Source organism: Streptomyces sp. NPDC008121, from assembly GCF_042957155.1.
In the GTDB taxonomy this organism is placed as follows: Bacteria; Actinomycetota; Actinomycetes; order Streptomycetales; family Streptomycetaceae; genus Streptomyces.
Genome location: NZ_JBIBHT010000002.1, coordinates 1 through 112,743 on the forward strand (window position 1 = coordinate 1; position 112,743 = coordinate 112,743).

A 112,743-nucleotide genomic window follows, 5' to 3' on the forward strand; every position below is an offset into this window, starting at 1 on the left:
GAAAAGCGCGGCTTCCACGTCGTGAAAAGACGCTGGGTCGTAGAGCGAAGCATCGGATGGATCATGATGCACCGCCGCCTCACCCGCGACTACGAAACCCTCACCACCAGCTCCGAAGCCATGATCCACATCGCCTCGATCGACAACCTCACCAAACGCATAACAGGCGAAACCACCCCCACCTGGCGAGGGACGTACTAGGGCATCAAAGGGCAATCCACCTACCTCAAACGCCCTCTGAGGCCTGGCCCCGGAAAGGGGGGGGCGCCGTGCAGCCGCGCCGCTTGCTGCCCGGCCGCGGCAAAGACCCGCAGCGCGGGGTCCTGGTGCGTGACGGAGTTCCGGGTGCCCTCGCCGGTTCTGACCCGCTGGCGGTGAGTGACTCGGTCCGCTGGTTGTCTCCCTTGCCCTGGTGCACGTCAGCAGCTCTGGCCTGACCGGAGCGGCCCCGGCCGGCCGGAAACGGCTTGCCGGGCGGCGGCGTGGCCTACGGCTGGCTCCCGAAGCGGATGATGTAGCGGTCCAGCGGTGCTTCGTTGCGGTGGGGCCCGTCGAAGGGTGTGGGGGTGACGGGAAGAACACCTGTCTTCTGCTGGCCGATGTTGTCGTCCCAGATGCGCGGTCTCACCCGGCCTGTCACGTCGAAGTCCCTGAAGGTGTAGGGGGTGCTGTCAGACAGGATGGCGGAGCTGGTCATGACCTGGAAATGCAGATGGGGCACAAAGGTGTATCCGCTGTTGCCGATGAGAGCGAGGAGTCTGCCCGGCTCCACCTTGTCGCCTTTGCTTACTTTGATGCTGCCCCGGCTCAGGTGGGCGTACAGGAGGTAGCGCCCGCTGCCGGTCTGGATGATGACGTGGTTCCCGACGCTGTCCTCTGCCGCCGGGCTGGCAGGCGGTTTCATCGGCGGGTTGTCAGCAATGCCGTCCCGCGCTGCAACTACCGTTCCTCCGGCTGCGGCCACAGCAGGCTGGCGGTAGCTGGTGTAGCTCTCCAGACGCCCGGGGTCGCCGTTCCAGAGCTGCCGGTTTGGGCCGAGGAGGAACCAGTCGACGGCGAACCGCTGCGGGACAAGAAGTGCGCCGCCGGCTGGCAGGGCCGCGCGACGGTGGTGGGTGTCGTCGCAGCATGCCTCATTCGCATACCAGGACCCAGGACGCACGGGGGCCTCAAGTGCCACAGGAGCCTGCCGGGCGGCAGGCGTTGCGGCGACGAGGGCAGTGAACGGGGCGGGAGCGGCGTCTTCAGCCGCTGCCTGGAACGATCCGGTGATGCGGTGCTGGAGTGCGCCGGGCGCAGCAAGGCCGGGGGCGAGGGCGAAGTCTGTCCAGATGATCCACTGCGAAGCGCCTGCAAGGACGGGCGGCGCAGGTGAGGGATTGTCCTTGCCCTCGGCTCCCGGGGACAGCCGGTCGACCGGGTTCGCGGAGGCTGCCAGCTTCCTGCCCTGCAGCGTGTAGAAAGCCTTGCCGCTCGCGCTGTCAGTGACCTCGATCCGCTCCAGCCGGATCGTGCCTGACGGAACAGCAACGTTGGTGACGAGCAGTTCGTAGGAGAAGTGGATTCTGCCGTCCAGTGCTCTGAACGGCGCCGGCCTGGTCACCAGGCTCGCTGTGACCGGCGTCAGCACAGAGTCCTGGGCCGGTCCGCGGGGCGCTCCGGCGGCAGAGGGTGCGCTGAGACCGGCGGCCATCACCATCGCCAGCGCGAATGCGGCACACATCCTGAATGGATTGCTCAGCGGCATGAACACTCCTTCCCTGCCCGGCGGGCTGCTGCGCAGGTGCGGGGCAGCGGCCGTCAGCGTGCACGGAATGCAGCAGAGGCACCGGCTGCCGCCGGCGGCAGCCGGCCTTGCCGGGTCTTCCCTGCCGGAGCCCAGAGGGACGGCAGCGGCGGGCGGGGATGCCCCGCTGCCACGGCTGCCTTCTACGGTAGAGCCTGTCACCGGTTCGGGCAGATGCGGGCGAGGGCCCTGTCGAGGCCGCTGCGGTGGATGGCGTCCAGGCCCATTGCCTGGACAGCTGCCGCCTTTCCCCGTTTCAGCAGCGCCTGGCACTCCGGGCGGTCCAGCAGGGGCTGGGCCCTGTGGATCGCCGTGAGCAGCTGGCCGTCGACGCGGTCAAGGACCGGGCGGACCTGGGTGGCGAGGTCGGGGCGGCCGGCCGGCTGCTGCGCGGGGTGTTTTTGCCACTGTGCGTAGAGCGCGCGCTGGACGTCCTTGTTCGCGGCGATCTGGTCCTTGAAGATCCGCTGGACGGCGGCCTGGTCGATCCCTAGTTCCGCAGCTTTGGCAGCCGCATGGTCCAGGACGGTCTTCTCGCGGGCCGGGGCGTCGATGGGCTGAGGGGTTCCCCATTTTGCTGCGGCTACCGTGTCCGCAGTCAACACGCGCTCAGCGGCCAGGCGCACAATCATGCCTACCGCCTGCCTGGCCGCCGCACTGTCCGGCCGGGCAGGGCCGGTGCCTGTGGTCTGAGCGGAGCTGCAGGCCACCAGAGCGGCCGCTCCGGCACTGCTCAGGGCCAGGGCAGCCCCTGTCCGGATAGTTCTCACAAGAACCACTATCCGTTCTCTACTGCCGTGGCGCAGTCCTGGACGGCTCGCGCAAACCCAGAAAAGCGAGCAGGCCCTGGAGTGGGCTGGTTGTGTCCAGCGTCCGTTACCGGACCTGCACTGTCCGGCCGGCGCTGGGTACACGGATATCGCGAGCCGCTGTCTTCTTCGACGCCCATGGCAGGCCTGCCGCGAGCATGAGCTGCTGTCCCGCCTGGAGCAGGCCAGGCACCCCAGTGGCTGCGAGTGATGCAATGCCCGCCTCGTTTTTCAACCTGGGCACCGCGGGCGGCCGTGGCCCCGGAGGCCGGCAAGGTGGCGAACGGGCGGCGTGGGTTCCTCTCCGCCCTGCACTGCGTTCCCTGCCTCTGTCCAGCGGTTGACGCCCGCCGCCACCTGGGAGAAGTCTGCGCCGCGTGCCGGCCGGAGTGGCCGCAGGCCTGCACTGCCGTCAGACTGCGCCGGGCAGCGGGGGTCATGCGGCGCTGCAACGGCTGGGTGAACGCTGCGGCCCAGCACGACGGCAGGGGCCGTAGTGCTGCCCGCGGATGCCGGGCCCCGGGCTGCCTACAGAACGGCCGCCGCCACCGCTGGCCGCTCAGCCTGCCCGGCAGTGACGTTGCGCCACACCGGGCACGGTCCCCGGCAGGGGGCGGCGGGCGGAGCATCATCACTCCTGCAACGAGCTGAGGTGATGACATGTCAGGCAGAATGCTGCGGACGGTGTGGACTGCTGTACTGGCCGCCGCAACGGCCATGGGACCAGCAGCGCCGGCAGCGGCCGGAGCGGACGGACCGGGTGCCGTTCCCCGGCCGGTGACAGCCGGCGGCCGGGCCGCAGCTCCCGGCGGGCAGACGCCGGTGGATGCCGCCCAGCTCCTGCCCGTTGTCAAAAAGCTGTACCAGCAGGCCGAGGAAGCGGCCGAAGCGTACAACGCGACCGAGCTGCGGCTCACGGGCCAGCGCGCCGAGACAGCGCGGCTCAGCACGCAGCTCACCGCAGCCCGCAGCGCCCTCAAGCGCAGCCGCGACGACGCCGGCCAGCTGGCCCGCCGCCAGTACCAGGGCAGCTCCGGTCTCTCCGCATACCTCCAGGTGCTGCTGTCCCCCAGCCCCCAGCAGGCCCTGGACCAAGCCCGCCTTGTGGAACGCGCAGCCGGCAGCCAGGCCGCGGTGATCACCCGTCTCGGGCGCAGCGAAGCCCGCGCTGACAGGCTGGCCGTGCTCTCCCGCCAGGCGCTCGAGCGCCAGCGGGCTCTGCGGGAGAAGCACCGCGGCCAGCGTGACGCCGTGCAGGCACGGCTGAGAGAAGTAGAGGCTCTCCTGGCAGCGCTCTCCGCCCGCGACCTCGCCAGGCTCGCCTCACTCGAGCAGGCCGGCACGGCATCGGCCCAGCGCGAGCTCATCAAGTCAGGCGCCCTCGGCGGCACGCAGCTGCCCTCACACGCAGGCAGCATGGCTCTGCAGTACGCGGCCCGGCAGATCGGCAAGCCGTACGTCTGGGGGGCCGAGGGGCCGGAATCCTTCGACTGCTCAGGGCTCACCTCCCAGGCATGGGCACACGCGGGCCGCTTTATCCCGCGCACCAGCCAGGAGCAGTGGGCACGGCTCCCGAAAGTCCCGCTGCGCTCACTGCGTCCCGGCGACCTCGTGATCTACTTTCCCGGAGCCACTCACGTGGCGGTCTATGCCGGCCAGGGGCTGGTGGTCCACGCCCCCCGCCCCGGTTCCCGGGTGAAAGTCTCCCCGATCGCATCCAATCCGCTCCTCGGGGCCGTCCGCCCGGACCCGGCGGCCCCTGCACTTGGCAGATACACCCCGCCGCACCTGCCCCGCAGCGCCGGGGCCGGCCCGGACACCGGCTACAGCGCCCAGGCCCCGCCCTCCTGACGGGCCGCCAGGCCTGCAGCATCACCCCGCCGGGAACCCGGCCGTCCCCCCGCTCCCTGCGGGACACACGGCCGGGCTGCGCGGCCGGGCAGCCGGCCCGCCGGTCTCCCGCTGCGGGAGGAGGCCGCCCTGCCGGTCTCCCGCAGCGGCGTGATCCGCCAGAGCACCGGGGCGCCGAGCGCCGCCTCTGGCGGCACGGCCGGGGCGCAGTTGCGGACTCCGCAGCTGCGCACCTCCGGCCCGGGATGCGTCTGCCTCCCGGCTGCAGCCGGGAACACGCACGCAGGACCAGCAGGGGAAGTGCGCCGTCTGATCCGGCTGCGCAGAGCACTTATCCGAAGGGTGCTGTATTCCCCGGCTGGGCTGTGAACAGGGACACGCAGGGCAGGTGCACGGAGGGGATACGGGAGACGGTGATGCACCCGGCGGGAAAGCGCCGGGGCTCTGGGGTCAGGACTGGTGCCGGCCGTCTTCGCGCGGGAGGCTGGTCACTGCTGGCGGCGCCGGCGCAGCAGTGCTGCCGGTACCGCGCCGGCAAGACCGAGGAGGGCTGGCGGGGAACTCGCGGCCAGCGCGGCAGCCCGGTCACCGGCGCCGGTCTTGGTGAAGGTGTCCGGGACCGGCAGGGTCTTCCAGTGCGAGACAGGCCACGCCACAGCGATCGCCCGGCCGATGACTTTGCTGTCCGGCACCGCGCCGCCGCCGGGCCCGCCCCTGTGGTAGCGGGAATCGGCGGAGTGCTGGCGGTTGTCGCCCATCACCCAGACCGAGGCGGCCGGAACCTTCAGAGGGCCGAAGTTCATGTCGCCGCAGGGGGTGCTTCCCGGGAACAGGTAGGGCTCGCTCAGCGCATGGCCGTTGACGTAGACGGGGCCGTTGCCATGGCAGGCGACCGTGTCGCCGCCGACCGCGATGACACGTTTGATCAGGTCCTTCTCAGTGGCCGAGGGCATCAGGCCGATGAATGACAGCGCGTCGCGCAGCCCCCGGACGGCCGGGTTGCTGCTGGGCTGCCCGCCGGGCTCGCCCGCCAGCCAGCCGCCCGGGTCGTGGAAGACAACGACCTCGCCGCGCGACGGCTTGGCGCCGAAGTTCGGTGTGAGCTTGTCGACCAGCACACGGTCCCCGATCTGCAGCGTGTCCTCCATCGAACCGGAAGGGATGGAGAACGCCTGCACCAGGAAGGTCTTGATCAGCAGCGCCATCAGCAGGGCAACCGCGACCAGGACCGGCAGTTCCTTCCACAAGGGCCTCTTCGGCCGCTTCCGGCGTTCCCCCGCAGAGGCGGGCTGCGCCGGAACCTGCCGCTTCCAGAGGAGCCGCATCCGGCTCAGCACGTTCAAAGCAGGCCCTCTCGCCGTTTCGTCAGTATCTATTCCGTTATGCGGCGGAACGAGCCTGTCACCGCGGAAGTTCCCGGTCCGGCTGCGCCTTCTGGCGCACCAGTCTGATCCACGTGGCGGCGCGTCCGCTGCAGCAACGCCAGCCGGTCCACGGCCGCAGCCCTGCTGATGAGCCGGGACATTCCGCCGCGCCGGCGGTTCACCAGAGGGTGAGCAGAAGCCCTGCGGCTTCTGCTGCCCGGATCCGCTCTTCGATAGCTTGCCGGCCGTCTCAGCGGACGCCCCCGCGCGAGACGGCCGCGGCGACCGCGCGGGGGCGTCCGGCTGCCTCACGCAGGCCAGAAGGCCGGTCCCCGGGGACCGGCGCCGGAGCAGATGTGTGCGCTGGGCCTTGCCGGCGGCGGAGAAGCTCCTCACCTGGCACGCCCCGCGCCCGGCGGAAGCCGCGGGCGGGCGGTCCTCATCGGCGGTAGCCCGGTTCCCGCCTGCCGCTGCGGCCCGGGGCTGGTGCGGCGCCTGCGGCCCGGGCCGCAGGATCCGGCAGGCACAGAGCAGGGAGCAGACCTCATGGGCGGTGCCGGCCCGGGTCTTCGAGCGCAGGACCCGTCCGCCGGCACCGGCTTCCTGGGCGCGGCGTGAGCTGCCCTGCACTTCTCACTGCCCGTGCTGCAGGCTGACGCAGGCCGGGATGCCGGGTGCGGGTGGCGGGCAAGGGGCCGGCGGCCTCGGCAGAGACCGCGCTAACGGCCCCTTGCTGATGGGAAGGGGCTTCCCGGTGATGCTCCCCTCCGGCGCCTCTGCAGCCCTGGCATTCAGCGCTCAGGTCTCCCTGGCACACGCAGGACTATGAGCCGTCACGTGACGGTGACACCCCGAAAAATGCAGCAGCAGACGCTCCTGGCTCAGAAAGGCGTTCTGCGCCTGGGGCCGGTCCGGCGTCCGAATCCCGCCTGCGGGGGCACGCCGGGGCAGGTCCCGGGCATCCTGCCGCCCCGCGAGGGGACGCCGGTTTTGGATGTGAACTGGGGGCTGACAGGATCTGCCGGTTAGGGGACGGCGGCCGGGGAAAGCGCCGCCGTGAGCTTCTGCTGCAGGCGCAGGGCAGTTGCTGGCAGGACGGGCGTCTGAGCCCGGGCCGCCGCTGCGCCCGCTGGCGAGACCAGTCACGGCATCTGCATCCCGGTGCCTGCGCTGGCCGGAGCGCTGGAGGGCCGGGGGCAGGGGGCAGGCCACCGCGGTCATGAACTGCGCCGGCATATCAGGACGCGGTGCCGTGGAAGCCACGCCAGCCGAGCAGGCGTGGAGCGGGGCGGCTGCGGGACGGCCGCGGGCTGCTTCCCGCTGTGTGAGGCGCGGGCGCAGGCGGGGCTGCTGGCGGAGGGTGGACGCGCAGCTGGACACCAGCAGGCGCTGGGCCCCGGGCCCGCACCGGCTGAGCCTCTGCTGCCGCGTGCCCGCTCCCGCCACTGCCGCGCGCCCGGAACGGAATCTCTGCCGGGTGGCCGGTGCGGCAGTTTGCTGGTGGCGGAGGGCGGCCCGGGGTCCTCCGCAGACTTGCGGGGGCCGGACGGCAGTACCGGGTGCGGACGGTGGGGCCGGGTATCAGGCGGTTCTGCCTCCTGCTCTGGCTGATCAGGGCCCGGGACACGTCCTTGCGGCACGGTCCCGGCCCTGCCGCGGCATAGTCCGCGTCAGGGCGGCGGACTATCCGAAGATATCGGGGACACGGATGGTGTGTGTCTTCCTCCGCTGGCGGCCGCGGGGAAGCGGGTGAGGGGCTTGTGCGTCCCCGGAAGCCGCGGGGGGCGGCTTCCACTGTGCACGGTAGGCGGCCCAGAAGTCGTTCCACGCATCGGCCTCCGTGGGGCCGTGTCCCACGACCTCTGTGTCTGGTGACGTGACTGTGTAGCCGTCTGCAGTGAGCTGTACGGACAGGCCTTCGCGCATCGCCGGCACCTCCCTCGCAAGGAGTGCAACATGGTCCCTTCAGTGTGCTGGCCCTGTCCGGCGTGCGCCAGCAGGTCTCATCAGCGCGGAGCGGGCAGCGACGGAATGGGCGCTGCCGGGCGGGGAGCCCCCGCCGCGGACCGCCGGGGCCGGAAAGGTGCGGGGCCTGGCCGGGAGGGGGCAGTCCGGCCGGTGTGCCCTCCTCCTTTCCGGGGGCCGTCTGGAGGATGGGGCGCAGGCGGGCGGCGGGTGAGGATGGGGCTGCTGGTGCGGGAGCGCGCGGCCGGGCCAGCATCCCCCCTCCAGCCAGGCACGTCCGTTAGGAGAGGCCTTGGGGGGCCCGTGCGAGGGGCTGCCTGGCTTCTGCAGGGCGCCTGAGACGTCCGCTTCCCTCATATATGACGTCTCAGGCGCCCGCCCGCGCTGCGGAGCGCGGTGCAGGGCTCCTCCTGAAAGGTGTGCGGCGGCTGGCCCGTGGCCTGCCCGGGCGGCCGGCGACGGCTGCCCTGCGCGGCCTGCGGAGGCGGGTGCCGTCTGTGTCCGCCGGGCGGCGGCAGCTGCCCTGGCGGAAACTGAGGGCATGAACAGAAAATTCAGTGTCCTTACTGCAGGGCTTTCGCCGCTCTTCGTCCTGGGTGCGGTAACCGCCTGCGGCGGATCATCCGGGACCGGCTCTGAAAGCCGTGAGCAGTCCTACGAAATCAGTGAGACTGTGACAGCCCTCAGCCTGGTAGAGGGGGCAGGGAAAATCAGTATTTCGTCCGGCGACGGTCCCGTCAGGGTGACGGAGACCCTGCGCTACGACAGCAGAGAGCCGGTCACCAGTCACCGTGTGACCGGGCAGACTCTGCAGCTGGAAGACAGCGGCTGCGGTAACAGGCGCTGCTCGGTGGATTACGATATCCGGATCCCTGCCTCGGTGGCAGTGACAGTGAAGACGTCCGCGGGCGGGATATCCGTGACCGGCCTGGCGGGAAAGCTGGATTTGACCGCCTCGGCCGGAACTATAAACGGGAGCGGGCTGACCAGTCAGGACGCCCGGCTGCGCACGTCGGCAGGAACAGTCGACCTGGCTTATTCCAGCGCGCCTCGCATGGTCGATGCCTCCGCTACGACAGGGAAGGTCGTCATCCGGGTCCCGGCCGGCACCTCGTACGCTGTTGACGCAAAATCCGAGGTAGGCAGCCGTAAAGTCAGCGTGCCGCAGGACCCTGCCTCTCCGCATAAAATCCGGGTGCGCACCAGCGTCGGGGCCGTATCTGTGCAGAACTCCTGACCTTTGAGACCCCGGGGGCGGCCGGCGGCCATGCCCGGACGCCTTTTCTGCCCTGCGCCCGCCGGACGGAAGCGCCAGGTGGCGTGAGGCCGGGGACCTGTACGCGCTGCGTTGGGGTGCGCCCTGCAGCGCGCGCGTGACCGGAGCGGACCGGCGGGGTCTCCGCTGGCGCTGGAAGAACCGGGTTTGCATGCTGTAAGGGGTGCGCGCTGCGCAGGCGTGGCAGGCAGGCATCGCTGTCCGGGAGCAGCAGCTGCACACGTGGCCGCGCTGGCGGGCGCGGAGGTGCGGAAGGCGCGCTGCAGGCCGCGGCGGCAGCGCCGGGGCGGTGGTACTGAACGCCGTATGCCGCCGGGCTATGGACGTGCGCGAGGCGTTTTCCCGTGTCCGGACTGTGGCATCGGGCGGCATGGTGTCCGCCCCCGGGACCTCACCGCTTTCATCCGCGCCTACGCCAGGGGCAGCCTGCTGAGCGCGGAAATGCGCAGCCAGCAGCGGGCGTCCGGCGCGGACAGGAAGTCATCTCCTCCCGGCCCGGGGCGCCAGCGCGGGCGGCCTTGCGCAGTTCCCATACCGGGAGCCTTTCCGGCTGTACCCGGCTCGCAGCCGCCGCACCCGGGCAGGAAGCGTTTCCTCACGTTCACGGTGACCACCCAGGTCAGTGCGGGCAGCCCCGCGGCTGTGAAGGAGCTCCGGCAGACGCATGAGAACCTGTCTGCGTTCTGCTCCGGCGCTGGGAGAGCACCGGGGCACTTAAGCGGACCCGGGGCCCTGGTCTGGAGGGGCCGGCCGGCGGCGGAAGCAGACGCCCGTCTGCGGGCAGGTCCACGGGTCCGGCCCTGCGTCAGCTGGGCGGCGGGCAGCCACCGTCTCCGCCTTGCCCGCCCGGCATGCGGCTGCCGCTTTGCACTGCGCGGATTGCGGAGTGCCTGCGGTTGGCAGTCCGGCGCGGCAGTACACCGGCGCCGGGCGCCGGCCAGGAGTTTCCGTGCTGCCGGGGCGTGCGGATGCCCGCCTTCTGCACGCGGGCGGGCTTGCTGTGCGGTGGTGAGGAGGTGCCTGCCTGCGGGAGTGCCTTGGTGCGCGTGAGGGAACGGCTTGCCTGGCCCTGCGGCGGCTGCGCACGCCGCTGCGCGCGTCTGGTGTGTGCGGCTGTCCCGCAATCCCCGGTGCCGCGCTCGCGCCCCGGCGGGGGCGTGAGTGCGGCACCGGGGTGGCCGTCTCGGGGCCGGGTGCGCTGTCTCAGCTGCGGGCGGGCGGGCGCCCGGGGAGGGTGAGGATGTCGAAGTACAGCGGCAGCTGGCCGCGGTGGACCTGGGGCGGGGCTACGGCGGTGTTCTCGACCGGGGTGCCGTTCTCGAAGGCGCCACGGAATTTCTCGGTCGAGGGGATGCGCCCGGTCACGGTGAAGGAGGTGAACTGGAAGGGCAGTCCGTCCGAGGCCAGCTGGTCGGGTCCGTCCGTCACCTGGAAGTGCAGATGTGGGCGTGCGGTATTACCGGTGTTGCCCAGCAGGCCCAGCTGCTGGCCTGTTGTGATCTTCTGGCCTGGGCGGAGTCCCAGCGCCTTCACGCTGCCCGTTTTCAGGTGGGCGTACATGGCGTAGTAGGTGTAGCCCTGCTGCTGGAACTTCTGCACCACGTGGTTGCCGGCGTACTGCGGCAGCTGCAGACCGGAAGAGGGTGCCTTGAGAGGCGTCTGTTCGGGGAGGCCGTCGACTGCGCTTACGATGGTCCCGCCGGCGGCGGCATGGACGGGCGCGCCGTAGCCGGCCCAGTTCTCCAGTCTGCCGCCGGCTCCCGTGTAGAAGCGGCCGGCCTTGTCGGTGCGGTAGAAGTCGATGGCGAACCGCTGGGGGACGTGGAGCGACTGGTTCAGCGGCAGAGCGATGCCGCGGTGGCTTGTGATCTCGCTGCAGCAGCCGGCGTCGTCGGTCCATCCTGCGCCGGTAAGCGGTGGCGCTACCACGGGTACGGGCCGGCTGGACACTTTCACCTTGCCTGCTGTCTCAGTCACGCTGGCAGGGATGGCGCCAGGCCAGGGAGCTTCGGGGTAGGTGAGGGCGAGCCGGTGGACCAGCTCGCGGGGCAGGTCCTGCTGGCGGGGGGCGGAAACGTCGAGGAAGACGATGCCGGTCTGTGACGGCTGCAGGGAGACCGCGTCTGCGGATGCTGTGGGCAGGCTGAGCTGCCCAACGAGCTTGAACCGCAAGGCCAGATCCTTACCGGACAGCTTCTCCATGACCTTGCCCGAGGAGGCGCTGACGGCCTCCACGGAACGGATGGCCGCAGGCCGTTCAGCTGCGTTGGTCAGCAGCAGTTCGTAGACCAGGTGAACCCGGCTGTCACTGGCGCGGACCGGAGCGGGACTGGTCAGTGCGGTGGCTACCACCGGAGTCACGGCGGGAGGAGCCTCCCGCGCATGCGCGGACGGGCTGAATGCCGGTCCTGCCAGGAGCACACCAGCAGCAACCGCCGCGCACCATATGCTTCTGAAAGGGCTCATACCGGTCATTGTCTCCCTGCCGGGGAAGGCAGGCGATTCGATGGAGACGTCCGGCAGCAGGCCCGCCGCCGCCTGCCGGCAGCCAGCCCGGACCGGGAGAATGCGGTCATGCGCTGCCTCACGGGCGCACCGGCGCCCGCGGCTCAGGCGCTTCGTCACAGCCGCTGGCGGGGTGCCCGGGCAGGCGGCGGGCACAGGCCCGCCAGCCCTGCGGATGCCGGCGGCCGTGCGCTCAGGGAGCCTGGCCGGTGCACGCCTGTTCGTCATCGCCGCCTCCCGCACTTGACAGGCCCCGGCGCGGGCTGCGCTGCCGGCTCCTGGCCCTTGCTGCTCCGGGGCCGGGCTGCGGCGGACCAGCCCGGCGGGCAGAACACTGAGCGGGCCCGCCGTGTCTGCGTGCCCCTGTGGCTGCCGCAGGAGACGCAGCCTTTCTGTGAGCGGGCCGGTTCGCCGCGCTGACGCGTGCACGCGTACTTCTTGGGGGCAGGTCCGGGACGCGTGCTGCAGGGGTCCGCGGCGGTCACCTCCCCGGCGGAGAAGCACCCGCCGTCCGCGGTACCAGGGACCGCGCGGCTGAGCCCTGTCCTCGGCGGCGGCTTCGGCCGGGCAGGAAGCTGCCCGGGTGCCGGCTGGGCCGGCGCTGCTCGCCTGACATGGCGGCGGCGAAGACCCGTGCGGCAGCCGGCCGGCTTAATCGCTTCATTCCCACGGGTGGCATTCTTCCGCAGACACTTGATATTGATGGACAGATCCCAGAAGTCCGAAGACCCTGATTTACGCCCGGTGGTGGCGCTTTGCCACGGAGATCATTCTGGCCAGCGGAAGGGCTGTTACCCTGAATACCTCACGGCGGACCCTGATGAAGGCGGCAGCAGGCGCGACTCTTGGTGCGTCAGGTCTTGCGTATGCAGGAGCGATGGCACTCGGCGAGAATGCCCCTCCCGGCCCGGCCGGCCCTGCCGCGCCGCCGGCGGAGGTAAGCGACGCCATGCTGCGTTCCTTTGACGAAGACGTCCGGAAAGCCATGGCAGCATTTTCCATGGTAGGAGCCGCAGTCGCGGTTGTCCAGGGAAACAAAGTCATCTATAACCGCGGATTCGGGTTCCGGAACCAGGAGAAAAAACAGCCCGTCACTCCCCGCACAAGTTTCCGCGTAGGATCGAACACAAAGTCCATGACGTCACTTCTCATGGCCCAGTATGCCGACGAAGGCCGGCTGAAGTGGGATACCCATATCACCGACCTGTGGCCAGAATTCCGCGCACCCACACCCAGGCTCACGGAATCCCTCAGAGTTGCGGACATGTTCTCCATGGCGTCCGGAATCGGCGAGTCCCCGACCATTGAATTCTTCATGTCCGGCGGCGGCGTAGACCCGCTTGACGCCATGCGGTCGGTTGCATACCTCCCCGTCATCAGCGCACCCAACAAGAAGTACTACTACAACAATACTCTGGTTGCCACGGCCATTCATGCGTCACTGACAGCTGAGGGAACGAAACCGGATGCCCTGGCCGACGCTTACGAGGCAGAAATCCAGAAGCGCGTCCTGGCTCCCATCGGCATGACGGACAGCGGGGTAGGTGCAGATCTGCGGGTGCTCACCTCTGACTATGCCGACGGGTACGAGATCGACCTGTCCGGAAAAGCCGGGCAGGTCCCGTTCATCAGTATCGACGGGATTGACCCTGCAGGCGGGGCATTCAGCAGCTCCACCGACATGGCCCGCTACGTGATCACCCAGATGAACGAAGGTGTCACCCCTGAGGGAAAGCGCGTCGCTTCGAGGGCCAATGTGGCACGCACACACAAGCCCGGTATCGCCGTACCGCCCGACGTAAGCGGCGGCCTGCCCTCCGCCGTCCTGGGTGACACAAAGTCGCTCCACTACTGCATGGGCTGGTTCAGGCAGAAATTCAACGACGGGCGCGAGCTTGTCTGGCATTCCGGCGGGATCGACGGGTTCGGCACCACCATGGGCTTCTTCCCCCGGGAGAAGACCGGTTTCGTCGTGCTCACCAACCTGGACCCGGCAGCAAGCGGACGGTTCACCCTCTCCGTGCAGAGCAGCCTGATGAGCAGACTGTTCGGCCTGAATGCAGACGTCCCCGCGGCCCTGGCTTCCACCGCGCCCCAGGCAAGAGAGAAGAGAAAGAAAGCCGCCGCTGAGACCCGGCCTGCCGACCGGACGGCCCAAAAATATCTGGGCCTGTACTCGCAGGGCTTCACCCTCGACTCACCGGAATCCGGGCAGCTCGTCCTGCGGCACGATATCCGCAGTTTCCCTGTGCGCAGGATCAGCGGGGACACCTACCTCATCACCGGGGGGCCGTCCGTCGTCCTCGGGAAGAAAGTCACTTTCAAAAAGGGCGCAAACAGCATGCCGGTCATGACCATCGAAGGATTTGAGCCGGCCCGGTGGCTTACCGGCGGTTTCTGAACATTCCGCCCCGCTCCCGCACCGCCGGGTGCCCCGGTTCCCGGCCTGCCGGGCCGTGCCCGGAGCGGCTCTCCTGCCCGCGCAGCAGCGCGAGGCGGAGAGCGCTCCGGAGAACACAGCCGGGGCTTCCGGCGTGAGTCCTGCGGGACGGGGGCGGCGCTGGGTACGGACGTCCTGTACATACGGCGTCACTGCCGTGCATCCTCTCTCCCGGAGTGCTGCGGAACGGGTGGCTGCGCCGGCCGCCCGGTGAACGCGCTGTGCCGCGAAGCGGGCTGGGATCCTCCAGCCCGGGGCAGGCCCGGTCACAGGCAGGCGGGGCAGGAAGCGCAGAACGCACAAACGCCCCCGTCATCCCGCTGGCCGCGTTCAGCAGACCCGGCCCTGCCGGGCAGCGGGGCTGCTGAACGCGGCAGCCCCCGGCCACACCGCGGCCTGCCGGAGCACCCCGGGCCCGGCCAGCTGGGGGAAGCGGTGATGAGGAACCTGCGGAGCCCTCGCTGACGGCAGGCGGAACCTCTGCACGGACCCATGCCCGCGCTGAGCTGATACCGCCCGGCCTGGCGTTGCAGCACAAAGACGGATGCGGCACCCGCGCTGGCTCACGCACGCCGAGGGGACCAGACCTCATCACAGGCCCTGCGGCCTGCGGACAGCCGCAGTCCGTGAAAACTCTCAGCCCGGTCCCGCTTCGCCACCCGGCTCACCCAGCAGGAACGTGACCCGGACGAAGACCCCGCCCGGCCTGCGGATTTTCACCGCCCCGGTGACGCGGGCGCAGCGGCCGCGGCCAGGCCGGTCCAGCGGGATACTGGGGTTCTGGGGTTCATACCGCCCTTTCAGCAGTGAACCCGGGCGGGAACAGCAGCGGCGGAGGGAGGCCGGGCATGCCGGCACAGCGGGTGGCCGTCGTGGGCGGCAGCATTGCAGGCTGCGCGGGGGCCCTGGCCGCCTCACGCAGCGGCGCGGAGGTAGTGGTCCTTGAACGGGCCGCCGGACGGCTTCAGGACCGCGGCGTCGGCCTCATGCTGCACAACGACCGGTATACCGAGCTGGAGGAAGCCGGATACCTCGACAGCAGCATGCCGTGGCACCAGCTGGCACGGCGTCCCTGGGCAGTCCGGGACGGCGCTGCCCGCACGGGACGCGAGATCGGCGTTCTCCCCCTGCCGTTCCGCTCCTACAACTGGGGGTCGCTCTGGGAGGAGCTGCGCACCCGCATTCCCGCGGGCGTGGAGTACCGCACGGGCGCGCAGGTCTCGCGGGTGGCCCAGGACGCCGGCGGGGCGGTGGTGCACCTGGGGGACGGTACGCAGGAACACTGCGACGCCGTCATCGGCGCCGACGGCTACCGCTCAGTGGTACGCAAGGCAATGTATCCGGGGGCCAGGGCCGAGTACGCCGGGTTCATCGCCTGGCGCGGGACCCTGCCCGAAGAGCGGCTTCCCGGACCGCCGGGTGCCTTCCCGGACCGGGACGCGGCATCCGTCGGATTCCCCGGCGGCCACATACTGGTCTACCGCATACCGGGACCCGGCGGCGTGGGCACCTCTGTCAACTGGGTGTTCTACGCAACCCCGCCGGCCCCGGCGGCCGCCCGCTTCACCGATCCCCGCACCGTCCAGCCCCGGGTCATGAGCGATGCCCTGAGACGCTGCCAGCTGGAGCTGGCAGCCAGGCACCTCCCGCCGTTCTGGCAGGAAGTGATCCATCTGACCAGGCCCGAGGACACCTTCGTGCAGCCCATGTACGACATGCTGGCGCCCAGCTACACCCTCGGGCGGCTCGTGCTGCTCGGCGACGCCGCCTCAGTCGCCCGCCCGAACACCGGCAGCGGCGCGGTCAAAGCGCTCCAGGACGCCGCAGCGCTGGAAGGCGCACTGCGGGCACACGGCCGCTGGCAGGATGCACTGGCCGCGTACAGCACCGAGCGGATACCCATCGGGCAGGCCACCGTGGAACTCGGCCGCAGACTGGGCCGGGCACAGGTCACCGCCACCCCCGACTGGCAGACCATGGACCAGCCGGCTCTCGAGCAGTGGTGGCTTGAAGCCGCCGGCCCCACAGGGTTCGGCGGACACGCACTGCGCCGCTGACCGCATGCGCAGCCTGCACAGCGCAAAGGCCGCAAAGGCCGCAGGCGCTGCAGGCCCGCACGGGCGCCCAGCGACCGGCCCGCCGGGCGTGCACCCCCCGCCGGGCACCAGCCCGGGCACCAGCGCCAGGCCTGCACCGCAGGCCGGACCGGGAGCCAGACCCGGATGTCCTCGCTGAAAACGACGTCACAGACACAGCACAGCCGGTTCCCGCCGCTCCCGATGCCCGCGGACACAGGCACAGGGGCAGCAGGACCAGCCAGGCGGGAACCCAGACTGCTGGTGACGCCGCAGACAGTTCCGGAATGTTCCGGCTGCCCGCGGGAGCAACGGCCAGCGCGGCAGAAGCAGACCGCCTGCCCCGCACGCGCGGAGCACAGGACCCCCGGCACACACAACAGCCAGGACAGCACGTCGCTCGACCAGCTCAGGCGGACACGACCGGGTAGACCCCCAGCCCCAGCCGCTCCAGACGCGATACCAGCACGAACGGCCCAACGCCCGCCCCACCCCAGAAGCAACGGCATCGCCATCCGATCGACAGGGGCCAACAGCCATACCGGGCCCCAAAGCCAGCAGCCCCACTGCAGAACCGCGAAAAACATAACTGTGAGAGTTCTTCTGCGGCCCGGGACAGGCCGCCGCCACGCGCGGCGCCGATGATCCGGCATGACCCGGAACATAACTGGCGCCCCGTCAGGAACTGCCGTTCCCCCGGGATGTCTGCCGGACCCCGGCGCCGGCCCGGCCCGCCCGCCGGCCTGATCAGCAACAACGAACTGGCACCCGCCACGCGCCCCGACACCCCCCAGCAGCGACAGCAACCAAGCCCAGCCCCACACCCAGGCAAGAAGAACGCCACAACCCCTCCAGCCCGCACACCGTCCTCAGTCACGGCCGACCGCGCAGGGGGAGGCCGTGACAACCGGCGCGGACGACGACGCCGCGGAGATCCTGCGCACCATGACCGCGCACAAGATCCGGCGGCTGCCGGTCATCGACGGGCACGACCTCGTCGGCATGGCCGCTCAGGCCGACGTGGCACGGGCCCTGCCGGACCCGAAGGTCGGCGACCTGCTCCAGGCCCTCTCCACGGACTGAGGCGCCCTGCCTCACCTCGCCCGGGACCGCGCGGTCGCGCCCCGCGGTCCGGAGCGAGCCTTCGTACGGACGGCAGGGGGAACGCTCGGGCGAGGCCGAGAGGCTGCTGCGACGCGCACCCGGGAGACAGCTCGGGCAGGAACGGAGCGCCTGTCTCCCGTTTCGCGGTGGAGGAGATGCCGCACCCGCCCCGCCCGGTCATGCGTCGTCGCCGGTCCTGACGTACACCTGGAGCCGGGTCTCGCCGACGCGGTCCCAGTCCACGGCCAGGCGGAAGCGCTGATGTGTCTCCAGCCGTTCGGGATCGGCCTGCCCCTGCCCGCGCCACACGCGGGCGTCACCGGAGTTCACGAGCTCGGTGAGGGCGAGGCGGACGTCGCCGGCCTGTTGGCCGGTGGCGACGGCCAGGCGGTCGAGGGAGGTGAAGATCTCCTCCGGTGCGCCCAGGCCGTCGGTCAGATGTCCGATCAGCGCGCTGATGTACGGGCCGGTGTGCTCCGTGCAGTGGAGCGAATCGAGCCGTTGGGTGAGGTCGGCGTTCAGGGGCAGCAGGTCGCCGGGGCGCGGCAGCGTGGCGGGCATGGACCATCGGGTGCCGGCCGTCGTCTGCTCCTGGTATGCCAGACCCCAGGTCAGGTAGAGCCCGGACAGGTCCCGCACGGTCGTCGGCACCGGAAGACCGGCGGACGTGAGCACGGCACGGAACTCGCTCCAGCGTTTGGCCTCGGATGCCTGGCGTCCCTCCGGTTCTTCCTCGGGATCCTCCTCCGAGTCGGGCCAGAAGAAGGTGAGCGCGCTGTCGAGGTCGCCGCCGAGCATGTTCCATTCACCGTCGAAGAGCTCTCCCAGGAGGTCGTCCAGGGAGCCGGTGAAGCCGGGCTGGCTGGCGGTGGCGATCAGCATCGCCAACGGGAAGCTCTGGCGCGGCAGGACGTGTTGCCAGCCCGCAGTCCACCAGTCGTTGTGCACCGCCAGGTCCCGGCGCGGTCCGGGCACGAGTGGATCGTCAGTCATCCGCAGCTCTTCCTCGAAGGACGGTCAAACTCCGATCAGCTTACGCATTGTTGCGCAGGAGATACGGAGCGTTCGCAAGGGATGGCCGGCCCAGGGTGGGTGAGACGCGGCCGGCATCCGCAGTGTGCCGGCGTCCGCGCCTGACGGCGTTCCGCTCCCCGCCACCGCTCCCTCGACGACGAAGGCGCCTCCCGAGGTGGGAGGCGCCCTCTGGGGTCGTCCGGTCAGGCGGTGGTCGGCAGGGCGAGTACCCGGCTGACCCTCAGACGCATTCCTGCGTGGGGCTCACGGGCGTCCAGTCCGACGGGCCGTGCCTGTTCACCGCCCGGACCTGGTAGCACTGCCGCTCCGCCGGCTGGCCGGTGAAGGTGACCGATGTGGTGTTCGGGCCCACGCTCACACTGGTGTTGAGGGTGCTGTTGCGGATCTGGAAGTGCGTTTCGTCGGTCACCACGTCCTCCCAGTCCACCCGTACCCGGGAAGGATCCGCGGGGTTGGGCCTGCTGGCGACCACGCCCGAGACCGCGGCGGGGCGCCCTGCTCCCATACCCGAACCTGTCGCGTGCCTCAGGTCGAAGGTCACCGAGGCTCTGTCGGGGGAGAGCGCTTCACTGTTACGGGCGGACAGTTGCGCGCCCGTCAGGGTTCCGCCCGGGCGCATGCCCTGCTGGATGCCCTCGGATTGGCCGTCGAGGTCGTTGGTGAGGCAGCTCGATCCTTCGAACAGCCGGAAGGCGGGCGATTCGACGGCCATCTCGTCGTTTCTGAGCTGGAGGTGGACGCTCAGTTCGCCCCTGGTCTGGTTGGCCACGCAGTGCGAAGTGGTCAGCGTGGTCGTCGGGTTGTCGTGGGTGAGGCGGACCTGCCTCCTGAAAGTGAAGGCCTGGGTCGTGTCGTCGTTGAAGACGCCACCCGCGTTCGTCACCGTCATCGTTCCGGTCAGGGAGATGGTGTGTGTGGTGGCCGCGGAGGCGGGCGGGGCCAGCCACACACAGCAGGGGAATCGGCAGAGCCGCAGCGGCGGCGGCGCGTCGCAGCCTCATCGCAACACCTCGCGACCGATGAGCGGGCAGTCGGAGTTCCACGGGGACGGGGAATCGGTTGCCGGGATGAAGGCTCTCTCCTCCCGCTCTGGGCGGAGAAGCGCACCAGAAGGGTGGCCGTACCTCTGTGGCGCCGGACTCGGCCACGGTGCTCACCTCCAGCATGCAGAGGTCCCCCCGCCCCCGCACCCGCAGATCGGCCGCGGCGAGCGGGCATGGGCGCGAGAGGGCCGGGCTGGGCCGCTCCGGCACGGGCTCTGCCCCGTGAACCGGCGGCCCGGCACAGGCCTTGCGGGTCCGGGCCGCCGTGCCCCGGCAGAGCCCCTGCCGGAGCGGTGACCTCCGGTCAGACCCAGGCAGGAGGTCGAGGCGGTTCGGCTCGCCCGGCGGGCCAGGCGGGGCGGGGCGGGCCGGACCGGTTTAGTCCGGTCCCGAGCGTGGAATGACCGCGCCTGGCCGGGAGGATCCAGAACGGCCGAAAGGATTCACAACGGCCGCGAGGATGGGGCGGCGCAGGCCCGCTTCCCGCCCGGCAGCCGTCCTCGGTTGTCGGCGATGACCCGGTAGACGACATGGGCGATCCAGCGCACCGGCGCCAGCGAGAGAACCGCTCCCAGGACCGCCCATCCCCCTCCGGCGCGCAGCAGGAGTTTCGCCACGGCCTGGGCCCCGCCGTAGACGGCACCGACGGGGGTCACCCACAGCGCCTCGTACTCGGCTCGTTCCTGCGGAACGCCGAGAAGGGCCAGGTCAGCCGACTGCCATGCGGTGAACTCACAGGACGGGTGGAGCAGTCGCCGTGCGGCCGCAGCCGATGCCGTGCAGAAGCCGCAGTCACCGTCGTAGACGAGTACCGGCCGAGTTCTCATGACCCCATAGTGCCCCGTCACGGACCAGCCCCCCGTAACGAACGGCGTCTGCGGACGCGCGACATCGGCCCGGTGGTTCCGTACGCCGAGGCTCTGGACTCCGGCGCCTCCTCGCCGGCGTGGAGCGCGGACGGGCATACGTGGGGGCCCTGCCGGACCAGTGCCCCCCGCCCGGTCAGCGTCCGCGCCGGACCCGCCTCCCGGAACCCCGCACCGCGCACCGGCCGGCTCAGGCCTCCTGACACGATGGGGGTCATGATCACCGGCATGCCCCCTTCCCGCCCCAGTCCCCCGAGCGCTGCCACCCTCGCACGCGCCCTGTACGACCGCCCCGAGGCACATGCGGACGCGCCCGCCGTGCTCGTCGCGCCCTACCCGCCCGGGGCCGGGCGTGCGGCCCGGCGGGAGGCCCTGCGGCCGGTGTACGAAGCGGTGGCGGCGGAGCTCGGCCCGCCCGCTCTGTACGGCGGTTCGGCCGCCGGCCCCAGCGTGCGCTGGCACACCGGGCCGCATGTGGTGCTGCTGGCGGGCGGCCCGGAGGGCGTCTCGCTGTCGGCGCACACGGTGTCGGACCTGTACGGGCGCGAGTACACCGCCGTGGAGTCGGGCTCGGTCGGCTGGCGGCCGGAAGACCCGCACGGCTTCGACAGGCTTCCTTACCTGTGGCTGTTGCACCGGGGACCGGAGCGCGACTGGCCGGCCTTCCGCTGGGACGGCCATCACACGGCAGCGTCCTGGCAGCACCTGGAGTCCTCACTCGAGCTGCTCCTGGACTCGTGGATGGAGCAGCTTCCGGTGCAGGTGGCGGGCGACTGGGCGTCGTTCGTCGTGGGGTGCTCGCGGGACTGGCCGCGGCATCTGCGGGTGGGCTACAGCCAGGACCGCGGGCAGTTGTCCCTGATGGTGGACCACCGGACGACGGCCGGGGAGCGGGGCTGGGAGGAGGCCATGCGGATGCGGGGCTGGCAGGTGCGCGACGGCGGCTGGTGGCGGGCGGTGTTCTCGGACGAGGACCCCGCGGCGGCGCGGTCGGCGGCCCGGCTGCTGGTCGCCGACGTCCGCGGCCGCGGTTCGGTCTGCCCGGACGAGCTGGTGGCCTGGGAGCTGACGGTCAGCGACCGCGGCCGGTTGTGGCTGCCTGGCCTCGGCATGCCGGTGAACTGAGTCCGGCCCGGTTCCGGGTGAGCGTCGCCGCACCGGGGAGGCGTCAGCGGTTCTCGCCTCTGACGAGGCGGGCGGCCGGTCCGCTGCCCCGGACCGGGGGGCGGCCTTGCCTCGTTCCGCCCCTCCCCGGGTGCGCCGGCCGCCCGGCCCGGGCCGTCACGGTCGCAGTCGCAGTCGCAGTCGCAGTCGCTCGGAACGCCGTCGCTCGGAACGCGGTCGGCCTCCGGCGGCTCTGGGTACGACAGCCTCCGTCGGGGCCGTGTCCGTCGACGCGCGGCCTTCCGCGACCCGCTTCAGGCGGCCAGTGCCGCGTCTCCCTGGGAGACGCGCCGGGCAGCCGTGCAGCGGTCGAGCAGGGCGTCGGCCGCGAGCAGGGCCTCCTTGACGGTGCGCGCTCCGGTCATCACACACAGGGTGTATGTGGCGTCCTCGAGAGCCCTGCTGGTGAAGCCGGTGGGCCGCACGTCGTGCTCGATGCGGGCCTGAGCGAACCGGGCCAACACCGCGCGCAGGTCCTTCTCCGCCGGAAGGATCATGGTGATACCTCTCCCCTCACAACCCTCCCGCGGTGCGGCCGGCCGCACCGCGGGTGGTGACTGTCTCCATCGCGTCCTCGGTCAGGGTCCACACCCGGACACGGCCGGCAGAACGCCGAATGCCCCGCTTGGAGCGCTTCACTCCCCCGGGCTTCCGCAGAGGGCTGCGGCCTCCTCCACCGTCGCCCGCACCTGCAGCACCGTGTCGACTCCGGTGAGCTCGAGAAGGCGTCGCAGCTGCTGCGGCGGGGCGGCCACGCGGAAGTCGGCCGTCTGGTGGGTGAGGATCAGCAGATTCAACAGCGTCGAGTCCGCGAAGGTGATGCCGGAGGCGTCCAGCACGACCTTCCGGTGCTCCCCCGCCGCGGTGCGCAGCGCGTCCTTCAGGGGCGTGATCGAGTCCATGTCGTACGGGCCGCACGCGCGGACGACCCAGGCCCCCAGGTGCTCGTATTGCCCCACCGTGGTCCCGTCCAGTGCCCCGAGCCGGCTCTCGCCGGCATCAGCCGGGCGCCTCGCGACCGCCTCATCCGAAGACATCTCGGGCCCCTCCTCCGGCTCCCCCGGCCTTATCCTGTCATCCATTGCGCGAAAAGTATGTCACGTATCCGTTGTCCGGCAAAGAGAGTCCTTAGAATGCCGTTCATGGTTGAAGTGCCTGGATCTCACAGCGGATGGACGTTCGTCACCAACCACGCGCGCGTACTGGCGGCCATCGCCGACAACCCGAACGTCCGGATCCGCGACATAGCCGCCCACTGCCGGCTCACCGAGCGTGCCGTCCAACGGATCATTTCCGATCTCGAGCAGGACGGGTACCTCTCCCACACCCGCGACGGTCGTACCAACACCTACCGCATCGAGCCGGAGAAGGTCCTGCGCCACCCGGCGGAGGCCGGTCTGACTGTCGCCGCCCTGCTCTCCCTGCTCGTACAGGACGAGACCGACCGCATCGGGAGCCCGGGCAGCCGGACCACTCGGCCGGGCGATGCCGGCCGTGCGCGGTAGGAGCGGACGAGGCACCGGTCACGGCGCCGCCCGGGATGCGGGACGAAGGCGCTGCCACGTCGGTGAGAGAGAAGCGCTCGGGCACGGCGCGGCCGCTTCCCGGCCGAGGGTCAGCGGCGGTACTCGTAGCGCAGGAGGCGGGAGCGGGCCTCCTGCCCGGTGGTGCCCAGGGCATCGGCGATCCGCTGCCAGGACACCCCGTCCGCGCGGACCGCGAGGTACGCCGCCGGAGGCCCGATCGCGGCGGCGATGGTCTCCAGCTCGCCCGCCGCCTTGACCGCGACGAGCGGTGCGTCGTCGACCAGCTGCTCGAGCCGCTGCCGCAGCCGGTGAAGCAGGTCGCTCACCTCCGTCGGCAACGGCACGGTCCGTGCCTCGACGTCGTCGAGATGGGCCTCCCAGTCCCGCTCGGCGTCCGTCGTGTCGTAGGCGTAGGGAACGCCTCGCTCGACCTCGTCCCACCGGATCCTGTACGCCGTCCCTCCGCGCCAGCCGCATGCGCAGGCCGCCCGGATCCGCTGCGCACGGGGCGCGCCGAGGATGCCGTCGTAGACCCACCAGTCGCGGGATTCACGGAGGGGGTTCCCGCCTCCTGCGCCGTACACCGGCCCTGGCTCACTCCCGTCCGGCAGGAGCACGCCCACGGCCCCCTCGTGTGCCGGAAACCCGTCCTTCTTCCACCCCACGGCCCCTCCCACATGTCAGCCGCCTCCACGATGCGCCACGAACGTACCCGTCCGCCGCGGATCCGACGGGACGCGTCCCGACCGTGACCGTACGTCCAAGGTGACGGAGGCGGGGGGCGAGGGCCGGGATCGGGCGGGCCGGGGAGCGAGGGGCCGGATGGAGCAGCCGACGGGCGGGCCGGGCCGGTGGGTTCGGTGCTGGGGCCGACTCGTCGGCCGGCGGCCTGTCCGTCCGGCCTCGCCCTGGGGAGGAGAACCGGTGCCGGCATGCTCTGGAGTCCGTTTCCGTTCGCGGCGTGCACGTCTGCGGGCGTCCGCCGCCGCCGTGGCCGCGTCCGTGGCACTCGCGGTCCTCATCCAGCCGGTGGAGGCGGCCGGTACGGTGTCGCCCAGCCCTTCGCCCTCGGACCGGGCGTTGCAGGAGCGGCTGGAGAAGCTGGTCCGCACGCCTGGAGGACCGCCCGGGGTGATCGCGCTGCTGCGGGAGGGAGACCGGACGGCGGTCTGCCGGGCGGGAGTCGCCGGTACGGCGGCCGGCCGCCCTCCCCGCACGGGCGACCACATGCGCATCGCGAGCGTGCCGAAGGCGTTCAGCGGGGCGGTCGCGCTGCGTCTGGCCGACCGGCGCAAGCTGGACCTCGACGACACGGTCGGTGAGCGTCTGCCCTCGCTGCCGGCCGCCTGGCACCGGGTGACGCTGCGCCAACTGCTGCAGCACACCAGTGGGCTGCCCGACTTCCCGACGGCGCCGGCGTTCACCGAGATCCTGCAGGCGGATCCCCGGCACCACTTCGACTCGCGGCGACTGCTCGACTTCGTGGCGGACGAGGGGCTCCGCTTTCCCCCGGGGCCGAGGTACGCGTACTCCAACTCCGACAACACCGCCGTCGCGCTGATGGCCGGGGCGGCCACCGGGCAGCGGTACGAGCGCCTGCTGGAGCGACTCGTGTACGCGCCCCTGGGTCTGCGGGAGACCAGCCTCCCCCAGGGCTACCGCATGCCGCGGCCCTACATCCACGGGTATGACGTCACCCCGCCCGCCCCGCCGGAGGACATCAGCGAAGCTCTCAGCGCCTCGGGCGTCTGGGCCTCCGGCGGGATCGTCTCGACGCCGAAGGACCTCAACGCCTTCATCCGCGCGTGGGCCGGCGGGCACGGCTTCCTGTCGCCCGCCACGCGCCGCCAGCAGCGGACCTTCCTCCCCGGCGCCGCCTCCGAACCCGCGGGACCGGGTGCCAACGCCGGCGGGCTGGCGATCTTCCGGTACACGACACGCTGCGGCGCGGTCTACGGCCACACCGGGAACTTCCCCGGCTACACCCAGCTCGCCGCCGCCACAGCGGACGGCAAGAGGTCCCTGACCTTCTCGATCAACACGCAGACCAGCAAGAGCGTCAAGCCTGAGCTCCTCGCCCAAGTCCGCGCGGTGCAGGAGGACTTCGTCTGCGCCCTGCTGCGACGCTGACCCGTCCGCGGCATCCGGCCCCCGGACAGCCGAGAGGCGGCCCGGGGCGCGGGGCCACCTGGAAGGCGGGTCGGAGGCGAGGGGTCAGAGGCCGCTGTCGATGCCGGTGACGGCCGGCGGGCCGAGCGGGACGTCGGCGGGCGGGATTCCGGCGTCCTGCAGCGCGGCCACGACGAGCCGGGTGGCGTCCAGTTCGGCTTCGTAGCGGTCGGGCGCGTCGACCTCGAGACGGACGGAGAAGGTGCCGTCCTCGTTCAAAGTGAGCAGGTCCAGGCCCTCGTTCTCACTGACGTCGGTGTGCTGGGAGGCCAGCTCCCGTTCGAGAGCCGAGCACGCCGAGCCGGTGATGCCGGAAAGGAACGTGCCGGGGACGGTGATGACGAAGGTGGTCATGGCGACTCCTCGCGTGGGAGGGAGCTTGAGTGACGTCCTGCTTCCCTGATTCTCCGTACTGAACCCGCCCCCGGCTTTCGTTCCGCCCGGCCGGGGCCTCCGTCGTACACGGAAGGCAGAGGGCCGACCGGCGCACAGCCACGGCGCGGGGCAGGCGGGGACGGGCGTGGGGGTCACGCGCTCGCGTGACGGGGAGCGGCTGCCCGGCGTGATCCGGCATGGTGCGCGGGCCTGCGGGGCGCATCGGTGTGCAGGCGCCGGAGCCAGAGGGAGGCGGTGCCCAGCAGCCCGGCGAAGACGGCCAGGAGGAGTACGGAGACCCACATCTGCCGGCTCCCGGGATGCGTCCATCCCGTCCAGGCCGCCGCTGCCGCCCACAGCAGCGCGCCGGCGGTGTAGAAGGTACGGATCCGGCGCAGTTGCCGCGCGGCCCGCAAGGACATGAGGTGCTCGCTCGTGGTGCTCTTGGGTGCCATGCGGGGCCGTGTACCCCGGATCACGGCGATCCATCGGGAGACACGGCCGGGTATCCGGTTTTCTCACGGGTGCCGCGGCGGCGCCCATGGCCCGCCGGGGAGCTGCGGGCCTTCCAGGGCGCCTCGGAACCTGTCCTTCAGCGTGGGGGGTGGTCCCAGCGCTTCCTCGCGGGTGTGCATGAGCCGGGCCGTGGTCACACGGATATGGCACGTGCGGTGACGCTGCTTGAGGAGGACCACCCACGCCCCGTCCGGGGCGAGGAAGGCATGCCGGGCCGGTTGGTCCCCCGGGCGGGCATGCCGGGCGAGGAGTCGCGGCACATAGCGCAGGGCCGCGTCCTCGGCTGCCGCGGCGGCCTGGGCCTGTGCACCGGTGATGGGGTGCGTGGCGACCAGCTCCCATCGGTGCAGTTTCAGGTCGACGCCGTCGGCACGCTGGGTCATCCGAGTGTCCTCTTCGATGAGCACGTACCACTGGTCGGTCATGGCCGGAGCCTATGCGCATGCCGGCGTGGGCAGTTGACGCTTCCCGCGGCCAAGCCGGGCGCCCGGACAGGAGGTCCCCAGGGGTGCCGGGTGAGTGTCGGCGGGAGCGGGGTCAGGCCGCACGGCAGAGCGCCGCGGGGCCGGACGGGGCAGCGGTACGGGCGACGGTGGGGTGCAGGGGGCGGGCTGCGGAGGCGGTAGAGGCGGTGGTGGTGGGTGTGGCGGGCCGGGGGCGGTGGTGGGGGAAGACGACGAGGCGCAGGACGACGAACCGTGCGGCGCCGGCGAGTGCGGAGGCGGTGAGGTAGACGGTCTGCTCCAGCGTGGCGCCGGGGGCCGCCACCAGGTGCTGCAGCAGGAACATCGCCGTGCAGGTCACCACGTAGGCGGCCGCCGAGGACCCGGCCGATTGGGCATGCTGGCGTCCTGTGGCCCGTAGGCCCGTGCCGAAGGTGAAACGGGCGCCGAAGGTGAAGCGGGCGTGGAGTTCGGTGGCCAGGAGCGTGGAGGCCACCGTGATCAGGGCGTTGGCCAGAATGAAGGGGATGAAGCCGGCGAGGGCTGTCACGGCGAAGCTGGAGCCGATCCCCACTCCCCCGCCGCAGAGCACGAAACGGGCGAAGGCGGTACGGGCGCCGGGGACTGCCTGGTGTCTGCTCTGCGCCGCTTCCATGATCGTTCCCCCGTCGTGTGATGATCCGCTTCGTGAACACGCGCGCCCCGTTCCGGCGTGCGGGACGGGGGCAATCCCCGGCCGTGGCTCCATCATGACGCATTAGTGGCGCCATTGCGAGCCCTTTATGGCGCCATTGACGCGTGGGGTCATTTCTGCGCAGGTCAGAGGCTCCTGCCATGGCGCCAGGACGGCCGGGATGAAGGCGTGGGGCACGGCCGCACGGACTCCCCTGGCGGGGGGGAGAGGTGCGCGACCGGCGGGCCGGTCCGCGAGCCGCGCTGTCCTCCGCCCCTTTGGGCGGGCGGGGCCCCCGCGGCCGGCCCGTTCCGAGCCGCCCGCGGGGGTGGGTGTCTCCCCGGGCCGGTCAGCCCGCCAAGCGGGCGGACATGCCCGGCTCGTAGGAGCCTCCCTGGTTGTGCACGATCACGTTCATCCGGGTGGCCGCGTTGATCAGGGAGACGACGCAGACCAGCGTGCCCACCTGATCGTCGTCGTAGTGCTTGCGCACCTCCGCCCACGTCTCGTCGGACACGCCGCGGTCGCCGAGCAGAGTGCCTTCCTCCGCCAGGGCCAGCGCGGCTCGCTCGGCGTCGGTGAACACCGTGGTGTGCCGCCAGGCGGCGACCAGGTGCAGCCGGAGCGCGCTCTCGCCGGCCGCCGCGGCCTCCTTCGTGTGCATGTCGAGGCAGAAGCCGCAGTTGTTGATCTGGCTGACTCGCAGCTCCACCAGCTCCCGCACCGCCCTGGGCAGCGCCGGCCCTTCCAGGGCCGACGCGACGTTGAAGAACCGCTTGGCGACCTTCGCGGCGGTCGGGCTGTCGAACAGGTTGAAACGGGGTTCCATGACATCGTCCTCACTCGTGGTGGCGCGTGCTGCTGCCGCACCGGACGACCACAAGACGCCGGCGGCCGCGCGCCTGTGACAGGGCGGCCAGGTGGCCTATGTCACCGGCCCGAGGTGTCACAGAACGGAGGCCGCACGCCTCCGGCGCCGCAGCGCATCCGCCATCGCCGCCCGGTCCCGCCGCGCACGCGCCAGCCCCGCCTCGCGAGGGCGGGGCGTGGGACGGGGTGCGGGATCCCCTCAGGACGGGTTCCGGTGCGCGGTGCGGGACGGGGCGTGGGACGGGGGCGGGTCAGCCCGCGGTCAGTGGCCCGCTCAGGGCCCGGGCGAACTCCGCAGGGGCGCCGTGCTGCCCGTACTCGCCCCCGAGGAAGCCTCCGTGAGGGCTCCGGAAGACCACCAGGTCGGTGCCCAGCTCCCGGGCGATCCCGGCCGCCGCCCGGGCCGGGAACTCCCCCACCGACTCCTCTCCCGCCGCCATGACCACCCGGGTCGCGGCGGATCGCAGCGCGGCGAAGTCGGGCCGGAAGCCGGTGCAGCCGAGCATGTTCTGCCCGAGCAGTGGATCGTCTCGCGCGCCGTCGTCCTCGGTGGGTAGACCGAAGGCCGCCGGATCCGGTGCCGGCTCCTCGCGCCAACCGTGGGGGAACGGCCCCTTGCGTCCGGCCGCGACGAAGAACTTGGCCATCGCGGGCCCCATCCCCCGGCGCAGGTAGGTGGTGTGGATGTCCTTGCACACCCCGAGGACGGACTCCCGGTCGGGCCGCACCCACGCCACCGGAGGCTCGTGCGCCACCAGCGTCCCCACCAGCTCGCCGTGCCCGGCCACCAGAGCCGGCGCGTTCACCGCTCCCCCGCTGCTCGCGAACAGGTCCACCGGGCCGGCCCCCACCGCCTCGATCACCCGCCGCACATCATCGGCATGCTCCGGCGGAGTCGTCCGCGCGGCACCATCGGTACGCGGGCTGCGGCCCGTGCCACGCGGGTCGTAGGTCACGACCGTACGGTCGGCGAAGTACGTGGCGAGCGTGCCGAACCCCGCCGCGTCCATCGGCGAACCGACCAGCATCAGCGGACGACTCCCCACGCGCTTCACACCGGTGCCGCCGAAGCCCGCGCCCATCGCCTCCCCGGGAGGCCGCTCCCGGCAACCGCGGAGTACGTAACTCCTGTTGGGAGCCCGACCGGTGGGGCCGGCGGCCGCCCTCGATTGTCAGTGCCGGGTGAGACGGTAGAACCATCACGTCGGCAGGAAAACGAGGGGGAGCCGTCATGCCCGAAGGCCAGAACTACATCAACCACGTCGCGCTGGTGCTGGACGCCAGTTCGTCCATGTCCCACCTGAGCCGCAAAGTCGTCGAAGTCGCCGACCAGCAGATCGAGTACCTCGCCCGCAGGTCCAGGGAGCTGGACCAGGAAACCCGTGTCACGGTGTACGTCTTCGCCGACACCGTGGAATGCGTCATCTACGACAAGGACGTGCTGCGGATGCCGTCCCTGAAGCAGCTGTACCGGGTCGGCGGCATGACGGCCCTGCTGGCGGCCGCACTGAAGTCCCAGCGCGAACTCGCACAGACCGCACAGCTCTACGGCGACCACAGCTTCCTCACCTTCGTCCTCACCGACGGCCAGGAGAACGCCAGCCACCGCTGCCCCGACGCCCCCGCCACGGACCCGCGCGCGCTCGTCGCGGCCGTGGCCGAGATGGCCGCGACGCAGGAGCAGAACTGGACGCTGGCCGTCCTCGTGCCGGACCAGATGGGCAAGCGCGAGGCGATGCAGTGCGGGTTCCCGAAGGACAACATCGCCATCTGGGACGCCACGAGCACACAGGGTCTCGAAGAGGCCGGACAGGTCATCCGGGAGGCCACCGAGAAGTTCATGGTGGGCCGCACCAAGGGCATCCGCGGATCGCGGGCGGTGTTCACCACCGGCGCGGAGACGGTCAACCAGGACACCATCAAGGCCGCCGGGCTCACGCCCGTGGACCCCTCGGCCTACCAGCTGATCCCGGTCACCCGTGACACGGCGATCCGGGACTGGGTCGTCGAATCCGGGCACACGTACCGCTCCGGCAGCGCCTTCTACCAGCTCAACAAGTCGGAGAAGGTCCAGGCACGCAAGCAGATAGCGGTCCTGGAGAAGAAGACCGACCAGGTGTACACCGGACCGGAGGCCCGGACCCTCCTCGGTCTGCCCGACGCGGAGGTACGCCTCAAGCCCGACCACAACGACGACTTCACCATCTTCGTCCAGAGCACCAGCGTCAACCGCAAGCTCACCCCCCACACCCGACTGCTCTACATCCTCTGACACCCGCCCCGATCCATCGCGCTCGCGGAACGCGCGAGGGCACCGGAAGGCCGGAAGCCGGTCCTGCGGGGCTCCCCCGCAGGACTGGCGACCGATGCGGTCGGCGTCAGCAGGCGGAGACCCACAGGTGTGACCCGGAGCGTACGGCCGGAGCGCCGCTGGGGATCGCGCAGCGCCCTGCCCAGTGCCCGGGCCGGTTCCACGTCGTCAGGCCGGTCCGCAGGCATGGTGGCGTCCCTTCTCTTCGGATCCACTCTCCCGGAGGAGTGCGGTCGCTGCGGTTGACCGCACGGTCGGGTCAGCAGGTGACGACCTTGCCGTACGAACCGCGGCCCCAGTTCCATTCCCAGGACTCCCGCGGCTGGTAGGTCAGGCAGCGGGAGTCGGGGCCCCAGTCGATGACGACCTTCAGGTGCATCGCCTCGTCGCAGCCATTGGTGACCTTCACGTACTTCTCGTGCTTGACGACGTCTCGCTTGACGCAGGCCGGCGCGGTCCCCCTCGCCTGGGCTTGGGACGCGTGGGCGCCGGTGGGGGCGGCGAGGAGTGAAGCGAGGGCGGCGACAGCGATGCACAGGGCCGTGCGTCGCCCCGTCGGGGCGGCGGGGTGTGCGGCGTCGATGTGGGTGTGGATCATGAGGCCACCCTCACAGAGACCGCCGAGCGTTCGGCCGGCCTCGCCGGGCGAACCCCCCGAACGAGGTAACGCGAGGCAGCGGCTCGGTCAACGCCGTACCCGACGAGGCCCTGGCCCTCCGCGATGTCCCGCCCCGGGGTCAAGGGGTTGCGGCGCAGGTGGAGGGCCTGGGGTGCGGGCCGGGCCGCTGCACCGCGCGGGGGATGATGGAGGTGGCAGGACGGAACACGAGGTCAGGAGTGTGCATGGCGAAGCGGGTGCACCAGCCCCGCGAGGACGCGGAGTTCGATTTCATCCTCAGGATGAGCGACGTCCCGGTCCTCGCGTATTTCACCGGGACGTGGCCCAAGGCCATCGAGCCCTGCCGGGCGATGGACCTCGTCGTGGGTGCCCTCGCCGACGAGTACACGGGCCGCCTGACAGCCGTCAGGACCGACATGACGCGCTGCCCGGCGGCGACGGAGCGGTACGGGGTCACGGGAGCGGCGTCCTTCGTCCTGCTGAAGGAGGGGGAAGCGGTCGCGCACGGCGCGGGGCCCATGACCACCGCCGAGTTCAAGGGTCTCCTGGACGGGCATCTCTGAGGCGTACTGCGGCGGTCGGCAGGCGGCACGGGTGGGAGCGGGGCGCCGAATCCTCGCGGGCGATTCGCCCGCGAGGACTCGGCGCCCCGCTCTCCGTCACACCTGGTAGCGGTCCGGCGCGTACAGGTGCAGGTGCTCCTTCACCCACTCCGACGTCCGGCGCAGCCCGTCCGCCAGGGAGACCTCCGGCTCCCACCCGGCCCACTCGCGGGCCCGCGTGTTGTCGGAGAGCAGCCGCTCCACCTCGCTGGCCGAGGGGCGCAGGCGGCGCGGGTCGACGATGATCTCCGCGTCGCTGTGGGCGGCGACGGTCAGCGCCTGGGCGAGGTCGCCTATGGAGATCTCCCGGCCGGAGCCGAGGTTGACGACGTGGCCGAGGGCCCGGTCGCAGTCGGCCAGGGCCAGGAAGCCGCGAGCGGTGTCGGTGACGTAGGTGAAGTCGCGGGTCGGGGTCAGTGAGCCCAGCTTGATGCGGCGGGTTCCCGCGTGCAGTTGGGCCAGGATCGCCGGGATCACGGCGCGGGCCGACTGCCGCGGGCCGTAGGTGTTGAACGGCCGGACCACCGTCACCGGCAGGTCGAAGGCGTGCCGGTGGGACAGCGCCATCATGTCCGCGCCGATCTTGGACGCCGAGTACGGGGACTGCGGCTGGAGCGGGTGGTCCTCGGAGATCGGCGCGGTGCGGGCCGTGCCGTACACCTCGCTGGTGGAGGTGTGCAGCAGGCGGCGGACCCGGTGCCGGCGGCAGGCCTCGGCGATGTTCTCGGTGCCGACGACGTTGGTCTGCACGTAGGCGCCGGGCGAGTCGTAGCTGTAGGGGATGCCGATGAGCGCGGCGAGGTGGAAGACGGTGTCGCAGCCCTCGACGGCGTCCATGACCCGCCCGGCGTCGCGGACGTCACCGGTGAACGTCTCCACCAGCGGATGCGTCAGGAGGTGGGCGAGGTTGCCCTTCTCGGCGTAGGGCTTGTAGTGCGTGAACGCCCGGACCCGGGCGCCCTTCGCCACCAGCAGGTCGACCAGGGTGGAGCCGATGAAGCCCTCGGCTCCGGTGACGAGGACCTGGCGGTCGGTCCAGTCCGGGGAGACGGTGCGTGCGGGGCGGTCGGTGGTGGTCATCGTACGTACTCCAGGGTGGGTCGGCCGGCGAGGCGCAGGACCTCGGCGGCGAGCAGGTCGGCGGCGTGGGCGTGTGGGCCGGGGTCGGCGGCCGACTCCATGGCGGCGAGGCGCGCCGGGTCGGCGAGCAGCGGTTCGATGAGGGCGGCCAGGCGGTCCGCGGTCGTCTCGGTGTCCGGCACCAGCAGGCCGGCGCCGACGTCGGTCAGGACGCGGGCGTTGTGGGTCTGGTGGTCGCCGGGGGCGTGCGGATACGGCACGAGGACGGCGGGGACGCCGGTGCTGGCCAGCTCGGCGACGGTCGCCGACCCGGCCCGGCAGATCACCAGGTCGGCGGCGGCGTACACCTGGTCCATCCGGTCCAGGTAGGGCACCGCGCGGGCCATCGGGCTGCCCGCCAGCCGGCGGCGGGTCTCCTCCAGCGCGTCCGGCCCGGTCTTGATCAGAAGTTGGACGTCGGACCGCCCCTGCCAGCGCCGGGCGAGGCCCGTCGCGGCCTCGGTGAGGCGGGCGGCGCCGAGGCTGCCGCCGTTGACGACGACGAGCCGGGCATCGTCCGGGACGCCGAGCGCCCGCCTGGCCGGGGCCCGCTGGTCCGTGCGGTCCAGGCCGGCCAGGGACGCGGCGATCGGCATGCCGACCGTCAGGGCCTCGTCGCCGCCGGCCAGACCGGCGCGGCAGTTGTCGAAGGCGACCGTGACGTTCCGGGTGAGCCGGGCCGCGAACCGGTTGGCGCGGCCGGGCACGGCGTTGGACTCGTGGATCAGGCTCGGCAGCCCGGACCAGCGGGCCCCGAGGATGACGGGCGCGCTGGGGTAGCCGCCCATGCCGACCGCCACCTGCGCCCGCTGGTCGCGCAGTACCGTTCTGACCTGGTTGGCGGAGCGCACCAGGGCCGTGGGCAGCAGATAGCGCCGGGCGCCGAGCGCCGGGTCGAACGGGATCATGTCGACGGTGTGCAGCCGGTACCCGGCCTGCGGGATCAGCCGTGTCTCCAGCCCGCGTTCCGTGCCGACGAAGGAGATCTCCGCCGCGGGGACCAGTCGCCGCAGGGCGTCCGCGAGAGCGAGCCCGGGGTAGATGTGGCCACCGGTGCCCCCGGCACCGATCACGACGGAGAGCCCGGGCCCGCGAGAGCCCACGGCAGGCGGCGCGGGGCCGAACGACGCGGCGTCCGATGAGGATGAGGTGTGCATGGCCTCACGCTCACAGAGCGCCCTAAGAAGGTTTTAAGACGTCCTTTTGGCAGGCTGGGGGCGTGATGAGACGAATCCTGGTGGTCGATGACGAACCCGAGGTACGGGCCGCGGTGGAGGACGGCCTGACCGTCGAGGGGTACGCCGTGCGCGGCGCCGCCGACGGTCTCGCCGCCCTGTCCGTCATGGCTGCCTGGCAACCGGACGCCGTGGTGGCGGACGTCATGATGCCGGTGCTGGACGGTCTGGCGCTGTGCCGCAGGCTGCGCGCCATGGGCGACCGCACCCCGGTCCTCGTGCTCACCGCGCTGGATTCGGTGAGCGATCGGGTCGACGGGCTGGATGCCGGCGCGGACGACTACTTGGTCAAGCCGTTCGCGCTGGACGAGCTGACCGCCCGGGTGCGGGCGCTGCTGCGCCGTGCCGATCCCGGCCCGCAGGAGTCGGCCGGTCTGCTGTCGTACGGCGACCTGGTGGTCGACGCGGCCACCCGGACGGGGCGCCGGGGCGGGCGGCCCATCGAGTTCAGCCGGACCGAGTTCGCGCTGCTGGAGCAGCTGCTGCTGCACCCGGGCCAGGTCCTCACCCGGCAGGTCCTCTTCGAACGGGTCTGGGGCCGGGACTTCGGCCCCGACTCCAACTCGCTCGCCGTCTACGTCGGTTACCTGCGCCGCAAGCTGGAAGCGGACGGCGAGGCGCGTCTGGTGCACACCGTGCACGGCGTCGGCTACCGCCTGGAGGCGGCATGAACGCGCCGGACGCCGGCGGGGCGGGCGGCGGCCGAAGGAGGCAGGTGCCCGAGGGACGCGGAGAGCGGGAGTCCGAGGAGCGCGGGCGACGGGATCGCCCGGACCGAGAGGAAGGCCGAGGGCGGCGGGATCGCCCGGACCGAGCGGGAGGCCGCCTCGGGGACCGCACGGAGGAGGACCGGTCCGGTGGTGCCGGTCGGCCCCGGCACCGTCGGACCGGCCCGCGCCCGCTGCGTACCCGCCTCGCGCTGGCCGCTTCCGCGGCGGCGGCGCTGGTCGCGGTCGGTGTGTGCGTGGCGGCCTTCCTGGTCCTGCGGCACAAGCTGTACCAGCAGGTCGACCAGAACCTCGCCCAGTCCGCGACGCTCGTCGCCCAGCAGAGCCGGGAGGACGGACCGGCCGTGCTGAGGGGCGAATGCCGATTCCTCGGCGCGCCCGCCTGTGCCCAGGTCGTGCCGGTGCGCCCCGCCGACGACCCGGGCGAGCCCTACGTCCTGCCGGTGTCGGCGGCGGTGCGCGAGGTGGCGGCCGGTGACCGGGCCCCGTACTACCGGAACATCGGCGTGGAGGGACACCCGGCCCGGATGTTCGTCACCACCTACGACCGGGGCGCCGCGGTCCAGGTCGCCCTGCGCTCCGATGTCGCCGAGCGCGGTGTGCGCCAGGCCGCCTGGCTGCTCGGCGGCCTCGGCGCGGCCGGCGTCCTCGTCGCCGGGGGCCTGGGCTACGCCGTCGCCCGCACCGGCCTCGCCCCCGTCACCCGGCTGACGGCCACGGCGGAGCGGGTGGCGGCCACCCGCGACCCCCGGTACCGCATCGAGCTGCCGCCGGGCAGCCGGCACCGCGAGGACGAGATCACCCGGCTCGCGACGACGTTCAACACCATGCTGGACGAACTGGAGCGGTCGGTGACCGCTCAGCGCCGGCTCATCGCCGACGCCTCGCACGAGCTGCGGACCCCGCTGACCGCGCTGCGCACCAACGCCGAGCTGCTCCGTCACGCCGACCGCCTCCCCGCCGATCGCCGGGAGCGCGTGTCCGGGGCGCTCGTCAGGCAGCTGACGGACGTCACCGGGCTCGTGAACGATCTGATCGAACTCGCTCGCGACGAGGAGCCGCAACCCCTGCTGGAGCAGACCGACTTCGCCGCGCTCACCCGGCACGCGGTCGACACCGCCCGGGAGCGCTGGCCGCAGGTCGGCTTCGACCTGTACGTCGCCGGCGACGCCGAGGGGGTGCTGCGCCCCGGTATCCCCGCGCGTCTCAGCCGGCTGCTGACCAACCTGCTGGACAACGCGGCGAAGTTCAGTCCGCCCGGCGCCACGGTCGAGGTCGGCCTCACCGCGCGCGAGCTGACCGTACGCGACCATGGGCCGGGCGTCGCCGCCGAGGATCTGCCCCACATCTTCGACCGCTTCTACCGCGCTCCCTCGGCCCGGTCCCTGCCCGGCTCCGGTCTCGGCCTGGCCATGGCCCGGCAGATCGTCCGTACCCATCATGCCGAACTGACCGTCCACCAGGCCCCGGGCGGCGGGGCACTGTTCCGACTCACCCTCTGAGACTCGGAGCGGCACCCCACCACCCGCCCGTTCGCAGGCCGCCACGCGTGCCGGGACGTTGCCCGTCCGGGGAGGAGACGGGTCTGACCTCGGGATTCCTAGCCGACGGGGACGTGGTCCTCGTGCGGGCGGGGAAGCGGCGGTTCGGCCGGGTGGTGGCGCCGGGGGCCGCCGGGGCGGACCGGCCACCAGGTGCTCCGGCCGAGCAGCGCGGCCAGCGCGGGCACCAGCACGATGGACAGGACGAACGCGGAGAGCGCGATGCCGAGCGCCGTCGCGAAGCCGATCTGCTGGGTGGAGGGGTTCGTGTTGACGGCGAGGCTGCCGAAGGAGGCGGCCAGCACGACGCCCGCCGTGGCGATCGCGGGCGCGGTGTGCCGTACGGCCCGGGCCACGGCCGCGCGGGCCGGTCCGGGGCGTCCCATCTCCTCGCGTATGCGGTCGCTGATCAGGATGTTGTAGTCGGTGCCGAGGGCGACGACGAAGAGGAAGAGCACCAGCGGGAGCGTGAAGTCGACGCCCGGCTCGTCGAGCAGGTGCTGGAAGAACAGGGTGGAGGCGCCGAGGGTGGCGGCGAAGCCGAGGCCGACGGCGACCATGAGGATCGCGGGGGCGAGCAGGCTGCGCAGCAGGACGAACAGGATGAGGGCGATCAGTACCGCGGCGACCGGGAAGACGATCCGCAGGTCGTGGTCGACGGCCGTGGAGATGTCGGCGAAGATCGCGGCCGTGCCGCCGACATGGGCCTCGGTTCCCTCGGGGGCGGTGGCGGAGACCGTGTCGCGGAGGGGTCCCGAGACGAGGTCGCGGGCCTGTTGGGTCTGGGGGCCGGGGGTGAGGTACAGGTCGAAGCGCGCGGCCGTGCGGTCCTCGTTGAGTGTGGTCGCGCCGACCCTGCCGACGCCGTCGACCTTGCCCAGTGCCCGCGGGAGGGCCTCGATCCCCTGAGCCGTCAGGGTGCGGCCGTCCTTCGCGGTGACGTAGACCGTGGCCGGGTCGGACACTCCGGCGGGCAGGGCGCGGGAGATCTCGACCGCGGTGGCGGCGGCCGGGGTCTCGAGGTTTCCGCCGCTCTGGCCGAAGTCCATCCGGATGCCGACGAGTCCGGCCGTGAGGGCGCCCAGCAGGGCGAGGGAGGCGAGGACGAGGCTCCTCGGGCGGCGGGCGACCAGGGCGCCGAGGCGGGCGGCCGCTCCTTCGGCGGGTTGCCGCTTCAGTGCGCGGGAGGGCCAGAACATCCGGCGTCCGCAGACCGCGAGCAGCGCGGGCATCAGGGTGAGGCTGGCCAGCAGCATGACCAGGACCGACACCGCGATCGCCGGCCCGAGGACGCGGAACTGTCCGAACGTGGCGATGGTGAGGGTGGCGAAGGCGGCCACGATGGTCAGGGCGGCCGATGTGACGGCCGTGCCGACCCGGGCGCTGACCTCGGCCGCCGCCTCGCGGGCGGGCTGTTCCGGTCGGGTGCGCAGCTGTTCGCGGTAGCGGAAGAGGAGGAAGAGGAAGTAGTCGACGCCGATGCCGACCAGCACGACGCTGATCAGGCTCGGGGTGGACGGGTCCAGCTTGATGCCGGTGAGCGCGGCGCCGCCGACGACCGTGCCCGCCGCCGCGCCGCCGACGATGACGACCGCCAGCAGCGGCACGAAGGCGGCCAGGAGGCTGCGGAACACCAGGATGTTGATCAGCACGATGAGGCCGGTCATGGCGATGCCGACGACGGTCTGCGTGGTCTTCTCGGCGTCGGCGGTGCCCGTGAGGTCGGCGAGGCCGCCGGTGAAGCCGGTGCGCATCCCGGATTCCTCGAACGCCGCCTCGGCCCGGTCGTGGAAGGAGCGGTAGACGCTCTGCAGGCCGGGGTCGAGCGCGTTGCCGGTCAGCCGGACGGAGAGCAGTCCGAAGCTCCGGTCCGGCGCGGTCATCGCGTAGCGGACGGTGGGGGTCTGCGCGTAGTCCTCGGCCAGGAGGGCGGGCGGGTCCTCCTTCCTCGGCGCGGGCATCTCGATGCGCCGGCTGCCCAACCGGTCGGCGACGGTGCCGACGCGCCGCTCATCGGCCTCGGTGAGGGGCTCGCCGTCGGCACGGGCAACGAGCATGGTCACCGTGTTGCCGTCGGGCTTCACCCCGAACTTCTCCTCGGCGACCGTCAGCGCGGCGGCCGAGTCGTACTGGGCGGGCAGGAAAGCGCCGCTCTGGGGCTCGGTGACACGGTGGACGAGGGCCTGGCCGAGCACGGTCAGGAGCATGCCGAGCGCCGCCCAGGCGGCGATCACCTTCCATGGGTTGCGGGTGGAGAACCCGGTCAGGGCGCGGATCACGTGTCGTCCTCCGGAGGTGGGTGGTTCGCCGAGGTGTCCCGGCTGATGTCCAGCTCATCAGCGGGACGTGGGCGAATCGTCCGAGCACAGGAGGAGACGGCGCCCGGGAGCGGGGGCGGGGCGGGAGCGCCGACCAGGACCCTGGTCCCAGGTCGCCCTCCGTCCCGGGTCCCAGGGCAAGGGGCGGGGGCCGGTGAAAGAATGGCTCCCGGAACGACAGCGGGTCGTGGGCACCGGCAGCCGTCGGCGGTCCGCCCGCCGAGGGGGAGAAACCACAACATGCCGAAGACGAGAACCGCACGGGGGCGCTCCGTCGGCCGGCGGAGGGGGCGGGACGGCGACGCCCCGTCCTGGTCGGCCGGGGACGCCCTGCCCTGGACGCGTAACGACGGGCTGGTCACGGTCGGCGCGGCCGCCGTGGACCTGCTGAGTTTCTCCCTCGGCAGCCAGATCGACCACGGGTACGTCCCGCCGGCGGGCTGCGTGCTGTTGTTGGTGGCCGCGCTGCCGTTGCTGGCCCGCCGCCGCGCCCCGCTGACGACGCTCGCGGCCGTCCTGCTGTTTGATCTGATCCTGAATCTGAGCGTGCCGGTGGGGCAGCACTTCACGGCGACGGCCGTGGTCGCGCTGTACACGGTCGCACGGTCCCGGGGCGCGGCCGTGGTGGCAGGGGCGGCGCTCGTCTCGGCGGTGATGCCGCTGGTCGGGCAGTCGCCGTGGCCGGTGACCGTGAACGTGGTCGGCAGCGTGGTCAACGTGGTCTTCGTGCTCGTCATCGCGGCCGCGATGAACCGCTGGGACCGCGAGAACGAGACCAACCGCCGGCTGCTCGCCGACCGGGCGGTGGCCGACGAACGGCGCCGTATCGCGCGGGAACTGCACGACATCGTCGCCCACCACATCACCACCATGCAGCTGATGGCCGGAGGGGCCCGGGCCAACCTGGCGAGCGACCCCGAGGTGGCCCGGAAGGCTCTGGTCACACTGGAGGGATCCGGGCGGATGGCGTTGCGGGAGATGCGCCAGCTCCTGGACGTGCTGCGGGCGGGCGACGAGGCGGAGGAGCCGCCCATCGCCCCGCAGCCGGGGATCGGGGACCTGGCGCGCATCGTCGGCGAAACGTCCCGGGCCGGGCTCCCGGTCGAGCTGGAGGTGCGGGGCGAGGAGCGCCCGCTGCCGCCGAGTGTCGGCCTGACCGTGTTCCGCATCGTGCAGGAGGCGCTGACGAACGCGCGCAAGTACGCCGGGCAGGCGCGTGCCCGCGTACGGCTGACGTACGGCACGGACGGGCTGGCCGTGGAGGTGTCGGACGACGGGGGCGGAGCGGCGGACGCGAACTCCGGTTCCGGTTACGGCCTGCTGGGGATGCGGGAACGGGTCGCCCTGCACGGCGGCACGCTGGAGGCCGGTCCCCTGGAGGGGGGCGGGTTCCGGGTGGTGGCCCGGCTGCCGCTGGCGGCCGGGGCGGGGGCGCCGCGATGAGCGGACGGACGGCGGAGGCGATCAGGGTGCTGATCGTGGACGACCAGCCGCTGGTGCGGCGCGGGCTGGCCCTGATCCTCGCCCCGGACCCGGCCTTCGAGGTGGTGGGCGAGGCCGGCGACGGCGAGGAGGCGGTGACCCTCGCGCACCGGCTGCGCCCCGACGTCGTCGTCATGGACATCCGGATGCCGGTGCTGGACGGGGTCGGCGCCACGGAACGGCTCGCGCGGACGGTGCCCGAGTGCCGTGTACTGGCGCTGAGCACCTTCGACATGGACGAGTACGTCGTGGCGGCGCTGCGCGCCGGCGCCTGCGGATTCCTTCCGAAGGACGTCTCCCCGGAGGAACTGGTCACCGCGGTGCGGGTGGTGCACACCGGGGAGGCCGCGGTCGCGCCCCGGCTGTTGACGCGGCTGATCTCCGCCTACGTGGTGCCCCCCAGCCGCCCGCAGCCGACCGCCTCGGCGCCGGTCGATCTCACGCCGCGCGAAGAGGAGGTGTGGCGTCTGATGGCCACGGGGCTCGACAACACGGAGATCGCCCAGTCCCTGGACCTCAGCGTGTCCACGGTGAAGAACCACATCACCGGCCTCTTCGGCAAACTCGCGGTCCGCGACCGCGCCCAGGCGGTGATCGCCGCGTACGAGACGGGGCTGGTCGAAGCGCGCGGCCGGAGCTGACCGGCTCGTCCACAGGCGCGGCGCGGGCCGCGTCGTATCCCGGCGGCTCGTGGGGGCCCTGGAGCAGCGGCCTTGGGTGTCGACGGACCCGGTGCCGATGTCACCGACATGCCACCATGCAACTGTTTCCATGCGGAGGGTCGTTGTTCGCTTTCATCTGTGCACAGTGCGGGACTCAGTTGACTGTCCCGCTGTCCCAGGTCTCCCTTCCCGTCCATGCCCGCCAGAGTTACGGCGACGGGGCCCAGCTTCCCGTGCTCATGGAGCCGGGAACGTTCGCCGTGGACCAAGAGCCCTGGGGTCGGCCGTGGCGGATGTGGGACGAGATCGATCCGCGGGAGGCAGAGGCCCGCGGCATCTACGCACCGGTCCAGGCCCTGTCCGACGGCGTTGCAGGGGCGATCGTGATGGCACCCGGTGATGTCCGCGGGGCCCGGTTGATTCCCGAGCAGTGCGACGGCGTCTGCTGCGGCCCGGCCGGGACCGACGGTCCCAACATGGCGTGTGAGGCCTGCGATCTGCCCGTGGCGTCCAGGATCGACGACTGCTCGCTCTGGCAAGCGGTGCGGCTCAGCCCGGACGCGGTGCACCGCGTCCCCGTCGAGGGTGTCGAGGTCGCTCCGCTCTCGTGGGCCGCATTGACTCAGGGGGAGAGCATGCCCCCCTTCGAGCCGATCTCCACGTGGGGAGGACGGTTGGGAAGGAGTCACTACTGGTCGTGGAGTCCTCGGTGGGAGGCTGCGGCCGGCCATGCTCTCGCTCATCTGCTGGCGGCCTCCGAAGGTCGACCCGTGGAGGTCCCGGAGGGTCTGACCGCGGACGTGTTCCAGCGAGCGCTCGACACCCTGCTGCCCGCGGACCTCCCGAAGCGGCGCACCGTCCTGGCCGGACCGGGACGGCCAGCCCCTGAGGCGGGTGCCGACATCATCCTCGTACCGGTCCATCCGCAGACGGGGCAGATCTGGACCCCTGCCGGCCCGGCGGCATCGGCCTACCGGGTACCGCTGCCCCTCGGGGTGTGGCTGTGGCTGGTCTCTCCCCGGCCGTACCTGCCGGTCCCCGCGTCGGGCGGCATACCCAGGGACGTCCTTCGCGACAACCCGCTCCCGCCGCGCCCGCACTTCCTGTTCCGGGCCGACCGGGGAACGTTCCAGCACACCCTGGCCCGGCTGCCGGCCGTTCGCAGCCCGTGGCTGCGTGCGATCTGGGACAGCCTGCTTCACGACGGATCCAGGGGCCTCTTCTAGGGCCTGTGGGCGGGGAGGCGTCCGTCCGGTCGCCGGGTGCCGAGGCGCTTTCAGGGGGTCGGGCGGGTGGTGCCGGGCAGGCATCTGACCGTCGGGTTGTAGGTGGCGAACTCCCCCTGCGGGTTCTTCTTCCACAGCCACAGGTGCAGGACGTAGTGGACGGGCTGGCCGGGGAAGTTGCCGCGGTTCGGGCCCTTGAAGGGGACCCCGAACATGCTCGGCCTGTCGTCGTCCGTCGCCGGGTTCTGGTCGCGGTCGTGCACCGTCCACTGGACCCCGACGAGACGCTTGCCGCCCCTCCGGTCGTCCTCGTAGTAGAGGGCGGTGGGCTTCGCCGGGTCCGTGGAACCGGTGAGGGCGTGGTTGAAGTGGGGGTAGCCGAGCGCGCCGGTGCCTCCCGCGCGGTCGAAGACGCAGTACTGGTCGGGTTTGTAGCCGGCCCGCACGCCGTTGGCGTGCAGCTGGAAGGGGGCGGTCGCCCGGTAGACGGCGGCCTTTTCGGCCGCCGCGCCGCCGGGGTGCGGACCCGCGAAGGCGGCGGCGGGGGCGACGGCGAGTGCGGCGGCGGTGGTCAGGGCCAGGGCGGACGCGCGGGTCATACGCGGACTCCTCGGGAGATGGGCTCCGGTGCGCAGTAGCCATTCCCCGCCGGGCCCGCCCGTCACGCGGTCGGACCCGAATGACCGCCAGTCGAGCGACACCGCCCCGCCCGCGGGGCCCGCTCGCCACGTGGCCGCGACGCGGCCGCGAAGACCCCGCGCCAGGGGCACGCGGGCGCCTGAGGATCGGTGACCCGCATCGGCGCAACGGGTGCGGTGCGGCAATTAGGCTTCGGCGTATGAGCCAGACTCCCGTCGACCCCGTCGCGCACAACCGCCTCGCCTGGGACCGCGAGGTGGAGCAGGACAACGAGTGGTCACGCCCGGTCGGCCCCGAGGTGATCGCGAAGGCGCGGGCCGGCCAGTGGTCCATCGTCCTGATCGGGTACGAGCCGGTCGACCCGGCCTGGTTCCCGCCGGAGCTCGCCGGTCGTGACGTGCTCTGCCTCGCCTCCGGCGGCGGGCAGCAGGGTCCCGTGCTGGCCGCGGCGGGTGCGCGGGTGACCGTCTTCGACAACTCGCCCCGCCAGTTGGCGCAGGACGAGATGGTCGCGGCGCGGGAGGGGCTCGACCTACGCACCGTGCTCGGCGACGCGCGCGACCTGAGCCCCTTCCCGGACGCCTCGTTCGACCTTGTCGTCCACCCGGTCTCCAACCTGTTCATCCCGGACCCGGCGCCGGTCTGGCGCGAGTGCCACCGCGTGCTGCGCCCCGGCGGCACGCTCCTGTCCGGCTTCCTCAACCCGGATGTGTACCTCTTCGACGCCGAGTCCTTGGAGGCGCGCGGCGAGCTGGTCGTGCGCCACCGCCTGCCCTACAGCGACCTCACCCACCTGGAGCCCGCCGAGCGGGAACGGCTGTGGGGCCTCGACGCGCCGGTGGAGTACAGCCACACGCTCACCGATCAGCTCGGCGGGCAGATCGCGGCGGGGTTCGCCATCACCGGCTTCGCCGAGGCGCCGCACCACTCGGAGGCCACCGCCGGCTGGCTCCCCGGCTACTTCGCCACGAAGGCGGTCAAGGCCGGCGCCGGTCACTGACGCTCCACCGGCCGGGCCAGGTCAGGAGCGAGACCGGCGGGCTGCCAGGGCTTTCGTTCGGATCACCCCGGCCTCGGCGACCCCGCGTCGTTCCTCGCGCCGGCCACCGTAGGGCACCCGCACCCCGCATCACCGCTCGACATCGACGCCGTCCACACACAACGGAACGGGTGCGGTGCGGCACTAGCATGCGACGTATGGCCATCAGACTTGAGAACGTCGGCATCGCCGTGCGCGACCTCGAAGCAACGATCTCCTTCTTCACCGACCTCGGTCTCACGGTCGTCGGCCGGGACACGGTCAGTGGTGAGTGGACGGACACCGCCGTCGGCCTGGATGGCAATCACGCCAACATCGCGATGCTCCGGACGCCGGACGGTCACGGCCGCCTGGAGCTCTTCGAGTACATCCATCCGGAAGCGATCGAGTCGGCGCCCACTCTTCCCAACGAGATCGGCATGCATCGCGTCGCCTTCTCCGTCGACGACATCGACAAGGCCCTGGAGACGGCCGCCAAGCACGGGTGCCATCCGCTGCGCGGAGTGGCGACCTATGAGGACGTCTACAAGCTCACCTACCTCCGCGGCCCCAGCGGCATCCTCGTGATGCTCGCCGAGGAGCTGAAGAAGGACTGACGGCTGATCGGTCGGCGGCGAGAGCGCGGATGCCGCGACGCTGTCCGGCCGTCCCTCGCCGCGCGAGGCCCTCGGGGGTCAGAGTGCGCCGAGGGCCTGCATCGCCTCCCGTTCGATGCGTGCGAGTTCGTGGAGGAGGGAGCCCGCCTGGACGAGGTGGTCCGCCTCGCCGGACGTGCCTGCCCTCCCGATGAGTGCGGCCACCCGCGTCCAGAGGACGGCGGCCTCGGTGTACAGGCGGTGCCCGGTGCGCAGGTGACCGCTGTCGTTCCACTGGACGCACTCGGCGAGGAAGTCCCGGTAGAGGTTGCGGAACAGGGCGCCGCCGGTGCCGGCCCGCTCCATGAGGAGGGCGGCCCGTGGCAGGTCCTCCCGCGGATCGACGCTGCGGTGCAGCCACTTCGGCACCTGGCCGGCGGCCTTCTCGATGCCCCGGTAGCCGAGGTTGGCAATGGGCGGGTTCAGGAAGGCGTGGGCGCAGGTCCTGATCGCGGGGATGATCCGGTCCTGCGGTGACGTCAGGTCGCCGGGTGCCGTGATGGTGAAGGAGCGGTGCCTGGCGGTCATCGGGCCGCGCTCGGCCCTCGCTCTGGCCAGGCCGGCGAGGCTGGTCACGACAGCGCCGCCCTGCGGGGCCGTGTCCACCAGGTGGGCTTCCTGCTCGTCGTAGCCGTACATGGCGACGACGTGCCCTCCGAAGTGCACCCTGGTGCTGAAGTAGTCCAGGTGGTAGCTGTCGAGTTGCAGGCCGACGGGCCGACCGGCGTCGATGGGTGCCGCCACGTTCTGCCATGCCTTGCGCGGAGAGGTGGTCTCCTCGACCAGCAGGCGAAGCCCGAGGACGGCGGCGGCGTTCCGGGTGAGCTCGAACGGCTTGACCCGGCCGCCCAGGAAGGGAAAGCCCATGCGCTTGCTGTCCCAGTAGACGAAGGACAGCCCGGAGCCGAGTCCGAACAGCATGGGCTCGGACAGGTCGAGGCCTTCATGGCGCAGCAGTACGCCCAGCGCCGTCGTCTCGCAGTGCTGCGTTCCGCGGACGTCGATGTCCTTCACCGTGGGCATGCCGCTGATCTGTCCCTTCGTCAGTCTTCATCGGGGGGCAAGGCGTCATCCGGGTCGGGCCGGGTCGGCCGCCGGAGCTTGGCCGACGCGCGACGCGACGCCGGGAGGTGGTTCCGGCTCAGTGCTCGCAGAGGGAGAATTCCCGTTCGTAGAGCTGCTCGTTGTGCTCGTCGACGAAGAACTTGCGCTCGTGCATGAGCTGTTCGCGGTAGGTCCTGGCCTGGTCGAGCGTCATGGTCGACGTGTCGGACCAGGGTTGCTGCGGGGGTACGTCGGAGGTCGAGACGATCCTTTCCGACGGGTCGACCATGAAGAACGCCAGGATCTTGCGGTGTCCCGGGCGGGTGGGATCCGCGAGGCGGAACGAGCCCACGCGGTGCTGCAGGATATTCGGGAACGCCAGGCAGCGGCCCGCCGGAGTCGACGCTGATCCCAGCTGCTGGTTCAGGGCGTCCTCGAGGCCGTAGACCTCGCGCAGACCGTTGTCGTCGTTCTGTTCGTAGCGCGGGTCGTCCAGCGCCGCCCGGAAGCCGAGCCGGCTCTCCGTGATGTTCTCGCTGTCCCAGTAGTACATGCCGGTCGAGACGATCCGTTCGTTCATCATCCCCTCGACGTGCCAGGAACCGCCCGCGTACTCGGGCTTCTCCGGGGTGAGATGGATGGTGGCGAGCTTCACGATGACCTGGAGCCGGCGGCCGCGCAGATCGACCCGGGCTGATGCGTCGGGCACCACGGGTGGAGTGAAGGCCGGGGCGTCCGGGATGACCGGGCGGCGGTTCTCCCACCAGTCGTCCTGGGCCGCTTCCCATGCGCGGAGGGCTTCCGTAAAGGCCGCAGCGTCGTCGTAGGCGGCCTTGCTCGGATACTCCGGTTCCGAGTCGTACCACCCGTAGGGGTCGGCCTCGATCCGCGGGGGACGCGGATGGCGCAGATCGGTGAGCACGTTCTCCAGCAGCGGGCGCATGCACGCGAACACCTCCGGCAGGACGGAGGCCAGTGCGTGATGGGTCTCGGGGTGGACGTTGTTGACGTACGAGCGGAAGACGACCTCGCCGTCCTCGTCGATGTCGACGTCCGTGGGCAGCCACTGGAACTTCTCCGAGAACTCGTACCGCGAAGAGCGGTCCGTCGGGTTCTGCCAAGCCCGCTCGGGCGCGCCGCTCACCTCGCGCACCAGGCAGAAGAGTGAGGGATGGACCAGGTCCAGCACCTGACCGTCCGATCCGGGATGCCAGTCCTTGTCCGCTTCGGGGACCTCTTCCAGCACCCGGACCGCCTCGCGCAACCGGGACGCGAGCTTGTCGTCGACCAGCGCGTCCGACTGCCACACCCCGTCCACGGCGGACACCTCGACACCGGTCCGTCCGTCCCGCAGCGCGGCGTAGTGCGCGAGTTCGGCCAGGACGTAGCGGACCTGCGCCTCGGTGAGGCCCTGGGCGACGGCTTCCCGCGTCCACCTGGCGACGATGTCGGGATCGTTCCTCTTGTCGAACCACCCCGGCTTCTCCCGGATGTGCGCGCTGCACTGCATCATCTGCAGTTCTCGCAGCGTCCGGGGCGTCGCGAACGCCAGGGAACGGGAGGCGTGAAAAGGCAGCGGGAAAGCGGCCAGGCCAGTCAACTCTTCTGATCCTTCCGGTCTGTGTGCGGTGGCGGGAACGATACGTGAGCGGACTGACAACGCGGCCGGGGCCGTATGCCCGCGGCGTGCGTCCGATGATCCGGCAAGAGCCCGGCCGTACGGCTGAATGCGCGGCGCGGGAGCGCCCCATCACCACCGACGCGCTCCTGCGCACCCCCGGGGTGTGCTTGGAGGGTGTCACGCGCTGTGCCGAGATAGCCCTGTCAGCAAGATCGACTCCAGGCGTCGCGCACGGCGCACCGGCGGTCGATCGCTCCCCCACGCCCTCGCGGCAGAGAACGGATCAGCCCATGCGCGCACACCCCGCCATCGAGGAACCCGGAGCGGGTCAGGACGAACCGATCGCCGTCATCGGAGCCGCCTGCCGGTTCCCCGGCCAGGTCCGGTCCCTCACCTCCCTGTGGCGCCTGTTGTTGGCGCGGCGGGAGACGGTCAGGGAGGTGCCCGCGGAGCGGTGGGAGCAGGCCGAGCTGGCGGGTCTGCCGTCCGAGGTCGCCGCCCGGCTGCGCTACGGCTGTTTCCTCGACGACGACGTCTACGCCTACGACCCGGAGTTCTTCGGCATCAACGCGCAGGAGGCCCCCTGGGTGGACCCGGAGCACCGCTTGCTCTCCGAGGTCGTCTGGGAGGCCGTCGAGCACTCCGGGATCCCCGCCCAGCGGCTGGCGGGGACGCCGACCGGCATGTTCTTCGGGATCTACCAGAAGGACTACATGCTGCGCGTGCAGCGGTCCCTGGAGGAGACCAACGCCTATGCGATGTACACCGGTTTCGACAGCATCGGACCGGGCCGCGTCGGGTTCATGCTCGACCTGAAAGGCCCTCAACTGGTCGTCGAGTCGGCCTGTGCCTCCGGGCTGGCCGCCGTGCACACCGCCTGCCAGAGCCTGCGTACGGGTGAGTCCGACGTGGCCCTGGCCGGGGCCGCCATGCTGACCCTGGGGCCCGAGGGAGTGATCGCTCCCGCTCTGTGGGGCGTGTTCTCGCCCACCGGTCGCTGTCACGCGTTCGACGCCGCCGCCGACGGCTACGTCCGGGGCGAGGGCTGCGGCGTGGTCGTCCTCAAGCGACTCTCCGACGCCGTACGGGCCGGGGACCGGGTCCTGGCCGTGGTGCGCGGGACCGCCGTCAACCAGAACGGCCGCGGCACCCGGCTCAGCGCCCCCTCCGAGCCCGCGCAGATCGACCTCTATCACCTGGCTCTGCGCCGCGCGGGTGTCGAAGCCGCCGACGTCGCCATGGTCGAGGCGCACGGGCCGGGCACGGCGGTGGGCGACCCGATCGAGTTCGCCGCCGTGGCCGCGGTCTACGGCAAGGGCCGCGACCGGTGCGCGCTGGGCTCGGTGAAGACGAACATCGGCCACACCGAACCGGTGTCGGGCGTGGCGGGTCTGCTGAAGGCCATCGCGTCCCTGCGGCACGGTCTGGTGCCCGCCAGCCTGCACTTCAACAGCTGGAACCCCCAGATCGACGCCGACGGCACCCGCCTGTTCGTCCCCACGGACACCACCGAGTGGCCGGTCCGGGGCGGCGCCCGGCTGGCCGCCGTGTCCTCCTTCGGTATCAGCGGCACCAACGTCCACGTGGTCCTGGAGCAGCCGCCGACGTCCTCGCGCGTACGGAACGCCGTCCGGACGCCCGCGCCGCCGGGATCGGCCGGGGACGGAGGCGAGGAGGAGACCCTGCGCGTCTTCCCCCTCTCCGCCGGCACCCCCGGCGCCCTGCGCTCCGCCGCCGAGGGGCTGGCCCGCTGGCTGACGGAGGAGGGAGCGCGTACCCCCCTGGGCGATGTCGCGCACACCCTGGCGCTACGCCGCTCGCCGGCCCGCGAACGGGCCGCGGTCGTCGCCGTCGACCGTACGGAACTCGTGGCGCGCCTGCGGGAGTTGGCGTCAGGAGCCGTACCGCAGGCCGGGGCGGCGACCGGCCGGGCACTGCCCGAGGCAGGGCAGCGCGTGGTGTGGGTCTTCTCCGGCCACGGCTCCCAGTGGGCCGGGATGTGCCGACAGCTGCTGGACAAGGACCCGGAGTTCACCCGGGTCATCGACGAGCTGGAGCCGCTGGTCGCCGAGGAGTCCGGCTTCTCGCTGCGCCGGACGCTGCGGTGTCCTGACGTGGTGACGGGCTTCGACCGCGTCCAGCCGGTGATCTTCGCCATCCAGCTCGGCCTGGCGGCGATGTGGCGGTCCCACGGGGTCGAACCGGCGGCCGTGATCGGCCACTCCATGGGCGAGGTCGCCGCCGCCGTGGCCGCGGGCGCGCTCAGCGTCGAGGACGGGGTACGGGTCATCTGCCGCCGCTCGCGGCTGATCCTGCGAGCTGCCGGACAGGGTCTCATGGCGTCGGTGGCCCTGGGCCGGGCAGAGGTGGAGCGGCTCCTCGCCGAGCAGGCCGTCACGGGAGTGACCGTCGCGGTCGTCGCCTCGCCGGACCACACCGTCATCGGCGGCGACGCGGACCGCATCCGCCGGCTCGCCGAGGCGTGGGAGGCGGACGGCGTCGGCATCCGCGTGGTCGAGGTGGACGTCGCCTCGCACACCGCCCACATGGACGCCATCCTGCCCGACCTCGGCCGCGCACTCGCCGACGTCACCGGCCGGACGGCGCACACCACCTTCTACAGCACCGTCACCGACGACCCCCGCGCGGACGCCGCCTTCGACGCCGACTACTGGTCGGACAACCTGCGCCGTGTGGTCCGCTTCGCCGACGCGGTGCGGGCCGCCGCCGAGGACGGTCACCGGCTGTTCGTCGAGCTCGGCCCCCACCCCGTGATGACCCACCCCGTGCAGGCGACCCTCACCGCCCACGGCCACACCGGCACCGCGGTCGTGCCCTCCCTGCTGCGCGACACCGACGACCTGCTGGCCTTCCACACCCACGTGGCGGCGCTGCACTGCGCCGGTCACCCCCTCGACTGGGCCGAGCGCTACGGCGACGGCGCGCTGGCCGAGCTCCCGCCCACCACCTGGGAGCGCACCCGCCACGTCCTTCCCCCCTCGCCCCTGCGGCAGTCGACCGGAGCCCGCCCCTCCGTCTCCACCCATCCCCTCACCGGACCGCACACGGCGGATCCGGACGGCGAGGGCCGTCACCTCTGGCAGACCGGCCTCAGCCCCTCCACCCTGCCCTGGCTGGACACCCACCGGGTCGACGACGTCGCCGTCGTCCCCGGCGCCGCGCTGTGCGAGATGGCGGTCGCCGCCGCCGCCGACCTCTACGGGTGCGGTCCGCAGCGGCTGCGCCTCACCGACGTCGACCTGCAGCGGCTCCTGCTGACCGCCCCCGAAGGCACCCGCGTCACCGCCACCGCCGAGACGACGGGGCCGGAGAGCGCCCGCTGGTACGTCACCAGCGCGGCCGGGGACGGCACCTCCGTCCGGCACGCGGAGGCGCGGCTGCACGTCGTGCCCGAGGGCGACCCCGTCCCGGAGGACTTCGATCCCCGTCTGCTCGCCGAGTTCCCGCACCGGGTGGACACCGAGGACGTCTACCGTCAGATGCGTGAGGAGCGGGGGGTGCACCACGGCCCGCCCTTCCAAGGCCTGCAGACGCTCGCCGCGGACGGCACGCCGCCGGACCGTCCGGGGACCCGGCTCCTCGCCCGCCTGCGGGTACCGGACGAGGGCCGCGCGGGAGCGCAGTCCCTGCACTGCCACCCCGTCATGCTGGACGCCTGCCTCCAAGCCGTCGCGGCCGTCGTGCTGCGCAGCGGCGACGTCCCCGCCGGAGGCATCCTGCCCCGGCGCATCGACGGACTCCGGCTCTACCGACAGCTCCCCTTGAGCGGCCACTGCGAGGTCACGCTCCGGCGGATCGCCGACGGCCGCTACACCGCCGACTTCCGCCTCTGGGCCGACGACGGGACGGTGGCCGCCGACGCCACCGGCGTGGACTTCACGCACGTACCCGCGCAGAGCGCCGAGGAGCGCTTCGCCGACCGGCTGCTGCAGACCGTCTGGGAGCCGAGCGAACGCTCCGCGCCCGCCGCCGTGCCCGGGGCCTGGCTCCTCCTCGCCGAACCCGGCCGTGAGACGTACGCCGCCGACCTCGGTCGCGCCCTGGAGGAGCACGGCGCCACGGTCGAACTCCGCACGCTGACGCCCGACCCCACCGCACCGGTGGCGCCCTCCGTCCCCGCCCGCAGGACACCGGCCCCGCAGGCCGTGGTGTACCTGCCGGCAGCCACCGCCGGATCCACCGAGGCGTCCCCCGACCATCAGGCGCGCCGGCAGGTCGCACGCCTCGCCGACACGGCCCGGGGCCTCGCCGACGGTGCCGCCGACTCCGGCGGACCACGGCTGTGGACCGTCACGTCCGGAGCGCAGCACGTCGCCGAGGCGGACCGGCCGGACCTCGCCCAGGCCGGACTGCGCGGACTCGTACGGGTGCTGAGCTACGAACATCCCGAACTGCGCCCCGGCATCCTGGACACCGACTCCCGTACCCCGGTCGCCGACGTCGCCGCGGAGCTGCTGTCCTGCCCCGTGGAACAGGACGAGATCGCCTACCGCGCCGGCACCCGGCACCTCGCCCGCCTGCGCAACATGCCGCTCGACGCCGCCGAGCGCCGGCGCGTCCCCGTCGACCACGGACACGACCGCGTCGCCCTCCACCTCGCCCGCCCCGGCGACCTCGATTCCCTCGAACTCGTCGCCCAGCCCCGCCGCCGGCCCGGCCCGGACGAGGTCGAGGTCCGGCTCGAGGCGACCAGCGTCAACTTCATCAACGTCCTCCAGGCCATGGGCGTCTACCAGCGCTTCGACGCGGACGGCGAGGAGACCGCGGACGTCTGCGCCTTCGACGGCGCCGGCGTCGTCACCGCGGTCGGGGACAGCGTGCGGACGGTACGCCCGGGCGACCGTGTCGCCGCCATGTTCGTCGACGCCGGGCAGACGGCCCTCATGTCCTCCTTCGCGACGGTCCGGGCCGACTGCCTCCTGCCCGTGCCGGAGGAGGTGAGCGCGCGGGACGCCTCCGCCCTGCCCTGCGCCTATCTGACCGCCTGGTACACCCTGCGGCACCTCGCCCGCCTCAAGCCGGGCGAGAAGGTGCTCATCCACTCGGCGAGCGGCGGCACCGGCCTCGCGGCGGTGAACCTCGCCCGGGCCCGCGGTGCGGAGGTCCTGGCCACCGCGGGCAGCGAGGCCAAGCGGGAGTACCTGCGCGGCCTCGGCATCGAGCACGTGATGGACTCCCGTACCCTCGCCTTCGCCGACCGCGTACGCGACCTCACCCAGGGCCGCGGGGTCGATGTCGTCCTCAACTCCCTCACCGGCCCGGCGCAAGCGGCCGGCCTGGAGCTGCTGGCACATCGCGGCCGGTTCCTCGAGCTCGGCAAGAGGGACATCTACGCCAACACCCGGCTCGGGCTGCTGCCCTTCCGGCGCAACGCCAGCTTCGCCGCCGTCGACGTCCTGATGATGATGCGGCAGGATCCCGACCTGCTCGCCGACGGCTACCGCGAGCTCGGCGCCGTGCTCGCGGCCGGCACCCTGCCGCTGCTTCCCGTCACCCCGTACCCTGTGCACGAGGCGTCCTCCGCCTTCCACACCATGGCCTCCGCCCGGCACACCGGCAAGCTCGTCCTCACCTGGCCCGCCGCGGGCACCGAGACCCTTCCGGTACGTCCCGACGACGTCCCCGTCGTCCGGGCCGACGGCAGTTACCTGGTGACCGGGGGCCTCGGCGGTCTCGGACTGCTGGTCGCCGGCTGGCTGGCCCGCCGCGGCGCCGCGGCGGTGATCCTCACCTCCCGCGGCGCCCCCACCGCGGCCGCCCGCACCGCGCTCGACGCCCTCACCGCCGCGCACGGCACCCGTGTCGACGTCGTCCGCGCCGACCTCGCCGAACCGGGCGCCGCCGACACCCTGGTGGCGACGGCCCTGGCCACGGGCCACCCCCTGCGCGGTGTCGTCCACGCCGCGGCCGTCGTGGAGGACGCGACGGTGGCCAACCTCTCCCCCGACCTCCTGGAGCGGGTCTGGCGACCCAAGGCCACGGGAGCCTGGCGGCTGCACCACGCCACGGCCGGCCAGGAGCTGGACTGGTGGGTCGGCTTCTCCTCCGCCGCCTCCCTCCTCGGGAACCCCGGGCAGGGCGCCTACGCGGCGGCCAACGCCTGGCTCGACGAGTTCACCTCGTGGCGCCGGTCCCACGGGTTCCCCGCCACCTGCGTCAACTGGGGGCCCTGGGCCGAGGTCGGCCGCGGCGCCGCGATGGAGCAGCGCGGCTACGCCATGATCTCGCCCGAGGAGGGCATCGACGCCCTGGAACGCGTCCTCTCCCACGACCGTGGCCGCACCGCCTACACCCCGGCCGACGTGCCGCGCTGGCTGGAGTCGTTCCCCGCCACCGGGCGCACCGCCTTCTTCGCCGAACTCGCCTCGGGCACCGGGGCGGTGGACCAGGCCGACGGCGGCAACGCCCTGCTGCGGTCGCTGCGCGAGAGCGACGGTCCCCGGCAGCGCCACCAGCTGCTGGAAGCGCGCGTCCTCGAGCACATCGCCACGGTCCTGCGGCTGCCGGCCGACCGGTTCGACGCCGCCACCTCCCTCGTCACGCTCGGTCTGGACTCCCTCATGGCCATGGCCCTGCGCAATCGGCTCCAGCGCGACCTGGCCCTGGCCATCCCCACGACCGTGATGTGGACCCACCCCACGGCCTCCGCGCTCACCCGCTACCTCCTGGCACGCCTCCACCCGGAGCAGGAACAGGACGACCGCCTCGCCGGGGCGGCCTCCACCGCCGCCGCGGACGCCCGCGGCTGACCATCCGTACCCCTACCGACCCCGAGGTGAGCCTCGTATGCCCCGACCGCCGATCCCCGACTCGTCCGTCCGGGACGTGATCGTCGTCGGTGCCGGCCCCGCCGGCGCCACCGCCGCCCGCGTCTGCGCCGAACACGGCCTGCGCACCCTGCTCCTGGAGCGTGCGGCCATCCCCCGCTACAAGACCTGCGGCGGAGGCCTCATCGGTGCCTCGCTCGCCGCGCTGCCTCCCGGCCTGCCCCTGCGCACCTACGACACCGCGGGCCGGTTCACCTTCAGCCACAACGGACGCAGGGAGCGCACCCTCACCTCCGCGTCACCGACCTGCGCCATGGTCTACCGCAGCGAACTCGACCAGGCGCTGACCGAAGCAGCCGCAGCGGCGGGCGCCGAGGTCCAGGACACGACCGCCCTGAACAGCCTGGACCAGGAGGGCGACACCGTCACCGTCAGGACGAACCGCGGCGAATCCCTGCACGCGCGCGTCGTCATCGGCGCCGACGGAAGCGCCAGCCGTGTCGCCCGCTACGTCGGGGTCCGGTGCGCCCAGGTCGACCTCGCGCTGGAGGCCGAAGTACCGGTCGACGAGCGGACGGCCGACCGCTGGCGGGGCCGCATGCTGATGGAGTGGGGCCCCCTGCCCGGCTCCTTCGGCTGGGTCTTCCCCAAGGGCGACGTGTGCACCGCCGGCGTGGTCGCCGCCCGCGGCAACCCGCAGGCGCTGCGCGCCTACAAGGAGGACTTCCTCACGCGCCACGGACTCCTCGGGCCCCGCCCGCTCCACGACACCGGCCACCTCACGCGGTGCCGCTTCCCGGACTCCCCCCTCGCCCGCGGCCGGGTCCTGGTCGCCGGAGACGCGGCGGCGCTCCTCGACCACTGGTCACGCGAGGGCATCTCCTACGCCCTGCGCTCCGGCAGGCTCGCGGGAGATGCCGCGGCCGGTGTCGTCTCCGCCTCCGATACGGCGGAGGCCGAGGCGGCCGTCGGGCGGTACGGGCGGCAGGTCGACGCCGCCCTCGGCGCCGAGATGCGTGCCAGCCGCACCCTCATGGACCTCTTCACCCTCAACCCCGGTCTGGTCCACACCGCGCTGACCCGCGTGCCGCCGGCGTGGCGCAGCCTGGACCGGTACATCGCCGGCCGCACCAGCGTCGCCGGCATCATGACCACGCCCCTGGCGCGCGCGGCCGCCGCCGTGGGCACCTGGATGTCACCCGTGCCCGTACCCGCGCCCGCGCCGGCGACCGCGTAGGCGTGGGAACGCCGACGGCCCGTCCCCTTCCGCTGCCGGAGGGGGACGGGCCGTCGGTGTGCCGTCCGCCGTCGGGGCGTCCGGGGGCCCCGCTCGCGGTGTTACCAGCCCCGCGTCACGTCACGGGCGGCCCCGAAGGTGCCGTCGCCCCGTCCCGGCCAGGCCTTGAGCGTGCCGGTGGAGTCGTCCCTGGCGAGGATGTCCGCCTTGCCGTCGCCGTCGATGTCCTGGGCTGCGGTGGTCTGGGAGAAGGCCCATCCCCCGGTGACGTGGACGGGCTCGTCGAAGTAGCCGGCCGCGTTGTGGATCCACATCTTCAGGCTGTTCGTGGCGGGGTCGCGGGCGAGGATGTCCGCTTCGCCGTCGCCGTCGAAGTCCGCGGTGGTGGTCTGCGTGAACGTCCACCCTGCGGTGAGCGGGACGGAGGCCCGGAAGGTGCCGTCGCCCCGGCCCGCCCAGATCCTCAGATCGCCGTCCGGGTCGCGGGCGATGAGGTCGGCCGCGCCGTTGCCGTCGAAGTCGGCGGTCGCTGTCTGGGTGAAGTCCCACCCGCCGGTCACGTTGTGCGGGGTGTGGAAGGTGCCGTCGCCCCGGTTGAGCCACATGCGGAGTGTGTTCCGGGGAACGTCCGCGGTGGCGGGACCTTCGTAGCGGGCCAGGATGTCGGCCTTGCCGTCGCCGTTGAAGTCGGCCGCGGTGGTCTGGGAGTAGTTCTGCCAGCCGAGGGTGAGGTCCTTCGCCTTGTCGAAGGTGCCGTCGCCTCGGCCGAACCACACCTTCAGGGTGCCCGTGGGGTCGTGGCGGGCCATCAGGTCGGTGATCGAGTCGCCGTCGAAGTCGGCCGCGGTGGTCTCCCCCATCGGCAGCGCCGCCCGGGGCGCTCGCTCGGCCAGGGTGCGGCCAAGGAGTTCCGTACCGGCGTCGTCGAAGTGCAGCTTGTCCGCGCTCGCCACCGCGGGCCGGAGGGCGTAGGGGTCGTCGAGGTCCTTGGTGGCCACGTCGAAGTCGATGTACGCGTCGATGTCGGCGGTAGAGCGGATGTAAGCGTTCACCTGCTGCCGCACGGCCTCGTGGAGCCGGAAGGGGCCGTTGCCTCCGGTGTACCCGGAGAAGCCGGGGATGGTGGCGACGGTGACGCGGATGCCGCGGGCTCGGGCCTGGGCGGCGATCGTCCGGATGGCGTTCGTGACGGTCGCGGCCGAGGCGTTGTCCTGGACGATGTCGTTGACGCCTTCGTAGAGGACGACTTCACGGACGTTGGGCTGGGCGAAGACGTCACGGTCCAGGCGGGTGACGGCGCTGGGTCCCGCACCGGTGGCGTAGTCCGTGGCTATCCGGTTGGAGCTGATGCCGGCGTTGAGGACGCCGGGGGACGAGGCTCCGTCGCCGAGGAAGGAGGCGTAGTGGTCGGGGTAGCGCTTGTTGGCGTTCGCGGTGCTGTGACCACCGTCGGTCTGTGAGTCGCCGATGGTCACGACGGTTCCGGCGGTGCCGTCCCTCGCGACGTCGACACCGCTGACGAGCCCCCAGAAGGAGACCGGTTGGGTGTAGGCGTCCTTCCGCACGTCGGCGGTCCGGTCACCGGCGAGTCGGGCGGTGGTGTAGGAGGTGGTCAGGGCGTACCCGTGGTGCGGAGCCACCTTCACGGTGCCGGGCAGGTGGTAGCTGACCAGTAGGTTCCGTCCCGCGGTGACGGGGAAGTCGATCGGGTCGCTGACCACTTCGCCGCCCGCCGGCAGAGTGGTCTGCCGGCTCTGGTCGAAGGTCACGGTGGCGGGCGTCCCGGTGGCGGTGGCCTGGTCTGCCTGGGTGGCGAGGGTGACGTGGCCGAGCTTCACGGGGTGCGGGGAGAAGGTGTTGGCGAAGCGGAGGCGGACCGTGGAGCCGCTGGAGTGCGGGTTGACGACCATGCGGAAGGTCTGGTTCGTCCAGTCCGGGTACCCGGTTCCCATGGAGGTGGACCGCCCGTAGCCGAAGGCGGTGGCCCAGCTTCCCGTCCAGGAGGCGCCGCCGGGCGCGGCCGGGGTGGCGCGCACGGCGGCGGAGAAGACGTGCAGTCGGGGACCGCCCGCGGGCAGGGTGGGCAGCGTGACGGAGGAGACCGTCTTGCCGGGGGTGAGGGGGACGGTGAGCGCGAACAGCTTCACCGGCGCCGTGCCCCGTGCGGAGCGGCCGAGGACGACGGCCGCGGCGACGGTGTTGCCGCCTTCCCAGTCGCCCACGTTCTCGAGGGTGTACGCGCTGGTGGTGCCGTCGCCGTAGTGCACGGTGCCGGAGCCGCTCGCCGGACCGCCGGTGGCGGTCAGCAGAAAGCCGAGGGCGTTGCCGGACCCGGAGACGGCCACGCGCTGCCCGTCGGCGACGATGTTGTCCTTCTGGCCGGGGGCCACGTCGGGCAGGGTGTAGGTCGTGCCGCTGACGGTGACGCGCGCTCCGCGGGTCCAGCCCGCGGCGTCGAGCGCTTCGGCGGACAGGCTGTCGCCCGTCCCGTCGAGGTTCGCGAGGCCTGGCGACGCCTGAGGGGCGATGCCGGCGTTGTCGAAGGCCTCGGCGAACGGGGCCGGGACGACCTCGTCGGCCGTCGCCCGCGTCGCCGAGAGCCCGGCGGTGACGAGCCCCAGGACGAGCGCCGCGGCTGCGGCTCTGGTCCGGGCGGATCTGGAGGTGGTACGGAGCATGGGCTGTCTTTCCGGTCGGATCGGGGACGGTCGCGGGGCCCGCCACCGCCGGAGGGTGACGCGGGGCCCCAAGGCGCTGGTGTCCCGCGGGATCCAGCTCCACGGCCGTCGTTGGGCGTTCGCCGTCGCGTCGGCGCCACCGCTCCGCACTCGGTCGCGCTCCGGCGTGTCGCGGGTGCGGTCGTGACAGGCATCGCCGGCGACACGGGAACGATCATCATAATCGAGGAAATGCCTTACCTTCGGGGAGTTTTGGCGACGGGGCTCGAACTCCCGGGCCGGCCCGTTCGCCAGTGGCGCCCGCGCACCTCACGTGCCCGCCCCGGACTGCGCCCGGTCACCGTTCCGGGGGGCGCCGGGCGGCTTCGGCGGCCTGGAGGCTGGGGCGCCTGGGATGTGGTACGCGTGGGGAGGGCCGGATGCGTGGTCACCGTTGCTCGTCGCCGGTGGGCCGGGGCACGTGGATGGCCAGGACGGCCGTGTCGTCGTCCACGCCGGTGCCGAAGGTGTCGAGTAGTTCGCGGACCGCGTCGATGGTGGCGGAGGCGGTGGTGGGAGCGAGTGCGCGGCCGAAGTCCAGGAGGGCGTCGTCCCCGTAGCGTTCGGCACCGCCCGCGGTGGCGTTGGTATGCGCCTCGGTGAGGCCGTCGGTGTGCAGGAGGAGGCTGTCGCCGGGGGCGAGGTGGACGGTGGTGGTGGCGATGTGCGCGTCGAGCAGGACGCCGATGAGCTGGCCGCCGGGGGTGGGCAGGAAGTCGGCGGTGCCGTCGGCCCGCATGAGCAGGGCCGGAGGATGGCCGCCACTGGCCAGGGTGACACGGAAACCGCCCCGCTCGGTGTCGGGGGTGAGCAGGCCGAAGACGACCGTGCAGAACCGGGGGTCGGTGCCGTTGTACTCGTGGTTCAGGACCGTGTTGAGGTTGTCCAGGACGGCCACCGGGTCGGGATCGTAGACGGCGGCGGCACGCAGGGTGTAGCGGGCGAGGGAGGTGACCGCCGCCGCTGCGGCGCCCTTGCCGCACACGTCGCCGAGGAAGAGGCCCCAGGTGCCGGAGGCCAGGGGGAACAGGTCGTAGAAGTCGCCGCCGACCTCGTCGACGGAGGCCACGTGGTAGTACGCGGAGACGTCCAGACCAGGGACGTTCACCAGTGTCGGTGGGAGCAGGGACTTCTGCAGGGTGGTGGCCAGGACGCGGAGGCGGTCGCGTTCCCGGTCGGCTTCCTTGCGGGCACGCAGCAGCTCGATTTCGTAGGCGCGGCGGTCGCGGGCGTCGAAGACGGTGGTGCGGATCAGCAGGGGCTGCCCGCCCGCGTCGGCTTTCAGCGTCGAGGTGACCATCACCGGCAGGCGGGAGCCGTCCGCGGCCAGCAGTTCCAGGGCGATGCCGCTGATCTCACCCTGCATGCGCAGCAGCGGGGCGAAGTGGGTCTCGTAATAGAGGCGGCCGCCGACGGTGAGGAGGTCGGAGAGGTGCTTGCGGCCCACCACCTCACCGCGCTCGTAGCCGAGCCAGTCCAGCAGGGTCGTGTTGATCTTCGCGATCCGGCCGTCCAGCAGGGTGGTCAGGTAGCCGCAGGGCGCATGTTCGTAGAGGTCCTCGGCGCTGTCCTCCAGCAGAGCGGAGAACCGCGCCTGCTCGTCGTCCGGCGCCGGTCCCCCGCCTCCCGGGCCCGGGTGTCCGTGGTCGTCGCCGGTCGCGCACATCATGCGGGGGTCTCCCGGTACGCGGCGACGGCCGCGGCGGTCTTCCCCGGGGCGGTGACGCGCCCCGGCGCGGGCGATCGCCCCAGGGCGTGCGCCGAGCGTCCCGTCCGGCCCGGAATGCCCGGCACAGGCCCTAGGGCGTGTTTCGAAAGTAGCGTCGTCCGCCCGCAGGGCGGGGCCGGAGGCGTCTGGTGCGTGCGATCGCAAGGCGGAGGGTGGGGGCACCTCCCGCGCCGCCAGGCGCAGGGGGAGAGAGCGCAGCGGGCTGCGCCGACGACCGACAACGCAGCGAGCGTGCGTGCCAGGCGTTCCTGGCCAGACGGGACTTTCGAAACACGCCCTAGGCCGTGTCCGGAAAGTCCCGCCTGGCCCGCGGGCGTCCCCGCCGGCCGGTCGGCCCGGCCGGTCACCGTCACGTGACGTCTGCGGTCTGCGTCCACGTGGTCATCCTCGCAGACGGCTCCCCGGCCGCGACCCGGAAGCCACTCGCCCCCGCCACCGCGCGCCCACGGCCCCCTTCGACGCTGCTGTTCGCGTCAACATCCGGCTGATTCCCTTCGAAAACCTTCGTACGGCAAGGGTGTTGCAAGGCTCCGTTCACGTGCGCGCATTACTCTTCGTTGACTCATCCTTGAGCTTGCCTTGGTGAATTCCGTCGAGGGCGTGACCGGAGGGAGGGGCCGTCACCATGCCGTCCGTCCGCGCGTCCGCGGCCCGCCTGATCCTCCTCCTCGTCCTCGCCCTCACCTGCGGCACCAGCGTCCCGCCCGGCCCCGCCGGGTCCGCGCCCCGGCTCCAGCAGCTCTCCGTACGACAGGCCGCGCCGGCCCCGGCCTACGAGTCCGCGCATGCCGGGGGCGGCGAAGCGGAGGCCCCCACCGGATCCTCCGTCCTCCACCGCGACCGGCGGCGGACCGTGACCGCGCCCGCGGGGCCTTCCGGCCCGCCGCCGCTCGTCACCCGCGCCGCCCCGCTCACGGACCCGCCGGCCGGCCGCGGCGGCGGCCCGGACCCCCGGCGCAGACCGCTCACCGCCCCTGACGTCTCCACCCTCCAGGTGTTCCTCTGCTGACAGGCCGGCACCGCCTCGCGCCGACCTGTCAGCCCGACGCGCCCTCGTGGCGCGCCAGGAGGAAACATTCATGCAGCCCCTCATCGACAACGCCCGCCGGTTCGGACAGCGCCCTGAGGAGTTCGCCCGGTACGCCGCGGGCCAGTCCCCCGACGTCCTGTTCGTCACCTGCTCCGACTCCCGGGTGGTCCCCGCCCTGATCACCGGCGCCCGGCCCGGCCAGCTCTTCGAGCTCCGCACGGCGGGCGGCATCGTGCCCCCGTACGGCCCCGGCACCCCCAGCGGGGAGGCCGCCACGATCGAGTACGCGGTCGAGGTCCTCGGCGTCAAGGACGTCGTCGTCTGCGGTCACTCCCACTGCGGCGCCGTGGGCGCCCTCGTCCGCGGCGACGACTTGAGCGCCGTGCCCGCCGTACGGGACTGGCTCGCCCACGCCGCCCCGGGCGGCGTCCCGGGGCGCGCCGACGACCCGGCCGTCGCCGATGCCGTCCACGGCCACGTCCTCGCCCAACTGCTCCGCCTGCGGTCCTATCCCTGCGTCGCGCGGAGGCTGGCGGACGGCCGGCTCCGTCTGCGCGGCTGGTACTACGAGGTGCACACCGGTGCCGTCCTGGAGTACCGCTCCGGAGCCGACGCCTTCGAGGCGCTGTGAGCGGGGGCGTCCGGATGCCTCGGTCCTTCGCCTTCCCGCGGCAGGACGTCGCCGCCTCGCTCGTCGTCTTCCTCGTCGCCCTTCCGCTCTGCCTCGGTGTCGCCGTCGCCTCGGGCGTCCCCGCCGAACTGGGCCTCATCACCGGCATCGTCGGCGGGATCGTCACCGGCCTGATGCGGGGCAGCAGCCTCCAGGTCTCCGGCCCGGCCGCCGGTCTCACCGTGCTCGTCCTGGAGGCGGTCCGGGCCTTCGGCCTCGCCGCGCTCGGAGTCATCGTGCTGTCGGCGGGCGTCCTGCAGATCGCCATGGGCCTTCTCCGGTGGGGCCGCTGGTTCCGTGCGATCTCGCTCTCGGTCGTCGAGGGCATGCTCGCGGGCATCGGGCTGGTCATCATCGCCGGGCAGCTCTACGCCGCGGCGGGGATTCCCGCACCGGACTCCGGTCTCGACAAGCTCACCGGCCTGCCGGGCGCGCTGGTCGAGGCCCTGGGCAGCGGGACGGCCCTCGTGTCGCTCGCCCTCGGGGCCGGCACCGTCCTCCTCGTCGTCGGCTGGCGATGGATGCCCCGCAGGGCCCGGGCGGTGCCCGGCGCCCTGGTCGCGGTCCTTCTGGCCGCCCTCGCGACCGCCGTGCTCGGCCTCCCGGTGGAGACCGTACGCGTGAGCGGCGTGCTGGAGGCCGTCCACCTGCCGGGCTCCGAAGCCCTCTCCTCCCTCGCCGAGCCGGCCCTCCTCGGCACCGTCCTCGCGTTCGCCCTGATCGCCTCCGCCGAATCGCTGTTCAGCGCGGCGGCGGTCGACCGGCTGCACTCGGGACCGCGCACGGACTACGACAGGGAACTCGTCGCCCAGGGCGCGGGCAACACCCTGTGCGGCCTGCTCGGCGCCCTGCCGCTCACCGCGGTCATCGTGCGCAGTTCGGCCAACGTCGAGGCGGGCGCCCGGACGAAGGCGTCCCGGGTTCTCCACGGCGTCTGGCTGCTGCTCTTCGTCGCCCTGCTGCCCGCCGTACTCGCGTACATCCCGCTGGCGGCGCTGGCCGGGATCCTGGTGCACGCCGGATGGAAGCTCATCCCGTTCAAGGGTGTCCGGACGCTCTGGCGCCGGCACCGGGGCGAGGCGGTCGTCCTCGTGGCGACGGCGACGGCGATCGTCGCGGTCGGCATGTTCGAGGGTGTCCTGATCGGCCTCGTGCTGTCGGTGGCGAAGGCGGCCTGGGAGGCCTCGCACCTGCGGATCGAGCACAGCGACGACGGGAGCGACGCGGTCCGCGTACGGCTCCAGGGGACGGTCACGTTCCTGCGGCTCCCGCAGATACTCGACAGCCTGGAAGCCTTGCCCGGTGACCGCCGGGTGGTCCTGGACCTCTCCGGGGTCCACCATCTCGACCACGCCTGCCGGGCGGCGTTGGAGACATGGGCCGAGCGGCACAGCGGCGCCGACCCCGACGCGGTCCGCGCCGACACGGCCCGGCACCCCCGCGAGGGCGCCACCGCGGGCTCGGCGACGACCCGACGCTGAGACTGCGGCCGCCCGGCGGACGGGGGCGACGCACGCCGCGTCGCCCCCGTTCGCCGTGCGGCAGCTGCCGCACGACCCCGGTCGGCCTCGCCCGAGAGGGCATGCGGGAGTCGGAGACGTGCCGGTCGAGGGCTCCGGCGGCGGGGCAGGGGAGCCGACTCGGGAGGCCGGTCAGGCCGGTGTCCCTGTTCGCGCGGTCTGGGGGTTACTTCTGAGTCACCGCAGGGATCGGGTAGCGTCCGGAGCTGCTGAATCCGCTTGTGTGTTCCCCCCACCTTGAGGACCTATGCCTGCCCGTCACGTCGCCGCCCGTCGCGCCCCTCTGCGGCGCCGTCCGTCCAGCGGAGCCGTACTCCGGCCCGTCCGGGTCCAGCAGGCCCGCATATCCGGCGGAGCGCTGCTCCCTTGAGATTCCGGATCAGACGCCCGGCGAACACGCCTGCCGACTCCTTCCCGGAGGACCCGTCCCTCGCCCCGGCCATGGACACGGTCGAGCCGGAAGCGCCCCAGGCGCCCCTGTCGCCCCGCGAGATCGAGCTCATCCGCGCTTCCGCGTCGCTCGTCGAGCCGCTCGCCGCCGACATGACGGTCTATTTCTACGCGATCCTCTTCGCCCGGTATCCCGCAGTCCGGCCCCTGTTCCCGCCGGGAATGGACGTCCAGCGCGGCCGGCTGCTGCGCGCCCTGCTCCGGATCGTCGACCTGGTCGACGATCCGGAGAACCTCGTCCGCTTCTGCGGGCATCTCGGGCGGGACCACCGCAAGTTCGGCGCCCTCGAGGCCCACTTCCCCGCCGTCGGCGAGTGCCTCCTCGCCTCCCTGGCCCGCTACGCCGGTTCCGCCTGGACCGAGGAGATCGCCGCCGCCTGGACGAAGGCGTACCAGACGGTCGCTGACGTGATGATCGGCGCCGCCGAGCAGGACGCGCGCGTACGGCCCGCCGTCTGGCCCGCGACCCTCGTGCACCGCGTCTCCCGGGCGCCGGGCATCGCCGAGCTCACCCTGCGCCCGCACCTGCCGTACGACTACGCCGCCGGTCAGTACGCCGCCATCGAGACCCCCTGGCACCCCCTCCAATGGCGTTCCTACTCCCCCGCCCACGCGCCGCGCGAGGACGGCACCCTGACCTTCCACGTACGGGCGGTGCCGGGTGGCGCGGTCAGCAACGCGCTGGTGCACCGCGCCGTGGTGGGCGACGTGGTCCGGCTGGGCGCCCCGATGGGTGACATGGTGCTGGACGCCGCCGTGCACGGCGATCTGCTCTGTGTGGCCGGCGGCACCGGATTCGCCCCCATCCGCGCGCTGATCGAAGAGGTGGCGCGGCGCGGCGGCCGGCACCAGGTGAACCTTTTCATCGGGGCCCGCACCGGCGCCGAGCTGTACGGGGTGGACGACATGCTGCGCATGGCCCAGCGGCATCACTGGCTGACGGTCAGGGGCGCGGTCTCCGACGAGTACATCGCCGGGATCCGGGGCTCCCTGCCGGAGGTCCTGGCCGAGTACGGGCCGTGGTACCAGCACGACGTCTTCCTCAGCGGGCCGGCCGCGATGGTCGCGTCGGCCAAGGAGAGACTGGTGTACGACGGCACGCCGCCGGAGCGTATCCATCACGACCCCTTCGACACCCCGGTCCTGCACGCTTCTTGAGTCGGCGCCGGTGGAGGACACGGATCGCACGGTTCCGGGCCCGGTTCGCCGGAGGGCCGGACCCTCCGCACGGGGTCCGGCCCTCCGGCGAGCGCCGCGGGCGTCAGGTGCGGGCCGACAGGGGGCCGCACAGCTCGTTACCCGGCTCGGCCGGGTCGTCGCTGATCCAGAACTGGATCCACAGCTCGGTGAACCGGGGGCGGCCGAGGTAGCCGTCCCCGTCCTGGTCGAGGCGGTCGAAGACGTCGGCGACGTCGACGCTCTCGCCATGCCAGGTGTCGACCAGCCGCTGGTGCTCGGCGGCGGAGATACGCCCGTCACCGTTCTCGTCGACGGCGTCGAACACGGTCTCGGCGGTCGCGGCGACGACCTCGCGCATCGCGGGCAGCCGGTCCACCATGGCGAGGATCTCGTCCAGGTCGACCTTGCCGTCCTTGTCCGTGTCCACGTGGGCCGCGAGGAGATCCCACCAGCCCAGCATGACCGTGTCCACGCGGTCGGCCAGTTCGGACCCCGGTCGGACGGCGGGCAGGCCTCTCCAGCGTTCCGCGAGCGCCTGGAAGTCGCGCTGGTCGAGGTAGCCGTTGCCGTCGGCGTCGAACGCGCGGAACATGTTCACCAGCTTGTCGCGCTGGAATTCACTGGCCACGGGCGGCCTTTCGGTCGGGGTCGTTCCCGGCGATCCTGCCCACGGCGACCCCCCGCCCGAACGGCGCCCAGGCGCACGCCGAGGCGCGCGCCGCACCTCCACGCGCACCCCCGGCGACCGCACAGGCCCGGCCGACTGTCAGGCCGTCACGAGTTCGTCGGCGATGAACTTCTCCACGAACTCCCCGGCACGCCGGTCGAGGTCGGTGTACTGGGCCTCTCGCTCGGCGCCCGAGACCGCTTCTCCGACCAGGAGGTTGCCGTCGGCGTCGACGAGCTGCGGGCGCTCCTCCGCGTCGGTGAGCAGGCCGACGGTGGAACGGGAGAAGCCGCAGTAGTAGGCGATGCCTTCGCTCAGATTGGTTTCGAGGACGGTCTGCATCCCCGCCACGATGGGGTCGTCGCCGGTGGCGCCGGCCAGGCCCAGCCACAGGATGCGCTTGCCGGCGAGGCGGGGCTTGCTGCGGCCGTAGGCGAACCCGTAGTTCCACACGCGGTCGATCCAGCCCTTGAGGATGGCCGGCACGCTCTGCCAGTACACCGGGAAGACGGCGACGACGACATCGGCATCGAGGATGCGCCGCATATGGGCGTGCGCTTCGTCCGAGTACGGCTTCTCCCTGTTGCCCCAGTCCGGCTGGTCGGACGTGTTCATCCGCGGGTCGAACCCTTCGGCGTGCAGGTCGAGCGTGTCGATGCGGTATCCGGCGGCTTCGAGCCGGGCGGCGGCACGGCGGGCCGTGTGAGCGGTGAGGGAATCGGAGCGGTGGTGCGCAATGACCACAAGGGCTGTCCTGGCACGGCTGTCGTGCTGCGTCACGGTCTCTCCCGGCTGATGTCGGTCGGTTCGATGGATCCAGTACAACCGCCGTGACGTAGATGATCCATGGGAGAAGCGCTCCGGAACATAGGAGATCGTCTACGCTGGGTGCCGTGGATCCTTTGAGTTCGTTACTGAGCGGCATCCGGGCAGAGGGCTCGGTCGTCAGCCACGCCGTACTGACGGCGCCCTGGACCATCCGTTTCGCCGACGGCGCACCGCTCACCATGATCAGCGTGCTGCGCGGCGGGGGCACCCTGATGCTGCCCGACGGCACCGAGCGAGCGGTCGGCGCGGGCGATACGGCCATCGTGAACGGCCCCGCACCGTTCCATCTCGCGGACCGGCCCGGCAGTGTCCACGGTTCCCATGTCCCGTACGAGATCGCCTGCTTCGCCACCGACGCCGAGTGCACCGGCCAGGAGCTGGGCGGTATCCGATGGGGCACCGACTCGGAGGAGGCGACCGCGCTGATCGTGGGTGCCTACCGCGCTTCCGGGCACCGTCACGAGGGGCTCCTGCGTGCCCTGCCGCCCGTCCTGGTGGTCAAGGAGGACGTCGAGGTGTGCGCCTGGCTGGAGACGGCCGCCGCCGACGCCGCCCAACTCTCGGCCGGTTCGCAGGCGCTGATGGACCGGCTTCTCGACTGGGCCCTGGTGTGCACGTTGCGCACCTGGTTCGACCAGGCCGGCGCCGACGCGCCCAGCTGGTACCGGGGCCTCGCCGACCCCGTCCTCGCCCCCGCCCTGCAGGCCTTTCACGACCGGCCCGCCGAGGCGTGGACGGTGGCGTCCCTGGCCACTCGGGCCGGTGTCTCCCGGGCGCTGTTCGCCAGGCGCTTCACCCAGCTGATGGGCCGTCCGCCCCTCGCCTACCTCACCGAGTGCCGCATGGACGAGGCCCAGGCGCTTCTGGCCGACACCGATCTCAGCATCGCCCAGATCGGACGGTCGGTGGGCTACGCCGACGCTTTCGGCTTCAGCGCCGCGTTCAAACGCCACAAGGGCCGAAGTCCCAGCGCCTTTCGCACCGCGGTGGCCTGAACGCCGCCCTGGACGATCGCGGGATCCACATCCGCGGCCCAAGGGCGTCCGCCGGGGCGGACGCCTGCCGGCGGCCGTCGGCTTGCTGTGAGATGACGTACAGCGTGGGCGCCCGGCGGCGGCCCTGTCATCATCCACGGCAGCGCCGCGCCCGCCCGGGCCGTTCACCCCGATGGCAGGCGTCGCCCTCCGCTGTCCGTGACCGCCCCCGCGCATGATCGTTACCGCTGTGGCAGGGCGTGAGGGCTGCGGCATCCTCACTCCTCGATTCCCGGACGCGCGGACGGAGTCCGAGCGCGACGAGAGGAATGACGCGTGGGTGGCTGGATCAGTGTGGGCCTGGGGGCAGCGGCGGCCCTGTGCCCGCTGCCGCAGCACGGGGACGTCGCCGTGCTCATGGACCACACCCCCACGAGCCCGCGCCTGACCGTGTGCGCCCCGGACGTGTGGGTCGACATGGGCTACGGCGATCAGGCGCCCGCCGCCGCACCTTCCCCGTGCACCTCACCGTCCCCGCCGACGCCGGTGCCGTCTCCACCGCCCCCGTCCCCCTCGGCTTCCCCGGCCCCCGAGCCGTCGCCGACGGCGGCTCCACCGCACGCGGCCGAGGCCCCCGCCCCACGGCAGGTGGCCCCCCTCCCCGCCGTACCGGCGAACCCCGCTCCCGCTCCGACGCCCCCACCACCGGCGAGCCCGGTGCCGAGTACGCCCGCGGCCGCGCCCTCGTCGCCACCCGCACAAGCGCCCGTCGCGTTCCGGTGGGTGGCACGCGACCACTACACCGGCGGTCCGTCGCGTCCGGCTCCGGCCGGGATCCCGATGACCATGTCCACGGTCGTGATCACCCTGCCGGCCGTGCTGGCCGCGGCCGCCCTGCGGCCGGGGTCCCGTCGCCGGGGCCGTGGCTGACCTTCGTTCTCCCGGTGGGCCGGCGCGTCCGCGTCCGGCCCGCCCCGTCCTTCCCCGTCTCGTTCACCTCGCATCGCCTGTCCTGGAGTTGTGCAATGCCGGAATGGCTCGTCTACACCCTGGCCTCGGTCATGGTCTGCGTTCTCGTCGTCACGGCGACCGTCGTGCGGCACCGCCGCGTCGACGTCGACGAGGACACCTCCCAGACTCCGGACGTGCTGGAGTACATGGTCATGATGGTCGGCGTCGTCTACGCCATCGTGCTCGGCCTCGCCATCGCCGGAGTGTGGGAGGCCCGTAGCGCGGCCGAGGACACGGTCCAGCGCGAGGCCCAGGCCCTGTACGAGATCGACCAGCGCCTCGACGTCTACCCGGCCGCCTTCCGGACGCAGATCAAGGAGCACATCGACGCCTACGCCCGGCACGCCGTCACCGCCGAGTGGCCCGCCCTGAAGGACGGCGCGCCCGTCGACGGCACCGGCGCCGAGCTGCTGGGCCGCATCCGGAGCGACATCGCTCACCGCACTCCCGCCGACGAACTGCAGGCGCAGGCCTACCAGCCCCTGCTGGACCAGGTGGCGGCCGCGGACGACGCCCGCCACCAGCGCCTGGACACGTCCGGCACCACGCTGCCCGCCGCACTCTGGTTCGGTCTCGTCGCGGGCGCCCTGGTGACCCTCGGCCTGCTGTACACCCTGCAGATCCGCCGCTCCGCGCGGGAGTTGCTGCTCGCCACCACCTTCAGCGCACTCGTGGTCTTCCTGCTCTTCCTCGTCTGGAGCTTCGACGCCCCCCTCGGCCACTCCGGGACGGACTCCGCCCAGCCCCTGAGCGACCTGATCACCACCGCGGTCTGATCACGCGGCCCGCTGGGCCCTACCGCTGCTGCTCCGCGTCCCTGGCCTGCCGGGCGATGTCCTCCAGGACGGCCTTCGGGTCGGCGGAGGGCGCCACGGCCTTGCCGATGTTCCGCTTGATGGTGTTGCTGACCTGGAGCCAGGAGGGTTCGTTGACGGGGTAGAGCTCGGCGCCGCGCAGGGCGTTCAGGAACTGCGCGCCGCTGGGGTCCGCCGCCGCGTCCTTGGACGACTGGGTCGCGGACACCGTGGAGGGCAGCAGGTGGTAGCGGCCGGCGAACTCGTTGAGGTTCTTGTCCTCGTAGACGAATTCCAGGAACGAGCCGACCAGTTCACGATTGCCGTCGTGCTTGAAGGCCATCATCCAGTCGGCGACGCCGGCCGACGGCAAGGTCTGGCCGACTCTCAGCGTGTCCGACACCGGCATGCTCAGGGTGCCGACCTTCAGGCCCTTCGCCCTCGCCTCGTGGAGGAGCGAGGGGTAGCCGTTGAGCATGCCGACATCGCCGCGCAGGAACGCCGCGAAGGCGTCCTGCCGGTTGAGCTCGGCCGGTGCGATCGGGCCGGTCAGGCCGGGCGACACCAGGTTGTCCTTGATCCAGCGGAACGTCTGGGTGTTCTGCTCGGAGGCGATGGCGTAGCCACCGGTGTTGCCGGAGTACCCTCCTCCGTTGCTCAGTTCCCAAATCAGCGCCTCGGCGTGCGCCTCCTCGGGGCCGAGCGGCAGGGCGTACGGGTACAGCACGCCCTCGTCCTTCAGCGCCTCGGCCGCGTCCTTCAGGTCGGACCAGGTCTTCGGCGGCTTCGCTCCGGCCTGGTCGAACAGCTCCTCGTTGTAGAAGAGGAGACGGCTGCTGGCCACGAAGGGCAGGCCGTAGAGGGTGTCGTCCACCGAACCCGCCTCGGCGAGCGGCCGCAGGAAGTTCGCCTCCGCCCTGATCGACAGCAGGTCACTGGCGGCGTAGAGGCGGCCCTGCGCGGCGAAGTCGGAGTACGCGCCCATCAGCGCCACGTCCGGGGCGTTGCCCTCGTCGACCATGCGGGTGACCTCGCGGTCGACGTCCGCCCAGGGGTAGAGGGTCACCTCGACCTTCTTGCCGGGGTGGGCGGCGGAGAAGGTGGCGGCCAGTTTGTCCCAGTACGCCTGGGAGCTGGTGGCCGGGCTGGTGCCGTATTCGGCGGCCACCAGGCGCAGAGTCGTCCCGTCGTGGCGGTCGGACGAACCGCAGGCGGTGAGGAGGGGGCCTAGGAGTCCGAGTGCAGCCACGGAGGCGGTGGCGCCGGAGAGTCTTGGTCGCACGGATCGTTCCTCTTGCTCTTTCTGGACAGTGCGTCCGGAATCCTCTCCCGGCTGGGGCCGAAATGCGCCCCCTGCTCGGAGGTTGTGGCCCTTGCTCCAATCGCGGCGGTTGCGAGTGGTGTCTTCCGATATGCCGTCGGCGGTTCCGAGGGGCGTAAAACCCTCCGGAGTGGCCGGTACCGCTCCCGGATGGAGCATTGACGCCTCACCCGGAAGCGGCGTCGGACCTCGGGTACCGGGGGCGGTGGCAGGGGCCGCTACGGGCGAGTCGTTCCTCGTCCCCCACCACCGCCCCCGCACGTCGGTCGGTTCCCCTCAGGCGTGGGCGGAGGGGGCCGCAAGCGTGGCGAGGTCGGCCAGGGTGCGGGCCGCCGGGGCGGGGTCGACGAGCCACTTCAGGTGGCTGCCCTCCAGGGTGCGGACGTCGTACGGGTTGTCGGGCGTCAGCTCGTCGCCCTCGCGGATGAGGCGGTCCTGAAGGGCGAGGGGCAGGCTCCTGTCGTCGGTCAGGCGGATGTACGTCTTGGGGATGCGGCCCCAGGTCGCCGCCTGCGCCCGGTCGGCGGAGCCGCCGGCGTCGAGGTTCTCGTCGGGCTGGAAGGTGTTCAGGAAGGTGAGGAACTGCTCGTCGGTGCCGTCCGCGAAGAAGGCCTCCTTGAAGGCCGCGAGCGCGTCCGGGTTCGCCGTGCGGAAGTTGACCCGGAGCAGGCCGAGGTCGGCGGGGTTCCCGGCCAGCGCCGAGGCGAAGGCGGCGGGGTCGACCCCGGCCATCTCCGGCTCGGCGTAGTAGGCGCCGATCTCGAGACGGACCGGGCACCAGGCGGAGACGTAGACGATGCGGTCGATCAGGTCCGGGCGGGCGTTGGCCGCGGCGGTGGCCGTGATGCCGCCGCGGCTGTGGGAGACGAGGATGACGGGGCCGTTCCGCTTGGCCCGCTCCAGGTTCCCGATCAGGTGCGCGGCGTTGTCGGCGAGCGTGACGCCCTTGATCGCACCGGGCGCGGTGGCGAGCCCTTCGGGGTCCTGGGGCGTCTGGTAGGCGCGGGTGAAGGTCGCCTGGAAGCCGTGGCCGGGCAGGTCGACGGCGATCGAGCGGTGCCCGAGGAGGCCCAGTTCGGCCTGGAGGGGAGCGAAGGAGAAGGAGTTCGCGAAGGCTCCGTGGACCAGTACGAACGTCGGCTGCTTCTGTGTACTCACGTGTACTCACTTTCCGGCCGCCGCGGTTCGGCGCCGGCCAGGGCGGGCGCCGGGGTGGGCGAGCCTACTCCGGGGACATCCGTGTGGTGTCCGGGATCAGGGGGTGGGGAGGAAGATCATCCGTGCCGGGGCGGGGGTCCCCCGCCCTCGGTCACTCGGAGGTCCGGCGCAGGACGAGGCAGAGGAAGCCGAAGCTGTCCCGGTACCCGTGCAGCCACTGCGAGCGCTGGGCGGTGGCCGTCTCCAGGGCCTGCGCGGCGCCCGGATGGGCGGGGTGGTCCAGAGCCCACAAGGCCAGCGAGCCCCAGCAGGCCCACTCGTAGGCGTCCAGCTCGCCGCGGGTGCTGACGTGCCCGTGGACCGGGGTCCAGCCGTCGGCGACGACACTGTCCACGGTGGTCGCCAGATCGGCGAGGTCACCGAACATCTCGACGGCCGCCGGCGACGGGGCGCTGTCCCAGAAGGACTCGCCGATCAGTACACGCCCTCCGGGAGCCAGGTGCTCGCGGGCCGCCGCGAGGGTCGGCAGCAGGCCGCCGAAGGCGTGCGTGGCACCGACGCTGACCACCAGGTCGAACGGCTGGGTCGAGACGTAGTCCGCCGCCTCCTGCCGGTGGAGGACCAGACGCTCGTCGACTCCCCGTTCGCCCGCTGCCCTGCGGGCCCGCGCCAGAGAGACCTGGGAGACGTCGACGCCCTCGGCGTACAGGCTCGGGCGCGCCGTCAGGGCGCGCAGGAGCCACTCCGCCGTACCGCATCCGAGGTCGAGCACGCGCTCGTCGCCGCGCGGGAGGCCGTGTCCGAGCAGCTGGTCGACCGAGTCGTCGTCGAGCGGGGCTTTGATGGGGTGGTCTGCGTGGGCGATCATGGAGATCTCCTCGCGGCTCATCGGCGCGGTGTGCCCCGCGTCGAGGAGCAGCCGCGCGGCCACCGCCGCCCCGTCGGTGCGGATCGTGCCGGCGACGGCCTTCGCCCGCGCTTCCGTCTCGGGGGTCAGGGCCGTCCTGAGCGCGGCCGACAGGGATGCGAAGGTCGGGGTCGGCCCGTCGTGTGCCGCGCCGATGCCCAGGTCGGCGACGCGGGCGGCCCAGTGCGGCTGGTCCACGAACTGGGGTACCACCACCTGGGGCGCGCCGGCCCGGGCGGCGGTGGTCGTGGTGCCCGCGCCGCCGTGGTGGACGACGGCCGCCACCCGGCGGAAGAGGGCCTGGTGACTGACGTCGCCGACGGCGAAGCAGTCGTCCGCGTCGTCCACCGGGCCCAGGTCCGCCCAGCCTCGGGAGACGAGTACGCGGCGGCCCTGCGCGCGGGCGGCCTCGACGGCCGTCCGGGCGATGTCGGTGGCCGTGCTCATCGGCATGCTGCCGAAGCCGACGTACACGGGTGGGGTGCCGGCGTCCAGGAAGGCCTCCAGATCGGCGGGCAGGGGGCGTTCGTCGGGCAGGATCCACGCGCCGGTCTGCACGAGGTCGAGGTCGGTCAGGTCCTGCCACGGGCCCAGGACCGGGTCCACCGCCAGCCACGGACGGTCGGTGAGGACGTGCTCGCGGACGTTGTCCACCGGTGCGAGACCGATCGCCTCGCGGTGGGCGTTGAGGGGCTGGAGGTAGAGGGCGTTGACCTTCTGGGCGTCCAGGTCCCACAGGGCCTGGTGATCGGTCATGTCCGGCGGAGGCGGCGGGCCGGGCCGCGCCGACGGCAGGTAGTGCGCGGAGGGCATCTCGAAGGGGTGGAAGGCCGCGTAGACGTAGCGGATGCCCAGCTTCTCGGCCACCGAGCGGGCGCCGGCCGGCATCAGGCCGCTCGCGACCAGCACGTCGCAGTCCTCGGCCGCCTTGCCGACCGTCTCGAAGTGAGCGGCGACGAGCTCGGCCGCGAACGCGCCCGCGTCCGACGGCGGCGCTCCCGTCCGCAGCGCGCGTACGTCCCGCCCGAAGGGCACCATTTCCGCGCCGACACCGGCGAGCAGTTCCGCGAACTCCTCGTCCGGCGGTGCGCACACGCGCACCTCCGCCCCGAGTCTCCGCAACTGCGCCGCCACTCCCGCCAGCGGCGCGATGTCACCGCGGGATCCGTACGCCATCAACAGCACACGCATGTCGTGTTCTTCTCGTTCCTGTGCATGCCGGACGGGCCGGCGGCGGTACGGCAGGATCCGGTCGTCCGGGTCCTGCCTCGGGCAACCCGGGGGCGGGGGCGTCCGGGCGGTGGTGGGGGGCGGGATCAGCGGGCCCAGGGCAGTTCGCGGGTCCCTTCGGTCCCGGGCACGGAGGCGCGCCCGTCGCAGCACATGGCGACGTGGGCCTCGGTCCGCTCCGGAGCGTGGATCCGGCGCAGGTGGCCGGCGGACAGGATGAAGCTCTGCCCGGCCTGGACCTTGTGGGTGTGGCCCTCGCAGGTCACTTCGAGGGCCCCCTCGGTGACCGTCCAGACCTGCTCACGGGTCACGGAGTGCTCGGGGCCGGTCGCACCGGCGTCCATGCCGACCGTCCAGGTGCTGAGTTCGGTGCTGCCGCGGCTGGGAGCGGCCAGGCCGGTCATGGTGGCGTTCGGGGAGACGGTGACGTTGTCGTCCGACGGAGTGATGATGTGCATGCGGGGTGCTCCTCGATTGCGTGCGGGGCGGGAGGAAGGTGGCCTGCGGGTGGGGCGGGTCAGGTCGCGGGCACGTCGAGCTGGAACTCGCGGGTGCGCCGGTAGGAGCGGAATCCCAGTCGGTGGTTGACGGCCAGCATGTGGGCGTTGTCGTCGGCGTTGTCCGTCTCGATCTCGACGACGTCGGGGTACTCGGCGCGCAGGCGCCGCACCATGGCGGTCTTGACCCACACGCCGAGGCCGTGGCCGCGGTGCGCGGGCACGACGGCCGTGTCGTACTGCTGGGCGCGCGGCCCGGAGCCCTGCGGGAGCAGGATCTCGGTGTAGCCGGCCATCGTGCCGTCGTCGTGGACCGCCGCGATGGTCAGCAGGGCGTCGCCGCGGTCGGCGATCACCTGGGCCATGGCGCGGACGCGGTCGGCGTCCCACGCCACGCTGCCGTAGTCCAGGTCTCCGACGGGCATGTCGTTCATCGCGTTCTTGGCCGCGGCGAAGGCGTCGGCGAGTTCGTCGGGGACCGCGCCGGTCCAGCCGGTCAGCCGGTAGCCGGGGTGCTCGGCCTCGGCGGTCCGTCGCAGGTCGGCCTCGGGCAGTTCGTCCAGGCGCAGCAGGAGATGGTCGAGGGTGAGCGCCGGGCGGAAGCCCCGCCGTACGCCGAAGGCCTCGCCCGGGCCGTCGGCCGGGGCTGCCGCGATGAGGCTGCGCCGGTTCTCGGTGCGGCAGGCCTCCACGGCGACGGCCAGCAGGAGCGATCCGGTGCCCAGGCGCCGGTGTGCGGGGTCGACGTGCAGTTCCAGTTCGGACAGGTGCTCCTGACCCGGGGACGTGAACACCCGCAGGCCGGCGACGCCGACGGGGACGCCGTCCGCGCCGGTGGCCAGCCAGCTCAGCCGGCGGCTGCTCAGGGCGGGCTGGGTGAGCTGGGCGTGGATCTGTCCGGGGTCAGGGGCCGGTACTCCGGGCAGGTCGTGGGCCATCGAGGCCGCGACGACCCGATGCCACGCGGCGGCCTCGTCGGCCGAGACGCGCGGGAGCGGAAGGACACGTACAGATGAGGACAAGGCGATGTCTTTCGTGGTCGGGTCGGGTCAGATCGGGTCGTGTCAGGTCGGTGGTACGCGGGAGTGCCGCGCGGGTGGGTCCGCTTCGGCGGACGGGCCGTCGCGTCGGTGGCGGCGCACGGGCGGTGGGGCGCCCGGCGCGGTGGGTCATGGGTGGTGTCAGGCCGCGGGGACCGGACTCCAGCGGTCGAGAAGGGCGTACGCCGGGATCCATCGGGCGGTGCAGGCGGCGTACACGGGTGCGGGCAGTCGGGAGAGGAGCCGCCGCGTGGTGGGTTCGTCGGCCCCGTCCAGCAGCCAGGGCAGCAGCAGGGGCGCGTCGCGGTCGATGTGGTGGGCGTGGACCCGGGTGAAGTGGCTCCACTGCTCGTAGGTGAGCGCTTGCCGGATCAACGGGAGCGCCGCCTCCTCCTCGTGCCGGAGGTGTCCGGCGAGGCCGCGGGTCAGTGCGTCGGTGAGCTGACTTACGTCCGTCCCCGAGTCGGCCCAGGGGTCGGTCAGCGCGTCGTCGACGGCTCTGATCACCGTGGCGAGGGCGGCGTGTTCGACCTCCATCACCTCCAGGAGCGCCAGGTCCCTCGGCCGGCCGGCCAGGTTCCGCCGCAGCGGCGGCCACAGAGCCGCGTCCTCGGCCGCGTGGTGGGCGCGGAGGGCCTTCTTGAACAGCGACCATCCGGCGGCGCCGGCCAGTACCTGGCGCGCGTCACGGTCCGCGGCGGTGGTGACCCGGTCCAGATGGACCAGTTCCCGGCGCAGGGCGTCATGCATCGCGTACATCACGGTCAGGTCGAAGGCGTGGCTCATGGGCGGTGCGGGGGCGTTCCGGTGCGCTCGGCGGCCGCGGCGTCGACGTGGCCGGATCCGAGCCCCACCGCTGACGGGACGACGGCGTCGGCCGGACACTTCGTCTCGGCCGGCCGTACGAACGGGGGGTTGTGCGCGCGTGACTGCATGCCTCTCACGATCGTGCGGTTCGCACGTATGATCAACGCCGACTTGTGTGCGGTTCGATAACCGCTGGGTTATCGACGGAGGGCCGGGGGGCCGGTGGAACTACGGGACATCGAGATCTTTCTTGTGCTGGCCGAGGAGCTGCATTTCGGCCGGACCGCGCAACGGCTGCACGTCTCCCAGGCACGCGTCAGCCAGGCCATCAAGAAGCAGGAGCGGCGCATCGGTGCCGAGCTCTTCAGCCGCACCAGCCGCACGGTGTCCCTGACCGAGGTGGGCCGGCAGTTCCGTGACGACCTGCAGCCGGTCTACGCGGGTCTGCACGATTCCCTGGAGCGGGCGCAGTTGGCGGCCCGCGGCATCACCGCACAGCTCCGCGTCAGCCTCATGCCCTTCAACGTCGCCGATCTGCACCACTACTGGAAGGCGTTCCGCGGGCGGTATCCGCACTGGGGACTCCAGATCCGGCAGGCGACCTTCACCGATGTGTTCGGCCAGCTCCGCAACGGCGACATGGACGTCATCGTCGCCTGGCTGCCGGTGGAGGAGCCCGACTTCACCGTCGGGCCGACCCTCTGCTCCGACTCCCGGATCCTCGCGGTGGCCCGCGAACACCGGCTGGCGGCGCGGGACTCGGTGCCGTTGGAACTGCTCGCCGACTTCCCGCACGCCTCCGCCCTGGGCATGCCGGACTACTGGGAGGACAGCTACCTGCCCTTCCACACCCCGCGGGGCCGGGCGATCGAGCGCATGGCGTACGCGGCCTCGGACACCGCCGACGAGCTAATCGCTCATGTCGGCATGGGCGAGATCATCCACGCCTTCCCCGGCCATGTGACCAGGTATTGGGGCATGTCGAACATCCGGTGGCTTCCCCTCCCCGACATGCCGGCCATGCAGTTCGCCCTGGTCTGGCGGACGGAGGCGGAGAACGACCTCATCCGCGCCCTGGCCGACACGGTACGAGACCTCGGGGTGTTCCGCTTCTGACCGTACGCGCGGCGGACGGCGCTACGTTCGGAGCACGCCCTGGGAAGTGACCGGCTTCCAGTCGTGGACGAGGAGCCCGAGGAGGACCTCGTCCAGGAACTCGCCCATCACCCACGCCGAGGAGCGCAGCACTCCCTCGCGGACGAAGCCGTTGCGCTCGGCGGAGCGCAGCATCGCGGGGTTGTCCGACAGGGTCTCGACCTGCAGCCGGTGCAGCCCGCGCACGGTGAAGCCGTAGTGGCACAACACCGCGACCGCGTCGGTGCTGTAGCCCTTGCCCCGGGCCGACGGCAGCAGCGCGAGGCCGAGGTGCGCGGAGCGGTTGTGGGGGTCGACGCGCCACAGCTCGGCGGTACCGACGAGCGTGCCGCCGTCCAGTTCCACCACGGAGAACGGGACGAGTCGCTCGTTCGTGTCGTCCACGGCGAACGGTGAGTCCTTCGAGCCGGGCGAGACCGGGCGCCAGGGCTGGACTTCGGACCGCGAGTAGGTGGCCACGTCGTCGTGGAGCCCGGCCCGCAGGATCGGGATGTCGTCCTCGTGGCGGGCTCTGAGCCCGACCTTGTCGCCCGTCAGCATGGGAGCTTTGTATCCGACCGGTCCGGCCGGCGACAACCCGATTTACGGGACGCCGTCGGGGCCCCGCGTGCTGGGGCCCGGGCCGGGCCGGCCCCGCCCGCGGCGTGCCGGGCGGGGCCGCGCGGTCGGTCAGTCGCGGTCCGTGTGTTCGCGTACGACGGTTCCCTTGGCGGAGTCGATGTCGTAGGTGGTCTTGTTCCAGTCCCGGGTGACGATGTCGACGGACCACACGGTGTCGTCGAGTTCCACGGCGGTGACGGTGCCGGCCTTGCGGGCCGTGGCCGTCTTCACCGCCTGCGGGGCGGGGACGGTCGCCGCCGCCAGCTGTTCGGTCACCTCGCTCTTGTCGTCCGCGTCCTGTCCGGGCTCGACCCGTGAGCGGGTGACCTTCCCCGTGACGGCGTCGACCTGGACGTCATGGAGCGTGCCGTCCTTCGCCGCGACCGTGACGTCCCACACCGGCGGTCCGGGGGCGGCGGGGCCCGTCGGCGCCGGAGTGCCCGAGGCGGTGCCGCGAGCGGTGGTCAGTTCGATGTCGACGAGCCGGCCGTCCGGCACCTCGGCGACCGCGGTGTCCCCGGCCTTGTTCCACGTGATCTTCGCGGCGGGCACCAGAGCTTCGCGCTCGCGCTGGTCCTCGGTGAGCCCGGCGCCGCCCGAGGGGCTGGCCGCCGGGGAGGACGGGGCGTCAGGCGCGGCGGTGACGGGTGCCGTTGCGCCGCCGCAGGCGCCGGCGAGCAGCGTGGACGTGACGGCGAGGCAGACGGCCAGGCCGCGGAGTCGCGAGGGTGTCTTCATGGCCGCCACGCTTCACCCGCCCGCGCGCGGGCGGACACGGGCCGCGCCGTACACCACCCGAACGCGCCCCTGGCCACGTCCGAACGGGCCAGCGGACGGGCCGGCGACCGGGCCGGCGACCGGGGCCCGTCGTCGGGGGGCAGCACTCCCCCGCCCCGCCCCCTCTCGCCGTCCCGCTCTCGTCGGTGCCGGCCGGCGTCGTCATGCTTTCCCCGCAGTGAGCGATGCATGCATCATCTTTGCTTGAGAACACTTGAAGCTGATGCTTTTCGAGCATGTATTGACACACCGCTGGCGGCCCGACAGAGTCAGGCGGCACACGAGCCCGCCTCTGGACCGAGGAGTGTCATGCCCATGTTCCCTTCGCTGTCACGTCGTTCACTGATGGGAGGAGCGGTCGCGACCGGAGCGGCCCTGGCCGGTGTCGGTGCGGCGGCACCGACCGCGTCGGCGGCACCCGCGACCGTCACTCCTCGACGGCGACCCGGACAGAAGTCCATGATCAACACCCCCTACGACGCCCACCGGACCGTCCGCGTCGGGGTGATCGGCCTCGGCAACCGGGGGTCGGGCATGACGCTGGGCTGGGCGGCGGTGCCGGGCTGCGTCGTGACCGCCGTCTGTGACATCCGCTCCGACCGCGCCAAGCGGACCGCCGACCAGCTCGTCGCGGCGGGCAAGCCCCGGCCCGCCGAACTCGGCGGCTCCGACGCCTCGTTCCGCGAGCTGCTGAAGCGCGACGACATCGACCTCGTGTACATCGCCACGCCCTGGGAGTTCCATCACTCGCAGGGCAAGGCGGCGCTCCTCGCCGGGAAGCACGTCATCGTCGAGCTTCCCGTCGCCACGGAGCTGGACGAACTCTGGGACCTCGTCGACACCTCCGAGCGCACCCGCAGGCACCTCATGCTCGCCGAGAACTGCAGCTACGGCCGTAACGAACTGGCCATGCTCAAGATGGCCCACGAGGGCCTCTTCGGAGAGGTCACCAACGGCCACGGCGGCTACCTGCACGATCTGCGCGAGCTGCTGTTCTCCGACACGTACTACACCGACGCCTGGCGGCGCCTCTGGCACACCCGCAGCACCGCCAGCTTCTACGCGATGCACGGTCTCGCCCCGATCGCCGCCGCCATGGACATCAACCGCGGGGACCGGATGACCACCCTGCGCGCCACCGCGACCGAGCCCAAGGGCCTCGCCGACTACCGGGCCCGTTTCGTCGACCGGTCGCATCCGTCGTGGAAGGAGACGTACATCAACGGCGACCTCGTCACCTGTCTGATCGACACCGCGCAGGGCCGCGTCATCCGCGCCGAGCACGACGTCAGCTCCCCGCGGCCCTACAGCCGCATCAACACCCTCGCGGGCAGCCGCGGCATCTTCGAGGACTACGCCGGCGTCACCTCGTCCTCCGGCGGGCGCGTGTACGTCGAACCGGACCATTCCGGCCACAGCTGGCGGGACTTCGCCTCGTACCGCAAGGAGTTCGACCACTGGCTGTGGAAGAAGATCGGTGACGACGCCGAGAACAACGGTGGTCACGGCGGGATGGACTACGTCCTGCAGTGGCGCACCGTCCAGCAGATGCGCGCCGGACTCGTGCCGGACATCGACGTGTACGACTCGGCCGCGTGGTGCGCCCCGGTGCCGCTGAGCGCGGCCTCGCTCGCCGCCGGTGGGCGCCCGGTGGCCGTCCCCGATTTCACCCGCGGTGACTGGGTCAACCTCCGGCCCGGCCTGGACTCCCGCGCCTCGGACATGCCGCCGGTCGGCTGACCTGCCCGCAGCAGCACCCCACCCCTTCCCCAGGAGCAGTCATGACACGTCCCAGCGCGTGGCGCATCGTCCGCAGAGCCGGGGCCGCCGCCGCGGCCGCCGTCGTCCTCCTCGTCCCCACCCACGCCTCCGCGGCCCCGGCCGTGGGCTCGGCCGCGGGCTCGGCGACCGAGACCAGGACGGAGGTGACCCTCTCGCCCGTGGACCTGGACGGTCCCGTCATCGCCGCCGTGAAGGTGACGGTCAGGAACGCCGGCCCCGATCGCCTCCGGTCCTTGCGGATCGCGTTCGCCGGGCCGGTGGGCTGGGCCGTACAGCCCTCCGTCCAGGGGGTCGACGGGAGCGTCGCCGCCGGTGCGACGGCCCACGCGACCTTCCGTATCCAGGTGCCGGAACGCCGCCCGGGGTTCACGGTACGGACCTTCACCGCGACCGCGAGCTACCGCGGAGGCGACGGCGCGGGCACCGCCATCGGCACGCGCTCCGAGATCAGCGGCACCCCGGTGGCGAACCTCGCCGCCGCGTACAACAACGTGGGGGTCACCGACGAGACGGACACCGCACCCGGCGACTACGACGGGGAGGGCAACAGTTTCTCGGCGCAGAGGCTCGCCGCCGCCGGCCTTGCCCGAGGGACCACGGTGACCGCTCTCGGCGCCCGCCTGACCTGGCCGGACGTCGCGCCCGGCACCAAGGACAACGTCTCCAGCGCCGGTCAGGCCATCTCGCTGACCGGCTCGGGCGGCAAGCTGGTGTTCCTCGGGTCCGGGGTCACCAGCGGCGCGACCGGACGTGCCACCGTCCATTACACGGACGGGACGACGACGTCGGGCACCTTCGGCTTCCCGAACTGGTCGTTCGACCCGGCGAACGCCCATGGAGCGACGCTGGTGGCGTCGTCCGACGGTCGCAACCGCCCCAGCGGTTACGGCAACGCGGGGATCGCGTACCGCGTGTTCGCCCACTCCGTGCCGCTCGATCCCGCCAAGGAGGTCGCCTTCGTGGTCCTGCCCGGCAACGCCAACATCCACGTCTTCGCCATGGCTCTCGCACCTTGACCCGGCCCCGGGACGGGGCGGTGGCGTCGGGGAGCGCTGCGGAGCGTCCTCCGGGTCCGCGTGGCACGGCGTCCGCGCGGACCCACCTCCGCCGCGCTCCTCCCGGGAGCGTTCATGCCTCGTACCGCCGTGTCAGCTCGCGGTCATCGGCTGCGCCGACGCGGCGGCGCGGCGGTGTTCGGCGTTGATGCGCTGGGCTTCTTCGAGCTGGTCTTCGAGGATGATGATGCGGCAGGCGGCCTCGATCGGGGTGCCCTGGTCGACCAGTTCGCGCGCGCGGGCGGCGATCCGCAGCTGGTAGCGGGAGTAGCGGCGGTGGCCGCCCTCGGACCGGAGCGGGGTGATGAGGCGGGCTTCGCCGATGGCGCGCAGGAAGGCGGGGGTGGTGCCGAGCATGTCGGCGGCCCGGCCCATGGTGTAGGCGGGGTAGTCGTCGTCGTCGAGTCGGCCGTACGAGTCGTCTGCTGTCATCTGCACCTCTCCGGTACTTCTGTCGGGAACGTGTGGAGGGGCCTTGGTGCCATACGGCACCAAGGCCCCGAGGGAACTGCTACACCATCTGCCGGCTCTCTTACTGCGCCGGCCTTCTGTTTCCGCCGCCCCGATCGCTGTGGGTTCGGGGCCGCGGGGATCGCGGTTGCTTGACCGGAGACCACCTCACTATCGATGTCCTGCGGTACCCGGGCGCGAGACTGCCCGCCCGGGCGATCCTGATGGCGTGCTCGTCCCTCCGTTCTTCCTCGGTGATCCACTTCGTCGACTGCGGTTGTGCATGCCCGGCAGGTCGTCTCTGTCGGGCCCTCTGTCTCTCTGAGCTACGAGAGAAACCATAATGAAGCAGCCGCCGAATGTCTACTCTGGCGAACATAGATTTTCGCGGCCTCGACGGTGAGGTAATCATCCTCGGGCTAGGGGCGGTCATGATGCGCGAGCCCGGCGGAAGCCGCGTCCGTTCGTACCAGTCGCGATGGCGGCCGGATGGAAGGTCGGCGACGGTGAAGGTGATGCCGGCCGCTCTGCCGGCACGTCTTCCGCCTGGGCAAAGGGAGCCTGTCATGTCCGAACGCAACACGATGCTGCGCAGTCTGCACGATGTGGGGCTGGCCGCCTGGTTCGGCGGCTCCCTCATGGGCGCTGTCGGCCTGAACGGCGCCGCCCGCGACGAGGGCGGCACATGGGCGACGAGCGTACGGATCGCCGGCGCGGGATGGACGAAGTGGACGCCGGTCAACGCGGCGGCGATCGCCGCGCACCTCTTCGGCTCCGGCGGTCTGCTGGCCGTGAACGCCCCTCGCGTCGCCGCCCAGCAGGGCGTCGCTTCCTCCACCCTCGCCAAGACGGTCCTGACCGGTGCCGCTCTGGCGGCCACCGCCTACAGCCGTGTGCTGGGCAAGAAGATCGAGCTCGCCGCCTCCTCGGACCCCGAGGACGCCGCCAAGGCGGCCGAACACCCCCTCGACACGGACAAGGCGCGCAGGCACCTGGCCTGCATGCAGTGGGCGGTCCCCGCGCTCACCGGCGGCCTGGTGATCCTCAACGCCCTGCACGGTGAGCAGCAGCGCCCCGCCGAACAGGTGCACGGTGTGTGGCAGCGGGCCCGCTCACTCGCCCCGGACATGCCCTCCGTCCCGCACTGGAACCTCACGCACTGACCCCCGGTCCGCCCCCGGTGAGGTGAGCCCGCACCGGGGGCCGCGGGGGGGCACCCCGTCAGGACGACGGGGCGAGGACGCAGAACTCGTGGCCCTCCGGGTCGGCCAGGCACCTCCACGGGACGTCGCCCTGGCCGAGGTCGACGTCGGTGGCGCCGAGGGCGCGCAGCCGGGCCACCTCCGCCTCCTGATCGTCACCGGGGTACGGCAGCAGGTCCACATGGACGCGGTCCGGCACGGTCTTCCCGCCGGGCGTGCGGAAGAACTCGAGATACGGGCCGACGCCCTTCGCCGAGCGCAACACGGCGCGATCGTCCGTCACTTCGAGCAGCGTCCAGTCCACCGCCTCGCCCCAGAACCGGGCCATGGCGCGGGGGTCCTCGCAGTCGACCGCCACCGCGGCGATCGGGCCGGTGTCCCGGTAGATCTCCCGGGGCTCCAGGACGCAGAACTCGTTGCCCTCGGGATCGGCGAGGACGGTCCACTCCACGTCGACCTGGCCGATGTCGGCGGGCGTCGCGCCGAGCGCCCGGAGGCGCGCGACCAGCTCCGCCTGATGGGCGGCCGAGGTGGTGGCGAGATCGAGGTGCACGCGGTTCTTCGTCGCCGTCTTGGGCTCCGGGACGGTGACCACGTCGATGCAGACGGCCGTCGGGTCGGGCCAGACGAATCCGTCGCCCGGTTCGACGTTGGTCACGCCCGGTCCCTCGCTGGACACGCCCCAGCCGAGCGCCTCCGCCCAGAACCGGCCGACCGCCGAGTCGTCGAGAGCCTTGATGTTCACATTGACCGGTCGAAGTGCCATGCCCGCGATCCTACGCAGCCGCCCGGAACCCGCCTTCGCCGCGTCCGCGCGTCCGCCGTGTGGCCGTTCGGCGCCTCGGGCCGGCCTACTGCGCTTCCCGGCCTGTCGGCGGACCCCTTCGGAGCGTCCGCCCCGGCCGGTGTTCCTACGTGGCGCTGCGGCGGGCCGTGATCAGGAGGTACTCCCAGTCCATCGCCCCGTCGGAGAGGTGCTTCGCGGCCAGGTCGTCGAGGGCCGCGTCGAGTTCGGCGACGCGCTCCGGGTCCTCGCCGATGAAGCGGTACGTAGCGATGGTCGGTCCGTAGCAGGTCTTGAAGAACTCCCGGAACTCCTCCGGCCGCGAGAACCGGTCGACGTGCAGCGGCTGCCTGCGGGCGTCGACGTCGGTCACGCGGTCCCCGAACAGGGTGCGCACGTGGTCCGGGTCGCCCCACAGCGGCGGCGGCTGCGCACCGGGCGGCGGCGGTGGGGCGTAGGGGCGCATCGTCGCGAACATCTGCCCGATGAACCCCGCGGGGGTCCAGTTGATGAGGCCGATCGTGCCGCCCGGGCGGCAGACGCGGACCAGTTCGTCGGCGGCCTGCTGGTGGTGCGGGGCGAACATGACGCCGACGCAGGACATCACCGTGTCGAACTCGCCGTCGGTGAAGGGCAGCGCTTCCGCGTCCGCTTCCCGCCACTCGAGTCGGGCGCCGCGCACCCCGGCGAGGTCCCGTCCGGCCTCCAGGAGCTCGGGCGTCAGGTCGGAGGCGACGACTTCGGCGCCGAGGAGGGCGGCGGGGATGGCGGCGTTCCCGGAGCCCGCCGCGACGTCGAGGACGCGGTCGCCCTGGCGGACGCCGCACCCTCGTACCAGCTCGCCACCCAACTCGTGGATGACCTGTGACGCCACGGAGGGATAGTCGCCCAGCGCCCACATCGCACGGTGTTTCGCCTTCACGGCGTCGGGTGCGGCATTCTCGTTGGTCATGTCCTTATATCTAACGCTCGCGGGGGCGCTGGAATCTGGGCCAAGAGGGTGACGTCGGAGCGCGCGGCCCCGGGGGGGCGCACGACGCACCCGCGGCGATGCGCGCCCGGTGCGCCCGGCGCTTCGTCTTACGGGTGCGGTGGGCGGGGAGCCCGGGCGCGGCGTCCGCGGACCAGGCGGCCCAGGGCCCAGCGAGCGGGACCGGCGTACGCGGCGAGGGCGACGGCCGGGCCCTCCATGCGCAGGGTCGTGGCCGAGCCGCCGGGCCGGGAGAGCACCGCGTGGTGCAGCCGGAGACGCACCGGACCGAGGGCGACCCGCCACACCCATCGCCGCCGTCGCTCGTCGACGGATTCCACGACGAAGCCCGCGGTGACACCGAAGAGGGAGACGACCTCGCCCCGCATGCCGGGCGTGATCCGCTCGCCCGCGACCCGTACCGCTCTGATCTGCGGCGACCACGTCGGCCAGCGGGCCGGGGCGATGTAGCACGACCACACGTCCTCGGCGGGGGCCGGGCCCGTGGCCCGCAGCGTCAGGACCGCCATCGCGTCCTCGCCGGCCCGGTCGTCGACGAAGGCTGGGTGATGCCGGACCTGTCCATGCGGCGCACGCGCTCCTCGACGATCGCGACCGGTGCGGTGGTGACCGCCCCGTCTCCCGGTCACCGCTGCTGGGGATCACCATCGTGACACCGCGTCGACGACCTCGCGCGATCGGGCCGGGGCCGGGGACGTGCGCAGCGCAACGCTCACACGAGGGTGGCCGGGGGCCGGCCCGGTGAGGTCGCCGTAGCGGACGGCCGCACCGCGCCGGCGACGGTGTACCCGCAGCGCGAGGGGGCAGACGAGCACTCCCTACGCGGGTACGCGCGTGCCGGGCGCCCGTCTCCCCGCCGCCGGCGGAGAGGCGGGCCGGGCGCGGAGCCGCCGACCGCGCTCGGCCCCGCGTGCCGTACGGACATGACTCGGAAAGGTCGTCGCGAACGATGTCGTCGAAGATCCTCGAAACGGTGGACGTGAACGCCCCTGTCTCCGTCAGCTGGCAGCTGTGGAGCGATGTGACCCGCTGGCCCACCTTCCTCCGCCATGTCGAGCGCGTGGACCGGATCGACGAGAAGCGGTTCACGTGGTGGCTGTCCCTCCCCGGCGCGGACAAGTACTTCGCCGCGGAGCTGACCGAGGCCGTGGCCGAGGAGCGGATCGCCTGGAAGACCACGGCCGGCGTGCACCACACGGGCGTCGTCGTCTTCCAACAGCTGAGCGACACGACGAGCCGGGTGACGCTCCACATCGACTACGACCCGGAAGGTTTCATCGAACACCTCGGAGCCCTGACCAACCTGGACAAGGTGCTGGCCAACTACGACCTGGGGCAGTTCCAGCACATGGCCGAGGAGGTGGCGGCCGCCGCGCGGTAGGGGGTGTCTTGTCGCCCCCTGGGGCGAACCGGCCGAGAACGAACGCCCGGGACCGAGCGGTCCCGGGCTTTCCTCTGTGGTGCCTCGCCGGTTCCGTCCGTCGGGCAGGACGGCTATGCGCCGTACAGAGGCTCTTCGCCGCGCTCGGCCCGCGACGCGTCGACCTGAGCGCGGGCGTCCGCGACGCGTCGGGGAAGGTCCGGGGCGGCGGCCCACTCGAGCAGTACGTCCGCGTGGCACTTCTCGTCGAGGGCGCAGACACACGCCAGGTCCTTGCCGGCCAACTCGTCGAGACCCGCCAGGATGCGCTCCCGTGCCCGGTCGCCCTCGTCGCCGAGCCAGTGGTCGCGATGGCCGCTCAGCCATGACCGGAATGCGGCGACGACGTGAGCGCGTGCCTCGTCCCGGGTGTAGCCGAAGTCGCGGACGGCGTCGGCGATGCCGAAGGGATTGCCGAATCGGGAGGTCCGGTCGACGATGACGCAGTCGGCGGGCTTCCTCCACCCCTTGGTTCGCCGTCGTTGCACGCGGTGGGGCATCGGAGCTGCTCCTGACGGTCGGATCGGGAGGGCCGTCTGCCCGGTCAACGGGCGGGGCGTCGGGGCGGCGAGCTGCTGTTCCACGGCCAGGAGCCGGGCGCGGGTCTCGGGCGTCATCATGTACGCCCCCTACCCCGACGAGCGCCCGACCGTCGCAGCCGGCCCCCGAAGATCGAAAGGTACGCGGCCCGCGACGGGAGACCTCCGCGCCGCGCCCGCGCGTCGCCTCACCGACGCGTCCTCACCTGCCCGTATCCCATGGTCTCGTGCCCTCTGTGTGGCGTGAGCGCGCCGTCTCAGGGCAGCAGGGAGGAGGGCCTGTCGGTCTACGCTCGGGAGGCGGCGGCCCGGGGGGCGCGGGCCGGAACGGAGCGGTGGGTTCATGACGATCGGAGTTCCGGTGAGCGGCGCGGCGCGCGATCGGGGCGGGCGCCGGGCGTACGCCCGTGCACTGGCCCGTACGCCGGTCGCCGTCTGGGCGGACGACCTCACGGACTGGGCCGCCGCCCTCACCTACTACGCGGTCCTGGCGGTCTTCCCGGCGCTTCTGGTGCTCGTCTTCTCCATGGCGCTGCTCGGCACGGGCTCGCCGCAGGAGGTCATCGCGCAGGTGGAGGCCTTCGTGCCGGAGGCGGCCCGTCCCGTGCTGGCGCAGGCACTGGGCGGCCCGCAGGAGGATCCGTCGGTCCGGTGGATGCTGGTCGTGCTCACGGGTGGCGCCGCCCTCTGGTCCTCCACCAGCTATCTCGCCGTGTTCCGCCGTGCGCTGCACGCGATGTACGGCGTTCCCGACTGCCGTCCCGCGTGGCGGACGCTGCCCGCCGTCCTGCTCAGGGCGTTGGCCGTGCTGGCCCTGCTGGTCAGCGGCGTCCTGACCCTGACGGCCGCCGAGCGGGTCGCGCGGGCCATCGGGCGGGGCACGGGGACGGACCATCAGGCCGCTCTCGTGTGGGCCGGGTTGAAGTGGCCGCTGTTGCTGCTCGTGGTCGTCGCCCTGGTGCTGCTGCTCTTCCGGTCCGGGCCGCCCGAGGGGCGCGGCGTGCGGAAGACCGTGGCCGGCGGGGCCCTGGCGGTGCTGCTCTGGCTGCTCGCGTCGCTGGGGTTCGCGTTCTACGCGGCGCATGTGGCGACGTACGACCGCCTGTACGGCTCCCTCGCGGGTGTGGTCGCGTTCCTCGTCTGGCTGTGGGTCTCGCACGTGGTGCTTCTCGCCGGTGCGCAGTTCAACGCGGAGCTGGACCGGGACCGGGAGCGGCGCCCGCAGACGCCCGACCCTTGCGCCGAGGCCGCGTAAGCCGCCCTCCGCTCCCCCGCGGCTCGTCGGCCCCTCGACGTTCTCGTACGTCTCCTCCGCGCCACGCAGCGCCCGTAGGCCCCGGCTGTCCGTGGGCGGAACAGGGGCGTTGTCAGTGGTGCGCTGTAGCTTCGGATGCGTTCGAGAGGTTGTGCGAGAGAGGGGAATTCGTGGCGAACGAGCGTGCGTTGAGGGTCGTCCTCGTCGATGTGAACGAGGAGGTGGTGGCGGCCTGGCGGTCCGCGTTCGCGGACACGCCCGAGGTGGAGATCCGGCGGGGCTCCCTTCTCGACGTGGACGTCGACGCATGGGTCTCCCCCACGAACGCGCGCGGTCGGATGGACGGTGGCGTCGACGCCCTCGTCAAGCGGCGCCTCGGGGCGGGCATCCAGGTGCGGGTGCAGCGGGCGATCCGGGACCGGTTCGGGGGGAGCCTGCCGATCGGCAGCGCGGTATGCGTGCCGTCCGGGGCGTCCGTGCCGCGCTTCCTGATCTCGACTCCCACGATGCGCGAGTCGTCGCAGAACGTCAGCGAGACCGTGAACGTGGCGCTGGCGTGTGCGGCCGCGTTCCAGGCCGTGCACCTGCAGAACCGGGTGAAGCCCGGCAGCATCCGGTCGGTGGCGCTCGTGGGGATGGGCGCGCGGACGGGGCGGGTCCCCGCGGGGGTGTGCGCCAATCTGATGTGGACGGGCTACACCCTGTTCCACGACCACGGGTTCGCGGACTACGACGAGCTGCGCGCCGCGGTGCTGGGCCAGCTCGACGACATCGAGGGAGCGGGGTCCGCGCGGCGGGTCCGGATCAACGTGCCGCAGCGGCCTTCCTTTCGTCGCTGACACGAGCCTGCCGCAGGCCGGCCCCGCCCAGGGGGCGGACGCAGGTGACGGCCCTGTCCCATCCGAACCACTTTCCGGGGGAGTCCACATGAGCGATGCGGGTGCTGCGAAGCCGGGCGGGGCAGGGGCCTCGGCCGGGGACCCGTTGGGGCTGGCCGAGCTGTTCACCGGTGGTGGGGAGCCGTGGCTGCCGCTGCTGGCGCCGGTGATCGAGGCGCAGGCGGGGGCCGCCGGGTTCATCGGGCCCCAGCGCAGCCCGGAGGTGGTTCCGGTGCGGGAGTTGACCTTCCAGGCGCTGAAGCCGCATCCGCCCGAGAAGTGGAAGGTGGTCGTCTTCGGGCAGAACCCGTATCCGCGGCCGGAGAGCGCGACCGGCATCGCGATGTTCGACAACACCTTCAACGACTGGAAGGACAGCCAGTTCGGCCGGGTGGTCAGCATCCGCTGCCTCATCAAGGCCGCCGCGATGTGGAAGCACGGCATCGTCAAGAAGACCCCGATCGCCGATGTGCGGGCCCTGTTGCGGAAGGAGGACACGGTTCAGCCGCCCGAGTGGTTCCAGGCGATGCTCACCCAGGGTGTACTGCTCCTGAACGCGTCCCTGACCGCCAGCGCGGACGGGGCGGTGCCCACCCAGCGCCACACCTCCTTCTGGCGGCCCGTGGCCGAGCAGATCGTCGAGGAGATCCTGCGGGCGAAGCAGGACGCCGAGGAGGAGGACCGGGGTGTGGTCTTCGCCTGGTGGGGGGCGCACGCCCGGAGCCTGAAGAGGGTCGTCCAGCGGCTGGAGAAGAAGTACCCGGGGGTCGAGGTCCGCCACGTCGACCACGCCAATCCCGCGGCGCAGGGGGACATCTTCTGCGAGGGAGACCACTTCGCTCAGGTGAACGACGCCCTGGCCGCGGTGGGGGCCGAGCCGGTCGACTGGCTGCCCCGGAAGGGCTGGGACGAGGGGACGGCGGGCGCCGACGGGGCGAAGGGCGGGGCGGTCGCCGAGCGGATGGGGGCGTTCATCGCGTCGACGATGGAGCTCCACCAGCTCTATCTGGAACGGCTCACGAGCGTCAAGGACGAGGGCCTCGTCCTGCCGCCGATCACGGGGGTGTTCGACACGCCCCTGATGGACTTCGCGAAGGCCCTCGAACCGGTGTCGCACGTCCTGGCGAACCTGGATCCGCACATCGAGCGGTCGAGGCGGTTCGGTGAGACCGCCCTCGTGGCAGGGGGCGCGGAGGCGGCGGACGGGTCCGCCTTGTCCGCCGACGCGATCTCGGCGCTGTACCTGTACACGTGCGAGTCGGCGTTCTACCGCGAGATTAACGCAGTGCTGCGTTCCCCGGACCGGCAGCGGCTGGAGCCGTACCTCCCCTATCTGCGCCTGCTGTGCTCCGCGATGGAGGCGTTGCCGGCGCACACGCGGCCACTGTGGCGAGGAGTGGCGTTGGACCTGCGGTCGCAGTATCCGCTGGGCAGGACGGTGACGTGGTGGGGCGTGTCGTCGTGCACGTCGGAGTTGAGCGTGGCCCGGGCGTTCCTCGGGAGCCGCGGCAAACGGACCCTGTTCGAGGTGACGCCGGCGCGGGCGGTCGGCATCCGGAGGTTCTCCGCGTTCACGGGCGAGGAGGAGTACATCCTCGCGCCGGGGACCCGGCTTCAGGTGACGGAGGTGAAGGCGGAACGCGGAGGGCTGTGCACCGTGCGTCTTACGGAGCTGGAAGGGCAGGGCCTGCTGTCCTGAGGGGGTCTCCCCCCTCGGCCCCGCTCGGGGGGCGACGTCAGTCGGCAACCGGGCGGGGCGTCAGGGGGGTGCCGCATCTGCTGCAGAATTGCGCGTCCGCCTCTATCGCGTGGCGACGGCACTGGCCGCACACCAGGTGCATGGTGCAGTGCTCCGTGAGCGGTTCGGAACGGGGGGGCCTCCCGATGGTCATCCCCGCACGTCTGCGGTGGGCGGTGAGGTAGACCAGCCCCTTGGGGCCGGCCCGCAGTGCCCGGGCCGCGCCCCGCGGCACGTGCCGGAAGGCACCGGGCACGATCTCGTGCTCCGTACCGTCCACGGTGAGGGAGCCTCCGCCGGCGACGGCGAGGAGGAGGACGTCGACCTCGGCCTCGGTGTGAGCGGCGACGTCCGTGCCCGGCAGGAGACGTACCAGGTTGGCGTCCAACTGCCGCCCGGCCGCGCCCAGCCGCCACAAAGCGCCGCTCTGCCCGTCCGGAGCCGCCGCGATCAGCTCCCCGACCGTGGCAGCCACGGCCTCCTTCTCGCCCACCTCGACCTCTCCCCGTCCCACATCAGCTCTACCGACCCGCCCCATCTTCGCATCGACCGGCCGTGGTCCCTTCGCAGCCGGGAATCCCGCGCGCGCTCCAGGCCCTGCGGGCGGCCCCGTCAGGCCGTCGAACCGAGTCGGTCCAGTTCACCGCCGATCGCATCCCGCAGGACGGCGTGCCGCGGTCCGAGCCGGGTCGCCTCGTCCTTCCAGCGGTCGCGCGGATACAGCCACACCGGCATGCACGCCAGCTCGGCCGGCTCCCATGCGAACCGCGGCCAGACATATGCGTGCAAGAAGGGGTCCGTGTTGCCGAGGATTTCCAGGTTGACGCGGCGGAAGTCTCGGTCCAGCCGGCGGCAGGCTCGCTCGACAGCTTCACCGAGTCGGTCCATGTCGGAGAGGAACGACAGCCGGCGGGGCCTCGGCAGGTCGGAGAGTCGTTGGACGCCCGGGTCGTCCGCCAGGAGGACGGAGTAGCCGGGGAGGAACTGGACGTCGCCGATCACCGCGAAGCCGGACTCGAGTCGCCGGAGCACGGTCGGGTTCTCGCCGCGCAGCGCGGAGCCGATCCGGTCCGTGCGCCAGTCCACCGTCATGGCGCGAGGCTACCCGCCCGTGATGAGGACGGAAGGCCGTCTCCTACGTACCCTGGCGGCATGCGCATGCGGCCCACATTGAGCTGGAGCTCCACCGAGGACCTGCCGCCGGGCACCACGGACCTGGCGCCGGTCGCCGGGGTCCTGGAGGGTGGCGGGGTGCTGGTGCTCAGCGGGGCCGGGATCTCCACCGAGTCGGGCATTCCCGACTACCGGGGTGTGGGCGGGAGCCTGAGCCGGCACACGCCGATGACCTACCAGGACTTCACCGCCGGCGACCAGGCCCGGCGCAGGTACTGGGCGCGCAGCCACCTCGGCTGGCGGACGTTCCGGCGCGCCCGACCGAATGCCGGGCACCGGGCCGTTGCCGCGTTCGGACGGCACGGGCTGCTTTCGGGGCTGATCACGCAGAACGTGGACGGTCTGCACCAGGCGGCCGGCAGTGACGGTGTCGTGGAGCTCCACGGGGGCCTGGACCGGGTCGTCTGCCTGTCCTGCGGCGCCCTGAGTCCGCGCCGTGAACTCGCCCGGCGGCTGGCGGAGGCCAATGCGGGCTTCCGGCCGGTCGCTGCCGGGATCAACCCCGACGGGGACGCCGACCTCACCGACGAGCAGGTCGGAGACTTCCAGGTGGTGCCCTGCGCGGCCTGTGGAGGCATCCTCAAACCGGACGTCGTGTTCTTCGGCGAGGCCGTGCCGCCCGCACGCGTCGAGCACTGCCGCGAGCTGGTGCGTCAGGCGGCCGCCCTCCTGGTGCTGGGATCCTCGCTGACCGTCATGTCCGGTCTCCGTTTCGTCCGCCAGGCGGCCGAGGCGGGCAAGCCGGTCATGATCGTCAACCGGGATCCCACGCGAGGCGACCGGCATGCCGCCGCGCGGGTCGCGCTCCCCCTGGGGGCGGCCCTGACCGCCGTGGCCGAGGGGCTGGGTGTCGCCGTCGACGGCGAGACAGCGGCTCCGGACTGACCGCACGTACCGCGTCGGTGGCGCGGCGCGCGAACGGCGGGCAGGGCAGGCTAGGCCCGGCAAGGGGCCGGAGGCTTCGATCCGGGGGAAGGTGCGGCGTCGCGTCAGCCGGTCGGCTCCTGCGGGGCGGGCGTGCCCGGGCCGGCGGCCGGCCGGCCGTCGCTGCCCTCTTCGCCTCCGCGCTTCTTCTCGTCCTGCTCCTTGGAGCCGTCCTCGCCGTCCTCGCCGGACTTCCCCGTCCCCGGGATCCGGATCTCCGGGGCGCTGGGACCTGCCGCGGGCAGGTCGGGCGTGACGGCGTCATCGCTCACCGGAACTCGGTCCGGCAGCTCCGGCTCAGGGGCACCCTGCATCATCGACTCCTCACTCGAGTCTCGCGTCCACACGTCGTACACAGCATCGAGTGCCCCACCCCTCGGCCGTCACACACCGCTGCCCCGACCGGAACCGATCACCCCGGGCGGCCCCAGCCGTCGACCACAACCGGAAGGCCCCCGGCGGCGTCCTTCCCTCCGAGTCGTCTCCGGCCGTCCGGTACGGAGGAGCGCCATCGTCCTGGAGGGGCATCATCGCCACGCACACGCCCGAGAATCCGATCGCACCCTCCGGCCGGGCCGCCGGGCTGGCCAGGATCCTGCTGGGCGGGGTGGCCGGAGCGCTGCTGACCGGCGCGTTCCTGACCGTGCTGTGGTGGCCGCAGAGCGACGTGGTCTACCGGAGCACGGCACCCTCATCCGTGGCCTACGCCGATCGGTCCCCGCACTTTCTGGGGTTGGTGCACGAGCACACGCCGTCCGGGCGGCACTCCTACCGACTGATCATCGGCCGTGACCCCAGCCTTTCCTACGGACACTGGCTGGACGTCGACGCCGCCCTGGGCGCCGAGGGGATCCACTCCACCACGTGGACGGAGTCGGGGGTCCGCGTCCTGTTCCGTACCGACCACGAGGTATTCGTCCCGGCCCGGAGTTTCACGTTCGGCAGGTGATCGCGTAGGGCAGGCCGAGGCGCGCACAGGCGCTCCGGATCGTCTCGGCGGACGCGGGGGCCTCAGCGGACGCGGGGGTCTCAGCGGACGCGGCGGATGCGGATCGGGCCGCGGGCCTGGGTCGGCTCGACCGGCCGGCCGCCCTGAGTGATCTCGACCTCCCCTGCCGCGACGAGGTGCCGGGCCGCGCGGCGGGCGGGCTCCATCAGGGAGCGCCAGCCGTCGTCGTCTCCTTCGTACGCCGCCCGCGCCGCGTCGGAGGGGCAGATCGTCGCCGTCGGACCGCGCCGCTCCAGCAGCTCCAGGATGGTTCGTTCCAGGCGCCGGTTCGTCTGCCGTTCGCTGTCCCTCACTCGGCCAGTGTCCCACCGGCAGTCGACCGGTGCCCCGCGGGCACGTGTGCCGTCGGTGGCGACGGGGCCGGGCCGACCAGAAGCCTCGGTACCCCGCCGGTCCTCGCCCGCCCTGCCGCTCGGAGCCGTGACGCAAGGGGTCTGTGCGTCGCGTGAGGGCTGCTGTTGCGGCAGCCGCTGTTCCGAGCCAAAGAAGGGGCCGGCCGAAGGGCCATTGTTGGCCGGGCTCCCCCCTGTCCTTCGGCGGCGCGGCTTCTAGCATTCGACCACCCCCGCCCGCACCGGTGGGGAGCACCGGAGACGCACATGGCATGTCCATGATGCTTCAACCGTTGTCGGTTGCACCACCCCCGCGCCTCGCGCCGCTCCACCGAACCCCCGATCCACCGATCCACCGATCCACCGATTCACCGATCCACCGCACCAGGTCCGTGACGGCCGCCCGCCTCCGTGGCGCGCCGCACCCCCCGCCCCGCGGCCGGACGCATCCGTGCGCCCGCACCCGCCCGGCACCGAAGCACTGGATGGGAGAACCATGAGAGCCCCCCTGCTGGTCAGCGGAGCGATCGCCGCTCTGTTCGCCTCCGCGCTGCCCGCGCAGGCCGGCCCGTCGTCCATCGTCGACCCGCCGCCGGACCGGATCGTCATCGACATCGCGACCGTGAACGGCTCCGGCTGTCCCCTGGGCACCGCGGCCATCGCCGTCTCCGAGGACAACACCGCCTTCACCGTCACCTACAGCGAGTACATGGCGCAGGTGGGCGGGGGCTCCTCCCCCACGGCGGCCCGCAGGAACTGCCAGCTCAACCTCCTGGTCCACGTGCCGCAAGGGTTCACGTACGCGATCGCCAGCGCCGACTACCGCGGCTACGCGTCGCTCCGCCCCGGCGCGAGCAGCACCGAGAAGGCGTCGTACTACTTCCAGGGCTCGCCGAGTACCGCGTCCCGGACGCACACCTTCCGGGGACCGTACGAGGACAACTGGCAGGCCACCGACGACACCGACTGGGCTCAGCTCGTGTGGGCGCCCTGCGGTGTGCAGCGCAACTTCAACATCAACACCGAACTCCGGGTGAGCGCCGGCACGTCGAACCCGGCTTCCACCAGCTACATGACCATGGACTCCACCGACGGTGACATCAACACCGTCTACCACCTCGCCTGGAAGGAGTGCCCCGAGAACTGACCTCCTGAACCGACCCCCTGCCGCCCCGACCGGGCTCCCCCTTCCCGGTCGGGGCTTCGCCTTGCCCTTCGGGGCTCCGTCTCCTCCGCCGAAGCTCCGCTCGCCCGACGAGCGCCGGGTACGGCTCCGAGGTCGAGCGCGGCCGTGGGCACATCATCCGGCGACGACGGGGCATCGAGAACTCCATGACGACGGGGTGTGGGACGGCCGGGAGAGCGACATGGCTCGTCGTTCTGGTGCCCGTGCAAGTGGCCTTGCTGGCGGGTCTGGGACTCGCCGTGACCTCCGAGGGGGTGGGCGACCGGCTGCCCTCCGCGGAGGAACGGATCGTTCACGCGATGGTCGCCTCTCGCGGAGCGGGGGCGGACACGGTCTCGGACTGGCTGTCGACGCTGGCCCGTACGGAGACCGTCGTCGGCCTGACGCTGGTCCTCGTCGCCGCGCTTCTGCTGCTGTCCGGCGGGCGGCGGTGGAGGGAGGCGCTGTTCCTCGGCGCGGCGGTCGCCGGCCAGTCGGCGGTCTTCCTCGTGGTCACCGCGTGCGTGGAGCGGCCGCGTCCGGATGTCCCCCATCTGGACATGGCGCCGCCGACGTCGAGCTTCCCCTCAGGACATGTCGGCGCGTCCGTCGCGCTGTACGGCGGGCTGTTCGTGCTGGCGCTGACCCGCGGCCGCGGCCCGTGGCGCTACGCCTCGGTGGTCCTGCTGCTGATTCCCGCGGCCGTGGGCCTTTCGCGGATCCACCGGGGCATGCACTACCCCACCGACGTGGTGGGCGGCCTGCTCAACGGCGGCCTCACCCTCCTCGTGGCGTACGCCGTGCTCCTCGCGGCCCGCCGCCCGTTCGAGGTTCGCGCGCCACGTCCCCTCGCGCCGCCGCCGCACGCCTACACATCCCGCCCGCCCGGGCCCCAGCAGGAAGGACGATGATGGGCACCGCCACCCGCGTACCCCAGAGGCGTGACGTCCTCGGAGAGGAACTGTCCGGCGACGAGGCGTGGACCGCCCTGCGCCGGTACGGAAGGTGGAGCCTGGCACGGGACTCGTTCATACGCTTCCGCTATGCCGACGGCTTCAGCCACTCGCGCGCCCTGGCGCTGCAGACGGTCCTCTCCCTCGTGCCGCTCGCCATCGCGGCCATCGGCCTGTCGGGCGCTCTCCACACGGAGGGCATCGGACGGGTCGCCGAACTGACGATCCGCCGGATCACCAGCGGCCCCAGCCAGCAGATGGTCGACGAGGCGTTGCGGCTGAGCCGGCAACACGCGGGCGACGGCGGGCAGGCGGCCCTCTGGCTCGGCCTGCTGTTCTCGCTGTCCAACGTCACCACGAGTCTGTGCCAGGTCGAGCGCGGCGCCAACCGCATCTACGGCACCGAGCGGGACCGCCCCTTTCTGCACAAGTACCTCCGGGGCGCGCTGATGGCCGTCCTCGCGGGCCTGCCCCTGGGGTTGAGCTTCCTCCTCACGGTCCTCGGCTCGCACCTCACCCAGGCGTTCGCGGAGGTCTACCACCTCGGGCCGGGCGCCATCCAGGCCTGGGAGGCCCTGCGCTGGCCGGCCGGAGTCCTGCTGGCCGTGCTGGCCACCAGCGCCATCTTCCGGCTCTCCCCCCGCCGCGACCAGCCCGGCTACACCTGGCTCGCCTTCGGCGCCGTCCTCTATCTGGTGCTCTGGAACGCGGCGACCTGGGGCTTGAGCCTCTACGTCAGCGCCAGCAGCTCCTTCACGAGCGTGTACGGGCCCCTCAGCGCCATCATGGCGCTGTTGCTGTGGTCCTACCTCACCTCCCTGGCCCTCTTCATCGGCGTGGCGTTCGCCGCGCAGTTGGAAGCCGTACGGGCGGGAGTGCCGGAGCCGGCCCAGCCGGACCCCGGAGTCTGACCCGTCCTCGTCCGGCCCGGGTCCTCCGCGTGCCTGGCGCGCAGGGCCCGGGGCGTCCCCGCACTCCCGGTAGAGTCCCGGCGAGATGGCGGCGCGCGGACGGCTCGGGGGGGACACATGGGGAACGTCGGCCGGCCGGGGCGGCGGGGCTTCCTCGCGCTGGCAGGCGTCTCGGTACTCGTCCCGTCGTTCGCCGCGACCGCCTGCACCTCGCCGACGGGCCGGGCGGGGGCCGACCACGGGGGCAGGGCCGGAGACGGGCCGCGCGACGGGAGCGGGAGCGGTGCGCCGCCGGACCCTCTGCGGGTGCGGACCGACACCGGGCCCCTGCACAAGCGGTTCGTCGCGCTGGGTCGGCTGACCGACGCCCACTGGCTCGGCTACGACATCGACACGGTGGGGCAGCGCGAGACGATCCCGAGCCCGGACGCGCGGATCCGGGTGGTCGGGGTGGCACGGCCGGTGCGGGGCGCGGCGGAGATCGTGCGCTCCGTGCCGCCGGCCGAACGGTTCGCTCCGGCGGCGCTGCCCGCCGACCTGCCGGACCCCCTCGTGCCGTATCTGCCGACGCGATCGGGCTGGCAGGCCAGTACGGCGTACGACCTCCGGGTCCTCGCGCCGGCCTCGGCGGCATCGGGGACGGGGACGGGGCCGGGGGCGGGGGCGGGGTCCCCGGGCGGTGAGCGGGCGAGCGGGCGCTTCCTCCTGCACGTGGAGCTGGACCTGGTCTGGTTCGACACGCTGTTCCTGGTGACCTGACCGGCGCGTATCAGGGCCGCCCGGGCCTCCGTCGTAGGCTGAACGCCGCGCGCGAGGAAGAGGAGGACAGGGTGGCTGGGACGACGCCGGTCGAGGCGACCGTGGACGGGGTGATGGCCGAGCTGGCCGAGCTGGAGGACCCGAAGGCCCGAGCGGTCAACGAGAAGCACGGTGACGACCACGGTGTGAACCTCGGCAGGCTGCGGGCGCTCGCGAAACGGCTCAGGACGCAGCAGGACCTCGCGCGCGGGCTGTGGGTGACGGGTGACACCGCGGCGAGGCTGCTGGCCACCCTGATCTGCCGCCCGAAGGCCTTCGAGCGGGACGAGCTGGACTCCATGCTGCGCGAGGCGCGCACCCCCAAGGTGCACGACTGGCTGGTGAACTACGTGGTGAAGAAGAATCCGCACGCCGAAGAGCTCCGCCTGACCTGGACCGATGATCCGGATCCCGTGGTCGCGAGCGCCGGGTGGGCGCTCACCACGGAGCGGGTCGCGAAGAAGCCGGAGGGTCTCGACCTGCCCGCGCTGCTCGACGTCATCGAGGCGGAGATGAAGGACGCCCCGGACCGTCTGCAGTGGGCGATGAACCACTGCCTGGCCCGGATCGGGATCGACCACGCGGAGCTCCGCCCCCGTGCGCTCGCCATCGGCGAACGCCTGGAGGTGCTGAAGGATTACCCCACATCGCCGGGCTGTACGTCCCCGTTCGCGCCGGTCTGGATCACGGAGATGGTGCGCAGGCAGCAGGGGGCGTGACGGCTCCGCTGCGGCGGGCGCCCGGGCGGCGGCCCCTCGTTCGCCGTGGCCCGGGTCAAGGTCGGCATCCACCCCCGCGGGGACGGAAGGCGCACTACAGTGCGGTCATGTTCAAGTCAGGGGTGGGGTTCCTCGCGTTGTTCGGTGTCGGCTGGTGGCTGCTGGGGACGAGCGCCTTCGACGGGTGGGTCCGCCCCGTGTCGATCGTCGTCGGGTGCTTACTCGCGCTCGGCCTGATGCTGGCCGCGAAGCGGTTCCTGCCGGCGTCGGCGGGAGGCCTCTTCCCGGCCGAGCAACGGCGGCGGTTCAACCGGATCAACGCCGTGCAGTGGCTGCTCATCATCGCCGTCGCCGTCGTGTGCGGCGTCAGCGGTACCCCGGTGCTGATCCCACCGCTGGTCGCGCTCGTCGTCGGCCTGCACTTCCTCCCTCTCGCGGTGGTCTTCGAGCAGCCGCGGCTGCGCGTACCCGCCGCGCTCCTGATCCTGGCGGCGGCGGCCGGTCTCGCCGTGTGGGCGACCGGAGGACCGGACGAGACCGTGCGCCTCGTGGTCGGTGTCGCCGCCGCGCTCTCCCTGTGGGCCACGGCCGCCTGGACGGTCGCCGGCGCGGCGCCCGCTCCTCGGGCGGCGACACCGACGCCGTAGGTCGTGTCCGGGGTACGTCCGTGGGACCAGGGCGCGTCCGCCCAGGTGCGGCCGTCGAACGCAGGTGCCTCACCGTCCGGCTTCGGACACTCCCTCAATGCCCCGACTGCAGGAGCGTCATGAGCGCGCGGGCGGCGGGGCTCGTGGCCTGTACGGGTGGCAGAAGAGCCACGGTCTCGTAGACCGCCTCGTCCGCGCCCTTCACGGGGAGGGCGGCCAGGGCCTCGCGCTTGCGCCGGAAGTGGCGCGGAACGGCGGCGACCCCCAGGTTCTCGTCCACCAGGTCCAGCAGGCTGTGGACGTCGTTCACCTCCAGGGCGACCGTGCGCACGACCCCCGCGGCGGCGAACGCGGCGTCCGTGGCCCGCCGCGGCCCCCAGTCGGGGTGGAAGTCGACGAAGACCTCGTCGGCGAGGTCCTCGGGCGCGACCTGGCCGGCCGTCGCGAGCGGGTGCTCGGGATGGCACAGCAGCGACATCGGTTCGGCCGCGAGCGGCACCGAGCGCAGGCGGTCGGAGTCGGCCCGCGTGCGGTAGGCGAACGCGAGGTCGAGACGTCCGGCGGCGACCTCCTCCGCCAGGTCGAGGGAGCCCGACTGGCGCAGCCGTATCTCCACGTCCGGGTGGCGGCGCCGGAAGGCGGCCAGCAGCCCCGCCGCGTACACGCCGGCGATGCACTGCTCCGTGCCCAGCGCGAGCGTGCCGCGCAGCACGCCCTGCACCGCCGCCACCGCCTCGTGGGCGGCCCGCACCTGCGCCAGGATCCGCTCCGCCTCGCCCAGCAGGGCCCGCCCGGCCTCGGTCAGCGTCACCCGGCGGGTCGTCCGCACGAACAGCGGCGCCTGCAGTTCGCGCTCCAGCGCCCGGATCGACGCCGACAGGCCCGACTGGGAGACCATGAGCCGATCGGCGGCCCGGGTGAAGTGCCGGTCCTCGGCGACGGCGACGAAGTGCTGGAGGTGGCGCAGTTCCATGATTGAGCAGCGTATCCGCTGAATCCCATCGGATTCTTCTGTTGGACCGATGGGCGCGGATGAGGGCAGATTGGGTGTGGCCCCTCCCGGGGATCCCGGGCGCCGGGATCCCGGATCGCACCCCTCTCGCCATGGAGTCGCGTTGTACACCGCACACACCGACCGCTATGCCGCCATGCCCTACCGGCGCGCCGGCCGCAGTGGCCTGAAGCTGCCCGCCCTGTCGCTGGGGCTCTGGCACAACTTCGGCCCGGACCGTACGGCCGAGACCCAGCGCTCGATCCTGCGCCGCGCCTTCGACCTCGGGATCACCCACTTCGACCTGGCGAACAACTACGGTCCGCCGCCCGGCTCCGCCGAGTCCGCCCTCGGCGGCTTCCTGAAGACGGACTTCGCGCCGTACCGGGACGAACTGATCATCTCGACGAAGGCCGGGTACCTCATGTGGCCGGGTCCGTACGGCGAGTGGGGCTCGCGCAAGTCCGTGCTGTCGTCGCTGGACCAGAGCCTGCGGCGGCTCGGGCTGGACTACGTCGACGTCTTCTACTCGCACCGCTTCGACCCGGAGACTCCCCTGGAGGAGACGATGGGCGCCCTGCACTCCGCGGTGCGGCAGGGCAAGGCGCTGTACGTCGGCGTCTCCAACTACTCGGCCGAGCAGACCCGTGAGGCCGCCCGCATCCTCGGCGAGCTGGGCACCCCGCTGCTCATCCACCAGCCCCGCTACTCGATGCTCGACCGACGCCCCGAGGACGAGGGCCTGCTGGACGCGCTCGACGAGCTGCAGGTCGGCTCCATCGCGTACTCGCCGCTGGAGCAGGGGCTGCTCACCGGGCGGTACCTGGACGGCATCCCCGAGGACTCGCGGGCGGCGAGCGACAGTCCGTTCCTGAACCGGGACGTCCTCACGGCGGATCTGGTGGCGCGCCTGCGCGCGCTGCACGACGTCGCCGAGTCCCGGGGCCAGAGCCTCGCCCAGCTCGCCCTCGCCTGGGTGCTGCGCGGCGGCCGGGTGACGTCGGCCCTGATCGGCGCGAGCAGCGCCCGTCAGCTGGAGGACAGTGTGGCCGCGATCGGCAACCTCGACTTCGATCCGGAGGAGCTGGCCCACATAGACAAGCTGGCCCGTCCGTGAGCCGGGAGTGAGGGCGCGGGAGTCCGGCGGTACCCGTGCCGGCGCCCGGGCGGGGCGCCGGGGCGGGGGTTACGCCGCGGGGGCGGGCGGCCGCGGCCGGTCGGCGGCCCGCATCAGCAGGTGCCCGCGGCGGAACCGCTCCTCCTCGCCGGGCTCGCGCAGCATCCGGCCGATCTCGACGAACCCGGCCTCGCGGGCGAGGGCGGCGAGATCGTCGATCGGCCAGCGGTAGGCCGTCGTCACCTTGTGGTCGAACGCCTCCACCGGCCCTCCCTCGGACTCGAAGAAGCCGAGCAGGAGGGTGCCCCGGGGAGCCAGGACCCGGCTGAACTCGGCGAAGTACGCGGGGAGTTCCGACGGCGGCGTGTGGATGACCGAGTACCAGGAGACGATGCCGCCCAGTGCGCCGTCGGCCAGGTCCAGGGCGTCCATGGAACCGAGGTCGAAGCGCAGGTCGGGGTGGGCCGCGCGGGCGAGGTCGATCATCACCGGCGACAGGTCGATGCCGCGGACGTCCAGGCCCAGGTCCCGAAGGTGGGCCGTCACGTATCCGGGGCCGCACCCAAGCTCGGCGACGGGCCCCGCGCCCGTGGCGCGGGTGAGATCGGCGAAGGCGGCGATCACGGCGCGGTCCAGCGGGAGAGCGTCGAGCGCCTCGCGCGCGAGGTCGGCGTAGAGAACGGCCATGGCGTCGTAGGCATCCGCGGTGACGCGGAGGTGCGCGTGGGTGTCGGTCACGGGGAAGAGCCTAGGTGTGGCACCCGGCCACCCTCCACCCCCTCTGCTTCGGCCCGCACACCGCCCCGTCCGTCACCTGCCGGCGTGCGGGTGCGGGACGGAGCCGTCGGTTCCCGTGCTCACCGCCGCGTCGAGGAGGGGTCCGAGCTCCTCGGCGACGGTCGTCAGCGCGCGGACGTCCCGCTCCGCACGGGCGATGAGGATCGCCCCCTCCAGCGTGCTGATCATCAGCGTGGCGAGTGGCCGGGCCCTGGCCTCGGGCACGCCCATGCCCGCCAGGGCGTCGGCCACGGCGGCGTTCCAGGTGCGGAAGGCGGCGGTCGCCGCCTCGCGCGTGGAGGCGGTGGACTGCGCGAGATCGACGGTGGCCGCCGCCACCGGGCAGCCGCCGCCGTAGCCGATCGCCTCGTACTCGTCGGTCCACTGGCGCAGCATCGCCGTGAACAGACCGCTGGGGGTCGGCTCCGGCAGTGCGGCGAGGAAGCGGGCCACGCGCCCGGCGGCGTAGCGGCCCGCCCAGTCCACCGCCTCGTTGACGAGCTGTTCCTTGCCGCCGGGGAAGTAGTGCTGGAGTGACCCGCGGGGCGCCTCGGCGTGGGCGGCGACATCGCGCATCCCGGTGGAGGCGGCGCCGTCCCGCCGGATGAGCTGTGCCGCGCTGAAGACCATGCGCTCCCGCGGGCCCCGTTCGGGCGCTGCCATGTCGTGTCTCCCTGCCGTCTCGGGCCGGGTCGTACCGGCGGCCCCCTCCCCCACGAGCGGGAAACCCATCCTATGACAGCGGTCATAGGTGCGCCTATTATGACCACTGTCATAGTCGGGCGTTCCGGGGCCCGGTCTCGTCCCGAGAAGACGGAGGTGCCCGATGTACGTCGGATTCCTGGGCCTCGGAGTCATGGGGCAGCCCATGGCCCTCAACCTGGCCCGTGCCCGTACGCCCCTCGTCGTCTGGAACCGGAGCCCCGCCCGGTGCGCACCCCTGCGCGCCCTCGGGGCCGAGGTCGCGGCGAGCCCGGCCGAGGTCTTCGACCGTGCCGGTGTCGTGGTCGTGATGCTGGCCGACGAGGACGCCATGCACTCCGTCCTGGGTCGCGGCACGCCGGACTTCGCCGCCCACGTCGCCGGGAACACCGTCGTCCACATGGGGACGACCTCGCCGGAGTACGCGCGGGGGCTGGCAGGCGAGATCCGGGCCGCGGGGGGCCGTTACGTGGAGGCGCCGGTCTCGGGCTCCCGCGTTCCGGCGGAGCAGGGGCAGTTGGTGGCGATGGTGGCCGGCGACGACCAGGCCGTCGAGCCGGTTCGTCCGCTGCTCGCCCTCATGTGCCGCGAGACCTTCCGCTGTGGCACCGGGCCGGGCGACGCCCTGCTCATGAAGCTCTCGGTCAATCTGTTCCTGATCACCCTCGTCACCGGCCTGACCGAGGCGTTCCACTTCGCCGACCGGCACGGGCTCGACCGGCGCCTGTTCCTGGAGGTGGTGGAGGCCGGGCCGATGGCCAGTGCGGTCGCCCGCATGAAGGCGCCGAAGCTGCTGGCCCGGGACTTCGCCGTCCAGGCGGCGGCAGCGGACGTCCTGAAGAACAACCGGCTGGTCGCGGGGGCCGCCCGCGCCGCCGGCGTGGCCTCCCCGCTCCTCGACGTCTGCCACGCCCTCTTCGACGAGACGGTGGCCCAGGGGCATGGCGCCGAGGACATGGTGGCCGTGCTCCACGCGCTGGAGGCCCGTACGGACACCGGGCGCCGACCCGCCGGGCGCGAGGGCCCGGACGCCCCCGGAGCCGACGGCCGCGAGGCCCGTACGGACACCGGGCGCCGACCCGTCAGGACGGCATGTTCTGTTCCGCCCACACCACCTTGCCGGTGACCGTGCGGCACGAACCCCACCTGCGGCACAGCATGTTGATGAGCTGAAGCCCTCGCCCGCCCTCGTCGCTGACGTCCGCGTGCTGGATCTGGGGCAGGTCGGGGCCGGTGTCGGAGACCTCCACGACGAGGCGTTCGCCGCGCAGCAACCGCAGTTCGCCGGGGCCGTTGCCGTAGCGCAGGGCGTTGCCGACGAGTTCGGAGACGACGAGTTCACAGACGTCGGCCAGCTCCGTCAGGCCCCAGTCGGCGAGTTGACCGGTGACGAGGCTGCGTGCGGCGGAGGCGGCCCGCCCGTCCTGGGGCAGCTCCCACACCCGCAGATCGGAGGGCGGGAACGACATGCCGCGGCCGATGAGGAGCACGGCCTCGTCGAACCGGTCGGCGCCGGCGGGAGCCCCCTCCACCAGGCCGCCCGCCTCCAGCGCCGCCGGCGGGAGGCCTCGCGCCAGTGAGCGCAGACGCTCCAGCTGCTCCTCCAGGCCCGCGTCCCTCGACTTGACGAGGCCGTCGGTGTACATGACCAGATGGCCGCCCTCCGGGACCCGCAGCCGCAGCGGGTCGTACGGGATCACTCCCGCTCCGAGAGGCGCGCCGGTCGGCACGGGGACGAAGTCGGCCGAGCCCCGCCCGTCGACGAGCAGGGGCGGCAGGTGCCCGGCACTGGCCAGGGTGTACGTGGAGTCGGCGGGGTCGTAGACAGCGCAGAGGCAGGTGGCGACCTGTTCGTCCTCCAGGTCGCGGGTGGCGAGGTCGAGCCGGGCGAGGATCCGTTCGGGGGCCATGTCCAGGGTCATGAGGGTGCGGGCCACCGTGCGCAGACGCCCCATGGTGGCGGCGGCGGGCAGACCGTGCCCCATGACGTCGCCCACCATGAGGGCGGTGCGTCCGCTGGGCAGGGCCATGACGTCGTACCAGTCCCCGCCCACGCCGTGGTGGGCCGAGGACGGCGCGTATTCGGCGTGCACCCGCAGTCCCGGGGTCACCGGCGTCACGCGCGGCAGCAGACTGCGCTGCAACGACACGACGTGCTCGCGCTCGCGTCCGTACAGCCGGGCGTTGTCGATGAAGACGGCGGCGGTGGAGGCGAGTTGTTCCGCCAGGGCCAGGTCGGTGGAGGAGAACGGCGGCGTTCCCGGGCCGCGGACGAAGTCGGCGCTGCCGAGCAGCAGTCCGCGGGCGATCAGGGGCACGGCCAGATAACTGTGCACTCCGGCGGCGCGCATCTTCGCGGCGGCGCTCTCGGTGGGGGCGACGCGGGCGAAGTCGTCGTCGCGGATCCGGCTGACGAGGACCGGCTTGCCCTGCCGCAGGCAGTAGCGGTGGAGCAGGGTCTCGTGCGGGATCTCGGCGTGGACGAAGGTCTCGCCGACCGGTGTCGGCTCCAGGGAGGACAGCTCCTCGATGGCGCACAGGGCCGTGGCCCGCATGGCGGGCAGGCCCGTCCCGGTCCAGCGGGAGCCCTCGTCGCCTCGGAAGACGCTTTCCAGGATGTCCACGGCGGCTCCGTCGGCGAACCGGGGCACGGTGAACTCGGCGAGCTCCTGGGCGGTGCGTTCGAGGTCGAGGGTCGTGCCGATCCGGGACGTGGCCGAATTCAGCCAGGCGAGCCGGCTGCGGGTGGTGATCCGGTCCGGCGGCAGGAGGCCCCTGCTCCGGCGGAACCGGGCGCCGGCCGCGCGGTGCGCCGACGGGTCCCCTCCGGCCGAGCCACGGCCGGTCAGGCGCCGTCTGCCGCTGCCGCCGTTCACTCTTTCGGCCCCCTGACAGGAATGGACGTCATGTGGTGCACAGTCTGCACCGGAAGCCGCCCGATCGCACGTGAAGTCGTACGGTCCGGAGACCGAAAATATGCAGAGGGGGCGCACGGCGTGCCGTGCGTGTCCGCCGGCGGTGCGGGAGGCCGTGTCGCACGGCTCGTGCGTCTTCGGGAAGGGGGCCGCGGGCGTCGCCGCCGGGGGCCGGGGGCCCGGCGTCCGCGGCGCTCGGGCCGGGCGCGCCGAGGCGACCGGGAAGAGGGACGCGGCCCCGCCGGCTCGGGGCAGGCGGGGCCGGGGCGCGGCCCCGTCTCCGGGGGTGAGCTGGAGGACCGCGCACCGCCACCTTGCCACCGACGGCCCGGCTGCGACAGGGTCGTGCACGAAAGAACCTTCGGCATATGCCGGAGCATGTCCGTACACGCCGTGGCCCTGCGTGACCGGCCGCGCCGCCGGCCGGGCGCTCCCCCCTCGGCGGTCCGGCCGAGCAGGTCCCGTCTGTGGGCCGGCTCGGCGGGATCAGCCGATGGTGACCACGTGCGCCCACGCCGGTGGCGTGTCCGGGGTGTAGTCGGGGTTGTCCTCGACCACGCGGGCGGGCCGGGGGAAGAGGCCGACGACGGTGCGGCAGGGCGGTGGCGCCGAAGGCCAGGGGGTCTGGCCGTCCGTCAGGGCGACGATGACGTCCGGGCGGGCCGGGGAGCGCAGGGCCCGGGCGAAGCCGGAGCGCAGGTCCGTCCCGCCGCCGCCGACCAGGTCGATGTTCTCGGCGCGGCACAGCGGGACGGCGACGCCGGCAGCCGCGTCGCAGGAGATCACCGAGACCAGGTCGCGCCGCCCGCCCACCGCCCGGGAGATCGCCGTCACCTCCAGCAGCGCGCTGCCCAGTTCGGCGTCGCTGACCGACCCTGAGGTGTCGATCACGACACAGACCCGGGGCGGTGTACGGCGCAGGCTCGGCAGGATCACCCGGGGAACACCGGCCGAGCGCCGCGAGGGGCGACGGTAGCTGTGGTTCTCACCCACCCCCGGCGCACCCGCCGCCGACCGGATCGCGGCCCCCAGCAACCGCCGCCACGGCTGCGGCGGATGGAACGCCTCCTCCGCCCATCGGCGCCATCCCTCCGGCGCGTCGCCCGGCCGTCCTTTGATCCCCTCCGCGACCCGGAAGCGGACCGCGTCCTGCTGTTGTCTGCTCAGGCCGTGCGCCCCGTCCGGTCCCAGCTCCCACGGCCGGTCCTGGCCGTCCGCGCCGCCGCCGCAGTCCAGCCAGGCCAGGTCCGCGGCGAGCCCGGACATCGACGCGGTGCGCAGGTACTCCTCCATCAGCTGGTCGTCCGGCAACCGCAGCATCGACGGCAGCACCGCCCCGGTGGGCCGGGGCAGACCGTCGCCGTAGATGTCGTCGTTGATCTCGAAGTCGGCGGCGATGTTGCGCCGCAGCCGCTCCCCCGGCCCGTGCTCGTCGTGCTCCTTCGCGTACCGCTCGCTCCGCCCGTGGTGGTCGCGGAGCAGATGGGACACCTCGTGCACCCAGACGCCCGCCAGTTCCTCGACCGGGGTGCACGCCACGAAGGCCGGGGAGACGTAACAGCGCCAGTGGGCGTCCACCGCCATCGTCGGCACCGACCGGTCCTCCACCACGTGCAGGGCGAAGAGCGCGCCGGCCAGATAGGGGCGTACCTTCACCGCGTGCAGCCGGGCGGCCAGCAACTTCTCGCTGTCCAGCGGGAGTCCGGGCGGGGTGGCTCGACCCGAGGGGCCTGACGAATCCGTTCCGCGCGCCTGGTCCGTGCCGCCCGAGGGGCCGGCGGCGCCGGACGCGGCGGGCCGTCCGCCGTAGCCCGCCGGCGGCGGTACGGTGGCCCGCACCGGGCGGGGCGGGGGCGGCGGGGACATCGGCCGCGGGAGCGGGGCGGGGGTCTCGCGGTGCGGCCGCCGCGCGGGCTTCGCCGGCCCCGTCATCGGCGGGTCCCCGGCGCGCGGTCGGCCTCGGCGGCCGCCACGGCCCGGCCCACGGACCGGTCCGCGCGGCGGGCCAGGCCGACGACCCCGGTCAGCCGTTCCACCGCCTCCGGAATCTCCCAGTCGTCGCGCCGCAGCCCGGCGAGCGCCGTCGCCGGTGCGACGAGGAGGTCGGGGGCGCCGGTCTCCAGCGCCCGGACCAGAACCGCCCATCCGGCCTCCCACCGCTGCCGTTCCGGGCGTGCCCCGACGGCGGCCACCACCGCCTCCAGCGTCGCCTGGCGCAGATCGCCGCGCTCGGGCAGGTCGGCGGAGGCCGGGTCGGCCAGCAGCGTCTCCGGGTCGGGCAGGTCCATCCGGTCGAGATGGGCGAGGAGTTCGAGGCCCGGCCCGTCCCCCACCGCTCCGCGCACCAGCAGCGCGAGGACCTCGCGGGAGGCGGCGGCCGCCGTCCCGAAGGCCAGCAGGGTCAGGGCGGCCTCCCAGCTGCGGGGCGAGGGCCAGGCGCCGCCGCGTCGCGTCTCGGTGGTCGGCAGCCGGTGGATCATCGTCGGCCGGGCCTTGAGGAAGCCGCAGACCGCGCGGCGGGCGAAGGCCACCGCCTCCGGCAGCTTCTCCGGCATCAGCCGGGGCAGCTCCGCCCGGGGCCAGACGCCGCCCAGGCCGCGCACCACCACCTCCCGGTCGTGGACCCAGTAGAGGTGCACGAACCGGTTGGCCAGCGGGGGGCTCAGCTCCCAGCCGTCCGCCGCCGACGCGCGGGGGTTCGCGGCGGCCACGATCCGTACGCCCGGCGGGAGTTGCAGCGCACCCACCTTCCGCTCCAGGACCACCCGGAGCAGTGCGGCCTGGACCGCGGGCGTGGCGGTGGAGAGCTCGTCCAGGAAGAGCAGGCCGCGCCCCGCGCGTACGAGTTCGACGGCCCACTGCGGCGGCGCCATCGGCACGCCCTGGACGGCAGGGTCGTCGCCCACGATGGGGAGTCCGGAGAAGTCGGACGGCTCGTGGACGCTGGCGATGACGGTCGTCAGCGGCAGGTCGAGGGAGGTGGCGAGCTGGGTGAGGGCCGCGGTCTTGCCGATGCCCGGTTCGCCCCAGAGCAGGACGGGCAGGTCGGCCGCGACGGCGAGGGTGAGGGCTTCGAGCTGCTCGTCGGGGCGCGGCTCGGTGGTCGTCGTCCGCAGCAGGGACAGGAGGTCGGCGGCGACCCCGAGACGGGACGGGGTCGGGGAGGCGTCCGCCGGGGGGTGGGGGCGCGCCCCGGAGGCGGGCGCCGGGGCGGGGGCCGAGTCGGGCGCGGCGAGGGGGGCGAGGGTGCTGGTGCTGGGCGTCATGGGCATCACCTGGGTGGCTGAGGGGACGGGACGACCCGTCGCGGAAGGCGGAAGGGCATGGGGACGGGCGCGCAGAGGTGCGGCGCGTACAGGGCGGTTCAGGTACAGGGCGGTTCAGGAAGGGGAGCGGGTCATGGGGACAGGCCGGTGCGGGGCCGGGACCGGCTGCTCCGCTTGCGGCGCCAATCGAGAGGCGTGTGGCGGTCGAGCCGGGGACGGTGGCCGGCCGCGGTGCGTCCCGCGTCCGATGCCTGGCCGCTCCCGGCCGAAGCCGTCGCGGCGGCGGGGTGTTCGGCCGGCAGCCCCGAGCGGAAGAGGCCGTGGTCGACGCGGCGGGCCGCGGCCGACATCAGCTCCTCCCGGAGCGGCCCGTCGCGCAGGACCGCGCCGGGCCCGAGCAGGCCCTCGACCACGGCCAGCGCGCCGGCCACGTCGCCGTGGCCGAGCCGTTCCCGTACCGCCGGCAGGGCCTGCGGGTCGCGGTGCACGGCGTCGATAGCCCGCAGGCAGGGCAGCGCCGGACCGCCGAGGGCGACCAGCAGCTCCTCCCGGCGCAGGGTGGTCGGATCATGGTCGATCGCCGACAGCACCCCGTCGCGCAGGGCGATCCGGTGGACCTCGCCCCGGCACTCCACCCGGTGCGGATCACCGGGTTCGGGGGCGAGCCCCGGGATGCCGCCGGGCACGGGTGCGCGGGCGGCGGGTGCCAGTGCCGTCGCGACGAGGGGGTGGAGCCGGTCGACGGCGACCAGCCCGGCGCGTAGCAGCTCCAGGTCGGGCAGGGTCCGGGCCGCCGCCTCCGGCAGCACCGGGAGCGCCGCCGCCTCCCGCGGCGGGAGTGGCTCTCGCGGCGGTCCGCAGACCGGGACATGGCCGGCGTCGGGGGCGACGAGTTCGAGGACGGCGCGTCGTCCCGCTCCGAGGCGTACGACGAAGGCTCCGCGGGGGCGTCCCTCGGCGCGCAACAGCAGCTCCGCCTCGGCGGCCCAACGCGTCACCGCCCACGCCCCGTCGAGGTCACCGGTGAGACCGGGGGGCGGCACCGCGGGCCGAGCGCCGCCGGTGAGGCCGCACCGCCGCGCCAGTTCGCCGGCCTGTCCGGCGTCCCACAGGTGCCGGTGCAGGTCGAGCCGGAACCGCCGGTCGGGGTGCGGGTGCGGGTGGGAGGAGGCGTAGGTGCGCGGAAGACGGCCTGCGGCGGCCTTTCCGGATCCTTCCCAGAGGGTCAGGGAGAGGCGTTGTCCGGCGTCCGCCCAGGCCGGAGGTGTCCGTACGACCAGTTGGAGCGGGTCGTCGGCGGAGCGGTGGTACGCGGCCAGGGCGAGGGTGAGGCCGGGGCGGAGGCGCCCGTCGGGGGCGATCCGGGGCATGTGCCAGCGCAGCAGGTCCGGCGCCAGTCGGCGCAGGTCCGCACGGACGCGGGTGGCGATGTCGGTGCCGTGGCGGATGGCCACGGCGCGCAGATCGAGATCGACGTCGATCCGGGCGGCGGCGCAGGCGCCCGCCCAGTCACCGACCGTACGCCGCGCGGTGGCGGTCTCGATCATGGACGGTGGTACGGCGTACCGGCGTACGCGCGCCCACATGGACAGGCGGGGCGGAAGCTCGTCGGCGAAGTGATGTGCCATCAGCACTCACCTTGCGCGAACGAGTCCCCCCATCGGTACGAGGCGAAGTTCATCATCGCGGGGATCGTAACCCATGATCCCTCGAACCCTCCTGCGGTTTTCGCCGCAGCTCCGGGCGACTCCCACGGGGGCGGTGTGAACCGGCCGTGCCGGGCAACAAGGAAGGTCCGCACAAGGCCCCCGTGGGGCCCCGCAGGAAGGAAGCCTCCATGCTCCCCGACATCTGGTCCTACTCCGAGACCGCGATCCACGCGGCGGACATGAACCTGACCGGCTACCAGGTCGAGGCGACGGACGGCGGTATCGGAAAGGTCGACAAGCACTCCGCGGACGTCGGCAGCTGCCACCTCGTGGTGGACACCGGCCCGTGGATCCTCGGCAAGCAGGTCGTGATCCCGGCGGGCATCGTCACCGCCGTCGACACCGCGACCAGGACCGTCCACGTCAGCCGCACCCGGGAACAGGTCAAGGACGCCCCCGAGTTCGTCCCCGACCCGACCGGGAAGGACGACGACCACCGCATGAAGTTCGCGGACTACTACCTGGCGTTCTTCCGCTAGGGCGTGTCCGGAAGGTCCCGCCCGGCCCGGCGTCCACGGGCAGGGGCGGGGCGGGCGGGCGGTGAAAAAGAGTGGTGTGCGGTCCGACGGCCCGCCTATCGTGGCGGCGCGACCGCGCCCCCGATGCGCTCGGCTGCGGCTACTTCATCTGACAACCAAGTGACGCCGCGGCCTCCTTGGATCTCGGACGGCGCGGTCGCCCTCGCCCCGGCCCACCGCCTCTCGTGGTGGCCGGGGCCGTCCGATCGTCCGGATCCGGGGGGATTCACTGCCTCGCTTCACCCGACGTGTCTCCAAGGTCTGGCCGGAGATGCTCGTGGCCCCGCACGTCTCGGCGGCCGCCGCCCGTATGCCCGCCTCCACCAGCCCCGCCGCGCGCGTTCTTCGGCCCACGGCCCAGAGCTCCCACACCTATGAAGGAGGCCCGGCTTTCGTACGTGAGCCGCGGGAAGAGCTCTTCCTGCTGGCCGTCGGAAACCTCGTCACCCAGCAGACCTTCTACGAAAGCGGCCGGGAACGCGACGACCGGTACCTCCGGCTCGTCGGGGAACTCGCGGTCGAGGACCCGGTGTGGACCGCCGGTCTGCTGGGCTGGCTTCGCCAGGAGGGCCATCTGCGCACGGCGCCCCTGATGGGCGCCGCCGCGTACGTCCGGGCCCGCCTGCTGGCCGGCTCGCCCCCGAGCCCGGGCCCTTCCCACCGCGCAGTGATCGATTCGGTCCTCCAACGGCCGGACGAGCCCGGCGAACTGCTCGCGTACTGGATGTCGGCGTACGGCCGGAACGTGCCGCAGCCCGTGAAGCGGGGCATCGCCGATGCCGTACGCCGCTTGTACACGTCCCGGTCCCTGCTGAAGTACGACACCGCGTCCAAAGGCCTCCGCTTCGGTGACGTGCTCAACCTGGTGCACGCCTCCCCCGACCCCGACAAGCCGTGGCAGGGCGCCCTCTTCCGGTACGCCCTGGACCGCCGCCACCACCCCGAGCGGGCGGTTCCGCCGCCCTCCGACCGGCTGCTGGCCGCGCACCGGGCGCTCATGGAGCTGCCCCGCGCCGAACGGCGGTCCGTGGTCACCGGGCCGGACGGTGCCGAGCGGCTGGCGGCGGCGGGCATGACGTGGGAGGCGCTGGCGGGCTGGCTCCAGGGTCCGCTGGACGCCGCCGTCTGGGAAGCGGTGATCCCGTCGATGCCGCCGACGGCGCTCCTGCGGAACCTGCGGAACTTCGACGAGGCGGGCGTCAGTGACGAGGTGGCGGCCCGGGTCGCCGCACGGATCTCGGACGCCGACGAGGTCGCCCGGTCCCGGCAGTTCCCCTTCCGCTATCTGGCCGCCCACCGGCATGCGCCCTCCTCGCGCTGGGCGGCCCCGCTGGAGCGGGCCCTCGGCCACTCGCTGGCCCACGTGCCCGCGCTGCCCGGGCGGACGCTGATCATGGTGGACCGGTCCGACTCGATGTTCTGGGACACCGTCTCCGAGCGGTCCACGCTGACCCGGGCGGACGCGGCGGCCGTGTTCGGGGTCGCGCTGGCGATGCGCGCCGAGCAGGCGGATCTGGTGGAGTTCGGCTGGACCAGCCCGGTAGTGCCGTTCCGGGCGGGGGAACCGGTGCTCGACGTGCTGTCGCGGTTCCACCGCCTCGGGGGCACGTACACGACGAAGGCGCTGCGCACCCGCTACCAGGGGCACGACCGGGTCCTCATCGTCACCGACGAACAGGCGGCGGAACCCGGCCGCGCCGGGGTGCCGGAGCCGGTACCGGCCGAGGTGCCGGTCTACACCTGGAACCTGGCCGGGTACCGGCCGGCGCACGGGCCCACGGGCCCGCGCCGGCACACCTTCGGCGGCCTCTCGGACGCCGCGTTCCGGATGGTGGACCTCCTCGAGTCCGGGCGCGGGGCCGCGTGGCCGTGGGCCGCCGACCCGGCCTGACCGCGAGGTCAGCGGCTCTGGTCCCGGACGCCCCACGGGCTCCCGTACGCGGTCAGCAGGTCGAGGAAGGGGCGCGGCGGGAGGGCTTCGGGGCCCAGCACTCCGGCGCCCGACCATGCGCCGGTGGCGATGAGTTCCAGGGCCACGACCGGGTTGACGGCGGTCTGCCAGACGACGGCCTGGGAGCCGTACTCGCGCATGGACCACTGGTTGTCCACCACGTGGTAGAGGTACACCTCGCGCGGCCTGCCGTCCTTGGTGCCCTTCACCCAGGTGCCCGCGCAGGTCTTGCCGGTCATGCGCTCCCCCAGGGTGGCCGGGTCCGGCAGGCAGGCGGCGACCACGTCACGCGGGGAGACGCGTACGGAGG

Annotated in this window: 100 protein-coding genes and 2 pseudogenes (1 of these 102 only partly in view); 47 read left to right on the forward strand and 55 right to left on the reverse strand. The window is 72.6% G+C overall.

Translation table 11 applies throughout. The features are described from left to right. Positions 1-201, forward strand: a 201-nt coding sequence (locus tag ACFZBD_RS05650; protein ID WP_391136019.1) for a transposase, incomplete at its 5' end; no start/stop codon positions are given. A gap of 286 nt (positions 202-487) precedes the next feature. Here ACFZBD_RS05650 and ACFZBD_RS05655 read toward each other — a convergent pair. Beyond that, positions 488-1,747, reverse strand: a complete 1,260-nt coding sequence (locus ACFZBD_RS05655; protein ID WP_391136022.1) for a peptidoglycan DD-metalloendopeptidase family protein — start codon at positions 1,745-1,747, stop codon at positions 488-490. Between the two features lie 197 nt (positions 1,748-1,944). Continuing rightward, positions 1,945-2,418: a chorismate mutase gene (locus tag ACFZBD_RS05660; RefSeq protein WP_391136025.1), complete on the reverse strand. Its 474-nt coding sequence runs from the start codon at positions 2,416-2,418 to the stop codon at positions 1,945-1,947. Positions 2,419-3,417: 999 nt separating this feature from the next. Between ACFZBD_RS05660 and ACFZBD_RS05665 the strand changes: the two genes are divergently transcribed. Continuing rightward, positions 3,418-4,446, forward strand: coding sequence for an NlpC/P60 family protein (locus tag ACFZBD_RS05665; protein WP_391136028.1), 1,029 nt, complete (start codon positions 3,418-3,420; stop codon positions 4,444-4,446). A gap of 488 nt (positions 4,447-4,934) precedes the next feature. Here the strand turns inward: ACFZBD_RS05665 and lepB are convergent, their stop codons facing one another. Then, the gene (lepB, locus tag ACFZBD_RS05670) at positions 4,935-5,693 is read right to left on the reverse strand and encodes a signal peptidase I (RefSeq protein ID WP_391136031.1); all 759 of its coding nucleotides are present in this window, start codon (positions 5,691-5,693) and stop codon (positions 4,935-4,937) included. A 2,623-nt stretch (positions 5,694-8,316) separates the two neighbouring features. Between lepB and ACFZBD_RS05675 the strand changes: the two genes are divergently transcribed. After that, positions 8,317-9,012 carry a DUF4097 family beta strand repeat-containing protein gene (locus ACFZBD_RS05675; protein WP_391136034.1) on the forward strand — a complete coding sequence of 232 codons (696 nt, stop codon included), beginning with the start codon at positions 8,317-8,319 and terminating at the stop codon, positions 9,010-9,012. A 1,242-nt stretch (positions 9,013-10,254) separates the two neighbouring features. On the opposite strand, the gene ACFZBD_RS05680 is transcribed toward ACFZBD_RS05675, so the two are convergent. Further along, complete coding sequence (locus ACFZBD_RS05680) at positions 10,255-11,517, reverse strand: peptidoglycan DD-metalloendopeptidase family protein (protein WP_391136037.1); 1,263 nt, start codon at positions 11,515-11,517, stop codon at positions 10,255-10,257. Between the two features lie 916 nt (positions 11,518-12,433). Between ACFZBD_RS05680 and ACFZBD_RS05685 the strand changes: the two genes are divergently transcribed. From ACFZBD_RS05685 to ACFZBD_RS05695, 3 genes and pseudogenes are all read left to right on the forward strand, one after another. After that, complete coding sequence (locus tag ACFZBD_RS05685) at positions 12,434-13,957, forward strand: serine hydrolase (RefSeq protein ID WP_391136040.1); 1,524 nt, start codon at positions 12,434-12,436, stop codon at positions 13,955-13,957. An 887-nt stretch (positions 13,958-14,844) separates the two neighbouring features. Beyond that, entirely contained in the window at positions 14,845-16,053 is a 1,209-nt protein-coding gene (locus ACFZBD_RS05690; RefSeq protein WP_391136043.1) for an FAD-dependent monooxygenase, read from the forward strand. 903 nt (positions 16,054-16,956) lie between these two features. Then, positions 16,957-17,154, forward strand: a pseudogene (locus tag ACFZBD_RS05695) (CBS domain-containing protein); the annotation flags it as partial. Between the two features lie 198 nt (positions 17,155-17,352). Here ACFZBD_RS05695 and ACFZBD_RS05700 read toward each other — a convergent pair. From ACFZBD_RS05700 to ACFZBD_RS05710, 3 genes are all read right to left on the reverse strand, one after another. Further along, the gene (locus tag ACFZBD_RS05700) at positions 17,353-18,168 is read right to left on the reverse strand and encodes a DUF6042 family protein (protein WP_391136045.1); all 816 of its coding nucleotides are present in this window, start codon (positions 18,166-18,168) and stop codon (positions 17,353-17,355) included. A gap of 262 nt (positions 18,169-18,430) precedes the next feature. Beyond that, positions 18,431-19,093 carry a fibronectin type III domain-containing protein gene (locus ACFZBD_RS05705; RefSeq protein WP_391136048.1) on the reverse strand — a complete coding sequence of 221 codons (663 nt, stop codon included), beginning with the start codon at positions 19,091-19,093 and terminating at the stop codon, positions 18,431-18,433. A 603-nt stretch (positions 19,094-19,696) separates the two neighbouring features. Continuing rightward, complete coding sequence (locus ACFZBD_RS05710; protein ID WP_391136051.1) at positions 19,697-20,080, reverse strand: DCC1-like thiol-disulfide oxidoreductase family protein; 384 nt, start codon at positions 20,078-20,080, stop codon at positions 19,697-19,699. Positions 20,081-20,335: 255 nt separating this feature from the next. On the opposite strand from ACFZBD_RS05710, the gene ACFZBD_RS05715 reads away from it, so the two are divergent. Further along, positions 20,336-21,244 carry a hypothetical protein gene (locus ACFZBD_RS05715; protein WP_391136054.1) on the forward strand — a complete coding sequence of 303 codons (909 nt, stop codon included), beginning with the start codon at positions 20,336-20,338 and terminating at the stop codon, positions 21,242-21,244. 293 nt (positions 21,245-21,537) lie between these two features. On the opposite strand, the gene ACFZBD_RS05720 is transcribed toward ACFZBD_RS05715, so the two are convergent. Then, a complete protein-coding gene (locus ACFZBD_RS05720; RefSeq protein WP_391136057.1) occupies positions 21,538-21,780 on the reverse strand; it encodes a DUF5133 domain-containing protein in 243 nt (80 codons plus the stop codon). Between the two features lie 138 nt (positions 21,781-21,918). Beyond that, positions 21,919-22,320, reverse strand: a complete 402-nt coding sequence (locus tag ACFZBD_RS05725) for an STAS domain-containing protein (RefSeq protein ID WP_391136060.1) — start codon at positions 22,318-22,320, stop codon at positions 21,919-21,921. 105 nt (positions 22,321-22,425) lie between these two features. On the opposite strand from ACFZBD_RS05725, the gene ACFZBD_RS05730 reads away from it, so the two are divergent. Next, complete coding sequence (locus ACFZBD_RS05730; RefSeq protein WP_391136064.1) at positions 22,426-22,788, forward strand: MarR family transcriptional regulator; 363 nt, start codon at positions 22,426-22,428, stop codon at positions 22,786-22,788. A 110-nt stretch (positions 22,789-22,898) separates the two neighbouring features. Here ACFZBD_RS05730 and ACFZBD_RS05735 read toward each other — a convergent pair whose 3' ends face one another. After that, positions 22,899-23,393 carry a hypothetical protein gene (locus ACFZBD_RS05735; RefSeq protein ID WP_391136067.1) on the reverse strand — a complete coding sequence of 165 codons (495 nt, stop codon included), beginning with the start codon at positions 23,391-23,393 and terminating at the stop codon, positions 22,899-22,901. A gap of 406 nt (positions 23,394-23,799) precedes the next feature. Between ACFZBD_RS05735 and ACFZBD_RS05740 the strand changes: the two genes are divergently transcribed. Next, complete coding sequence (locus tag ACFZBD_RS05740; RefSeq protein ID WP_391136070.1) at positions 23,800-24,939, forward strand: serine hydrolase; 1,140 nt, start codon at positions 23,800-23,802, stop codon at positions 24,937-24,939. A gap of 84 nt (positions 24,940-25,023) precedes the next feature. Here the strand turns inward: ACFZBD_RS05740 and ACFZBD_RS05745 are convergent, their stop codons facing one another. The 6 genes from ACFZBD_RS05745 to ACFZBD_RS05770 form a co-directional block, all read right to left on the reverse strand. Next, positions 25,024-25,332: a hypothetical protein gene (locus tag ACFZBD_RS05745; protein ID WP_391136073.1), complete on the reverse strand. Its 309-nt coding sequence runs from the start codon at positions 25,330-25,332 to the stop codon at positions 25,024-25,026. Positions 25,333-25,505: 173 nt separating this feature from the next. Continuing rightward, positions 25,506-25,808 (reverse strand): hypothetical protein, encoded by a 303-nt coding sequence (locus ACFZBD_RS05750; protein WP_391136076.1) that lies wholly within the window; start codon positions 25,806-25,808, stop codon positions 25,506-25,508. Positions 25,809-25,871: 63 nt separating this feature from the next. Further along, positions 25,872-26,294, reverse strand: a complete 423-nt coding sequence (locus ACFZBD_RS05755) for a hypothetical protein (protein WP_391136079.1) — start codon at positions 26,292-26,294, stop codon at positions 25,872-25,874. Positions 26,295-26,406: 112 nt separating this feature from the next. Next, a complete protein-coding gene (locus ACFZBD_RS05760; protein WP_391136082.1) occupies positions 26,407-26,967 on the reverse strand; it encodes a hypothetical protein in 561 nt (186 codons plus the stop codon). Between the two features lie 367 nt (positions 26,968-27,334). Next, entirely contained in the window at positions 27,335-27,814 is a 480-nt protein-coding gene (locus tag ACFZBD_RS05765; RefSeq protein ID WP_391136085.1) for a carboxymuconolactone decarboxylase family protein, read from the reverse strand. A gap of 292 nt (positions 27,815-28,106) precedes the next feature. After that, positions 28,107-28,937 carry an alpha/beta fold hydrolase gene (locus ACFZBD_RS05770; RefSeq protein ID WP_391136088.1) on the reverse strand — a complete coding sequence of 277 codons (831 nt, stop codon included), beginning with the start codon at positions 28,935-28,937 and terminating at the stop codon, positions 28,107-28,109. A 149-nt stretch (positions 28,938-29,086) separates the two neighbouring features. Between ACFZBD_RS05770 and ACFZBD_RS05775 the strand changes: the two genes are divergently transcribed. After that, positions 29,087-30,127, forward strand: coding sequence for a vWA domain-containing protein (locus ACFZBD_RS05775; RefSeq protein WP_391136091.1), 1,041 nt, complete (start codon positions 29,087-29,089; stop codon positions 30,125-30,127). 298 nt (positions 30,128-30,425) lie between these two features. Here ACFZBD_RS05775 and ACFZBD_RS05780 read toward each other — a convergent pair whose 3' ends face one another. After that, positions 30,426-30,764, reverse strand: coding sequence for a hypothetical protein (locus tag ACFZBD_RS05780; protein WP_391136094.1), 339 nt, complete (start codon positions 30,762-30,764; stop codon positions 30,426-30,428). Positions 30,765-31,009: 245 nt separating this feature from the next. Between ACFZBD_RS05780 and ACFZBD_RS05785 the strand changes: the two genes are divergently transcribed. Continuing rightward, positions 31,010-31,348, forward strand: coding sequence for a thioredoxin domain-containing protein (locus tag ACFZBD_RS05785; protein ID WP_391136097.1), 339 nt, complete (start codon positions 31,010-31,012; stop codon positions 31,346-31,348). A gap of 96 nt (positions 31,349-31,444) precedes the next feature. On the opposite strand, the gene ACFZBD_RS05790 is transcribed toward ACFZBD_RS05785, so the two are convergent. Both ACFZBD_RS05790 and ACFZBD_RS05795 read right to left on the reverse strand, forming a co-directional pair. Beyond that, on the reverse strand, positions 31,445-32,467 hold the full coding sequence (locus ACFZBD_RS05790) for a GDP-mannose 4,6-dehydratase (RefSeq protein ID WP_391136100.1): 1,023 nt from the start codon (positions 32,465-32,467) through the stop codon (positions 31,445-31,447). After that, complete coding sequence (locus ACFZBD_RS05795) at positions 32,464-33,579, reverse strand: glycosyltransferase (RefSeq protein ID WP_391138469.1); 1,116 nt, start codon at positions 33,577-33,579, stop codon at positions 32,464-32,466. Before ACFZBD_RS05795 ends, ACFZBD_RS05790 begins: the two co-directional genes overlap by 4 nt. A 149-nt stretch (positions 33,580-33,728) precedes the next feature. Here ACFZBD_RS05795 and ACFZBD_RS05800 point away from each other — a divergent pair, with 149 nt between their 5' ends. Further along, a complete protein-coding gene (locus tag ACFZBD_RS05800; protein ID WP_391138471.1) occupies positions 33,729-34,412 on the forward strand; it encodes a response regulator in 684 nt (227 codons plus the stop codon). Here the strand turns inward: ACFZBD_RS05800 and ACFZBD_RS05805 are convergent. Beyond that, entirely contained in the window at positions 34,391-34,732 is a 342-nt protein-coding gene (locus ACFZBD_RS05805) for a hypothetical protein (RefSeq protein ID WP_391138592.1), read from the reverse strand. The genes ACFZBD_RS05800 and ACFZBD_RS05805 overlap by 22 nt on opposite strands. On the opposite strand from ACFZBD_RS05805, the gene ACFZBD_RS05810 reads away from it, so the two are divergent. Further along, entirely contained in the window at positions 34,661-35,971 is a 1,311-nt protein-coding gene (locus tag ACFZBD_RS05810; protein ID WP_391138474.1) for an ATP-binding protein, read from the forward strand. The two genes, ACFZBD_RS05805 and ACFZBD_RS05810, sit on opposite strands and share 72 nt — an antisense overlap. A 98-nt stretch (positions 35,972-36,069) precedes the next feature. On the opposite strand, the gene ACFZBD_RS05815 is transcribed toward ACFZBD_RS05810, so the two are convergent. Further along, the gene (locus ACFZBD_RS05815) at positions 36,070-38,289 is read right to left on the reverse strand and encodes an MMPL family transporter (RefSeq protein WP_391136103.1); all 2,220 of its coding nucleotides are present in this window, start codon (positions 38,287-38,289) and stop codon (positions 36,070-36,072) included. A 279-nt stretch (positions 38,290-38,568) separates the two neighbouring features. Here ACFZBD_RS05815 and ACFZBD_RS05820 point away from each other — a divergent pair, with 279 nt between their 5' ends. The 3 genes from ACFZBD_RS05820 to ACFZBD_RS05830 all read left to right on the forward strand — a co-directional run bounded on the left by ACFZBD_RS05820 (position 38,569) and on the right by ACFZBD_RS05830 (position 41,698). Next, a complete protein-coding gene (locus tag ACFZBD_RS05820; protein ID WP_391136106.1) occupies positions 38,569-39,771 on the forward strand; it encodes a histidine kinase in 1,203 nt (400 codons plus the stop codon). Beyond that, on the forward strand, positions 39,768-40,451 hold the full coding sequence (locus ACFZBD_RS05825; RefSeq protein WP_391136109.1) for a response regulator: 684 nt from the start codon (positions 39,768-39,770) through the stop codon (positions 40,449-40,451). The genes ACFZBD_RS05820 and ACFZBD_RS05825 overlap by 4 nt, the downstream gene beginning before the upstream one ends. A 143-nt stretch (positions 40,452-40,594) precedes the next feature. Next, positions 40,595-41,698: a hypothetical protein gene (locus tag ACFZBD_RS05830; protein ID WP_391136112.1), complete on the forward strand. Its 1,104-nt coding sequence runs from the start codon at positions 40,595-40,597 to the stop codon at positions 41,696-41,698. 50 nt (positions 41,699-41,748) lie between these two features. Here ACFZBD_RS05830 and ACFZBD_RS05835 read toward each other — a convergent pair whose 3' ends face one another. Beyond that, positions 41,749-42,297, reverse strand: a complete 549-nt coding sequence (locus ACFZBD_RS05835) for a hypothetical protein (RefSeq protein ID WP_391136115.1) — start codon at positions 42,295-42,297, stop codon at positions 41,749-41,751. Positions 42,298-42,536: 239 nt separating this feature from the next. On the opposite strand from ACFZBD_RS05835, the gene ACFZBD_RS05840 reads away from it, so the two are divergent. Both ACFZBD_RS05840 and ACFZBD_RS05845 read left to right on the forward strand, forming a co-directional pair. Continuing rightward, entirely contained in the window at positions 42,537-43,337 is an 801-nt protein-coding gene (locus ACFZBD_RS05840) for a methyltransferase domain-containing protein (protein ID WP_391136118.1), read from the forward strand. A gap of 197 nt (positions 43,338-43,534) precedes the next feature. Next, positions 43,535-43,972, forward strand: coding sequence for a VOC family protein (locus ACFZBD_RS05845; protein WP_391136121.1), 438 nt, complete (start codon positions 43,535-43,537; stop codon positions 43,970-43,972). A gap of 78 nt (positions 43,973-44,050) precedes the next feature. Here the strand turns inward: ACFZBD_RS05845 and ACFZBD_RS05850 are convergent, their stop codons facing one another. Both ACFZBD_RS05850 and ACFZBD_RS05855 read right to left on the reverse strand, forming a co-directional pair. Beyond that, complete coding sequence (locus tag ACFZBD_RS05850) at positions 44,051-45,034, reverse strand: DUF4872 domain-containing protein (RefSeq protein WP_391136124.1); 984 nt, start codon at positions 45,032-45,034, stop codon at positions 44,051-44,053. Between the two features lie 118 nt (positions 45,035-45,152). Then, positions 45,153-46,655 (reverse strand): DUF4246 family protein, encoded by a 1,503-nt coding sequence (locus tag ACFZBD_RS05855; RefSeq protein ID WP_391136127.1) that lies wholly within the window; start codon positions 46,653-46,655, stop codon positions 45,153-45,155. 311 nt (positions 46,656-46,966) lie between these two features. Here ACFZBD_RS05855 and ACFZBD_RS05860 point away from each other — a divergent pair, with 311 nt between their 5' ends. Further along, the gene (locus ACFZBD_RS05860) at positions 46,967-53,446 is read left to right on the forward strand and encodes an SDR family NAD(P)-dependent oxidoreductase (protein WP_391136130.1); all 6,480 of its coding nucleotides are present in this window, start codon (positions 46,967-46,969) and stop codon (positions 53,444-53,446) included. Between the two features lie 37 nt (positions 53,447-53,483). Continuing rightward, a complete protein-coding gene (locus tag ACFZBD_RS05865; protein ID WP_391136133.1) occupies positions 53,484-54,701 on the forward strand; it encodes a geranylgeranyl reductase family protein in 1,218 nt (405 codons plus the stop codon). A 101-nt stretch (positions 54,702-54,802) separates the two neighbouring features. On the opposite strand, the gene ACFZBD_RS05870 is transcribed toward ACFZBD_RS05865, so the two are convergent. Next, positions 54,803-57,379, reverse strand: coding sequence for an FG-GAP-like repeat-containing protein (locus ACFZBD_RS05870; RefSeq protein WP_391136136.1), 2,577 nt, complete (start codon positions 57,377-57,379; stop codon positions 54,803-54,805). A 427-nt stretch (positions 57,380-57,806) separates the two neighbouring features. After that, on the reverse strand, positions 57,807-59,084 hold the full coding sequence (locus tag ACFZBD_RS05875) for a SpoIIE family protein phosphatase (protein WP_391138475.1): 1,278 nt from the start codon (positions 59,082-59,084) through the stop codon (positions 57,807-57,809). Between the two features lie 688 nt (positions 59,085-59,772). Here ACFZBD_RS05875 and ACFZBD_RS05880 point away from each other — a divergent pair. The 4 genes from ACFZBD_RS05880 (at position 59,773) to ACFZBD_RS05895 (ending at position 63,975) form a co-directional block, all read left to right on the forward strand. After that, complete coding sequence (locus tag ACFZBD_RS05880) at positions 59,773-60,156, forward strand: hypothetical protein (RefSeq protein ID WP_391136139.1); 384 nt, start codon at positions 59,773-59,775, stop codon at positions 60,154-60,156. Positions 60,157-60,226: 70 nt separating this feature from the next. Further along, positions 60,227-60,808 (forward strand): carbonic anhydrase, encoded by a 582-nt coding sequence (locus ACFZBD_RS05885; protein WP_391136142.1) that lies wholly within the window; start codon positions 60,227-60,229, stop codon positions 60,806-60,808. Positions 60,809-60,822: 14 nt separating this feature from the next. After that, complete coding sequence (locus ACFZBD_RS05890) at positions 60,823-62,328, forward strand: SulP family inorganic anion transporter (protein WP_391136145.1); 1,506 nt, start codon at positions 60,823-60,825, stop codon at positions 62,326-62,328. 405 nt (positions 62,329-62,733) lie between these two features. Further along, complete coding sequence (locus tag ACFZBD_RS05895) at positions 62,734-63,975, forward strand: globin domain-containing protein (RefSeq protein WP_391136148.1); 1,242 nt, start codon at positions 62,734-62,736, stop codon at positions 63,973-63,975. Positions 63,976-64,078: 103 nt separating this feature from the next. On the opposite strand, the gene ACFZBD_RS05900 is transcribed toward ACFZBD_RS05895, so the two are convergent. Together ACFZBD_RS05900 and ACFZBD_RS05905 are read right to left on the reverse strand one after the other, a co-directional pair. After that, entirely contained in the window at positions 64,079-64,624 is a 546-nt protein-coding gene (locus tag ACFZBD_RS05900) for an EF-hand domain-containing protein (protein ID WP_391136151.1), read from the reverse strand. Positions 64,625-64,762: 138 nt separating this feature from the next. Continuing rightward, the gene (locus tag ACFZBD_RS05905) at positions 64,763-65,443 is read right to left on the reverse strand and encodes an NAD(P)H oxidoreductase (protein WP_391136154.1); all 681 of its coding nucleotides are present in this window, start codon (positions 65,441-65,443) and stop codon (positions 64,763-64,765) included. Positions 65,444-65,547: 104 nt separating this feature from the next. On the opposite strand from ACFZBD_RS05905, the gene ACFZBD_RS05910 reads away from it, so the two are divergent. The 3 genes from ACFZBD_RS05910 to ACFZBD_RS05920 all read left to right on the forward strand — a co-directional run bounded on the left by ACFZBD_RS05910 (position 65,548) and on the right by ACFZBD_RS05920 (position 68,252). After that, entirely contained in the window at positions 65,548-66,486 is a 939-nt protein-coding gene (locus ACFZBD_RS05910; protein WP_391138477.1) for a cupin domain-containing protein, read from the forward strand. A gap of 762 nt (positions 66,487-67,248) precedes the next feature. Further along, the gene (locus ACFZBD_RS05915; RefSeq protein ID WP_391136157.1) at positions 67,249-67,395 is read left to right on the forward strand and encodes a hypothetical protein; all 147 of its coding nucleotides are present in this window, start codon (positions 67,249-67,251) and stop codon (positions 67,393-67,395) included. A gap of 95 nt (positions 67,396-67,490) precedes the next feature. Beyond that, the gene (locus tag ACFZBD_RS05920; RefSeq protein WP_391136160.1) at positions 67,491-68,252 is read left to right on the forward strand and encodes a hypothetical protein; all 762 of its coding nucleotides are present in this window, start codon (positions 67,491-67,493) and stop codon (positions 68,250-68,252) included. A gap of 19 nt (positions 68,253-68,271) precedes the next feature. Here the strand turns inward: ACFZBD_RS05920 and ACFZBD_RS05925 are convergent, their stop codons facing one another. The 8 genes and pseudogenes from ACFZBD_RS05925 to ACFZBD_RS05960 form a co-directional block, all read right to left on the reverse strand. Beyond that, entirely contained in the window at positions 68,272-69,552 is a 1,281-nt protein-coding gene (locus tag ACFZBD_RS05925; RefSeq protein WP_391136163.1) for an extracellular solute-binding protein, read from the reverse strand. Between the two features lie 315 nt (positions 69,553-69,867). Next, positions 69,868-70,749: an alpha/beta fold hydrolase gene (locus ACFZBD_RS05930; RefSeq protein WP_391136166.1), complete on the reverse strand. Its 882-nt coding sequence runs from the start codon at positions 70,747-70,749 to the stop codon at positions 69,868-69,870. Positions 70,750-70,900: 151 nt separating this feature from the next. Next, the gene (locus ACFZBD_RS05935; RefSeq protein WP_391138479.1) at positions 70,901-71,638 is read right to left on the reverse strand and encodes a methyltransferase; all 738 of its coding nucleotides are present in this window, start codon (positions 71,636-71,638) and stop codon (positions 70,901-70,903) included. An 18-nt stretch (positions 71,639-71,656) separates the two neighbouring features. Continuing rightward, a pseudogene (locus ACFZBD_RS05940) lies at positions 71,657-72,847 on the reverse strand (glycosyltransferase); the annotation flags it as partial. A gap of 125 nt (positions 72,848-72,972) precedes the next feature. Continuing rightward, entirely contained in the window at positions 72,973-73,344 is a 372-nt protein-coding gene (locus ACFZBD_RS05945) for a cupin domain-containing protein (RefSeq protein ID WP_391136169.1), read from the reverse strand. A 59-nt stretch (positions 73,345-73,403) separates the two neighbouring features. Further along, entirely contained in the window at positions 73,404-74,405 is a 1,002-nt protein-coding gene (locus ACFZBD_RS05950; protein ID WP_391136172.1) for a GNAT family N-acetyltransferase, read from the reverse strand. A 159-nt stretch (positions 74,406-74,564) separates the two neighbouring features. Continuing rightward, positions 74,565-75,209, reverse strand: coding sequence for a hemerythrin domain-containing protein (locus tag ACFZBD_RS05955; protein WP_391136175.1), 645 nt, complete (start codon positions 75,207-75,209; stop codon positions 74,565-74,567). After that, a complete protein-coding gene (locus tag ACFZBD_RS05960; protein ID WP_391136178.1) occupies positions 75,206-75,358 on the reverse strand; it encodes a hypothetical protein in 153 nt (50 codons plus the stop codon). Before ACFZBD_RS05960 ends, ACFZBD_RS05955 begins: the two co-directional genes overlap by 4 nt. 94 nt (positions 75,359-75,452) lie before the next feature. On the opposite strand from ACFZBD_RS05960, the gene ACFZBD_RS05965 reads away from it, so the two are divergent. After that, entirely contained in the window at positions 75,453-76,346 is an 894-nt protein-coding gene (locus ACFZBD_RS05965) for a LysR substrate-binding domain-containing protein (protein WP_391136181.1), read from the forward strand. A 21-nt stretch (positions 76,347-76,367) separates the two neighbouring features. Here the strand turns inward: ACFZBD_RS05965 and ACFZBD_RS05970 are convergent, their stop codons facing one another. Beyond that, positions 76,368-76,925: a GNAT family N-acetyltransferase gene (locus ACFZBD_RS05970; RefSeq protein WP_391136184.1), complete on the reverse strand. Its 558-nt coding sequence runs from the start codon at positions 76,923-76,925 to the stop codon at positions 76,368-76,370. 129 nt (positions 76,926-77,054) lie between these two features. After that, a complete protein-coding gene (locus ACFZBD_RS05975; protein ID WP_391136187.1) occupies positions 77,055-77,723 on the reverse strand; it encodes a PepSY domain-containing protein in 669 nt (222 codons plus the stop codon). A 348-nt stretch (positions 77,724-78,071) separates the two neighbouring features. Between ACFZBD_RS05975 and ACFZBD_RS05980 the strand changes: the two genes are divergently transcribed. Both ACFZBD_RS05980 and ACFZBD_RS05985 read left to right on the forward strand, forming a co-directional pair. Beyond that, the gene (locus ACFZBD_RS05980; protein ID WP_391136190.1) at positions 78,072-79,502 is read left to right on the forward strand and encodes a Gfo/Idh/MocA family oxidoreductase; all 1,431 of its coding nucleotides are present in this window, start codon (positions 78,072-78,074) and stop codon (positions 79,500-79,502) included. Between the two features lie 41 nt (positions 79,503-79,543). Next, positions 79,544-80,560 (forward strand): NEW3 domain-containing protein, encoded by a 1,017-nt coding sequence (locus ACFZBD_RS05985; protein ID WP_391136194.1) that lies wholly within the window; start codon positions 79,544-79,546, stop codon positions 80,558-80,560. A gap of 132 nt (positions 80,561-80,692) precedes the next feature. Here the strand turns inward: ACFZBD_RS05985 and ACFZBD_RS05990 are convergent, their stop codons facing one another. Beyond that, positions 80,693-81,031, reverse strand: a complete 339-nt coding sequence (locus tag ACFZBD_RS05990; protein WP_391136197.1) for a MerR family transcriptional regulator — start codon at positions 81,029-81,031, stop codon at positions 80,693-80,695. A 584-nt stretch (positions 81,032-81,615) separates the two neighbouring features. Here ACFZBD_RS05990 and ACFZBD_RS05995 point away from each other — a divergent pair. Further along, the gene (locus tag ACFZBD_RS05995; protein WP_391136200.1) at positions 81,616-82,212 is read left to right on the forward strand and encodes a hypothetical protein; all 597 of its coding nucleotides are present in this window, start codon (positions 81,616-81,618) and stop codon (positions 82,210-82,212) included. Positions 82,213-82,270: 58 nt separating this feature from the next. Here the strand turns inward: ACFZBD_RS05995 and ACFZBD_RS06000 are convergent, their stop codons facing one another. The 3 genes from ACFZBD_RS06000 to ACFZBD_RS06010 all read right to left on the reverse strand — a co-directional run bounded on the left by ACFZBD_RS06000 (position 82,271) and on the right by ACFZBD_RS06010 (position 84,535). Continuing rightward, positions 82,271-83,017 carry a VOC family protein gene (locus ACFZBD_RS06000; protein WP_391136203.1) on the reverse strand — a complete coding sequence of 249 codons (747 nt, stop codon included), beginning with the start codon at positions 83,015-83,017 and terminating at the stop codon, positions 82,271-82,273. Positions 83,018-83,162: 145 nt separating this feature from the next. Continuing rightward, complete coding sequence (locus ACFZBD_RS06005; RefSeq protein WP_391136206.1) at positions 83,163-83,987, reverse strand: methyltransferase domain-containing protein; 825 nt, start codon at positions 83,985-83,987, stop codon at positions 83,163-83,165. 128 nt (positions 83,988-84,115) lie between these two features. After that, the gene (locus ACFZBD_RS06010; RefSeq protein ID WP_391136209.1) at positions 84,116-84,535 is read right to left on the reverse strand and encodes an SRPBCC family protein; all 420 of its coding nucleotides are present in this window, start codon (positions 84,533-84,535) and stop codon (positions 84,116-84,118) included. Positions 84,536-84,975: 440 nt separating this feature from the next. On the opposite strand from ACFZBD_RS06010, the gene ACFZBD_RS06015 reads away from it, so the two are divergent. Further along, positions 84,976-85,407, forward strand: a complete 432-nt coding sequence (locus ACFZBD_RS06015; protein WP_391136212.1) for an SRPBCC family protein — start codon at positions 84,976-84,978, stop codon at positions 85,405-85,407. A gap of 113 nt (positions 85,408-85,520) precedes the next feature. On the opposite strand, the gene ACFZBD_RS06020 is transcribed toward ACFZBD_RS06015, so the two are convergent. Continuing rightward, a complete protein-coding gene (locus ACFZBD_RS06020) occupies positions 85,521-86,066 on the reverse strand; it encodes a DUF4326 domain-containing protein (protein WP_391136215.1) in 546 nt (181 codons plus the stop codon). Positions 86,067-86,328: 262 nt separating this feature from the next. On the opposite strand from ACFZBD_RS06020, the gene ACFZBD_RS06025 reads away from it, so the two are divergent. The 3 genes from ACFZBD_RS06025 to ACFZBD_RS06035 all read left to right on the forward strand — a co-directional run bounded on the left by ACFZBD_RS06025 (position 86,329) and on the right by ACFZBD_RS06035 (position 89,817). Further along, entirely contained in the window at positions 86,329-87,240 is a 912-nt protein-coding gene (locus tag ACFZBD_RS06025; protein ID WP_391136218.1) for a YhjD/YihY/BrkB family envelope integrity protein, read from the forward strand. A 170-nt stretch (positions 87,241-87,410) separates the two neighbouring features. Continuing rightward, positions 87,411-88,079, forward strand: coding sequence for a macro domain-containing protein (locus ACFZBD_RS06030; RefSeq protein ID WP_391136221.1), 669 nt, complete (start codon positions 87,411-87,413; stop codon positions 88,077-88,079). Between the two features lie 88 nt (positions 88,080-88,167). Then, positions 88,168-89,817: an ADP-ribosyltransferase domain-containing protein gene (locus ACFZBD_RS06035; protein WP_391136224.1), complete on the forward strand. Its 1,650-nt coding sequence runs from the start codon at positions 88,168-88,170 to the stop codon at positions 89,815-89,817. Between the two features lie 37 nt (positions 89,818-89,854). Here the strand turns inward: ACFZBD_RS06035 and ACFZBD_RS06040 are convergent, their stop codons facing one another. Further along, positions 89,855-90,331, reverse strand: coding sequence for a hypothetical protein (locus ACFZBD_RS06040; protein WP_391136227.1), 477 nt, complete (start codon positions 90,329-90,331; stop codon positions 89,855-89,857). A gap of 137 nt (positions 90,332-90,468) precedes the next feature. Next, positions 90,469-90,948 (reverse strand): diadenosine tetraphosphate hydrolase, encoded by a 480-nt coding sequence (locus ACFZBD_RS06045; protein ID WP_391136230.1) that lies wholly within the window; start codon positions 90,946-90,948, stop codon positions 90,469-90,471. 60 nt (positions 90,949-91,008) lie between these two features. On the opposite strand from ACFZBD_RS06045, the gene ACFZBD_RS06050 reads away from it, so the two are divergent. Next, a complete protein-coding gene (locus tag ACFZBD_RS06050) occupies positions 91,009-91,914 on the forward strand; it encodes an NAD-dependent protein deacetylase (RefSeq protein WP_391136233.1) in 906 nt (301 codons plus the stop codon). 104 nt (positions 91,915-92,018) lie between these two features. Here ACFZBD_RS06050 and ACFZBD_RS06055 read toward each other — a convergent pair whose 3' ends face one another. Further along, a complete protein-coding gene (locus ACFZBD_RS06055; protein WP_391136236.1) occupies positions 92,019-92,225 on the reverse strand; it encodes a hypothetical protein in 207 nt (68 codons plus the stop codon). Positions 92,226-92,317: 92 nt separating this feature from the next. Here ACFZBD_RS06055 and ACFZBD_RS06060 point away from each other — a divergent pair, with 92 nt between their 5' ends. Continuing rightward, entirely contained in the window at positions 92,318-92,902 is a 585-nt protein-coding gene (locus ACFZBD_RS06060) for a hypothetical protein (protein WP_391136239.1), read from the forward strand. An 80-nt stretch (positions 92,903-92,982) separates the two neighbouring features. Here ACFZBD_RS06060 and ACFZBD_RS06065 read toward each other — a convergent pair whose 3' ends face one another. Next, positions 92,983-93,255, reverse strand: a complete 273-nt coding sequence (locus tag ACFZBD_RS06065; protein WP_391136242.1) for a DUF3253 domain-containing protein — start codon at positions 93,253-93,255, stop codon at positions 92,983-92,985. Between the two features lie 535 nt (positions 93,256-93,790). On the opposite strand from ACFZBD_RS06065, the gene ACFZBD_RS06070 reads away from it, so the two are divergent. The 6 genes from ACFZBD_RS06070 to ACFZBD_RS06095 all read left to right on the forward strand — a co-directional run bounded on the left by ACFZBD_RS06070 (position 93,791) and on the right by ACFZBD_RS06095 (position 98,487). Further along, the gene (locus tag ACFZBD_RS06070) at positions 93,791-94,441 is read left to right on the forward strand and encodes a DUF4360 domain-containing protein (protein WP_391136244.1); all 651 of its coding nucleotides are present in this window, start codon (positions 93,791-93,793) and stop codon (positions 94,439-94,441) included. 248 nt (positions 94,442-94,689) lie between these two features. Further along, positions 94,690-95,370 (forward strand): phosphatase PAP2 family protein, encoded by a 681-nt coding sequence (locus tag ACFZBD_RS06075; RefSeq protein ID WP_391136247.1) that lies wholly within the window; start codon positions 94,690-94,692, stop codon positions 95,368-95,370. After that, complete coding sequence (locus tag ACFZBD_RS06080) at positions 95,370-96,323, forward strand: YhjD/YihY/BrkB family envelope integrity protein (protein ID WP_391138481.1); 954 nt, start codon at positions 95,370-95,372, stop codon at positions 96,321-96,323. Before ACFZBD_RS06075 ends, ACFZBD_RS06080 begins: the two co-directional genes overlap by 1 nt. 117 nt (positions 96,324-96,440) lie before the next feature. Further along, positions 96,441-97,082, forward strand: coding sequence for a hypothetical protein (locus tag ACFZBD_RS06085; RefSeq protein ID WP_391136250.1), 642 nt, complete (start codon positions 96,441-96,443; stop codon positions 97,080-97,082). A 113-nt stretch (positions 97,083-97,195) separates the two neighbouring features. Then, on the forward strand, positions 97,196-97,840 hold the full coding sequence (locus ACFZBD_RS06090; protein ID WP_391138482.1) for a DNA alkylation repair protein: 645 nt from the start codon (positions 97,196-97,198) through the stop codon (positions 97,838-97,840). 107 nt (positions 97,841-97,947) lie between these two features. Continuing rightward, positions 97,948-98,487 carry a hypothetical protein gene (locus ACFZBD_RS06095; protein ID WP_391136253.1) on the forward strand — a complete coding sequence of 180 codons (540 nt, stop codon included), beginning with the start codon at positions 97,948-97,950 and terminating at the stop codon, positions 98,485-98,487. Positions 98,488-98,581: 94 nt separating this feature from the next. On the opposite strand, the gene ACFZBD_RS06100 is transcribed toward ACFZBD_RS06095, so the two are convergent. Beyond that, positions 98,582-99,460 carry a LysR substrate-binding domain-containing protein gene (locus tag ACFZBD_RS06100; protein ID WP_391136257.1) on the reverse strand — a complete coding sequence of 293 codons (879 nt, stop codon included), beginning with the start codon at positions 99,458-99,460 and terminating at the stop codon, positions 98,582-98,584. A 142-nt stretch (positions 99,461-99,602) separates the two neighbouring features. Here ACFZBD_RS06100 and mgrA point away from each other — a divergent pair, with 142 nt between their 5' ends. Then, positions 99,603-100,595: an L-glyceraldehyde 3-phosphate reductase gene (gene mgrA / locus ACFZBD_RS06105; protein ID WP_391136259.1), complete on the forward strand. Its 993-nt coding sequence runs from the start codon at positions 99,603-99,605 to the stop codon at positions 100,593-100,595. A 69-nt stretch (positions 100,596-100,664) separates the two neighbouring features. Here mgrA and ACFZBD_RS06110 read toward each other — a convergent pair whose 3' ends face one another. Both ACFZBD_RS06110 and ACFZBD_RS06115 read right to left on the reverse strand, forming a co-directional pair. Continuing rightward, positions 100,665-101,282: a methyltransferase domain-containing protein gene (locus ACFZBD_RS06110; protein WP_391138484.1), complete on the reverse strand. Its 618-nt coding sequence runs from the start codon at positions 101,280-101,282 to the stop codon at positions 100,665-100,667. Positions 101,283-101,405: 123 nt separating this feature from the next. After that, positions 101,406-102,035 (reverse strand): TetR family transcriptional regulator C-terminal domain-containing protein, encoded by a 630-nt coding sequence (locus tag ACFZBD_RS06115; protein ID WP_391136263.1) that lies wholly within the window; start codon positions 102,033-102,035, stop codon positions 101,406-101,408. Positions 102,036-102,198: 163 nt separating this feature from the next. Here ACFZBD_RS06115 and ACFZBD_RS06120 point away from each other — a divergent pair, with 163 nt between their 5' ends. Beyond that, positions 102,199-103,200 carry an NAD(P)-binding domain-containing protein gene (locus tag ACFZBD_RS06120; protein WP_391136266.1) on the forward strand — a complete coding sequence of 334 codons (1,002 nt, stop codon included), beginning with the start codon at positions 102,199-102,201 and terminating at the stop codon, positions 103,198-103,200. Here the strand turns inward: ACFZBD_RS06120 and ACFZBD_RS06125 are convergent. The 4 genes from ACFZBD_RS06125 to ACFZBD_RS06140 form a co-directional block, all read right to left on the reverse strand. Next, on the reverse strand, positions 103,157-104,950 hold the full coding sequence (locus tag ACFZBD_RS06125) for a SpoIIE family protein phosphatase (RefSeq protein ID WP_391136269.1): 1,794 nt from the start codon (positions 104,948-104,950) through the stop codon (positions 103,157-103,159). The two genes, ACFZBD_RS06120 and ACFZBD_RS06125, sit on opposite strands and share 44 nt — an antisense overlap. Before the next feature lie 525 nt (positions 104,951-105,475). Continuing rightward, positions 105,476-106,921: a VWA-like domain-containing protein gene (locus ACFZBD_RS06130; RefSeq protein WP_391136272.1), complete on the reverse strand. Its 1,446-nt coding sequence runs from the start codon at positions 106,919-106,921 to the stop codon at positions 105,476-105,478. Then, positions 106,918-108,255: an AAA family ATPase gene (locus ACFZBD_RS06135; RefSeq protein ID WP_391136276.1), complete on the reverse strand. Its 1,338-nt coding sequence runs from the start codon at positions 108,253-108,255 to the stop codon at positions 106,918-106,920. Before ACFZBD_RS06135 ends, ACFZBD_RS06130 begins: the two co-directional genes overlap by 4 nt. 131 nt (positions 108,256-108,386) lie before the next feature. Next, positions 108,387-109,883 carry a hypothetical protein gene (locus ACFZBD_RS06140; protein WP_391136279.1) on the reverse strand — a complete coding sequence of 499 codons (1,497 nt, stop codon included), beginning with the start codon at positions 109,881-109,883 and terminating at the stop codon, positions 108,387-108,389. 209 nt (positions 109,884-110,092) lie between these two features. Here ACFZBD_RS06140 and ACFZBD_RS06145 point away from each other — a divergent pair, with 209 nt between their 5' ends. Together ACFZBD_RS06145 and ACFZBD_RS06150 are read left to right on the forward strand one after the other, a co-directional pair. Then, positions 110,093-110,443 carry a PRC-barrel domain containing protein gene (locus ACFZBD_RS06145; RefSeq protein WP_391136282.1) on the forward strand — a complete coding sequence of 117 codons (351 nt, stop codon included), beginning with the start codon at positions 110,093-110,095 and terminating at the stop codon, positions 110,441-110,443. A gap of 310 nt (positions 110,444-110,753) precedes the next feature. Then, positions 110,754-112,373, forward strand: a complete 1,620-nt coding sequence (locus ACFZBD_RS06150; RefSeq protein ID WP_391136285.1) for a TROVE domain-containing protein — start codon at positions 110,754-110,756, stop codon at positions 112,371-112,373. An 8-nt stretch (positions 112,374-112,381) separates the two neighbouring features. Here ACFZBD_RS06150 and ACFZBD_RS06155 read toward each other — a convergent pair whose 3' ends face one another. Next, positions 112,382-112,743, reverse strand: partial view of a saccharopine dehydrogenase C-terminal domain-containing protein gene (locus ACFZBD_RS06155; RefSeq protein ID WP_391136288.1) — the end only. The gene runs 868 nt beyond the window's last position; only the last 362 of its 1,230 coding nucleotides appear in the window; its start codon lies off the right edge, out of view; its stop codon occupies positions 112,382-112,384.

Bases quoted from the DNA above. Each gene is read 5' to 3' on its own strand.
- ACFZBD_RS05675 (WP_391136034.1), top strand. From the start codon at position 8,317: ATGAACAGAAAATTCAGTGTCCTTACTGCAGGGCTTTCGCCGCTCTTC.
- ACFZBD_RS05700 (WP_391136045.1), bottom strand. From the start codon at position 18,168: ATGACTGACGATCCACTCGTGCCCGGACCGCGCCGGGACCTGGCGGTG.
- ACFZBD_RS06135 (WP_391136276.1), bottom strand. From the start codon at position 108,255: ATGACGCCCAGCACCAGCACCCTCGCCCCCCTCGCCGCGCCCGACTCG.
- ACFZBD_RS05820 (WP_391136106.1), top strand. From the start codon at position 38,569: ATGCCGAAGACGAGAACCGCACGGGGGCGCTCCGTCGGCCGGCGGAGG.
- ACFZBD_RS05875 (WP_391138475.1), bottom strand. From the start codon at position 59,084: ATGTGCGCGACCGGCGACGACCACGGACACCCGGGCCCGGGAGGCGGG.
- ACFZBD_RS05860 (WP_391136130.1), top strand. From the start codon at position 46,967: ATGCGCGCACACCCCGCCATCGAGGAACCCGGAGCGGGTCAGGACGAA.
- ACFZBD_RS05870 (WP_391136136.1), bottom strand. From the start codon at position 57,379: ATGCTCCGTACCACCTCCAGATCCGCCCGGACCAGAGCCGCAGCCGCG.
- ACFZBD_RS06120 (WP_391136266.1), top strand. From the start codon at position 102,199: ATGTACGTCGGATTCCTGGGCCTCGGAGTCATGGGGCAGCCCATGGCC.
- ACFZBD_RS05680 (WP_391136037.1), bottom strand. From the start codon at position 11,517: ATGAGCCCTTTCAGAAGCATATGGTGCGCGGCGGTTGCTGCTGGTGTG.
- ACFZBD_RS05970 (WP_391136184.1), bottom strand. From the start codon at position 76,925: ATGCTGACGGGCGACAAGGTCGGGCTCAGAGCCCGCCACGAGGACGAC.
- ACFZBD_RS05685 (WP_391136040.1), top strand. From the start codon at position 12,434: ATGGCACTCGGCGAGAATGCCCCTCCCGGCCCGGCCGGCCCTGCCGCG.
- ACFZBD_RS05745 (WP_391136073.1), bottom strand. From the start codon at position 25,332: ATGACCACCTTCGTCATCACCGTCCCCGGCACGTTCCTTTCCGGCATC.
- ACFZBD_RS05845 (WP_391136121.1), top strand. From the start codon at position 43,535: ATGGCCATCAGACTTGAGAACGTCGGCATCGCCGTGCGCGACCTCGAA.
- ACFZBD_RS05995 (WP_391136200.1), top strand. From the start codon at position 81,616: ATGTCCGAACGCAACACGATGCTGCGCAGTCTGCACGATGTGGGGCTG.
- ACFZBD_RS06115 (WP_391136263.1), bottom strand. From the start codon at position 102,035: ATGGCAGCGCCCGAACGGGGCCCGCGGGAGCGCATGGTCTTCAGCGCG.
- ACFZBD_RS06010 (WP_391136209.1), bottom strand. From the start codon at position 84,535: ATGGCGGTCCTGACGCTGCGGGCCACGGGCCCGGCCCCCGCCGAGGAC.
- ACFZBD_RS05725 (WP_391136060.1), bottom strand. From the start codon at position 22,320: ATGTCTTCGGATGAGGCGGTCGCGAGGCGCCCGGCTGATGCCGGCGAG.
- ACFZBD_RS05655 (WP_391136022.1), bottom strand. From the start codon at position 1,747: ATGCCGCTGAGCAATCCATTCAGGATGTGTGCCGCATTCGCGCTGGCG.
- ACFZBD_RS05865 (WP_391136133.1), top strand. From the start codon at position 53,484: ATGCCCCGACCGCCGATCCCCGACTCGTCCGTCCGGGACGTGATCGTC.
- ACFZBD_RS05960 (WP_391136178.1), bottom strand. From the start codon at position 75,358: ATGCAGTCACGCGCGCACAACCCCCCGTTCGTACGGCCGGCCGAGACG.
- ACFZBD_RS05840 (WP_391136118.1), top strand. From the start codon at position 42,537: ATGAGCCAGACTCCCGTCGACCCCGTCGCGCACAACCGCCTCGCCTGG.
- ACFZBD_RS05980 (WP_391136190.1), top strand. From the start codon at position 78,072: ATGCCCATGTTCCCTTCGCTGTCACGTCGTTCACTGATGGGAGGAGCG.
- ACFZBD_RS06035 (WP_391136224.1), top strand. From the start codon at position 88,168: ATGAGCGATGCGGGTGCTGCGAAGCCGGGCGGGGCAGGGGCCTCGGCC.
- ACFZBD_RS05730 (WP_391136064.1), top strand. From the start codon at position 22,426: ATGGTTGAAGTGCCTGGATCTCACAGCGGATGGACGTTCGTCACCAAC.
- ACFZBD_RS05990 (WP_391136197.1), bottom strand. From the start codon at position 81,031: ATGACAGCAGACGACTCGTACGGCCGACTCGACGACGACGACTACCCC.
- ACFZBD_RS05850 (WP_391136124.1), bottom strand. From the start codon at position 45,034: ATGCCCACGGTGAAGGACATCGACGTCCGCGGAACGCAGCACTGCGAG.
- ACFZBD_RS05760 (WP_391136082.1), bottom strand. From the start codon at position 26,967: ATGGAAGCGGCGCAGAGCAGACACCAGGCAGTCCCCGGCGCCCGTACC.
- ACFZBD_RS06145 (WP_391136282.1), top strand. From the start codon at position 110,093: ATGCTCCCCGACATCTGGTCCTACTCCGAGACCGCGATCCACGCGGCG.
- ACFZBD_RS06130 (WP_391136272.1), bottom strand. From the start codon at position 106,921: ATGACGGGGCCGGCGAAGCCCGCGCGGCGGCCGCACCGCGAGACCCCC.
- ACFZBD_RS06025 (WP_391136218.1), top strand. From the start codon at position 86,329: ATGACGATCGGAGTTCCGGTGAGCGGCGCGGCGCGCGATCGGGGCGGG.
- ACFZBD_RS05935 (WP_391138479.1), bottom strand. From the start codon at position 71,638: ATGAGCCGCGAGGAGATCTCCATGATCGCCCACGCAGACCACCCCATC.
- ACFZBD_RS05720 (WP_391136057.1), bottom strand. From the start codon at position 21,780: ATGATCCTTCCGGCGGAGAAGGACCTGCGCGCGGTGTTGGCCCGGTTC.
- ACFZBD_RS06090 (WP_391138482.1), top strand. From the start codon at position 97,196: ATGGCCGAGCTGGCCGAGCTGGAGGACCCGAAGGCCCGAGCGGTCAAC.
- ACFZBD_RS05770 (WP_391136088.1), bottom strand. From the start codon at position 28,937: ATGGGCGCGGGCTTCGGCGGCACCGGTGTGAAGCGCGTGGGGAGTCGT.
- ACFZBD_RS06000 (WP_391136203.1), bottom strand. From the start codon at position 83,017: ATGGCACTTCGACCGGTCAATGTGAACATCAAGGCTCTCGACGACTCG.
- ACFZBD_RS05825 (WP_391136109.1), top strand. From the start codon at position 39,768: ATGAGCGGACGGACGGCGGAGGCGATCAGGGTGCTGATCGTGGACGAC.
- ACFZBD_RS05835 (WP_391136115.1), bottom strand. From the start codon at position 42,297: ATGACCCGCGCGTCCGCCCTGGCCCTGACCACCGCCGCCGCACTCGCC.
- ACFZBD_RS06050 (WP_391136233.1), top strand. From the start codon at position 91,009: ATGCGCATGCGGCCCACATTGAGCTGGAGCTCCACCGAGGACCTGCCG.
- ACFZBD_RS05715 (WP_391136054.1), top strand. From the start codon at position 20,336: ATGATCACCGGCATGCCCCCTTCCCGCCCCAGTCCCCCGAGCGCTGCC.
- ACFZBD_RS06100 (WP_391136257.1), bottom strand. From the start codon at position 99,460: ATGGAACTGCGCCACCTCCAGCACTTCGTCGCCGTCGCCGAGGACCGG.
- ACFZBD_RS05945 (WP_391136169.1), bottom strand. From the start codon at position 73,344: ATGCACATCATCACTCCGTCGGACGACAACGTCACCGTCTCCCCGAAC.
- ACFZBD_RS05775 (WP_391136091.1), top strand. From the start codon at position 29,087: ATGCCCGAAGGCCAGAACTACATCAACCACGTCGCGCTGGTGCTGGAC.
- ACFZBD_RS06015 (WP_391136212.1), top strand. From the start codon at position 84,976: ATGTCGTCGAAGATCCTCGAAACGGTGGACGTGAACGCCCCTGTCTCC.
- ACFZBD_RS06140 (WP_391136279.1), bottom strand. From the start codon at position 109,883: ATGGCACATCACTTCGCCGACGAGCTTCCGCCCCGCCTGTCCATGTGG.
- ACFZBD_RS06005 (WP_391136206.1), bottom strand. From the start codon at position 83,987: ATGACCAACGAGAATGCCGCACCCGACGCCGTGAAGGCGAAACACCGT.
- ACFZBD_RS05955 (WP_391136175.1), bottom strand. From the start codon at position 75,209: ATGAGCCACGCCTTCGACCTGACCGTGATGTACGCGATGCATGACGCC.
- ACFZBD_RS05780 (WP_391136094.1), bottom strand. From the start codon at position 30,764: ATGATCCACACCCACATCGACGCCGCACACCCCGCCGCCCCGACGGGG.
- ACFZBD_RS05790 (WP_391136100.1), bottom strand. From the start codon at position 32,467: ATGACCACCACCGACCGCCCCGCACGCACCGTCTCCCCGGACTGGACC.
- ACFZBD_RS05885 (WP_391136142.1), top strand. From the start codon at position 60,227: ATGCAGCCCCTCATCGACAACGCCCGCCGGTTCGGACAGCGCCCTGAG.
- ACFZBD_RS05750 (WP_391136076.1), bottom strand. From the start codon at position 25,808: ATGGCACCCAAGAGCACCACGAGCGAGCACCTCATGTCCTTGCGGGCC.
- ACFZBD_RS05890 (WP_391136145.1), top strand. From the start codon at position 60,823: ATGCCTCGGTCCTTCGCCTTCCCGCGGCAGGACGTCGCCGCCTCGCTC.
- ACFZBD_RS05880 (WP_391136139.1), top strand. From the start codon at position 59,773: ATGCCGTCCGTCCGCGCGTCCGCGGCCCGCCTGATCCTCCTCCTCGTC.
- ACFZBD_RS06045 (WP_391136230.1), bottom strand. From the start codon at position 90,948: ATGACGGTGGACTGGCGCACGGACCGGATCGGCTCCGCGCTGCGCGGC.
- ACFZBD_RS05660 (WP_391136025.1), bottom strand. From the start codon at position 2,418: ATGATTGTGCGCCTGGCCGCTGAGCGCGTGTTGACTGCGGACACGGTA.
- ACFZBD_RS05710 (WP_391136051.1), bottom strand. From the start codon at position 20,080: ATGAGAACTCGGCCGGTACTCGTCTACGACGGTGACTGCGGCTTCTGC.
- ACFZBD_RS06150 (WP_391136285.1), top strand. From the start codon at position 110,754: ATGCTCGTGGCCCCGCACGTCTCGGCGGCCGCCGCCCGTATGCCCGCC.
- ACFZBD_RS06095 (WP_391136253.1), top strand. From the start codon at position 97,948: ATGTTCAAGTCAGGGGTGGGGTTCCTCGCGTTGTTCGGTGTCGGCTGG.
- ACFZBD_RS05755 (WP_391136079.1), bottom strand. From the start codon at position 26,294: ATGACCGACCAGTGGTACGTGCTCATCGAAGAGGACACTCGGATGACC.
- ACFZBD_RS06070 (WP_391136244.1), top strand. From the start codon at position 93,791: ATGAGAGCCCCCCTGCTGGTCAGCGGAGCGATCGCCGCTCTGTTCGCC.
- ACFZBD_RS05690 (WP_391136043.1), top strand. From the start codon at position 14,845: ATGCCGGCACAGCGGGTGGCCGTCGTGGGCGGCAGCATTGCAGGCTGC.
- ACFZBD_RS06085 (WP_391136250.1), top strand. From the start codon at position 96,441: ATGGGGAACGTCGGCCGGCCGGGGCGGCGGGGCTTCCTCGCGCTGGCA.
- ACFZBD_RS05975 (WP_391136187.1), bottom strand. From the start codon at position 77,723: ATGAAGACACCCTCGCGACTCCGCGGCCTGGCCGTCTGCCTCGCCGTC.
- ACFZBD_RS06080 (WP_391138481.1), top strand. From the start codon at position 95,370: ATGGGCACCGCCACCCGCGTACCCCAGAGGCGTGACGTCCTCGGAGAG.
- ACFZBD_RS05765 (WP_391136085.1), bottom strand. From the start codon at position 27,814: ATGGAACCCCGTTTCAACCTGTTCGACAGCCCGACCGCCGCGAAGGTC.
- ACFZBD_RS06020 (WP_391136215.1), bottom strand. From the start codon at position 86,066: ATGATGACGCCCGAGACCCGCGCCCGGCTCCTGGCCGTGGAACAGCAG.
- ACFZBD_RS05785 (WP_391136097.1), top strand. From the start codon at position 31,010: ATGGCGAAGCGGGTGCACCAGCCCCGCGAGGACGCGGAGTTCGATTTC.
- ACFZBD_RS05985 (WP_391136194.1), top strand. From the start codon at position 79,544: ATGACACGTCCCAGCGCGTGGCGCATCGTCCGCAGAGCCGGGGCCGCC.
- ACFZBD_RS06110 (WP_391138484.1), bottom strand. From the start codon at position 101,282: ATGGCCGTTCTCTACGCCGACCTCGCGCGCGAGGCGCTCGACGCTCTC.
- ACFZBD_RS05920 (WP_391136160.1), top strand. From the start codon at position 67,491: ATGCCGGAATGGCTCGTCTACACCCTGGCCTCGGTCATGGTCTGCGTT.
- ACFZBD_RS05800 (WP_391138471.1), top strand. From the start codon at position 33,729: ATGAGACGAATCCTGGTGGTCGATGACGAACCCGAGGTACGGGCCGCG.